The 112,892-nt window shown below is 63.3% G+C and carries 107 protein-coding genes and 2 pseudogenes; 39 read left to right on the forward strand and 70 right to left on the reverse strand.

Annotated features, from left to right (window positions below):
* A pseudogene (locus tag NCS02_RS17615) lies at positions 1 to 225 on the forward strand (ArgP/LysG family DNA-binding transcriptional regulator); the annotation flags it as partial.
* 3 nt (positions 226 to 228) lie between these two features.
* On the opposite strand, the gene NCS02_RS17620 reads toward NCS02_RS17615, so the two are convergent.
* From NCS02_RS17620 to NCS02_RS17630, 3 genes are all read right to left on the reverse strand, one after another.
* Entirely contained in the window at positions 229 to 606 is a 378-nt protein-coding gene (locus tag NCS02_RS17620; RefSeq protein WP_008353290.1) for a DUF427 domain-containing protein, read from the reverse strand.
* A 94-nt stretch (positions 607 to 700) separates the two neighbouring features.
* Complete coding sequence (locus NCS02_RS17625; protein ID WP_008353289.1) at positions 701 to 1,033, reverse strand: DUF4148 domain-containing protein; 333 nt, start codon at positions 1,031 to 1,033, stop codon at positions 701 to 703.
* A gap of 103 nt (positions 1,034 to 1,136) precedes the next feature.
* Positions 1,137 to 2,030 (reverse strand): ketopantoate reductase family protein, encoded by an 894-nt coding sequence (locus tag NCS02_RS17630; protein WP_250519907.1) that lies wholly within the window; start codon positions 2,028 to 2,030, stop codon positions 1,137 to 1,139.
* 458 nt (positions 2,031 to 2,488) lie between these two features.
* On the opposite strand from NCS02_RS17630, the gene NCS02_RS17635 reads away from it, so the two are divergent.
* Positions 2,489 to 3,199, forward strand: a complete 711-nt coding sequence (locus NCS02_RS17635) for a FadR/GntR family transcriptional regulator (protein ID WP_008353287.1) — start codon at positions 2,489 to 2,491, stop codon at positions 3,197 to 3,199.
* Positions 3,200 to 3,212: 13 nt separating this feature from the next.
* On the opposite strand, the gene NCS02_RS36315 is transcribed toward NCS02_RS17635, so the two are convergent.
* Positions 3,213 to 3,341, reverse strand: a complete 129-nt coding sequence (locus NCS02_RS36315; protein ID WP_268811586.1) for a hypothetical protein — start codon at positions 3,339 to 3,341, stop codon at positions 3,213 to 3,215.
* Between the two features lie 37 nt (positions 3,342 to 3,378).
* On the opposite strand from NCS02_RS36315, the gene NCS02_RS17640 reads away from it, so the two are divergent.
* Positions 3,379 to 3,852, forward strand: a complete 474-nt coding sequence (locus NCS02_RS17640; protein ID WP_175979372.1) for a ferritin-like domain-containing protein — start codon at positions 3,379 to 3,381, stop codon at positions 3,850 to 3,852.
* A gap of 66 nt (positions 3,853 to 3,918) precedes the next feature.
* Here NCS02_RS17640 and NCS02_RS17645 read toward each other — a convergent pair whose 3' ends face one another.
* On the reverse strand, positions 3,919 to 4,575 hold the full coding sequence (locus NCS02_RS17645) for a peroxiredoxin (RefSeq protein ID WP_008353285.1): 657 nt from the start codon (positions 4,573 to 4,575) through the stop codon (positions 3,919 to 3,921).
* A 432-nt stretch (positions 4,576 to 5,007) separates the two neighbouring features.
* On the opposite strand from NCS02_RS17645, the gene NCS02_RS17650 reads away from it, so the two are divergent.
* A complete protein-coding gene (locus NCS02_RS17650) occupies positions 5,008 to 6,516 on the forward strand; it encodes an amino acid permease (protein ID WP_175979570.1) in 1,509 nt (502 codons plus the stop codon).
* Between the two features lie 34 nt (positions 6,517 to 6,550).
* Here the strand turns inward: NCS02_RS17650 and NCS02_RS17655 are convergent, their stop codons facing one another.
* The 9 genes from NCS02_RS17655 to NCS02_RS17695 form a co-directional block, all read right to left on the reverse strand.
* Positions 6,551 to 8,551 (reverse strand): acyl CoA:acetate/3-ketoacid CoA transferase, encoded by a 2,001-nt coding sequence (locus NCS02_RS17655; RefSeq protein WP_250440628.1) that lies wholly within the window; start codon positions 8,549 to 8,551, stop codon positions 6,551 to 6,553.
* A gap of 96 nt (positions 8,552 to 8,647) precedes the next feature.
* Entirely contained in the window at positions 8,648 to 10,573 is a 1,926-nt protein-coding gene (locus tag NCS02_RS17660; RefSeq protein ID WP_008353280.1) for a potassium transporter Kup, read from the reverse strand.
* 122 nt (positions 10,574 to 10,695) lie between these two features.
* Positions 10,696 to 11,532 carry a shikimate dehydrogenase family protein gene (locus tag NCS02_RS17665; protein ID WP_008353278.1) on the reverse strand — a complete coding sequence of 279 codons (837 nt, stop codon included), beginning with the start codon at positions 11,530 to 11,532 and terminating at the stop codon, positions 10,696 to 10,698.
* An 82-nt stretch (positions 11,533 to 11,614) separates the two neighbouring features.
* On the reverse strand, positions 11,615 to 12,349 hold the full coding sequence (locus tag NCS02_RS17670; protein ID WP_008353276.1) for an ABC transporter ATP-binding protein: 735 nt from the start codon (positions 12,347 to 12,349) through the stop codon (positions 11,615 to 11,617).
* A 662-nt stretch (positions 12,350 to 13,011) separates the two neighbouring features.
* Positions 13,012 to 14,955, reverse strand: coding sequence for a branched-chain amino acid ABC transporter ATP-binding protein/permease (locus NCS02_RS17675; RefSeq protein WP_008353274.1), 1,944 nt, complete (start codon positions 14,953 to 14,955; stop codon positions 13,012 to 13,014).
* Between the two features lie 10 nt (positions 14,956 to 14,965).
* Positions 14,966 to 15,838 carry a branched-chain amino acid ABC transporter permease gene (locus tag NCS02_RS17680; RefSeq protein ID WP_008353273.1) on the reverse strand — a complete coding sequence of 291 codons (873 nt, stop codon included), beginning with the start codon at positions 15,836 to 15,838 and terminating at the stop codon, positions 14,966 to 14,968.
* 763 nt (positions 15,839 to 16,601) lie between these two features.
* Complete coding sequence (locus NCS02_RS17685; RefSeq protein ID WP_250503001.1) at positions 16,602 to 17,813, reverse strand: ABC transporter substrate-binding protein; 1,212 nt, start codon at positions 17,811 to 17,813, stop codon at positions 16,602 to 16,604.
* Between the two features lie 395 nt (positions 17,814 to 18,208).
* Positions 18,209 to 18,928, reverse strand: coding sequence for an anti-sigma factor family protein (locus NCS02_RS17690; protein WP_250435865.1), 720 nt, complete (start codon positions 18,926 to 18,928; stop codon positions 18,209 to 18,211).
* A complete protein-coding gene (locus NCS02_RS17695) occupies positions 18,918 to 19,589 on the reverse strand; it encodes an RNA polymerase sigma factor (protein WP_008353267.1) in 672 nt (223 codons plus the stop codon). The genes NCS02_RS17690 and NCS02_RS17695 overlap by 11 nt, the downstream gene beginning before the upstream one ends.
* 305 nt (positions 19,590 to 19,894) lie before the next feature.
* Between NCS02_RS17695 and NCS02_RS17700 the strand changes: the two genes are divergently transcribed.
* Both NCS02_RS17700 and NCS02_RS17705 read left to right on the forward strand, forming a co-directional pair.
* Entirely contained in the window at positions 19,895 to 20,884 is a 990-nt protein-coding gene (locus tag NCS02_RS17700) for a metallophosphoesterase family protein (RefSeq protein ID WP_250523250.1), read from the forward strand.
* Entirely contained in the window at positions 20,881 to 21,294 is a 414-nt protein-coding gene (locus NCS02_RS17705; RefSeq protein WP_008353264.1) for a cupredoxin domain-containing protein, read from the forward strand. The genes NCS02_RS17700 and NCS02_RS17705 overlap by 4 nt, the downstream gene beginning before the upstream one ends.
* Before the next feature lie 6 nt (positions 21,295 to 21,300).
* On the opposite strand, the gene NCS02_RS17710 is transcribed toward NCS02_RS17705, so the two are convergent.
* The 3 genes from NCS02_RS17710 to NCS02_RS17720 form a co-directional block, all read right to left on the reverse strand.
* On the reverse strand, positions 21,301 to 22,395 hold the full coding sequence (locus tag NCS02_RS17710; RefSeq protein WP_175979381.1) for a 4-hydroxyphenylpyruvate dioxygenase family protein: 1,095 nt from the start codon (positions 22,393 to 22,395) through the stop codon (positions 21,301 to 21,303).
* A gap of 180 nt (positions 22,396 to 22,575) precedes the next feature.
* A complete protein-coding gene (locus NCS02_RS17715) occupies positions 22,576 to 22,824 on the reverse strand; it encodes a hypothetical protein (RefSeq protein WP_033537064.1) in 249 nt (82 codons plus the stop codon).
* Positions 22,825 to 22,861: 37 nt separating this feature from the next.
* Entirely contained in the window at positions 22,862 to 23,365 is a 504-nt protein-coding gene (locus NCS02_RS17720; protein ID WP_008353261.1) for a lecithin retinol acyltransferase family protein, read from the reverse strand.
* 445 nt (positions 23,366 to 23,810) lie between these two features.
* Between NCS02_RS17720 and NCS02_RS17725 the strand changes: the two genes are divergently transcribed.
* Positions 23,811 to 24,149: a hypothetical protein gene (locus tag NCS02_RS17725; RefSeq protein ID WP_250440633.1), complete on the forward strand. Its 339-nt coding sequence runs from the start codon at positions 23,811 to 23,813 to the stop codon at positions 24,147 to 24,149.
* 106 nt (positions 24,150 to 24,255) lie between these two features.
* Entirely contained in the window at positions 24,256 to 25,026 is a 771-nt protein-coding gene (locus NCS02_RS17730) for a PP2C family protein-serine/threonine phosphatase (protein WP_250435870.1), read from the forward strand.
* Between the two features lie 7 nt (positions 25,027 to 25,033).
* On the opposite strand, the gene NCS02_RS17735 is transcribed toward NCS02_RS17730, so the two are convergent.
* The 9 genes from NCS02_RS17735 to NCS02_RS17775 form a co-directional block, all read right to left on the reverse strand.
* Entirely contained in the window at positions 25,034 to 26,347 is a 1,314-nt protein-coding gene (locus NCS02_RS17735; protein ID WP_175979384.1) for a sigma-54 interaction domain-containing protein, read from the reverse strand.
* Positions 26,344 to 29,403 carry a peptidase domain-containing ABC transporter gene (locus NCS02_RS17740; protein WP_008353255.1) on the reverse strand — a complete coding sequence of 1,020 codons (3,060 nt, stop codon included), beginning with the start codon at positions 29,401 to 29,403 and terminating at the stop codon, positions 26,344 to 26,346. The genes NCS02_RS17735 and NCS02_RS17740 overlap by 4 nt, the downstream gene beginning before the upstream one ends.
* A 21-nt stretch (positions 29,404 to 29,424) precedes the next feature.
* Complete coding sequence (locus NCS02_RS17745; RefSeq protein ID WP_008353254.1) at positions 29,425 to 30,177, reverse strand: peptidylprolyl isomerase; 753 nt, start codon at positions 30,175 to 30,177, stop codon at positions 29,425 to 29,427.
* 73 nt (positions 30,178 to 30,250) lie between these two features.
* Complete coding sequence (locus tag NCS02_RS17750; RefSeq protein ID WP_008353252.1) at positions 30,251 to 31,624, reverse strand: beta-barrel domain-containing protein; 1,374 nt, start codon at positions 31,622 to 31,624, stop codon at positions 30,251 to 30,253.
* Complete coding sequence (locus tag NCS02_RS17755) at positions 31,602 to 34,127, reverse strand: FHA domain-containing protein (protein ID WP_250523263.1); 2,526 nt, start codon at positions 34,125 to 34,127, stop codon at positions 31,602 to 31,604. The genes NCS02_RS17750 and NCS02_RS17755 overlap by 23 nt, the downstream gene beginning before the upstream one ends.
* A 251-nt stretch (positions 34,128 to 34,378) precedes the next feature.
* Positions 34,379 to 35,791: an efflux transporter outer membrane subunit gene (locus tag NCS02_RS17760; protein WP_239294402.1), complete on the reverse strand. Its 1,413-nt coding sequence runs from the start codon at positions 35,789 to 35,791 to the stop codon at positions 34,379 to 34,381.
* Positions 35,792 to 36,106: 315 nt separating this feature from the next.
* Positions 36,107 to 36,406, reverse strand: a complete 300-nt coding sequence (locus NCS02_RS17765) for a hypothetical protein (RefSeq protein ID WP_008353246.1) — start codon at positions 36,404 to 36,406, stop codon at positions 36,107 to 36,109.
* A 341-nt stretch (positions 36,407 to 36,747) separates the two neighbouring features.
* Positions 36,748 to 37,206: a DUF4399 domain-containing protein gene (locus tag NCS02_RS17770; protein ID WP_250519908.1), complete on the reverse strand. Its 459-nt coding sequence runs from the start codon at positions 37,204 to 37,206 to the stop codon at positions 36,748 to 36,750.
* A gap of 27 nt (positions 37,207 to 37,233) precedes the next feature.
* Positions 37,234 to 37,671, reverse strand: coding sequence for a DUF4399 domain-containing protein (locus NCS02_RS17775; protein ID WP_033537047.1), 438 nt, complete (start codon positions 37,669 to 37,671; stop codon positions 37,234 to 37,236).
* Between the two features lie 318 nt (positions 37,672 to 37,989).
* Here NCS02_RS17775 and NCS02_RS17780 point away from each other — a divergent pair, with 318 nt between their 5' ends.
* The gene (locus NCS02_RS17780; protein WP_250519909.1) at positions 37,990 to 39,927 is read left to right on the forward strand and encodes an SUMF1/EgtB/PvdO family nonheme iron enzyme; all 1,938 of its coding nucleotides are present in this window, start codon (positions 37,990 to 37,992) and stop codon (positions 39,925 to 39,927) included.
* A 3-nt stretch (positions 39,928 to 39,930) separates the two neighbouring features.
* On the opposite strand, the gene NCS02_RS17785 is transcribed toward NCS02_RS17780, so the two are convergent.
* Entirely contained in the window at positions 39,931 to 41,778 is a 1,848-nt protein-coding gene (locus tag NCS02_RS17785; protein WP_502800889.1) for a DUF3857 domain-containing transglutaminase family protein, read from the reverse strand.
* Between the two features lie 256 nt (positions 41,779 to 42,034).
* On the opposite strand from NCS02_RS17785, the gene NCS02_RS17790 reads away from it, so the two are divergent.
* Genes NCS02_RS17790 through NCS02_RS17800 form a run of 3 tightly spaced genes read left to right on the forward strand, consistent with a single transcriptional unit; the run spans position 42,035 to position 45,421 of the window.
* Positions 42,035 to 43,189, forward strand: a complete 1,155-nt coding sequence (locus tag NCS02_RS17790; protein WP_008353239.1) for an HPP family protein — start codon at positions 42,035 to 42,037, stop codon at positions 43,187 to 43,189.
* Between the two features lie 19 nt (positions 43,190 to 43,208).
* Positions 43,209 to 43,619 (forward strand): MarR family winged helix-turn-helix transcriptional regulator, encoded by a 411-nt coding sequence (locus tag NCS02_RS17795; RefSeq protein WP_008353238.1) that lies wholly within the window; start codon positions 43,209 to 43,211, stop codon positions 43,617 to 43,619.
* 17 nt (positions 43,620 to 43,636) lie between these two features.
* Positions 43,637 to 45,421 carry a chloride channel protein gene (locus NCS02_RS17800; protein ID WP_250503008.1) on the forward strand — a complete coding sequence of 595 codons (1,785 nt, stop codon included), beginning with the start codon at positions 43,637 to 43,639 and terminating at the stop codon, positions 45,419 to 45,421.
* On the opposite strand, the gene NCS02_RS17805 is transcribed toward NCS02_RS17800, so the two are convergent.
* Together NCS02_RS17805 and NCS02_RS17810 are read right to left on the reverse strand one after the other, a co-directional pair.
* Positions 45,378 to 45,956: a glycosyltransferase family 9 protein gene (locus NCS02_RS17805; protein ID WP_250523251.1), complete on the reverse strand. Its 579-nt coding sequence runs from the start codon at positions 45,954 to 45,956 to the stop codon at positions 45,378 to 45,380. The two genes, NCS02_RS17800 and NCS02_RS17805, sit on opposite strands and share 44 nt — an antisense overlap.
* The gene (locus tag NCS02_RS17810) at positions 45,901 to 46,644 is read right to left on the reverse strand and encodes a hypothetical protein (protein ID WP_250523252.1); all 744 of its coding nucleotides are present in this window, start codon (positions 46,642 to 46,644) and stop codon (positions 45,901 to 45,903) included. Before NCS02_RS17810 ends, NCS02_RS17805 begins: the two co-directional genes overlap by 56 nt.
* A 279-nt stretch (positions 46,645 to 46,923) precedes the next feature.
* Here NCS02_RS17810 and NCS02_RS17815 point away from each other — a divergent pair, with 279 nt between their 5' ends.
* The 5 genes from NCS02_RS17815 to acuI all read left to right on the forward strand — a co-directional run bounded on the left by NCS02_RS17815 (position 46,924) and on the right by acuI (position 50,188).
* Positions 46,924 to 47,826, forward strand: a complete 903-nt coding sequence (locus tag NCS02_RS17815; RefSeq protein WP_008353233.1) for an aldo/keto reductase — start codon at positions 46,924 to 46,926, stop codon at positions 47,824 to 47,826.
* 10 nt (positions 47,827 to 47,836) lie between these two features.
* Positions 47,837 to 48,259, forward strand: a complete 423-nt coding sequence (locus tag NCS02_RS17820) for a DUF1810 domain-containing protein (RefSeq protein WP_008353230.1) — start codon at positions 47,837 to 47,839, stop codon at positions 48,257 to 48,259.
* Between the two features lie 54 nt (positions 48,260 to 48,313).
* Entirely contained in the window at positions 48,314 to 48,529 is a 216-nt protein-coding gene (locus NCS02_RS17825; protein ID WP_034471954.1) for a hypervirulence associated TUDOR domain-containing protein, read from the forward strand.
* Between the two features lie 161 nt (positions 48,530 to 48,690).
* Entirely contained in the window at positions 48,691 to 49,128 is a 438-nt protein-coding gene (locus tag NCS02_RS17830; RefSeq protein ID WP_008353227.1) for a PRC-barrel domain containing protein, read from the forward strand.
* Between the two features lie 64 nt (positions 49,129 to 49,192).
* Complete coding sequence (gene acuI, locus NCS02_RS17835; RefSeq protein WP_008353225.1) at positions 49,193 to 50,188, forward strand: acrylyl-CoA reductase (NADPH); 996 nt, start codon at positions 49,193 to 49,195, stop codon at positions 50,186 to 50,188.
* 7 nt (positions 50,189 to 50,195) lie between these two features.
* Here acuI and NCS02_RS17840 read toward each other — a convergent pair whose 3' ends face one another.
* Complete coding sequence (locus NCS02_RS17840) at positions 50,196 to 51,890, reverse strand: methyl-accepting chemotaxis protein (protein WP_250456805.1); 1,695 nt, start codon at positions 51,888 to 51,890, stop codon at positions 50,196 to 50,198.
* A gap of 263 nt (positions 51,891 to 52,153) precedes the next feature.
* On the opposite strand from NCS02_RS17840, the gene NCS02_RS17845 reads away from it, so the two are divergent.
* Positions 52,154 to 53,410, forward strand: a complete 1,257-nt coding sequence (locus NCS02_RS17845; protein ID WP_250440643.1) for an aminotransferase class V-fold PLP-dependent enzyme — start codon at positions 52,154 to 52,156, stop codon at positions 53,408 to 53,410.
* Between the two features lie 3 nt (positions 53,411 to 53,413).
* Here the strand turns inward: NCS02_RS17845 and NCS02_RS17850 are convergent.
* Positions 53,414 to 54,250 (reverse strand): annotated as a pseudogene (locus NCS02_RS17850) (NAD-dependent protein deacetylase); the annotation flags it as partial.
* A gap of 179 nt (positions 54,251 to 54,429) precedes the next feature.
* Here NCS02_RS17850 and NCS02_RS17855 point away from each other — a divergent pair.
* Positions 54,430 to 55,440, forward strand: a complete 1,011-nt coding sequence (locus NCS02_RS17855; RefSeq protein ID WP_250503009.1) for a zinc-binding alcohol dehydrogenase family protein — start codon at positions 54,430 to 54,432, stop codon at positions 55,438 to 55,440.
* Between the two features lie 9 nt (positions 55,441 to 55,449).
* Here the strand turns inward: NCS02_RS17855 and NCS02_RS17860 are convergent, their stop codons facing one another.
* The 3 genes from NCS02_RS17860 to NCS02_RS17870 form a co-directional block, all read right to left on the reverse strand.
* Complete coding sequence (locus NCS02_RS17860) at positions 55,450 to 55,845, reverse strand: GFA family protein (protein ID WP_250503010.1); 396 nt, start codon at positions 55,843 to 55,845, stop codon at positions 55,450 to 55,452.
* Entirely contained in the window at positions 55,842 to 56,414 is a 573-nt protein-coding gene (locus NCS02_RS17865) for a hypothetical protein (RefSeq protein WP_250519913.1), read from the reverse strand. Before NCS02_RS17865 ends, NCS02_RS17860 begins: the two co-directional genes overlap by 4 nt.
* A 205-nt stretch (positions 56,415 to 56,619) precedes the next feature.
* Entirely contained in the window at positions 56,620 to 57,237 is a 618-nt protein-coding gene (locus NCS02_RS17870) for an OmpW/AlkL family protein (RefSeq protein ID WP_250435981.1), read from the reverse strand.
* 248 nt (positions 57,238 to 57,485) lie between these two features.
* Between NCS02_RS17870 and NCS02_RS17875 the strand changes: the two genes are divergently transcribed.
* Positions 57,486 to 57,779, forward strand: a complete 294-nt coding sequence (locus tag NCS02_RS17875) for a hypothetical protein (RefSeq protein WP_144403815.1) — start codon at positions 57,486 to 57,488, stop codon at positions 57,777 to 57,779.
* A gap of 1 nt (position 57,780) precedes the next feature.
* On the opposite strand, the gene NCS02_RS17880 is transcribed toward NCS02_RS17875, so the two are convergent.
* Both NCS02_RS17880 and NCS02_RS17885 read right to left on the reverse strand, forming a co-directional pair.
* Positions 57,781 to 58,278, reverse strand: coding sequence for a hypothetical protein (locus NCS02_RS17880; protein ID WP_008353214.1), 498 nt, complete (start codon positions 58,276 to 58,278; stop codon positions 57,781 to 57,783).
* A 115-nt stretch (positions 58,279 to 58,393) separates the two neighbouring features.
* Positions 58,394 to 59,362, reverse strand: coding sequence for a GlxA family transcriptional regulator (locus NCS02_RS17885; protein WP_250503011.1), 969 nt, complete (start codon positions 59,360 to 59,362; stop codon positions 58,394 to 58,396).
* A 186-nt stretch (positions 59,363 to 59,548) separates the two neighbouring features.
* Here NCS02_RS17885 and NCS02_RS17890 point away from each other — a divergent pair, with 186 nt between their 5' ends.
* Entirely contained in the window at positions 59,549 to 60,238 is a 690-nt protein-coding gene (locus NCS02_RS17890; RefSeq protein WP_175979397.1) for an HD domain-containing protein, read from the forward strand.
* Between the two features lies 1 nt (position 60,239).
* Here the strand turns inward: NCS02_RS17890 and NCS02_RS17895 are convergent, their stop codons facing one another.
* The 10 genes from NCS02_RS17895 to norR form a co-directional block, all read right to left on the reverse strand.
* Entirely contained in the window at positions 60,240 to 60,950 is a 711-nt protein-coding gene (locus tag NCS02_RS17895) for an extensin-like domain-containing protein (RefSeq protein ID WP_250503012.1), read from the reverse strand.
* A complete protein-coding gene (locus NCS02_RS17900; RefSeq protein WP_175979399.1) occupies positions 60,947 to 62,002 on the reverse strand; it encodes an NAD(P)/FAD-dependent oxidoreductase in 1,056 nt (351 codons plus the stop codon). The genes NCS02_RS17895 and NCS02_RS17900 overlap by 4 nt, the downstream gene beginning before the upstream one ends.
* A gap of 117 nt (positions 62,003 to 62,119) precedes the next feature.
* Complete coding sequence (locus NCS02_RS17905; RefSeq protein WP_250503014.1) at positions 62,120 to 62,632, reverse strand: GNAT family N-acetyltransferase; 513 nt, start codon at positions 62,630 to 62,632, stop codon at positions 62,120 to 62,122.
* Positions 62,633 to 63,173: 541 nt separating this feature from the next.
* The gene (locus NCS02_RS17910; RefSeq protein WP_250435891.1) at positions 63,174 to 63,989 is read right to left on the reverse strand and encodes a c-type cytochrome; all 816 of its coding nucleotides are present in this window, start codon (positions 63,987 to 63,989) and stop codon (positions 63,174 to 63,176) included.
* Positions 63,986 to 65,611 (reverse strand): b(o/a)3-type cytochrome-c oxidase subunit 1, encoded by a 1,626-nt coding sequence (locus NCS02_RS17915; RefSeq protein WP_250523253.1) that lies wholly within the window; start codon positions 65,609 to 65,611, stop codon positions 63,986 to 63,988. The genes NCS02_RS17910 and NCS02_RS17915 overlap by 4 nt, the downstream gene beginning before the upstream one ends.
* Entirely contained in the window at positions 65,601 to 66,167 is a 567-nt protein-coding gene (locus tag NCS02_RS17920; protein ID WP_175979402.1) for a cupredoxin domain-containing protein, read from the reverse strand. Before NCS02_RS17920 ends, NCS02_RS17915 begins: the two co-directional genes overlap by 11 nt.
* An 18-nt stretch (positions 66,168 to 66,185) precedes the next feature.
* Complete coding sequence (locus NCS02_RS17925) at positions 66,186 to 66,356, reverse strand: hypothetical protein (RefSeq protein WP_033537070.1); 171 nt, start codon at positions 66,354 to 66,356, stop codon at positions 66,186 to 66,188.
* A gap of 14 nt (positions 66,357 to 66,370) precedes the next feature.
* Complete coding sequence (locus NCS02_RS17930; RefSeq protein ID WP_250523264.1) at positions 66,371 to 67,588, reverse strand: c-type cytochrome; 1,218 nt, start codon at positions 67,586 to 67,588, stop codon at positions 66,371 to 66,373.
* A gap of 58 nt (positions 67,589 to 67,646) precedes the next feature.
* The gene (locus NCS02_RS17935; RefSeq protein ID WP_033537071.1) at positions 67,647 to 68,309 is read right to left on the reverse strand and encodes a c-type cytochrome; all 663 of its coding nucleotides are present in this window, start codon (positions 68,307 to 68,309) and stop codon (positions 67,647 to 67,649) included.
* A 387-nt stretch (positions 68,310 to 68,696) separates the two neighbouring features.
* On the reverse strand, positions 68,697 to 70,298 hold the full coding sequence (gene norR / locus NCS02_RS17940) for a nitric oxide reductase transcriptional regulator NorR (RefSeq protein ID WP_250503015.1): 1,602 nt from the start codon (positions 70,296 to 70,298) through the stop codon (positions 68,697 to 68,699).
* Between the two features lie 124 nt (positions 70,299 to 70,422).
* Here norR and hmpA point away from each other — a divergent pair, with 124 nt between their 5' ends.
* The 5 genes from hmpA to NCS02_RS17965 all read left to right on the forward strand — a co-directional run bounded on the left by hmpA (position 70,423) and on the right by NCS02_RS17965 (position 74,119).
* Positions 70,423 to 71,604, forward strand: coding sequence for an NO-inducible flavohemoprotein (gene hmpA / locus NCS02_RS17945; RefSeq protein WP_008353194.1), 1,182 nt, complete (start codon positions 70,423 to 70,425; stop codon positions 71,602 to 71,604).
* Between the two features lie 192 nt (positions 71,605 to 71,796).
* A complete protein-coding gene (locus tag NCS02_RS17950; protein WP_250503016.1) occupies positions 71,797 to 72,234 on the forward strand; it encodes a carboxymuconolactone decarboxylase family protein in 438 nt (145 codons plus the stop codon).
* A 10-nt stretch (positions 72,235 to 72,244) separates the two neighbouring features.
* Complete coding sequence (locus NCS02_RS17955; RefSeq protein ID WP_250519915.1) at positions 72,245 to 72,655, forward strand: cupin domain-containing protein; 411 nt, start codon at positions 72,245 to 72,247, stop codon at positions 72,653 to 72,655.
* 7 nt (positions 72,656 to 72,662) lie between these two features.
* On the forward strand, positions 72,663 to 73,892 hold the full coding sequence (locus NCS02_RS17960) for an NnrS family protein (RefSeq protein WP_008353189.1): 1,230 nt from the start codon (positions 72,663 to 72,665) through the stop codon (positions 73,890 to 73,892).
* Positions 73,893 to 73,975: 83 nt separating this feature from the next.
* Positions 73,976 to 74,119, forward strand: coding sequence for a hypothetical protein (locus NCS02_RS17965; protein ID WP_250435901.1), 144 nt, complete (start codon positions 73,976 to 73,978; stop codon positions 74,117 to 74,119).
* A 49-nt stretch (positions 74,120 to 74,168) separates the two neighbouring features.
* Here NCS02_RS17965 and NCS02_RS17970 read toward each other — a convergent pair whose 3' ends face one another.
* The 8 genes from NCS02_RS17970 to NCS02_RS18005 all read right to left on the reverse strand — a co-directional run bounded on the left by NCS02_RS17970 (position 74,169) and on the right by NCS02_RS18005 (position 84,173).
* Positions 74,169 to 75,251 carry an acyltransferase family protein gene (locus NCS02_RS17970; protein WP_250503018.1) on the reverse strand — a complete coding sequence of 361 codons (1,083 nt, stop codon included), beginning with the start codon at positions 75,249 to 75,251 and terminating at the stop codon, positions 74,169 to 74,171.
* Positions 75,252 to 75,452: 201 nt separating this feature from the next.
* Positions 75,453 to 76,769, reverse strand: a complete 1,317-nt coding sequence (gene oxlT, locus NCS02_RS17975) for an oxalate/formate MFS antiporter (protein WP_250503019.1) — start codon at positions 76,767 to 76,769, stop codon at positions 75,453 to 75,455.
* 347 nt (positions 76,770 to 77,116) lie between these two features.
* Entirely contained in the window at positions 77,117 to 78,559 is a 1,443-nt protein-coding gene (locus tag NCS02_RS17980; protein WP_175979409.1) for an OprD family outer membrane porin, read from the reverse strand.
* 171 nt (positions 78,560 to 78,730) lie between these two features.
* Positions 78,731 to 79,714, reverse strand: a complete 984-nt coding sequence (gene oppF / locus NCS02_RS17985; RefSeq protein ID WP_175979410.1) for a murein tripeptide/oligopeptide ABC transporter ATP binding protein OppF — start codon at positions 79,712 to 79,714, stop codon at positions 78,731 to 78,733.
* A complete protein-coding gene (locus NCS02_RS17990; RefSeq protein WP_250503020.1) occupies positions 79,707 to 80,693 on the reverse strand; it encodes an ABC transporter ATP-binding protein in 987 nt (328 codons plus the stop codon). The genes oppF and NCS02_RS17990 overlap by 8 nt, the downstream gene beginning before the upstream one ends.
* A 3-nt stretch (positions 80,694 to 80,696) precedes the next feature.
* Positions 80,697 to 81,587 (reverse strand): ABC transporter permease subunit, encoded by an 891-nt coding sequence (locus NCS02_RS17995; RefSeq protein WP_409014175.1) that lies wholly within the window; start codon positions 81,585 to 81,587, stop codon positions 80,697 to 80,699.
* A gap of 11 nt (positions 81,588 to 81,598) precedes the next feature.
* The gene (gene oppB / locus NCS02_RS18000) at positions 81,599 to 82,519 is read right to left on the reverse strand and encodes an oligopeptide ABC transporter permease OppB (protein ID WP_250523254.1); all 921 of its coding nucleotides are present in this window, start codon (positions 82,517 to 82,519) and stop codon (positions 81,599 to 81,601) included.
* Between the two features lie 16 nt (positions 82,520 to 82,535).
* Entirely contained in the window at positions 82,536 to 84,173 is a 1,638-nt protein-coding gene (locus NCS02_RS18005) for a peptide ABC transporter substrate-binding protein (RefSeq protein WP_250503021.1), read from the reverse strand.
* A gap of 439 nt (positions 84,174 to 84,612) precedes the next feature.
* Here NCS02_RS18005 and NCS02_RS18010 point away from each other — a divergent pair, with 439 nt between their 5' ends.
* The 4 genes from NCS02_RS18010 to NCS02_RS18025 all read left to right on the forward strand — a co-directional run bounded on the left by NCS02_RS18010 (position 84,613) and on the right by NCS02_RS18025 (position 89,941).
* Positions 84,613 to 85,542 carry a LysR substrate-binding domain-containing protein gene (locus NCS02_RS18010; protein ID WP_008353175.1) on the forward strand — a complete coding sequence of 310 codons (930 nt, stop codon included), beginning with the start codon at positions 84,613 to 84,615 and terminating at the stop codon, positions 85,540 to 85,542.
* A 92-nt stretch (positions 85,543 to 85,634) separates the two neighbouring features.
* Positions 85,635 to 86,396 carry an SDR family NAD(P)-dependent oxidoreductase gene (locus NCS02_RS18015; protein ID WP_008353174.1) on the forward strand — a complete coding sequence of 254 codons (762 nt, stop codon included), beginning with the start codon at positions 85,635 to 85,637 and terminating at the stop codon, positions 86,394 to 86,396.
* A 134-nt stretch (positions 86,397 to 86,530) separates the two neighbouring features.
* A complete protein-coding gene (ggt, locus tag NCS02_RS18020; protein ID WP_502800890.1) occupies positions 86,531 to 88,198 on the forward strand; it encodes a gamma-glutamyltransferase in 1,668 nt (555 codons plus the stop codon).
* Between the two features lie 336 nt (positions 88,199 to 88,534).
* Positions 88,535 to 89,941, forward strand: a complete 1,407-nt coding sequence (locus NCS02_RS18025; RefSeq protein WP_008353171.1) for an NCS2 family permease — start codon at positions 88,535 to 88,537, stop codon at positions 89,939 to 89,941.
* Between the two features lie 72 nt (positions 89,942 to 90,013).
* Here NCS02_RS18025 and NCS02_RS18030 read toward each other — a convergent pair whose 3' ends face one another.
* The 7 genes from NCS02_RS18030 to NCS02_RS18060 form a co-directional block, all read right to left on the reverse strand.
* Positions 90,014 to 90,451 carry an SRPBCC family protein gene (locus NCS02_RS18030; protein WP_008353168.1) on the reverse strand — a complete coding sequence of 146 codons (438 nt, stop codon included), beginning with the start codon at positions 90,449 to 90,451 and terminating at the stop codon, positions 90,014 to 90,016.
* Positions 90,444 to 90,767, reverse strand: a complete 324-nt coding sequence (locus tag NCS02_RS18035; RefSeq protein WP_008353166.1) for an ArsR/SmtB family transcription factor — start codon at positions 90,765 to 90,767, stop codon at positions 90,444 to 90,446. The genes NCS02_RS18030 and NCS02_RS18035 overlap by 8 nt, the downstream gene beginning before the upstream one ends.
* 119 nt (positions 90,768 to 90,886) lie before the next feature.
* Positions 90,887 to 91,036, reverse strand: a complete 150-nt coding sequence (locus tag NCS02_RS18040; RefSeq protein ID WP_157695790.1) for a hypothetical protein — start codon at positions 91,034 to 91,036, stop codon at positions 90,887 to 90,889.
* A gap of 109 nt (positions 91,037 to 91,145) precedes the next feature.
* Complete coding sequence (locus NCS02_RS18045) at positions 91,146 to 91,613, reverse strand: RbsD/FucU family protein (protein WP_008353164.1); 468 nt, start codon at positions 91,611 to 91,613, stop codon at positions 91,146 to 91,148.
* Positions 91,614 to 91,682: 69 nt separating this feature from the next.
* Positions 91,683 to 92,807 carry a succinylglutamate desuccinylase/aspartoacylase family protein gene (locus NCS02_RS18050; protein ID WP_008353162.1) on the reverse strand — a complete coding sequence of 375 codons (1,125 nt, stop codon included), beginning with the start codon at positions 92,805 to 92,807 and terminating at the stop codon, positions 91,683 to 91,685.
* Between the two features lie 86 nt (positions 92,808 to 92,893).
* Positions 92,894 to 93,682 (reverse strand): ABC transporter substrate-binding protein, encoded by a 789-nt coding sequence (locus NCS02_RS18055; protein ID WP_175979415.1) that lies wholly within the window; start codon positions 93,680 to 93,682, stop codon positions 92,894 to 92,896.
* Positions 93,683 to 93,787: 105 nt separating this feature from the next.
* A complete protein-coding gene (locus NCS02_RS18060) occupies positions 93,788 to 94,882 on the reverse strand; it encodes a calcium:cation antiporter (protein ID WP_175979416.1) in 1,095 nt (364 codons plus the stop codon).
* Positions 94,883 to 95,136: 254 nt separating this feature from the next.
* On the opposite strand from NCS02_RS18060, the gene NCS02_RS18065 reads away from it, so the two are divergent.
* The 3 genes from NCS02_RS18065 (at position 95,137) to NCS02_RS18075 (ending at position 97,795) form a co-directional block, all read left to right on the forward strand.
* Positions 95,137 to 96,111 carry a GGDEF domain-containing protein gene (locus NCS02_RS18065; protein ID WP_250503023.1) on the forward strand — a complete coding sequence of 325 codons (975 nt, stop codon included), beginning with the start codon at positions 95,137 to 95,139 and terminating at the stop codon, positions 96,109 to 96,111.
* Between the two features lie 349 nt (positions 96,112 to 96,460).
* A complete protein-coding gene (locus tag NCS02_RS18070; protein WP_250503024.1) occupies positions 96,461 to 97,243 on the forward strand; it encodes a DUF2092 domain-containing protein in 783 nt (260 codons plus the stop codon).
* 129 nt (positions 97,244 to 97,372) lie between these two features.
* A complete protein-coding gene (locus NCS02_RS18075; protein WP_309792415.1) occupies positions 97,373 to 97,795 on the forward strand; it encodes a DUF6515 family protein in 423 nt (140 codons plus the stop codon).
* 18 nt (positions 97,796 to 97,813) lie between these two features.
* Here NCS02_RS18075 and NCS02_RS18080 read toward each other — a convergent pair whose 3' ends face one another.
* From NCS02_RS18080 to NCS02_RS18090, 3 genes are read right to left on the reverse strand one after another with little or no spacing between them, the layout of a single operon-like run.
* Complete coding sequence (locus tag NCS02_RS18080) at positions 97,814 to 99,130, reverse strand: MFS transporter (protein WP_008353154.1); 1,317 nt, start codon at positions 99,128 to 99,130, stop codon at positions 97,814 to 97,816.
* A gap of 40 nt (positions 99,131 to 99,170) precedes the next feature.
* On the reverse strand, positions 99,171 to 99,914 hold the full coding sequence (locus NCS02_RS18085; protein WP_250503025.1) for an SDR family oxidoreductase: 744 nt from the start codon (positions 99,912 to 99,914) through the stop codon (positions 99,171 to 99,173).
* The gene (locus NCS02_RS18090; RefSeq protein WP_008353152.1) at positions 99,911 to 100,756 is read right to left on the reverse strand and encodes a fumarylacetoacetate hydrolase family protein; all 846 of its coding nucleotides are present in this window, start codon (positions 100,754 to 100,756) and stop codon (positions 99,911 to 99,913) included. The genes NCS02_RS18085 and NCS02_RS18090 overlap by 4 nt, the downstream gene beginning before the upstream one ends.
* A gap of 132 nt (positions 100,757 to 100,888) precedes the next feature.
* Between NCS02_RS18090 and NCS02_RS18095 the strand changes: the two genes are divergently transcribed.
* Complete coding sequence (locus NCS02_RS18095) at positions 100,889 to 101,827, forward strand: LysR family transcriptional regulator (RefSeq protein ID WP_008353151.1); 939 nt, start codon at positions 100,889 to 100,891, stop codon at positions 101,825 to 101,827.
* A gap of 39 nt (positions 101,828 to 101,866) precedes the next feature.
* Here NCS02_RS18095 and NCS02_RS18100 read toward each other — a convergent pair whose 3' ends face one another.
* On the reverse strand, positions 101,867 to 102,298 hold the full coding sequence (locus NCS02_RS18100) for an OsmC family protein (protein ID WP_008353150.1): 432 nt from the start codon (positions 102,296 to 102,298) through the stop codon (positions 101,867 to 101,869).
* A gap of 170 nt (positions 102,299 to 102,468) precedes the next feature.
* Here NCS02_RS18100 and NCS02_RS18105 point away from each other — a divergent pair, with 170 nt between their 5' ends.
* Positions 102,469 to 103,809, forward strand: a complete 1,341-nt coding sequence (locus NCS02_RS18105) for an NAD(P)/FAD-dependent oxidoreductase (protein WP_250503026.1) — start codon at positions 102,469 to 102,471, stop codon at positions 103,807 to 103,809.
* A gap of 131 nt (positions 103,810 to 103,940) precedes the next feature.
* Positions 103,941 to 104,594, forward strand: coding sequence for a DsbA family oxidoreductase (locus NCS02_RS18110; protein ID WP_033537055.1), 654 nt, complete (start codon positions 103,941 to 103,943; stop codon positions 104,592 to 104,594).
* A 16-nt stretch (positions 104,595 to 104,610) separates the two neighbouring features.
* Here the strand turns inward: NCS02_RS18110 and NCS02_RS18115 are convergent, their stop codons facing one another.
* The 3 genes from NCS02_RS18115 to ypfJ form a co-directional block, all read right to left on the reverse strand.
* Positions 104,611 to 105,513, reverse strand: coding sequence for a flagellar brake protein (locus NCS02_RS18115; RefSeq protein WP_250503027.1), 903 nt, complete (start codon positions 105,511 to 105,513; stop codon positions 104,611 to 104,613).
* A 176-nt stretch (positions 105,514 to 105,689) separates the two neighbouring features.
* A complete protein-coding gene (gene waaC, locus NCS02_RS18120; RefSeq protein ID WP_008353143.1) occupies positions 105,690 to 106,703 on the reverse strand; it encodes a lipopolysaccharide heptosyltransferase I in 1,014 nt (337 codons plus the stop codon).
* Between the two features lie 195 nt (positions 106,704 to 106,898).
* Positions 106,899 to 107,771, reverse strand: coding sequence for a KPN_02809 family neutral zinc metallopeptidase (gene ypfJ, locus NCS02_RS18125; RefSeq protein ID WP_175979423.1), 873 nt, complete (start codon positions 107,769 to 107,771; stop codon positions 106,899 to 106,901).
* A 403-nt stretch (positions 107,772 to 108,174) separates the two neighbouring features.
* Here ypfJ and NCS02_RS18130 point away from each other — a divergent pair, with 403 nt between their 5' ends.
* The 3 genes from NCS02_RS18130 to NCS02_RS18140 are packed head-to-tail and all read left to right on the forward strand — an operon-like array spanning position 108,175 to position 110,693.
* Positions 108,175 to 109,572 carry a cytochrome ubiquinol oxidase subunit I gene (locus NCS02_RS18130; protein WP_175979424.1) on the forward strand — a complete coding sequence of 466 codons (1,398 nt, stop codon included), beginning with the start codon at positions 108,175 to 108,177 and terminating at the stop codon, positions 109,570 to 109,572.
* A gap of 4 nt (positions 109,573 to 109,576) precedes the next feature.
* The gene (gene cydB, locus NCS02_RS18135; protein WP_250503028.1) at positions 109,577 to 110,578 is read left to right on the forward strand and encodes a cytochrome d ubiquinol oxidase subunit II; all 1,002 of its coding nucleotides are present in this window, start codon (positions 109,577 to 109,579) and stop codon (positions 110,576 to 110,578) included.
* The gene (locus tag NCS02_RS18140; RefSeq protein WP_167357759.1) at positions 110,556 to 110,693 is read left to right on the forward strand and encodes a hypothetical protein; all 138 of its coding nucleotides are present in this window, start codon (positions 110,556 to 110,558) and stop codon (positions 110,691 to 110,693) included. Before cydB ends, NCS02_RS18140 begins: the two co-directional genes overlap by 23 nt.
* A gap of 14 nt (positions 110,694 to 110,707) precedes the next feature.
* Here the strand turns inward: NCS02_RS18140 and NCS02_RS18145 are convergent, their stop codons facing one another.
* Positions 110,708 to 111,757, reverse strand: a complete 1,050-nt coding sequence (locus NCS02_RS18145; protein WP_008353139.1) for a permease — start codon at positions 111,755 to 111,757, stop codon at positions 110,708 to 110,710.
* A gap of 29 nt (positions 111,758 to 111,786) precedes the next feature.
* Entirely contained in the window at positions 111,787 to 112,851 is a 1,065-nt protein-coding gene (gene mnmH / locus NCS02_RS18150) for a tRNA 2-selenouridine(34) synthase MnmH (protein ID WP_008353138.1), read from the reverse strand.
* Between the last annotated feature and the right edge of the window lie 41 nt (positions 112,852 to 112,892).

Raw genomic sequence — 112,892 nt, forward strand, 5'->3', positions numbered from 1 at the left:
CCGCATGGCGAGGGCTTCGTGCGCGCGTGCACGTCGGGGCTGGCGTGGGGAATGTGTCCGCAACGGCTCGTCGCGCAACACGTCGAAAACGGCGACCTGGTGGAAGTGTCGCCGGGTGCGCGCTTCGACGTCGATCTCTACTGGCAGAGCTGGCGTCTTTCGATCGGCTGGCTGGACGACTTCAGCGCGATGCTCAAACATCGCGCCAGATCGTTTCTCGATTGAGCATTACGCTTCGCGGGTTTCGATCGAATCCACGCGATCTCGATAGAACGCGAGATGATCTTTTATCGACGCAACAGCCTCATAAGGAGACTCATACGACCACACGGCGTTGGCCGACTTTTGTCCACCTGAAGGGATACTGTAATAGCTGCACTCACCCTTGTAAGGGCAGTATGTCGAGTGCGACGTGCGTTCGAGTTGCGACATGTCCACGTCCTTGCGCGGCACATATAGCACCTCGGGATACGATGCCTCGCGCAATGAAAGCGCTTCGGTCGTATCGGCGATCACGCGTCCGCCCGCTTTGACCAGCACGCGCGACGGACTGCGCTCGATCGTGATCGGATGATCGGGACCGGGAATCTTGACGGCTTTATCCATGAGTGTCTTCCTGCGAACGAACGCACCATAGCGAACGGAAGAATCGATGGTAACGCCGTTGCGTCGAACACGCAGAACCCGGCCCCTCGCAGCATCAATGACCGAAATAAAGGGGCTTGGTGCCGTCGTTGTCCATCCGCGGCATCGCGCGCATGCCTGCAGCCGAGCGGCCGCTGGTCGCGCCGCCGTAGGAATTCATATCGGCGTTATAGGCATTGTTCTGCCCCGATGCGCGGCGCTCGGCGCGCTGGATATCCGACGGATACGAAGTCTGGTCCGAGCGCGACGGATCGTAGCCCGCTGCTTCGACCTGCCTCAGATCTTCCTTCACCTGACCCCGCGTAAGCGACGAATCGGTTTGCGCGAATGAAAGCGCCGGCGCCACCACTACAGCGGCGACGGCCACGGCTTTGACGAACGATTTCATGGTGAACCTCCGGTATGTTGGCCTGCGCACGGTGATTTCTGTGCGTGCTTCATACTCAGCATCGCCCGTGCCCGGCAACGACCGTCGTCCGTCTAAAACGCGCCTACGAACCCTTGCTCTCGATTGCCTTGACGAGCGCATGCAGCACGCGATTCGCCGGCGTCGGCACGCCGAGCGCTTCGCCACGCCGCACGATCAGCCCGTTCAGATGATCGATCTCGCTCTTCTTGCCGCGCGCGAGATCCTGCGCCGTCGACGAGAACTGATTCGGCATCGTCTCGGCGATACGGCGCACGGCGGCATCGACATCGCCGGGAATCGTCACGTTGTCCGCTTTCGCGACCGCAAGGCATTCGTCGACGACATCGCGCATCGTGCGTGTAATGCCCTCGCCCTGCACGAGCTTTCCATAAGGCAACTGCGTGATCGCGGACAGCGCGTTGTAGGCGCAATTCAGCACGAGCTTCGCCCATAGCGCGCCGCGCACGTTGTCGGAGATTTCGGTCGGCACGCCCGCCGCCACGAGCGCACGCGCAACGCCTTCGCTCTTCGTCGATGGCTCGATCACGAGTTCACCGCGTCCGTTGTGCTTCACGTGCCCCGGCCCCGCCATTTCCGTCGCGACGTACACGACAGCGGCCGCCGCCTCTTGCGGCAACAGTTCGCGCAGGCGCTCCGCATTCTCGACGCCGTTTTGCAGCGACAGCAGCAGCGCATCGTGTTCGAGATAAGGCGCGAGTGCCTTCGCGGCGCTTTCGGTGTCCGTGGACTTCACGCAGAAGAGCACGAGTTGCGCGCCCTTCACGGCGCTCGCATCGGTGCTCGCGGCGACGTGTACCCGTTCGTCGAAATGCTGCGTGTCGAGCCGCAAGCCGTCGCGTTCGATCGCCTCGACATGCGTCGGCCGCGCGATCAGCACGACCTCGTGACTCGCGCGCGCGAGCATGCCGCCGTAATAACAACCGACCGCGCCCGCACCCATGACGGCGACTTTCATGTTTCGCTTCTCCCGTTGCGATGTTGAACTGTGGCTCGAAAAGGTAACACATGGCTGCGGACGGTTCGTTACGTCACGGATGTTGCGCAAACGCTTGCGGACTTCGCATGGATTCGCGCATCTGCCCGTGTCCACGCGATTTTGTGGTCGGACGCACCATAGTCAGTCGAATTCGCGGCTCACCATATTGTTAAAACGGGCCACGCACAATACGCTTCTTTCAGCGGATCGACGATGCTGTCCAAACAATGCCGACCGCTGCGGGGTGTGCGGCCAAGGCCGCATCGAGTAGTCAAATCCGGGGGACCAAATACACGGCGTGCCGGGCAAGCGCATCGCGCGAGCGGTCGACCGTGCGGCGCACCGAGGCGCCGTGAACTTAGACAAGCGCTGGCCTTGCCGCTCGGCGACGAGCAGCTCGAAGCCGCAGGCGCGGGCGTTATCACGAGAACAAAAACATGAATCATGGATATGAAGCATCGCTCGTCAAGCGCGTGGTGAATCAACTCGTCGCGGGCATCGTGAGCGGCGAATACCAGGACAACGTGCTTCCGCCACAAGTCATTCTTTCGAAGAAGCACGGTGTGAGCCGGACCATCATGCGAGAGGCGTTGAGCATTCTCATCTCGCGCCGCATGCTCGACGTGCGGCCCAAGACGGGGACGCGCATCAAGCCTGCACGCGAATGGCTCATCATGGACCCGGAAGTCGCCGAGTGGCGCATGCGTGCGCTGCACGATCCCGACTGCATCCGCAGGCTGATGGAATTTCGTGCGCTCGTCGATCCGCCTGCCGCCGCGCTCGCCGCGACGCGTGCGAACCGGCATCAGCGCATCGCCATCAACGCGGCCTATCAGCGGCTCCTGCATGCGAGCCCGTCCGAACCCTTGCAGTCCGCCGCCGAAGAGGCGCTGCAGGCCGCCATCGTCGATGCAAGCGGCGATGAAGTGCTACGGCAGATGGGCAGCGTCGTGCGCGTCGGCATCCGCACCATGAAGGCGGCGCTGCGCAATCAGCCTCATGCGCTGCCGCGCGTGCCCGATTCGCAGCTCGGCGATTACGGCAGGCTCGTGCGCGCGATCGAAACCGCCGACGGCGACGGCGCGCGAGCGGCCATGTCGCAAGTGCTGTCGCGCACTGCCTCGCTCTGGATCGAAGAAATCGCCTGAAGCCGGTTCTGAATCACCATTCGGATGCAGCGGCGGGCAGGCCGCCCGCATCGCCTTCATGGCCCGCCGGGAGCGCATCTTGCGCGCCCGGACGCCGCACTTTCGCCTCGCATGCGCCGCGCGCGTGACTACAATGAGTCATGCCTGTGCATGCGCGGCGTTGAAAAACGGAGGCAAGAATGGCAGAGCTCGAAAAGGAAAGGGTCGTCGGCGTCCTGAACAAGATTCTCGAATCCGAACTGGCGGGTGTCGTGCGTTACACGCACTATTCGTTTCTCGTCTTCGGCTTCGGACGCATTCCCATCGTCTCGTGGCTGCGCGCACAGGCCGATGAATCCCTGCTGCACGCGCATCAGGCCGGCGAATGGATCACGACCCTCGGCGCGTATCCGTCGCTTGAAATAGGCCCGCTGCTCGACAATCACACGTTCGACATCGCGACGATCCTGCGCGAATCGCTGCAATCGGAAAACGTCGCGCTCGGTCATTATCGCGAGTTGCTCTCGCTCGTCGAAGACCGTTCCGTCGCGCTGGAGGAATACGCGCGGCAGATGATCCAGGTCGAGGAACTGCACGCGGGCGAAGTGGACAAGATGCTGCGCAGGCCCGGCGAAGTCGAAACGTCGCCCGAGCGACGCACGGGGCATAACTGAGCGAAATGAAAAGCGCCGGTCCGCATTTCGCGGACCGGCGCCTGAGACGCCCGGAAGCGCCGTGTCTTACTTCGGCTGCGCGACCGTGCGCAGATAGGGCTTCAGCGTCTTGAAGCCTTCGGGATACTTCTTCTTCGCGTCTTCATCCGAGACGGACGTCGGAATGATGACGTCATCGCCCGGCTTCCAGTTCACCGGCGTCGCGACCGTGTGCTTCGCGTTCAGTTGCAGCGCGTCGAGCAGGCGCAGCACTTCGTCGAAGTTGCGGCCCGCGCTCATCGGATACGTGAACGTGGCCTTCACCTTCTTGTCCGGACCGACGATGAACACCGCGCGGATCGTCGCGTTGTCGTTCGCCGTGCGCGGATTCGCGCCGCTCGCGTTCGGATGGATCATGTCGTAGAGCTTCGCGACGTTGAGATCCGCGTCGCCGATCATCGGATAGTTGACCGCCGTGCCCTGCGTTTCCTCGATGTCCTTCGCCCACTGCGAGTGATTCGTCACCGGGTCGATCGAGAGGCCGATCACCTTCGTATTGCGCTTGTCGAACTCGGGCTTGAGCTTGGCCATATAACCGAGCTCGGTCGTGCAAACCGGCGTGAAGTCCTTCGGATGCGAGAACAGGATTGCCCATTTGTCGCCGATCCACTCGTGAAAGCGAATCGTGCCTTCGGTCGTCTCTGCCGTGAAATCGGGGGCTTCATCACCAATGCGTATAGCCATATCAAATCTCCACGTGAGGAAAAGGCCGGTGAACGTTCCATATGCATAAGAACGGTTTCCGGGTTAAGGATTGCAATCGTGAATCTGATTATAGTGCGCGATGCATCGGCAATTGATGACCGCTGGCGTCGTGTGGTCATGCGTCGCGCCGCACGAGCCACGGCGGATATAGCCAGCGGCACGTTTCCTGCTCCGTACCCGCGACGCCGTGAATAAGCATATTTCGTAAATGTCCGTTGCTCGCGTTTCGGACGGCGCCGCGCTCGAATTCGCCGGCGAAATCTGCTATCACGAGACACATACGTCAGACCGAACGTGCAAGTGCAAGGCCGCAGGCACCTGGATCATCGCGCAGTCGAACAGGCGACAGAATTCGCCGCGCCACCCGGCGTGGCCACGCTGCCGCCGCATAAGGAGGCGATCGTGACCGTCATGCAAAGAAAGTCCGTTGCTGCGTTGCAAAGCGAAGCGGCCGAAAGCGAGGAAGTGCTTCAGGAACACGGCGGCCACGCGCTGAAGCGTTCGCTCACCGCGCTCGATGTCGTGTTGCTCGGCATCGGCTGCATCATCGGCGCGGGGATTTTCGTGCTGACGGGCCACGCGGCCGCCACCAACGCCGGCCCCGCGATCATCATCTCTTTCGTGCTCGGCGCAATCGTTTGTGCGCTCGCTGGCCTGTGTTATGCAGAGATGGCTTCCACCGTGCCCGTATCGGGGAGCGCGTACACCTACGCTTATGCGACGATGGGCGAACTGATTGCGTGGCTCATCGGCTGGGATCTGATACTCGAATACGCGGTCGGCGCAACGACCGTCGCGATCGGATGGTCGGGTTATGTCGTGAGCTTTCTGCATTCGATCGGCATCGACATACCCGAACAGCTTGCGAAAGCGCCTTTCGCTTACGATCCCGGTCACGGCTGGAGTCATGTCGGCGCGATCCTCAACGTGCCCGCGATGGTGATCGTCGGGCTCATCACGATTCTTCTGGTTATCGGCATACGCGAGTCGGCGCGTGTGAACAGCTTCATCGTCGTCATCAAGGTGCTGATCGTGCTCGCGTTCATCGCGGCGGGCATCGCCTATGTCGATACGAACCACTGGGTCACTCCGCAAAATCCGACCGGCGCGTTCATACCGCCGAATACCGGCGAGTCGGGCGTGTTCGGCATGAGCGGCGTGTTGCGTGGCGCGGCCGTCGTGTTCTTTGCCTATATCGGTTTCGATTCGGTATCGTGCGTCGCGCAGGAGACGCGCAATCCGCGACGCGACATGCCGATCGGCCTTCTCGGTTCGCTCACGATCTGCACCATTCTCTACGTGCTCGTTTCGTACGTACTCACCGGCATCGTGTCTTACGACAAGCTGAACGTGTCGGACCCGATCGCAGTCGGCGTCGATGCGATCGGCATGCGCTGGCTTTCGCCCATCGTGAAACTGGGCGCGATTTTCGGTCTGACGTCGGTGATTCTCGTGCTGTTGCTGTCGCAGCCGCGCATCTTCTATTCGATGGCGAAGGACGGACTCTTGCCACCGTTCGCATCGAAGATTCACCCGCGCTTTCACACGCCCTATATCACGACCATCATCACCGGCATCATCGTGATGATTCTTGCGGGACTGTTGCCCATCGGTCTCGTCGGGGAACTCGTGAGCATCGGCACGCTGTTCGCGTTCATGGTGGTGTGCATCGGCGTGCTCGTGTTGCGCATCACGCAGCCGAATCTCGAACGCGCATTCAAGACGCCCGCGGTGTATGTGGTCGCGCCGCTCGGCGCGTTGTCATCGCTCTTTCTGATGTCCGGCCTGCCCGCCGATACGTGGATACGGCTCATCGTCTGGATGGCGATCGGCGTCGTCATTTACTTCGGCTACGGCATACGTCATAGCAGGCTGCGCAATCAGCGAGAAGCCGCGCCGCGTCGCCCCGCTCGCGGATGACATTCGAAGGGCCGCTCGAATCGCGGCCCTTGCTTCATTCCGACGCGCGTTTCGATTCGTGTTCGCGCGCTTCTTCAGGGCTTTCGTAGATATACGGCGCGACGCCGCGACGTTTCAGTGCGTCGCCGAGTTTCAGCCTTAGAAAGCTGCTCGTCGTATAGCGCGTCACGCGGTCATAGTGTCCATCGACGAGCTTCGTGACCATTTCCGAATACGCGTCGAGCATGTCGGGGCGAATCGAAAAGTTATCGTAGTTCACGATCGCGTGCGGCTTCGTCGTCACGCCCGCTAACTGCTTTTCGACTTCGCGGCGAATCGCTTCGACATCGCTCAGGCTCTTCACTTCATGGCCTTCGAAGTTGATGAAGAAGAGATTCTTCTCCGCGTCGTAGCTGAAGCGTTCGGAGAGATCGAGCCTCAGCAGGATATTGCGCAAGCCCATTGGCGCATCGCGGAAGATGCGTTCGTCCATCAGACGCGGCGGCGTGTCCATGATCGGCGCGAAACCCATTTGCGCGACGATGTCTCGCTCGATATCGACGCCCGGTGCGACCTCGGTCAGCGCAAGTCCCTTGTCCGTGAGTTCGAACACGCAGCGCTCGGTGATATAGATCACGGTCTGCCCGCGCTCCGCCGCATAACGCCCGCTGAACGTGCGATGCTCGACGGCATCGACGAACTTGCGGCATTCGCCTTCGCGGCGAACCTCGAGCTTGCCTTCGTTGATCGCGACATCGAGCTTGCCCGCATTGAAAGTGCCGACGAACACGACCTTCTTGGCCGCCTGGCTGATATTGATGAAGCCGCCCGCGCCCGCGAGCTTCGGCCCGAACTTGCTCACGTTGAGATTGCCTTCGCCGTCCGCTTGCGCAAGGCCTAGGAACGCGATGTCGAGGCCGCCGCCATCGTAGAAGTCGAACTGATACGGCTGATCGATGATCGCCTGCGTATTCGTCGCCGCGCCGAAATTGAGGCCGCCCGCGGGAATGCCGCCGATCACGCCCGGCTCCGTCGTCATCGTGAAGAGATCGATCACCTGCTCTTCGTTCGCGACGCTCGCGATGCCCTCCGGCATGCCGATGCCGAGATTCACGACGCTATTGGCCATCAATTCGAACGCCGCTCGCCGCGCGATGATCTTGCGTTCCGTAAGCGACATCGGCGGCACCGAACTCGCGGCCACGCGCAATTCGCTCGAAAACGCCGCGCTGTATTGCTCGCCGAAGGTCTGCCAGTGATTGTCGGGCTTTGCCAGTACGACGCAGTCGACCATCACGCCGGGTATCTTCACTTGGCGCGAGTTGAGCGTGTTCGATTCCGCAAGCCGCTCGACTTGCGCGATCACGATGCCGCCCGAATTGCGCGCGGCCATCGCGATGGACAACGCTTCGAGCGTCAGCGCTTCCTTTTCCATCGTGACGTTGCCGTTGAGATCGGCGGTCGTGCCGCGCACGATGGCGACGTCGATCGGAAAGGTCTTGTAGTAGAGATAGTCCGTGCCGTCGATCTCCATGAGCCGCACGAGATCTTCCGTCGTGCGCGCATTGAGCTTGCCGCCGCCGTTGCGCGGATCGACGAAGGTGCCGAGCCCGACCGTCGAAAGTTGCCCTGGCCGATGCGCGGCGATATCGCGAAAGAGCTGCGAGATCACGCCTTGCGGCAGGTTATACGCTTCGATGCGATTCTCTATCGCCATCTTCTGAAGGCCCGGCACGAGTCCCCAGTGCCCGCCGATCACGCGCTTGACGAGCCCTTCGCGCGCCAGATGATTGAGGCCTTTGCTGCGGCCATCGCCCTGGCCCGCCGCATACACGAGCGTGAGGTCCGCGATGGGATCGTCGCCTTCGACGAAGCGTTCTTCGAGCGCGATCGCCACTTCTTCCGCGAAGCCGATGCCGACGAAACCGCTCGTCGCGATCGTGTCGCCCGAGCGGATCAGACGCACGGCCTCGCGCGCGGACGAGATCTTGCCGCGTTCGACGAGGCGCGCTGTCGATGGAAACGGATGGCGGGTCGGCGTGTTGCTGGCGGTCATGGCGTCTCCTGTCTGCCGCATTTCTTATCGTGAGTTTCGCTTGAATACGCGCCGCCTGCTTGCGTCGAACGCACGCAAATCAGCTGATTTGCGCCGTCATATCTCGACGCGCGCGCCGAGTTCGATCACGCGATCGGCCGGTAATCGCAAATAGGCCGCGACGTTGCCGACATTGTGCAACATGATCGCGAACAGCCGTTCGCGCCATAAGGCCATGCCGGCGCCGGGCGTCGGCACGACGGTCGCGCGCGACATGAAGTACGAGATCGTCGCGCGATCGAATTTCAGCCCGGCCCCGCGGCACTTTTCCAGCGCGGCGGGAAGATCGACTTCGTCCTTGAAACCGTAGTTCACCGTCACCTGGAAGCAGCCGTTGCCGAGCGTTTCGATCGACACGCGGCGCGCTTCGTCGACCCATGGCACAGGCTCGGTCGCGACCGTCAAAAAGACCGTGTGTTCGTGCAGCACGCGGTTATGCATGAGGTTGTTCAGCAGCGAATGCGGCACGCCGCTCGGATCGTTCGACATGAAGATCGCCGTGCCTTCCACGCGCGCCGGCGAACGTTCGAGCAGGTTGGCGAGAAACGGCTTGAGCGGCATCGTGCCCGCACGCGCGCGCGCTTCCTGGATCATCATCTGCGCACCGCGTCCCCACGTCGCCATGATCGTGAACATCACGAGACCGATCGCCACCGGGAACCAGCCGCCGTCCGCAATCTTCAGGCAATTCGCCGAAAAGAACATCGCGTCGATCACGAAGAAGAATGCGGTGGCGAAGATACATAGTGCCCAGTTGTATCGCCACGCATAGCGGATCACGAAGAACGTCAGCAACGTGGTGATGAGCATCGTGCCCGTGACCGCGATGCCGTATGCGGAGCCGAGCGCCGTCGACGAGCCGAAGCCGAGCACGGCCGCGACCACTGCGAGCAGGAGCGTCCAGTTGATGCCCGGCACATAGATCTGCCCGATCTCCCGCGCCGATGTGTACACGACGCTCATGCGCGGCAGAAAGCCGAGCTGCATCGCCTGCTTGGTCATCGAATAGGTGCCCGAGATCACGGCCTGCGATGCGATGACGGTCGCGATGGTGGAGAGCACGACCATCGGATAGAGCATCCACGATGGAAAGAGCCGGTAGAACGGATTCTGCAACGCGGCGGGATCGGCGATAAGAAGCGCGCCCTGACCGAGATAGTTGAGCGCGAGCGCGGGGAAGACGATCGCGAACCATGTCAGGCGGATCGGCCGCGAACCGAAGTGGCCCATGTCGGCATAGAGCGCTTCGGCGCCCGTGAGCGAAAGCACGACCGCGCCCAGCGCAACGAACGCGAGCCACCGATGCCGCATGCAGAACTCGAGTCCTTCGAGCGGATTGAGCGCCGCGAGGATATGCGGCGAATCCTTGATGTTCATGAGCCCCGACACGGCCAGCACGATGAACCACAGCACCATCACCGGCCCGAAGACGGCGCCGATGCCCGACGTACCGTGCTTTTGCATCACGAACAGCGCGACCAGCGCGACGAGCGTGAGGGGCACGACATAAGGCTGAAGGCCGGGCGCCGCCACTTCGAGGCCTTCCACTGCGCTCAGCACGGAAATGGCGGGCGTGATGACGCCATCGCCGTAAAAGAGCGCCGCGCCCATCACGCCGACGAGCAGCAGCACATGCTTCAGCCGCTTCTTCGATTCCACCGACGATGCCGCGAGCGCGAGCAGCGCCATGATGCCGCCTTCGCCGTGATTGTTGGCGCGCAGGATCAGCGTCACGTACTTGAGCGACACGATGATGGTGAGCGACCAGAAGATCAGCGACACGATGCCGATCACGTTCGCCGGCTGCAAAGGCAGGCCGCCCGCGGGATCGAACACGGTCTTGAGCGTATAGAGCGGACTCGTGCCGATATCACCGTAGACTACGCCGAGCGCCGCGAGCGAGAGCCCCATCAATGCCGGATGGCCGTGCGGCTTCGGCGCGTGATTGTCATCGGCCGGCAAGCCGGGTGCAGTCGATCCCATGATTCCTCCCTGCTTTTCCGAGCCGCGCATGCGGGCGGCCTATTTGTCAGAGGATGAGCGTCTGCCTTGCTGTGTCGATAAAAGTATAGGAACGAAGCGCGGTTATGTCCGCGCAGGCTTCGTTACGCGTATTTGATCTGAGCGACCGCGCGCAGCTCGTCGGCAGTGGCGGTGCCGTAGCCGAAGAACTCCAGATACGCCGGAATCATCTCGAACAGCATGTCCGTGCCGACCTGCACGGCGCAGCCCTTGTCTTTCGCGGCGCGCAGGAGCGGCGTGTATTCCGACTTCATCACCACTTCGCCGACGAACGTGCCTGGCGCGATGCGGTCGATATCGAACGGCAGCGGGTCCGTGTCCTTCATGCCGAGCGGTGTCGCGTTGACGATGACGTCGAAGCCGTCGGGATCTTTCGTATCGGTTCTGACGATCAGGTTCGGATAGTGCTCGCGCAAGCGCGAGGCGAGCCCTTCGACGGACGCCGTGTTGGTGTCGAAGATAGCGAGTTCCGCGACGCCCGCCGCCGCGAGCGATGCCGCGATCGGCGAGCCGACGCCGCCGCTGCCGAGCACGAGCACGCGTGTGCCCGCGAGTTTGCGGCCCTTGCGCTCGACGCCGCGCACGAAGCCCGCGCCGTCGAACTGATCGCCGACGAGCCTGCCGTCTTCGCGCTTCAGGATTGCGTTGCAGGCTCCGGCGATGCGCGCGGTGGGACTCACTTCATCCATCAGGCCGACGGTCGTGATCTTGTGCGGCATGGTGACGAGCGCGCCGCGGATGTTCGTCAGCTTGAACAGATGCGGCAGGAACGCGACGTAATCGTCGGGTTTGACGCCCATCGGCACGACGACCGCATCGATGCCCTGTTTGTCGAACCAGGGGTTGTAGATCATCGGCGCCTTGAACGCTTCGGTCGGGTAGCCGAGGTGAGCAATCAGAGTGGTCTTGCCGCTGATCATGGCAGCTCCTTTCACGATGTCGGACGCGCGCGGTCGCGCTCCGATCATGATAGAGCGGATTGCGTCTGCCGCAGTGCGGCAATCAGTGACTCGCGCCGAGGTAGGCCGCCTTCACCGACGGATCGTTGCGCAACTGCTCTGCGGGGCCGTGTGTCGCGACGCGTCCGTTTTCGAGCACGTAGCCGTAATCCGCGACATTGAGCGCTGCGGCTGCGAACTGTTCGACTAGCAGCATCGTGACGCCGTCCGCTTTGAGGCGCTCGATGATGCGAAAGACTTCGTCGACGAGAATGGGCGCGAGACCCATCGACGGTTCGTCGAGCAGGACGAGGTCCGGATTGAGCATGATGGCGCGCGCCATGGCGAGCATCTGCTGTTCGCCGCCCGATAGCGTGCCGGCGAGTTGATTGCGGCGTTCTTTCAGACGCGGAAAGAGTTCGATCGCGCGTTCGAGATCGGCGCTGACATCGCCCTTCGGGCGCGACCATGTGAGACGCGGGAAAGCGCCGAGCAGCAGGTTATCGGTGACGGACATGGTCGCGAATACGCGGCGTCCTTCCGGTGAATGCGCGAGTCCGAGGCGCGCGATCTTGTGCGAATCGAGCGAATCGATGCGCTTGGAGTTGCTGCCGACGCCCATTGTGATTTCGCCTTCGGTCGGCTTGATCATGCCGGAGATGGCGCGCATCGTCGTGGTCTTGCCGGCGCCGTTCGAGCCGATCAGCGTGACGACTTTTGCCTTCGGCACGTTCAGTGAGATGCCGTGGAGGACTTTGACTTTGCCGTAACCGGCGTGGAGGTTTGTTATCGTCAGCATTTTTCTTTTTCGGCTTTTGGGGAAATCCTGTGATCGTGTCGGTCTATTAGCACTGCCCCTGTGCGGGGCGGCACTCACTTTCTTTGCTGCTGCAAAGAAAGTAAGCAAAGAAAGCAGCCTCTGATACGCCCGCGGTCACACGCAATTTGGGTAGTCCTCTCGTCGTTCGTGGGCTGCCTAAAGAGTGCCCTCATAGGCCCAACCGGGCTTGGCTCGCGCACGGTCCGCCTCGTCGCACCACACAACAAACTGGTTCAGCACCAAACAGCTCCAGCCCGCTTCGCGGCCGACCGGTCAATCGGGTCCGCGCGTGCTTCTCTACTAACGTCTCCATCTCACTGCAATCGCCGCCCTTTGGTTTCCCTTGCGGACCCGGCGGCAGCGCGTAGCGCTGTGCCGAAGCTCTTTCGTGCTGAACCAGTGTCCTCAGCGTTTTCGGGCGGCGGACCGTGCGCGAGCCAAGCCCGATTGGTCCTTCGAGGGCACTCTTTAGGCGAGTGCCACCGAGGACGAGAGAACTACCCAAATTGCGTGTGACCGCGGGCCTGAAAAGCTGCTTTCTTTGCCTACTTTCTTTGCAGCAGCAAAGAAAGTAGGTGCCGCCCCGCACAGGGGCAACGCTAATAGACCACTAATAAAACGGGATCCGGCGAAAACAAAACCTAAGCCACCTGCGCCGCCTGCCCCCCCAAATAAGCCTCGATAACCTTCTCATTAGCCTGAATCTCGGAAGGCTTCCCTTCGGCGATTTTCTGCCCGAAGTCCAGCACGGAAACCGTATCGCAAACGCTCATCACCACATCCATATGATGCTCGATCAACACAAGCGTGATGCCATGATTGCGCACCTTGCGAATGATCGCGACGAGTTCGCGAATATCCGGCGCGGTCAATCCGGCCGCGGGTTCATCGAGCAGAAGCAATTGCGGATCGAGCGCCAACGCACGCGCGATTTCAAGCAGACGCTGCTTGCCGTAGGGCAGATTGCGCGCTTCCTCTCCGGCGACATGCTCCAGGCCCACAAAACGAAGCATGTTGAACGCACGCTCGCGCGCCGCGCGCTCTTCGCGCCGATATCGCGGACTCATCACGCCGACATCCGCGATGTTCGATCTGAACGTGTGATGCAAGCCGACGAGCACATTCTCCAAAGCCGTCATCTCGCCGAAGAGCTGCACGTTCTGAAACGTCCGAGCGATGCCCGACAGCGCAATCTTCGACGACGTACGCCCCGCGAGCGATTGCCCCTCGTATTCGATCGCGCCAGCAGTCGGGACATAGATGCCCGTCAGCACGTTCATCATCGTGCTCTTGCCGGAACCGTTGGGACCGATGAGGCCGTGGATCGTGCCGCGCTTCACAGTGAGATTCACATCGTTCAACGCCTTCAGGCCGCTGAACTGCATCAGCACGCCGCGCACGTCGAGGATCGTATCCGCGCCTTCCGTATCGACCGCCGCGACGGCATCGTCCTGGCGCGTATGGCTCGCGAGCTCATCGGTATCGACCTTCGTCACGCGCACGCGGCCAAGGTTCAGCGTCTTGCGCACGAAGCCGACGATGCCATCCTGCAGGTAATAAACGACGAGCAGGATCATCAGACCGAAGATGGTCAGACGCCAGTCGGTGAGCGCCTCGATCCAGAACGAAAACACCGCGAGTCCCGCCGTGCCGACGATCGGCACCGCAACGCGCTGCGGCGTCGTGGTCTTCTTCGCGAGCGCAAGCGCGGCGCCCGCGACGACGACGACCGCCAGCGCCGTCGCGACGACGCGGAAGTTGGAGATATCGTCGAGCAGCTTGGGTAACATGACGATCACCGTCGAACCGATGATCGCGCCCGTGCGCGTCTTGCGTCCGCCCATGATGATGGCGAGCAGGAAGAGGATGGTCAGTTCGAAGTTATAGGTGTTAGGCGAAATGTATTGCTCGGAATACGAGTACAGGCAGCCCGCGAGGCCCGCGAATCCCGCACTGATTACGAATGCAATTACCTTGTAGCGATACACCGACACGCCCATGCAGTCCGATGCGATGGGGCTGTCGCGCAGCGCTTCGAATGCGCGCCCGAGATGCGACTTCAGCACGCGATGCACGACGATCAGCGACACGACGAGCAGCGCCGCGACGAGCCAGTAGTACTGCACCTCGTCGAGCCTGTGTCCCGCGAACATCGGCTTCGGGATCTTGAGACCCATCGGTCCGTTGGTGAGGAAATCCATCTCGTTGATGAGAATCTGGATGATCGTGCCGAACGCGAGCGTCACCATCGCGAGATACGGACCGGACACGCGCAGCGCGGGCAATGCAAGGATCGCGCCGAAGCCGGCTGTGATCAGAATCGAAAGCGGCGCGGTCAGATAGAACGGCATGCCGAGCTTGATGAACAGCACGCCCGCCGTGTATGCGCCCACGCCGAACAATCCCGCGTGACCGAGCGACACTTGCCCCGTGTAACCCACGACGATATCGAGCCCGAACAGCAGGATCGCGTAGATCATGATGGTTTCGACGAGGTGGATGTAGTACGGATTGCCCGACGCCACCGGGAAAATTGCGAGTGCGGCGAGTCCGACGAGCGCCGCGATCCAGTTCTTTGCTTTCATCGTCGCCGCCTCAGACTTTCTTGATCGCCGTCTTGCCGAAGAGACCTGCGGGCTTGACCGCGAGCACGATCAAGAGCAGCACGAGCCCCGGCACGTCCTTGTAGCCGGTGGAGATATAGAAGCCGGTCGTCGTCTCCGCGATGCCCAGGATCATCCCGCCGACGATGATGCCCATGCCGCTCGACAAGCCACCGATGATCGCCACGGCAAACGCCTTGAGGCCGAGCACCGCGCCCATCGTCGCGCCGGTCAATGTCAGCGGCGCGATCAAAACCCCTGCAAATGCAGCGGTCAACGACGAAAGCGCATATGAAAACGTGATGACGAGGCCGGTGTTGATGCCCATGAGCGACGCTGCATCGCGATCGTTCGCGGTCGCGACCACGGCCTTGCCGAAGATCGTCTTGCGGTTGAAGAACTCGACCGCGAGCATCATCACGAGCGCGCCGCCGACGACGAGCAGTTCCATCGGCAGCACGTTTGCGCCGAAGACCTTCAGTGGCGCTTCGGGCAGGGGCGAAGGAAAGCGCAGATCGTCGCGGCCCCAGACGTTTTCCGCGACGTTCTTGAAGATGATGCCGAGCGCGATCGTCGACATGATCCAGCCGAACTCGGACTTGATCTTGATGGCGGGCCGCACGCCGATGCGTTCGACGAACGCGCCCTGCGTGAGGCCGAAGAGACACACGAGCGGAATCATCAGCCAGTAGTTGACGCCAGCGGATACGAGCGTGAGGCCGACGAGCGCGCCGAGCATCAGGGCATCGCCCTGGCCGAAGTTCAGCGTGCCGGATGTGGCGAAGGTGAGTTGATAGCCGAACGCGATCACGGCGTAGATCATGCCGAGTGCTATGCCGCTATAGACGAGTTGAAGGAGGATCATGGTCGGGGTTTTTCTTGTGCAGGTCTGCGCTTCTTGAGATTCCTGATTTCGCTTCGGTCTATAGCTTTTGCGTGATGCTGTTTTGCTGGATCGCGTTTTCGTGTCGGCTCGGTGTCGTCGCCGGATCCCGCTCTCGCGTCGGTCTATTAGCACTGCCCCTGTGCGGGGCGGCACTCACTTTCTTTGCAGCGGCAAAGAAAGTAAGCAAAGAAAGCAGCTACTGATACGCCCGCGGTCACACGCAATTTGGGTAGTCCTCTCGTCCATCGTGGGCTGCCTAAAGAGTGCCCTCAAACACCTAATCGGGCTCGGCTCGCGCACGGTCTGTGTCATCGCACCACACAACAAACGGGTTCAGCACCAAATAGCTCCGGCCCGCTTCGCGGCCGACCGGTCAATCGGGTCCGCGCGTGCTTCTCTACTAACGTCTCCATCTCACTGCAATCGCCGCCCTTTGGTTTCCCTTGCATACCCAACGGCAGCGCGTAGCGCTGTGCCGAAGCTCTTTCGTGCTGAACCAGCGGCCATCTGAAACTAGCTCGTCAGACCGTGCGCGATCCAAGCCCGATTGGTCCTTTGAGGGCGACACTTAGGCGAGTGCCATCGAGGACGAGAGAACTACCCAAATTGCGTGTGACCGCGGGCTTGAAAAGCTGCTTTCTTTGCCTACTTTCTTTGCAGCAGCAAAGAAAGTAGGTGCCGCCCCGCACAGGGGCAACGCTAATAGACCGACACGACTACGGGATCCGGCGATATAAAAAAATCAATTCGAAGCAGTAGTGGTCTGCTTGGACCGCAGAGTCCCGCCGCCTTTCTTATCGGCGTCATACGCATAGATCACCCGCCCGCCCTTCACCTCCCCGATAACCGGCACATTCGGCGTAATAGCCTCGTGATCGCCCTTCGTAAAGGGCTTGTCGTACACCATCACGACACCTTCCACCTTAGTGTTCAAATTCTCGAGCGCTTCCTTGACCTTCGGCCCATCCGTCGTCCCCGCCTGCTTGATCGCCGCAGCAAGCAAATACACCGAGTCATAACCTTGCGCAGCAGAAACCGGCGAATCGATCCGCTCGTTCTTCGGCTTGAATTCCTTCAGATAAGCCTCGATGAAGGCCTTGCGCTTCGGCGTGTTCGCTTCCTGAATGAAAGTCTGCGGCATGCGCGCACCTTCGCCGTTAGTGCCGGCATTGTCGATGTAATTGGCCATCGAAAGCGTCCAGCTACCGATCAAAGGCACCTTCCATCCAAGCTTGGCCATGCCGTTCGCGATCTGCGCAAGCTCGGGCCCGATGCCGTAAGTCAGCACCGCTTCCGCACCGGCCTCCTTCGCCTTCAGCAACTGGGCCGTCATGTCGACGTCCTTGATGTTGAACTTCTCCACGGCGACGGGCTTCACGCCTTTCGCGGCAAGCGCCTTTTCCAGATCCTCGCGGCCGAGCTGGCCGTAGTTGGTCGAATCGGCGAGAATCGCGACCTTCTTGAAGCCACGCTTCGTCACCGCTTCCTCGACGATCATCGGTGCCTGAATGCGATCGGCGGCAGCGTTGCGGAACACGTAGTTATCGGGCTGATCGTCGAATTGCTTCGTCACCACCGTGCCGGTCGCGACATTGTTGAACACCGGAATCTTCGCTTCCTGAAAGAAGCGCTGCGATGCGAGCGCTACGCCCGTGTTGATATAGCCGACAACCGCGACAACCTTCTCCTTGTTGATGAGCTCCTGCGCGATCTGCACGCCGCGCTCGTTCTTCGCTTCGTCATCGCGCTCGACCAGCACGATCTGACGCCCAAGCACGCCGCCAGTTTTGTTGATCTCGGCGGTGGCAAGACGCACGCCATCGCGCATGCTGACACCCATGGAAGACGAACCGCCCGTGAACGGACCATCGACGCCGATCTTGATCGGGTCGGCCGCGTGCGCCAACGAGAAAACGCCGAACGCGAGCGTGCTCGCAATGAGCTTCATCTTCATGTGTGTCTCCGTCGCCTGATTCGTTATTTGAAAGTCCCATGCAACGCGGCGAACTTCGCAATGCGTTTTAAACGCATTCCGCGTTATCGATTACATAGACTGTGAGCGAGTTTAGAAAAATGTAAGGATATGACCATATTCGGACATACCCGAAGAGCACGAGCGTTAGGCCACACCCAATGCATCGCAACTGTGCAAAGCCCTGCATAACCCGGAAAAGATGCGAATTTACACAGCATCCCAAAGCGTTTTCATGGCTTTCGAAACGGAGAAAACAGCGGGTATACGCGTAACGCCAAAGAAAAAAACGCGCGGCATCCCGGAGGATGACCGCGCGTAACCTTGCGCACTCTTCAGGCTATCGCAGCGATGACAGCGTTTGCGCGATGCACTTGTTATCGCGGCGCACCGGTTTCGATCGCGTGCGCGAACTGACGCAGCACCGCGCCCGATGCATCGGTGACGGCCCAGAACGTCATGCCATCGTGATTCCAGCGCGCGAGCGCGTAACCATCGTCGGATTGCGTGACGACCGGCTCCGTCTTCGCTTCGCCCTTGCGCTCGGGAAATACGTACACGTCGATCGGATGCTTCAGGTAGCGATACACGACGACCGCCACCGGCCGATGATCGATGTAATCCAGCCGTCCGCCGACGAGCGCGAAGCCCGGACCCGCCGGATCGATCACCGGCGGCGCATAGTCGATCCGGCCGTTGAACCACGGCTTAACCGTGTGCTTGTCGCTGGACAACACGTCGATCGGACGATCCGACATCAGCGCGCGCACATGGCTCGACACGATCTCCTGCGCGATGGGCGAGCCCGTCGATACGGACGAGACGAGCGGCAGCGCCTGGAACCACAGCATCGTGCCGAGCACGAGCGCCGAGAGCGTCGCGCCCGCGAATGCGCCGCCGAAGAACGGCCACGGCGCGGCAAACGGATTGCGCGAGCCGCGTTTCGCCGGACGCGCCGGCTCGCGCCTGCGCGCCTCTTCCTCGGCCTGAGCCCGCACGCGCGCCAGCACTTGCGTGCGCAGATGCACCGGCGCGCGCTGATACAGCGAACCATCGGTAAGCCTCGCATCGAGCGAGGCAATGTCGTTATTTTCCATTTCCCGACTCCTCTGCGTGACCCGGTCCCGCGCGGCGCACGAGGCGCACGCTCGGCTTGTCCTGCCCGCCCTGGGCCGCGCGCACCGCCCCCGCCAGCATCTTGCGGCCGCGCGCGAGCCGTGACATCACCGTGCCGATCGGCACGCCGGTCACGGATGCAACTTCCTTGTAGCTCATGTCTTCGAGTTCGCGTAACACCAGCACCTCGCGAAAGGCGATCGGCAGCGCCTCCAGCGCGCGATGCACCAGATGAATTTCGTCGCGGCGCACGGCGAGCGTTTCGGGATCGGCCGCGCCTTCCTCCGACCATCCCGGCAAGGCTTCGTCGCCGCCCAGTTCCTCGTCGTAGGGCGTCGCGTCGGCGAGTTGCACGCGCCGCCGCCACTCCGTGAACCACGTATTGCGCACGATCGCGAGCAGCCACGCACGCGCGTTCGCCTCCTCGCCGCCTTCGAATCCGCCGAAGAAACGGAACGCGCGCAGATAGGCTTCCTGCACGACATCGTCGGCATCGTTCGCGCTTCCCGACAGCCAGCGCGCGAGGTTGTACGCGGCGTCCAGATGCGGCATCACCGTCGCTTCGAAGCGCGCGTGGACCGCCTCGGCGTCCGCCTGGCCGCGGCGCCCGGACCTGTCTTCTTTCGACCTGCCTGGCCACATCGCGCGGGTCTCCTTTCCACAATCACGTTCGGAAAACTTCGTTCGGGCGCGGCGGCATCGCTTTTCCGCGCCTTCCCATCCGATACTCCTCACGCGGGCGCTTTATTCCCGTTTGCAACGGCGACTCAAAAAAATATAGCGGGAATATCCCGCCGCATTCGCTGGTTCGATGGACGGATGCCAACGCGATCCTGCCCGCCGCAACGGGCATCGCCGGCTTCGCGCCCATGCACCGAGCCGCCGTGGGCCCGACTTCACCGATTCGAACGACAAGAACCGCGGCCGTCATCATCAAAGGAACCATCATGAAACCCGACCCGAACGCACTGCCGCCCGCGCAGCAACGCGACGAACTCGACGAGCACGGCAAGCGCCGCCGCACCGCACTTTCGTGCATGGCCTGGGCGGGCGCCGGCGTCATCTGGACGGTGAGCGGCGGCGTGCCCGTTTCGCGCCTGATCTCGTCGGCGGAAGCGGCCGAGCAGACCGGCTCGTTTAGCTTCGTGCAGATCAGCGACAGTCACATCGGCTTCAACAAGGATCCGAACACGGAGCCGACGAGCACGCTCGAAGAAGCCATCAACCGCGTGAGCGCGATGGAAAAACGCCCCGCGTTCATGATCCACACGGGCGACATCACGCATCTGTCGAAGCCCGCGCAATTCGACACGGCGACGCAGATCATCGGCAAGTCGGGCATGGACGTGCATTACGTTCCCGGCGAGCACGACGTGCTGGTCGAAGAAGCCAACGCGTTTTTCGACCGCTTTTCCGGGCAATACGGCAAAGGCAGCACGCGTCACTGGTACAGCTTCGATCAGGGCGGCGTGCATTTCATCGGCCTGACCAACGTGATCGACCTGAAGGGCGGCGGCCTCGGCTTTCTCGGCGATGCGCAGCTCGCGTGGCTCAAGGCGGATCTGCAGGGCAAATCGAGCAGCACGCCGATCGTCGTGTTCGCGCACATTCCGCTGTGGGCGTTGTATCCGCAATGGGGATGGGGCACCGACGACAGCGCGCAGGCGCTCGCGCTCTTGAAACGCTTCGGCTCGGTAACGGTGCTGAACGGCCACGTCCATCAGGTGGCGCAGAAAGTGGAGGGAGAGATGCGCTTTTATTCGGCGATGTCGACGGCGTTTCCGCAGCCCGCGCCGGGCGCACCGTCCGGTCCGGGGCCGATGAAAGTGCCATCCGAACAATTGCGCACGATGCTCGGCCTGCGCGAAGTCACGCATATCGCGGGACGCGGGCAACTTGCCGTCACCGATACGTCGCTCGCGGGGGTGCAGTCATGATCGCGTCGACGATTGCGCACTACGTTTCGCCCGACAATCTCCGCCCGCTCGCCGGCAAGCTGCTGCGCCAGGCCGCGCTTGCGCTGGTCGTGAAAGGCGTCATCGGCGTGGCGATTCCGTCGGCGTGCGCGGCAGAACCCGCGCAACAGGTCGCGCTGGCGAACGCGCCGACCGTTTCCATCGACAACTTCGCGTTCAATCAGGCGACGATTACCGTGCCCGTCGGTACGAAGGTGACGTGGGTGAATCACGACGACATGCTGCATACCGTCGCCGACGAGGGAAAGAGCTTCAAGTCCGATCCGCTCGACAGCGGCGACAGCTTCTCGCATGTGTTCGACAAACCGGGCACGTACAAGTACTTCTGTTCGCTGCATCCGCACATGACGGGGACGGTCGTCGTGCAATGAGTCGCGTCAGCCGCGCGCCTTCGCGATCGCGGCGAGATTGCCCTCGCCGAATCCGTGATGCCCGCGCCGCTCGACGATCTCGAAGAACATGTCGCCGGGCTTGCGCTCGACGAACGTCTGCAGAAAAAGCTGCGGCGTGCCGTCTCCGAGAATCTCGCCGTCGACGAGAATGCCGCGCGTGCGCAGCTTTCCGATGTCGAGACCGTGGCCCGGCAGACGCTCGTCGATCTCGTCGTAATAGCGCGGAGGCGGCTGCAGGAAGCGCACGCCGCGCGCCATCAATGCATCGACGGAAGCAAAAATATCCGCCGATGCCAGCGCGATATGCTGCACGCCCTCGCCTTCGTGATCGGGCAGATATTGCTGCATCAGATCCGTGCGATAGGTGCCTTCCTCGTACACCGGAATGCGGATCGAGCCGCACGGCGAAAGCGTGACGGCGGAATCCTGCGAGACGTGCCAGTCCGGATGCACCTGATGAATCTCCGAGAAGTGCAGCACTTCCCGATAGAAATCGAGCCATTCCTGAATGCGGCCTGCGCCGACCGTCTGCGTGAAGTGGTCGACTTCGAGCAGGCCGGTGCCGTTGAGATCCGCGCGTGCTCCGGGAATCGGACGAAAGTCGATGTCGTAGATCGACGTCTCGCCGCTGTTCTTGCCCGGCCAGTGATCGACGAAATAGATATGGGAATCGCCGATGCCTTGAATCGCCGGAATCGCAAGCTCGTTCGGGCCGATTTTTTCGCCCTCGAAATCCCACGCGCCGTATTCGAGCGCGCGCTCGTGGGCGACCTGCGCATCGAGCACGCGAATGCCGATCGCCGCGATGCCGACGCCATGCGACTCGGCAAAGCGCGACGCGAACGAATCCGGCTCCGCGTTCAACAGAAAATTCATGCTGCGCTGGCGAAAGAGCGTCACCGCCTTGCTGATGTGCTGCGCGACGGGCACGAAGCCGAGCGTCTCGAACAGTCGGGCGAGCCCTGCAGGATCGGGGCTGGAAAACTCGACGAACTCCAGCCCCGCGATGCCGAGCGGATTGTCGCCGAGGTTCGAATCGGGCGTCGCGCGGGCGGAGGAAGAGGAGTCGGGCTGGGTCATCGGCAATACCTCGAAAATGTACGATCTGGTTCACGGACGCAAAACTACCACGACCTGCTGCTTCCGTGCGACCGGCGGCTTCATCCAAATGGCCGCGACGATGCGCCTAGAGTAGCGGCAGCGGGATTGCCGTGTCAAAGCCGGGGCCGCCCGACGCGTCCCGGCCGATCGTACGCGCCTTCAGGCGGCGAGGCGCGCCGCGCTCATCGACGGACGCTTCGCTTGCGGCGGAAACACGTTCCAGGTGCCGTCGTCATGGCGGAAGAAGATGATCGCGAGCGGGCCGCCCGGATGCTGCGCCTCGATGCAGACGTAGCGCGCGCCGGTGACATGCGAACGGCACAGACGCACGACGCGTGCCGGATGCGCGGCAGTCGGGGCGAGCCATTTGTCGACGGCCCAGTGCAGCGAGTTTTCGGTGGTTTGCATGATGGTCTCCTCGGAATCGATCGGCAAAACGTGAGGTTCAGGCTGCGAGCGCCACATTCATGCGGCGGCGGCGTTCGGCGGCGACATAGGCGCGGAAGAGTCCCGCCACGGCTCTGACGGCCGCGTGGGGATCGATGAAGCACGCTTGCACCTGACGGCTGCGGGCGCGGCCGTCGAGGCACCACGTAACGAAGTGCTCGCAGTTGTTGGTGAGCAGGTGATAGTTGTCTTCGCCGAGGCGGCTGCGGGCGCGGCGCACCGCTTCCATGCCGACGAACTTCGCGGCCGGGTTCTGGCGGATCGTGACTTCATGACCGGCGGCGAACTGCTCGACCGGGACTTCCTCGACCGGGCCGCGATGCAGCGACTTCGCGAAACCGGCATAGTGGATGACCATGCCGTTGCCGGCGTAGATGCCGTGATGTTCATAGCCGGAACGGCGCGTGACGAGTTCGGTGCCGAGCGCGGGTTCGTCGTCGAGCGAGAAGCCGTTCGCGGCGGCTTGCTGTTCGATCAGTCCGATTTGCTGGTTGGTTGACATGGCTGGCTCCGATTTTTCTTTGCCTGGCGCCAGGTGTTTGTTCGGCGCCGGGTTGCCTAGCCTTTTGCATCTTCCTTGCCAGTTCTGATAAGCCATTGATTACGCGTGGTTATTGCGGAATCGGGAGCGTGTTTCGACGGCGTTGTGTTTTTCATGGGCCAACAGTTTTCTTGCGCGTTTGTTGGACCTGCTGCACCAGAATTCGCGTCGTGCGGGCCGATCGGACGCGCGCCGCGTGTGTTGGTTATGCGGCGCGACGCCAACATCGCTTGTTGGCGACGATCCAACGGATGCGATTCGGCACCCTGCCATTTCGTTTGCGCCGATGCCGCCAGAACGCCGTCCCATCGGCGATTCGGACGCAATCTCCGCCATTTGGCGTGCGTCGGCATGGGCCTTGCATTGATCCGTTCGTCCTGCTCACAGGCCATCCCGGAGAAACGACATGTGCGCCTTGACCGTCAGCGATCTCGAATACGACCGCGTGCTGGATCACGCGGCGATGTCGGCCATCAGCGGCGGAGGCGGTGCGCCGTGGGTGTTCGGCTGGATCACGCCTTTCGTGGAGCGTTCATCGGGCGGCGGGGCCGCAGCCGGCGCGATTACGCTGGTCGATGTGACCAACAACATCTACGCGGTCACGAACAACATCACCAATAACGTGACGAACATCACGGTCGGCCAGATGGTCAATCAGTTTCAGAACGTCGCGGTCAGCAATACGGGCAACGGCGCGAGCCTTACCGTCAGCCCGAATTCGGTCGCGGGGAATCGCGCGGGCTAAAGCGGTGCAGATCAAGATTCGCTTCGGACGCGCGTTGGTACACAATGAGCGGGATCGTCCGCAAGGCCCGCCCGACGCCGCGTCACCCAGCATTCCGGAGGTTGCCGTGACCTTCACCACCGAGTTTCGATGGACATCCGCCGCCCGCACCGACACCGGCTGCGTCCGGCAGATCAACGAAGACGCGCTGCTCGATGCGCCCGAGCGCGGACTGTGGGCCGTCGCCGATGGCATGGGCGGCCACGCGGTCGGCGATCTGGCGAGCCGGATGGTGATCGAGAGCCTCGCGAAGGTATCGCCGGCGAACGATCTTGCGGGCACCATCGCCGATGCCCGCGCGCGTCTTCTCGACGTGAACGACAAGCTGCGTGCGGAAGCGGCGCGGCGCCAGGTGTCGCGCATCGGCAGCACGGTCGTCGTGCTCGCTGCGCGCGATGGCGCGTGCGGTTATGTATGGGCCGGCGACAGCCGCATCTATCTGCTGCGCCAGGGACGGCTCGTGCAGCTCACGCGCGATCACAGCCACGTCGAGGAACTGAAGGCGCGCGGGCAACTCACGGCGGAAGAAGCGCTGCATCATCCGGCGCAGCATCTGATCACGCGCGCGGTCGGCGCGCTCGATGTGCTCGAACTCGACGAGAACACGCTCGCCCTGAACGACGGCGATACGTTCCTGCTATGCAGCGACGGTTTATCGAACGAAGTCAGCGAAGCCGAAATGATGAGCGAGCTCGCGCCGGGCAATTGCGATGTCGCCGCGCAAAGGCTGCTGGAAATCGCGCTCGCGCGGGGCGGGCGCGACAATATTTCAGTGGTCGTCGCGCATGCGGTCGATTTGATGGCGACGGATAAGACGCAGGTGAATCCGTCGATATAAAGGCGGCTCAACCGCCCGCCTCCTTGTTCTTCTGCGCCGCGGCTCGAAACTCCTTCGAATGCAGCCCGTGCTTTTTCAAAAGCATCTGCAGATGCGAGCGGTTCATCTCGTACCGTCTCGCAAGCTCGGCCACCGTTCCGCCGGTTTCCTGCAAGCCTCGTTCGAGAAACGCGCGCTCCGCTTCGTCGCTGGCGACGCGCTTCGCTTCCGCGAGCGAGCTCGCCGTCGCGATGCCGTTTCCGCTCGCCGCCGGCCCGCCCATTGCGAGCGAGAGCGATGACTTCGGCCGTATGTCGACCGGCAGATGATCGATGTCGGCCATATCGCCCGCAAGACACGCGAGGCGGTACACCACGTTCCGCAACTCGCGGATGTTCCCCGGATAGTCATAGTTGCGCAGAAAATCCCGTAGCCGCGGCGACAACTTCACCGGCCGGCGCTTCAATGTCGCGGCCGCTTCGTCGCCGAAATACGCGAGCAGCAGCGGAATTTCATCGCGCCGTTCACGCAAAGCAGGCAGCGTCAGATGAATGACGCTCAGCCGATAAAACAGATCCTCGCGAAAACGCCCCTCGTCGCAGAACTTGCGCAAGTTGCGATTGGTTGCCGCGACGATGCGCGTATCCACCGCAATGGGCTCGTCCGAACCCACGCGCTGAATTTCATGCGCTTCCAGCACGCGCAACAGCTTCACCTGCCCCTGCAAAGGCAGTTCGCCGATCTCATCGAGAAAGATCGTGCCCGTGTGCGCGCTTTCGAATTTTCCCTTGCGATCATTGCTCGCTCCGGTGAACGCGCCCTTGCGATGCCCGAATAGTTCGGACTCCAGTAGATTGTCCGGAATCGCGCCGCAGTTCACCGAGATATAAGGCTTGTCGGCACGCGATCCGTTCGCGTGAATGACCTTCGCCATCAATTCCTTGCCGGTGCCGCTTTCGCCATCGATCAATACCGGCAAGTCCGTCGGCGCGGCTTTTTCCGCGATTTCCAGCGCTTCCAGCAACTTCGGGTTATCGCCGAACGTGCCTTCGAATACGAAGCTGCGTTCGATCAGCGCCTGCCGCCGCGCGCCTGGCGGAAGATCGCGCTTCGGTTCGGCGGCCGCCGCCTGCACGAAGCGCTCCTTGTGCGACAGTTGCATGACTTCGTCGCGCAGGGTGCTCGCCTGCCGCAACAGCTTTTCGATCTCGGGACGCTCGAGCCGCGAGGTCCATCGAAGCGTCGAGCGCAAGATCTCGATCTTCTCGATGAGCCCCGCATACGAAATCGCCGATGACGCGGGCGCGCTGCTATCGCTTTCCGGTTGGTCGAGTATTTTCATGCTGCGCTCAGTTGCTTTTGCACGAGTTGGTAGTACATGCCCTTTCTCGCGACGAGTTCGTCATGCTTGCCCTGTTCGACGATGCCGCCTTCGTACAGCACGAGAATCTTGTCGGCGCGCATGATCGTCGAAAGGCGGTGCGCGATGATGACCGCCGTGCGCCCTTTCAAAATCTCCTGCATGTTGCCGAGAATATTGCTTTCCGATTGCGTATCGAGCGCGGACGTCGCTTCGTCGAATACGAGCAGACGCGGATCGTGATACAGCGCCCGCGCGATGCATAAGCGCTGAATCTGTCCGCCCGACAATCCTACGCCGCGCTCGCCGACCACCTGCTCATAACCGAGCGGCATCTTCGCGATGAACGCGTGCGCGTCGGCCATCTTCGCGACTTCTTCGATACGCCTTCTGTCCGGCGCTTCATCGCCGCTCGCGATGTTCTCCGCGATCGTCCCCGAAAACAGCAGGTTGCTCTGCATCACATAGCCGATCTGCGCGCGAAAGAACCCTTTATCGACGACGTTGATATCGTAGCCATCGACGGTCATCTTGCCTTCGCTCGGCGCATAGAAGCCGACGAGCAGTTTCGCGAGCGTCGTTTTACCGGAGCCGCTGCGCCCGACGATCGCAATCAGCTCGCCCGGCTTGATATCGAAGCTGATGTTCTCCAGCACGTAAGGCGCATCGCCTTCGCCATAACGGAAGTACACGCCGTTGAAACTGATATCGCCCTGCAGGTCGGGCAGCATGACGCGCTGCTGCATGTCTTCGGGCTTCTGCTCCGGCTCGATATCGAGCACGTCGCCGAGCCGCTCCATCGCGACGCCCGCATCGTTCAGCAGGCTCCACAAGTTGATGAGACCCATCAGCGGCGCGAGCACGCTGCCCATGTAGGCATTGAACGCGATCAGTTGCCCGATGGTCAGTTCGCGCGCAAGGACGAGATTCGCGCCGACCCATAACACGCCGATGGTCGTCGCCGCATTGAGCAACTGGCTGCACAAGCCCACCACGATATTGAAGCGCTGCGACTTGTATTGCACTTCGAGCGACTTCGCATACTTCTTTTCCCACTTGAGACGCACCGCGCGCTCGATACCCATGCCCTTCACCGTCTCGACGCCGCCGAGTGCTTCCATCAGATACGAACGCGCATCCGTTCCCGCTGAGAACGTTTCGCGCGCGTTCTGCTTGATGCGCGGCGTCGCGACGACCGTGAGCACCATCATCGGGATGACGAACGCGATCAGCAGCAACGTGAGCTTCACGTTGTAGAGGAACATGATCGTGAAGTAGATGAAGATCATCAGCAGGTTCAGCACGGTCGATACCGTCGATTCGGTGAGAAACGCGCGAATCGTGTGATTCTCCTGAAAGCGCGCGAACACATCGCCGGTCTTGCGCTTCGCGAAGAAGCCGAACGGCAGCGAGAACGTGTGCCTGAAGAACTGCGACATCATCGCGAAGTCCATGTTGCGGACCATGAAGTTCGCGAGATACGCACGTATCGTCGTCATGAGCTGCGTGAACAGGCTCGCGATGATGAGCCCTGCGATCAGCACATGAAGCAGGTTCACGTTCTGATGCACGATCACGCCATCGAGAATGTTCTGGATGATGAGCGGCGGTATCACGCCCAGCACTTGAATGACGAAGGTCGCGAGAAAGAGATGCAGCAGGATCTTCTTGTACGGCTTCAGATAGCCGACGAAACGCAGCCACGGCGAACGCGACACGGCCTTTTGCGTGAGATCCTGCCCCGGCGTGAAAAGCAGACACGTGCCGCTCCAGCCGCGCTCGAACTCGCCGACGGTCATCTTCCTGAAGCCGATCGCCGGGTCCGCGACCCATACGTTCTCGCTCGACACGCCATAGACGATGATGTAGTGGTATCCCTCCCAATGCGCGATGAACGGCATCTCGAAGCCGCGCAACGATTCGAACGTGCACTGCACGCCGCGCGTCGTGAAGCCGAGCGATTCGCCGGCGCGTGCGAGTGAATCCAGCGTCGCGCCGGATGTCGTGACGTTGGCCAGTTCGCGCAGCTTGCCCAGCGTCATGTTGATGCCGTAGTGACGGCAGATCATCGCGAGACAGGCCGCGCCGCAATCCATCTCCTCCGCCTGCTCGATCCACGCGAAGCGCTTGATGACGCGCTCGCCCAGTTCGGGCTTCGTGTGCAGATCGAGCATTGCGGGCAGCTTGCGGCGCTCGGTGATCTTCTTCTGCCGCTGCAATTCGCGCTCGGTGAAGCGGATGCGCTCTTCGAGCACTTCGCGCAGCTTCACGTTTCGCTCGATGATGAAGTGCACGGTCTTCTCGGGAATCACGAGCAGGCGCGTATCGGTGCTCGCGATGGCGGAGGCCATCTGCTCCTGGCGCATCACGCAGGCCTTCTCGCCGAAGATCTCGCCGGGACCGAGCGTCGCGAGCACATGCCGCTCGCCGCCCTCTTCGCGCACGATCCGCACTTCGCCTTGCCGCACGACATAGAGACGCCGGTCGTCGCGCGACTCCTGCTTGAGAATCTCCTTGCCTTCCGCGACACGCTTCACGCCGACGCTGCGCACGCATTCTTCGAGTTCGGCCTTGTCGAGCTTGCCGCGCAGATCGAAGAGCTTTGCGACGAAACCGCCCGCCGAGTTAATGGCGACATAGCTCGTGACGAAGGCGAGCGCGGCGGGATTCTTCGCGATGACGGGGTCGATCGCCGTGCGCGGGATGAACAGCAGCTCGGTCTTGCCGGAGGAGCGCACCGACGACTCATGGCGATAGTCGCGCAGCATCGCGATATCCGCGAAGGTCTCGCGCTCCTTCTTCACCCCCATGCTGATTTCCTTGCCGTGCTCTTCGGTGAAGATACGCACGGACCCCGCTTTCACGATATAGAGTCCATCGGCCGCATCGCCCGCGTTGCACACGGTCTCGCCGAAACCGAAGCGCCGCGACTCCGCTTGCGCCGCGAATTGCTCGATTTCCTCGCGCGTGAAGGGCGAAAGAATCTCCACCGACGAAAGAAAGTCAGCGGGCGAATCAAGGCTGGATGGAGCGTCCATGTCGTGTCGCGTTCCGGTCGATCAGCGTGCTTCGATGACGTGTTCCTGCGCACGCGCCATCATCCAGTCTTCGCGCAGCAGGCGGCGAATTTCCGCGGACACGTCCTCGTCGAGCTTCGCCGGATACTTCGCCGTCACCGCGAAAATCTCATACGATGCGCCGTCCGCCGATACGAACGGCCCGAGCAGATCGCCGACCTCCGCGTTGAAGACTTTCGCTTCGACGTCCGGTTTCATCTGTCCGCGCATCACGCGGCCGATCACGCCGCCCGCGTCGCGCGTGTCGGCGAGCGAGTGCTCGCGCGCCATGTCGGCGAAGCTGTCGGGATCGTCGTTGAGATACGAGATCATTTCCTTCGCGCTGCCTTCGGTGTCGAGCAGGATATGACTGACTTCGATGCTGTCGAACTTCGGCGAGTTGAGCTGGAAGTACTCTTCGATCTCGCGCGCCGTGCCTACCTTGTCGAGCATCTTTTCCTGATACAGCGTGTCGGTGATGAAGACCTCGAACTCGTCGAGGCTCACATGCAGCGCATCGAGATAATTGTTCATGTCCGCCGCGCGATGCAGACCGCGAATGCGCCGGAACTGATCGGCGCGATTCTGGATTTCATCGTCGCTCACGGCGATACCCGACTTCTTCGCCGCGCGCACCGTGAGCTTGTCGCGCACGAGCTGCTCGATGAGACTGTCGAACTGACCATTCAACTTCAATAACCTGATGAATTCGCCGACGTCGACCACTTCGTCGTCGATACGCACAATCGCCGTCATATCGTTCTCCGTTCGGTTCCATGTTGAATTGCGCATCATGTTCGCGTTGCGGCGCCCGTGTAACCCCCCATATTTATCCCGCTACATTGCGGAACGGATCCAGCCCGAGATCGATGAGGCGCCGCTCGCGCACGACGATCTCAGCGGTCGCGGTCATGCCGTAACGCAGCGGATACTTCGTGTCCGCGATCTGATAGGAATCGCGATCGAGCGTCACGCGTCCTTCGTAGACGGGTTGCTTGCTCGTCGGGCTCGGCTTGGTCGCGGGCGAAATGAACGCGAGCGTGCCCTCGATCACGCCATAGCGCTGATAAGGAAACGCATTGAACTTGAGCTTCACGCGCTGCCCTTCGCGCAGAAACGCGCGGTCGTGCTCGGCGATCTCGATCTTGAGCACCGGCTTCGCATTGGCCGGCGCGATGCCGCCGAGCGGCGTGTTCGCCTGTATCTTGTCGCCGGGCTGCGTCGATGTCACGTCCGTCACCACGCCGGACACCGGCGCGAGAATCAACAGGAAATTGTCCTTGTCGATGTTCTCGAACTTGATGCGCGCGGCCGCATCCGCGACGAGGCGCGCGGTCTGTAGTTGCAAACGCAACTTGTCTTCGGTGCTCGCGACTTCGCGCATCGCGGCTTCGTATTGCAGACGCAGGCTCGTCGCTTCCTGACCGCTCGTTTCCAGTTGACGCTTGGCCTGCGTGAAATCGTGACTCAGACGGAAGTCGAGTTCCGCGAGCCGCGATTGCTCGACGCGATACGCGCCGTCCGCTTCGAGATAGGCATTGCGTTTCTGATCGACCTGCGCTTCCGCAATGCCGCCGCCGCCCGGCAACGCGAGCAGACGCTGAAAGCGGTCGAGTTCGACCTTCGCGGCATCGCGGGCGCGGCGCGCGTTTTCGAGCGTGCTGCGCGCTTCCTGCAACTGCGCCTTCTGACCTTCCGCGAGCTTGCTCGTGCCTTCGGCCACGCGCTGCTGATGTTGATGCTCTTCCACATCCATCTGATCCTTGAGCGCGGCGATCTTGCGCTCCATCAGCAGCTTCTTTTCGGGGAACTGCTTCCATTCGCGCTCGGCATCGTCGAGCTTGAGCTGCGCTTCGAGCGCATTGGTCGCCGCTTCGATCGCACCGCGCGCATTCAGGCGCGCGACGACATCGTCCTTGCGCACGGGCTGCCCTTCGGCGATATAGAGATCGGCGAGCTCGCCGTCGATCGGCGCATAGAAACGCCGCACTTCCGATTCCGGCGCGAGCGTGCCTTGCGCCGTCACCATCACGTCCGCATGGCCGACGAACGACCACACGAGCGCCGACGCGACGAGCGCCACCATCGCGAAGACAAGGCCCTGCGTGAGCCGCGCGGGCTCCGCCGTGAGAATCGCGATGCCTTCGGCGCCGTGTTCGCCTAGCGCCTCCGACAGCGGCTTAAGGTGTGCGTCTCTCTTCACTGCTCGTGCCTCCGCCGATCAGACTCAGCTTGGTATTGAGAAGCCCCGGTTCGAGCACCATCCGCAGATCCTGCAGCGAACGCCGTTGCAGATCCGCTTCGGTGTCGATCTCATTGGCGAGCGCGGTCCACTTCGCCGTCGCGCTGTCCGCCTTCACCTGCCGGAAAATACGCATGCCGCGCGTGGCCGCGTCTTCCGCGTCGGACAGCAGCCGTGCCTGCGTCCGGAACACATCCGACACGCCCGATTCGAGCCGCTGCGATCCGCCGATGCCGCCGTTCGTCCGATACTGCTGCCACGACGTTTGCGCCTGCGTCATCAACGCTTGCGCGCGGGCCGTCGCCCTGTCCTTCAACGCGGTGAATTCGGGCGCGACGGCTTTCGCGTAGAACGCGTCGCTCTCGAGATCGAGCGTCTCGTAGAACGACAGCAGCGCGTCTTCGTAGCCCTTCGAGCCGCGCGCCTTTTGCAGCTCGGCGAACTGCGCGGCCACGGCTTTCTTGTGCGCGAGTTCCTTCTGCACGGTCTGCGTCCACGAGCCTTGAGGCAGCTTTTGCAGCGCGTCGATCGCCTGCGCGCTCTGTCCGCGATTCCATGCATCCGCGACGCTCGTGTATTGCGCGAGCACGTCGGGCGGCGGCAACTGGCTCGCGGTCATCTGCCGAAATTTTTCCTGGAACGGCGGCGTCGAGAAATGGGCCTCGCTGACCGAACCCGCGAGCGGCGCGAGGCTCGCACCGTTGATGCTGCGTCGCAAGCCCGCGTAGGCATCGAGATCGGCGCGCACGCGATCGAGACCCGCGAGCCGCGGATACTTGTCCGCATATTCCTTCAACGCCGCGCCGATCGCATCGGGATCGTCCTGGCCGAGATTCTTCGCGATGCTCGCATCGAGCCTCTCGATGGCCGCGAGATACACCGAATCGTCGCTTTGCAGCTTGCGCAGATGACTCAGCGCGAGCGCATACGGATCGCAGAACTCGGGCACATAGCCCGCGATGCGGTCCAGATCGCGCTGATGTCCCGCCGCGTCCGCTTCCCAATGCTTCAGGATTGCGCCGATGCGCGGCTCGTCGCCGTACATGCGGATCGGCGCTTCGGCGCCGCCACGGCTCATCACAAAACTTTCCAGCTTGCCGATCCATTCGAGTTCGTCGATAAGCGAATGCACGTCTGCGTTGTGCTCGCTGAGCGAACGCATCTGCGCGATGATCGCGTCCGCGTTCGCGAAATCGCCCTTTTTCAGTGCAGCAAGCCAGCGCGGCACGTTGGACTTGAGCACGGCCTCGGTGTTCATCGACGTGAACGGCGCGTCCTTCGGATGCGTCTTCAGATATTCGTTCGTGACGGCCGCGGCCTCGGCGTACTCGCCGTGCTCCATCAGCGATTTGGCCTCACGCTCGTTCGAACCGCTATAGAAAAGCGCGGCGCCGACTGCAACGAGCGCCGTCAGCACGCACGCCACGATGATGCGCGTGCGGCGCGCGGCGCGCGCATCGTCGTTCGCGAGCACACGGCGCAACTCCGACACGAAGAGCCCGAACTTGCTGCGCTTCGCGGCGCGCGCGTCCGGGCGCTTTTCCTCGGCGGGTGTCGGCTGCGCCTCTTCGTTGACTTCATCCTCGCGCGCCGCGGCCTGATCGACGCAGAAGATGTCGAGAAACGAATGCGCCGAGCCGACGAAGGTCGTCTTGTCGCTGTCGGATTCGTCGTCGTGCGATGGCGCGGCGACCTGCGCGACGATTTCCGTGAGCGTCGATTCGCTTTCGTCGCCGTGCAGATGCACCACGTACGCGAAGTGCGTTCCGCCGAACGCGACGCTATCGCCGTTCTTCAGTTCGACCGCCGACGCGCCGAGCCGCTCGCCGTTCACGAACGTGCCATTGGTGCTGCCGAGGTCTTCGACGAACGGCGCGCCGCTCTTGATGAACACATGCGCGTGGCGCCGTGACACGTAATTGACCTGATGCGGATACTCATCGCGATAACGCGAAAACGTGTCGTCGCTCTTGCTAACGAGAAACGGAAACTGCGCGAGTTCGATCGGCTGAAGACCGAGATCGTCGCGCTGCGGCGTAAGCGTGAGGCCGATTGGTTTCGGCACACTCAGACGCCGCGCGCGCGGCGCGAACTGCACGCGATACGACAGCTTGCTGCCGAACGAAATGACATCGCCGCTTCGCACGCGCGCGGGCGTCTCGCGCACGGGCGTGCCATTTACGGCCGTGCCGTTCTTGCTGGCGAGATCGGCGATATAGACGAACCCGTGCTCGATGAAGATGCGCGCATGACGGCGCGAGAGCTGCGCCACGGCTTCGGGCGGACTCGTATCGAACGGCGCTTCGGCGCGGCCGATAGCGAAGAGATTTTCGTCGATACGGATCTCCGTGAGTCTCTCCGCCAGCTCGCGCGCAAGCTCGCCATGCGGCGCGGGCTTCAGGACGACGTCGAACGCCTCGCCCACGCTCGGCTGCGGATCCGCCACGGAAAAGCCTTGAGCCATGTCCATGTCACGAGGAACGTCCAGCCGCTGCCGCCGACGCGCCAGAGGATTGCCCGGCAACGTCGGGCGCATGGACAAGTTGGACCGCGCCGTAATCGAAGTCATTTGCAGCCGGCGGCTGTTGAGAGTTTAAGTCACGCATCGTCGTAGTCAATCGTGCTGCACCGCTGCATCACGCCATCCATGAGCGATTCGGCACGATCGTTAGCAATTCATATTATTAATTTGGTGCACATTATTCATGGAGTGCTTCACTTCAATCCGTCCTTGCTTGCGCTTTGCACATCGACGGTCGGCCAGCCGCCGCCGAGCGCCTTATAAAGCGTCACCGTGTCCGACAGAATTTGCTGATGGTTCGCGAGCAGCGCGAGTTGCGCCGCGAGCAGCGTGCGCTCCGTCTCGAACACCTGAAGCTGCGAGATCACGCCCTCTTTCAGTTGCGCGTCGATCTGCGCGGCGACGATCGTCAACTGATCCACTTCCTGTTGCAGCTCGACGCGCTGCTTCGTATGCGAATCGAGATTGACCAGCGCGTTCTCCACTTCTTCGAACGCGTTCATCACCGTGCTGCGATATTGCTGTTCGGCCACCGTCGTCTGCGCCTCGGTCGTCTTGACGTGAGCGCGCACGGACGGATCGAGAATCGGGATATTGATGCTCGGCACGAAACTCAGCGTGAAGATCTTCAGGAGATCGGTCAGTTGAAAGCTTGCAGTGCCCGCGCGTCCGGTCAGGTTGATGGTCGGCAGTTGCGCGAGCTTTGCCTGGCCGACGAGGTCATACGCTTCGAGCACGCGATATTCGGCCGCGATCAGATCGGGGCGGCGCGCGAGCAACTGCGATGGCAATCCCTCCGGCACCGGCGGAATCTGCACGCGCTTTTGCAGCTTGCCGTCGGGCATCCGGAACTCGCCTGCCGGCACGCCCATCAGCGTCGAGAGCGCGTTGTTCGCGAGATCGCGCGAGCGGCGCAACTCCAGCAACTCGCGCGTCAGCCGGTTGAGTTCGGCGCGCTGCGTGAGCACCTGCGTCTTCGGCACGAGGCCGTTCTTCTGCATGCCTTCGAAGATCGTCAGGATCTGCTGGTTGGTCGCGATGGTCTGCTTCTGCTGATCGATCTGATCGTCGAACTGGAGAATCTGGAAGTACGTCGTCGAGACGAGTGCGACGAGTTCGAGATAACCGGCGCGCCAGTCGGCCTCGGTCGCGCGGAATTCGGCTTTCTGCGCCTGCACGCCCTTCTCCACCGAGCCCCAGATATCGATGTCCCAGCTCACCTGCGTCGCCAGGTTGTACTGCTTCGAGAACTGCTGGCCGGTCGTCTTCTCGAAGCTCGCGCCCGCGCCGAGATCCATCGACGGCAACGCGCCCGCGCGCGCCTCGCCGATCTGCGCGCCCGCCACCTGGATGCGCGCGGCCAGCACCTTGATGTCGAAGTTGCCGCTGATGGCCTTTTCAACCAGCGAGTCGAGATACGGGTCGTTGAACTGCTTCCACCAGTCGGGCCGGATCGTGTCGGATGCGGCGACTTTCGCTGCGTCGGTCTTCGTGAAGGCGGTTTTCTCGGGCGTGTCGGGCCGCTGATACGTCGGCGGCGTCACGTCGATGCAGCCCGAAAGCAGCGCGGCTGCAACCAGCCCTAACGATGGCAACAAGGCTCGCACGATCTCGCTCCCGGTGAACGCGCACCGACGGTCAGTTTCATGGGTGAGAAGCACGGCGCCGGCCGTCCGGTCATTCAAGTAAATCACACGGCGCGCCGCGACTCCATACGGGTTAAGTCACGTTGCGCGCGCGTGCTCTTGAGGCACGTCGCGCGTCGTCGTGACGCGGTCCGGCGACGGATGCGACCCGCGCGCGAACCACTACGCCCGATGCTGAGGGCGGTGTTACGGCGAAGCTCCCCGCGCCCCGCCTTTGCTGCGACTACCTCGATGCTTACCGCACCGATATGCGGTTCATTCCTCGCGACGTTTCGCTTATGCGAGATCGCCCGCGATGCCGAAGTTCACGTTGGCGATGTTCTTCGCGCTCTGCGTCGGCGTGACCGTCGACTGCGACTTCAGCGCTTCGGCGAAGGCGATGTTGCTGCCGTTCTGATTGAACGTCGTCTGCGTCTGATTGATGATCTGCTGCGGATTGAACGGCATCGAGAGCGTCGTGCCGTTCATCGAGATGAAGCCGGGAAACAGGACCGCGGAGCCGCCGCGCACCGCCGACATCGCACGCGTGTCGAGATCTTCGGTGACGGGAAGGTCCTTGATGGTCAGCGTCTTCATTTCCGCTCTCCTTGGGTGCGCATCGCGCATTCGGTGGTGGCTCGGAGCAACTTGTCTGCTCGCCGCCATTCAATGCACAGGCTGTGCCAATCGCGTCATGCGTCATGCGTTTTTCTCTGCGCGCCGCGCTGCATATGGGCTGCGCCGATTTACGCTGCATCTGTCCTTCTAAGCCGATGATGCTGCCCGCCCGACACTTCTGATCTTCACTGTCTGTTACCCGGCGACACCCGTGCGATTTGCAGCGGACGAACGATCCCCTCCGCGATACGCACGCGGATACGAGTTGGATGAAAGCAATCGGGAAAGGCGCCGCTCGATGCATCACGCGGCGCCCGGACTTACTTGACGTAGATCGTGATCTTTCGGGAATAGACGGGCGGGTTATGCGGTATGTGCTTGTCATCGCCCATCAAAAGCTGAAGCGTGTGCTTGCCCGGCGGCAGTTCGATCATCGTTTCGGTTTCGCCGGCGCCGTAGTGCAGATGATTGCGATCCGATGGAATCTCCTGATCCATCGGCGGCAGGTCCACATCGATCAGCAAATGATGATGCCCCGTGTTCGGAAACTTCACGCCGCGCGGCGCGACGCCCATGAAACGCAGCCCGAACCAGACGCGGAACGGCTTGCCCGCGGGCACGGTCTGGCCATCGTTCGGAAAGCCGATGTACGCATACGCGTTGGCCGGCGCGGGCGTCGTCCCGGCGAGCGCATGAGACGCGGCGAACGCCGTCGCGAGCGTGGCGGCGACGAGGAGCGAACGCGGCAGCGCGAGCGCATCAGCGGATCGTTTGTTCATGTCATGTGCCCTCGGCAAGTGCACAGCTCATTTCACGATGATCGTGATCTTCTTCGAATACACCGGCGGGTCGTGCGGAACGTGGTTGTAGTCGCCCATCAGCAACTGCAAGGTGTGCTTGCCCGGCGGCAATTCGAGGCGAGCATCGGTTTCGCCCGCGCCGTAATGCAGGTGATTGCGATCGGACGGGATCTCCTGATCGAGCGGCGGCAGATCGGTATCGACGAGCAGATGGTGATGCCCCACGTTCGGCAGATCGACGCCCTTCGGACATACGCCCATGTTGCGCAAGCCCATGCGCACCCATAGCTTGCCGCCCGTGATCACGGCCCCGTCCGGCGGCCAGATGATGTACGCCTCGGCGTTCGGCGGCGCGGGCGTGCGGGCACGCGCGGCGGAAAACGACGAATCGGCGGCCAATGCGGCCAGGGAAGCCAGCGCGCCAAGCACGGTTCTTCTCAGCATGTTTTGCACGCCTCTCTCGTTGAAAGGCCTCGCGGATGGGCCAGGGAAATCGCTCCGGGCACGGACGAACGCTCGTGCTCGAGCGCGATGCGGATTACCTGATGCTGCGTCGCTGGTTTTTAGATTAGGACGTAACGTTTAAAAAAGATACGGTCACGCGGGGGGCCTGATTAACCTCATGACGGATACCTCCTTTCAGGGGATTAAGCGGCGTCTGAGCGCGTGCTATCGTTGTTGATGCCGTACCCGAAGCGTTGGCATCGCACGCGAATGCAGTGCGATGCCCTCAACTCAAAGCCGGACGGACAGGGTGTGAACATGTGGCGAACTCTTCTTATCGCGAGCGTTGTCCTGACGATCGGCCAGACGCTCGTATCAGCGAACGCGGCATCGGTCACAGCGCCGCCCTCTTCCCCGATCTCGACGATCGCACACGCGCCCCGTCATCTCGCGCTCGTGATCGGCAATGCCGACTATCTCGATCAGCCGCTCGCGAGCGCATCGCGCGATGCCGACGACATGAGCATCGCCCTGAACGCGCTCGGTTTCGACGTCACGCGCCGCACGAATCTCGACGAAGCCGCGATGCGCCAGGCACTCGATGCGTTCGCCGCGCGCCTCGGCCCCGACGATACGGCGCTCGTCTATTTCGCCGGCCACGGATTGCAGGCGGGCGGCGATGCGTTGCTCGTGCCGCTCGACGCGCGCGAGCAACGCCCCGCGACGCTCGTGCGCGATGCGATTTCCGCGCGGGACATCGTCGAGCGCATTACGCGGGCGCGGCCGGACGCGGCGAACATCGTCGTGCTCGACATGTGTCTCACCGATCCCTTCGAGACAACGCGCGCGCGGGCGTGGACGCTGCCGCCGCGCACGCTCGTCGCGTATGCGGCTGCGCCGGGCGATGCCGCATCCGAAGACGCGCGCAACGGTCGCTATACCGCGGCGTTGCTGCACGCGTTGGGCGCGCGGTCATCGGTGACGCCGGCGGCGTTCGCTGCGGCGGCATCGGATGTCGCGCGGGCATCGCATGGCGCGCAGCGGCCGTGGATCGCGTCCACGCTCGATGACGGCTTCGCCATCGCCGATACGACGTCGAACATGCGTATAGCGGACGCGACCGCCATCGTGCCTGCCGAATCCGCCAGCATCGTCCGCACGCGCGGCATTCTGCCGAAAGACAGCAACGAGCAGTACGAACTGACGTTCTGGGATTCGATCAAGGACAGCACCTATCCGAGCGATTACGAAGCCTATTTGAAGGCTTATCCGAACGGCCGATTCGCGGCGCTCGCGAAGGCGCGCATCGAGCGTTTGCGCGCAGCCGGAAATGCAAAGCCCGCCGCTTCCGCGCCACCTGCCGCGACCGCCGCACCGGCCGCACCCGCACCCGCACCCGCGCCGAAGCCGACGCCCGCGCCGTCCGCGCCGGCTACCGCTGCCGCGCCTGAAAAACCGCGCCCGAGCACGACGGCAGCGCCTGCCGCGCCGCCCGCCGCCGTGACCACGAAACCGGCCGCCAAGACGGCGAGCGGCGGCGAGATCAAGGATTGCCCGGCGTGCCCTGCGCTGATCCCGATCGCCGCGGGCAGCTTCACGATGGGCAGCAACAACGACGATCCCGCCGAGAAGCCGCCGCATCGCGTGTCGGTCGGGCGTGCGTTCGCCATCGGCAAATACGAAGTCACCGTCGAGCAATGGAACGCCTGCGCCGATGCGGGCGCGTGCACGCGCGTCGCGCCCGAAGGCGAATCGACGCCGCCCGGCAACGCGCCGATGCGCAACGTGAGCTGGGACGACGCGCAGGTCTACGTCAAATGGCTGAGCAAGGTGGGCGGCAAGCCGTATCGCTTGCCGACGGAAGCGGAATGGGAATACGCCGCGCGCGGCGGCACGCAATCGACGTACTGGTGGGGCGATCAGATGAAAAAAGGCACCGCCGACTGCAAGGATTGCGGCGATCCGTACAAGCCCGAAGCGCCGACGCCGGTCGGATCGTTCGCCGCGAACCCGTACGGCCTCTACGACATGAACGGCAGCGTCTGGGAATGGGTCGCCGACTGCTGGCACAGTTCCTACAAGAACGCGCCCGCCGATGGCCGCGCCTGGGACGATCCGTCGTGCAGCGTGCGCGTGATTCGCGGCGGCTCGTGGCGCGAAGGCGCGGCCTACATGCAGTCGGCGACGCGCTTCAAGTACAGCTCGAGCGTGCGGCAATCGCAGAACGGCTTTCGCGTCGCGCGGGACATGGAGTGAGGTTCATCCGCCCAGCGCTTTCAGGATGATCTGCGCCTGCGTGTCCCGCTCGATTTTCTTGAGCAGCGGCAGCGCCGCCCGAAAATCGTCGGGCGTGCAGACTTGCCTGCCGAAGCGGGCGTCGAGCGTGCGCGATATCTGGATCACGTTGGTCGACGGATCGAACACATAGCGCGCGCGATAACGAAAAACATCGCTTGTCAGATCGAGATCGTCGGGCACTTCGGCGACGTGCGTCGTCTTCGGCAGCGTGATCTGCGCGGTTTCGTCGAACGTGCCGCCGATGCACAGATACGGCTGCGTGCGCGCGCGCTCGGCGAGCCAGTTGCGCACCGCCGTCGCGATGCCGCCCGACAGGCTCGACAGCGCGGGCAATGCCGTCGTGCCCGTCGGCCAGACGATGTCGTCGAGCGTGCCGCGCAGCGTCGTCGCGAACGGGCCGCCGGTTGCATCGACGTCGCTCGTCGTCAACGCCCCCGCGCCGCGCAGATTCGTGTAACGGAGCCGGTCCGCCGCGATCTGGTCGCGCCGTTGCGCATTCGCGAGACGCAGGTTGATCCGCTCGATTTCCGCGCTCCATCCCGCGTCCTCGACCCAGTAGGCGAAGTTCGCCTCGCCCTTGTCCGCGACCTCGATCTGCAGGCGTGCCGTGCGCGCGAGCGGCTGCGTCGCGGGCGTGCGGGCCAGCGCGCCGGTATTCACGAGCAGCGCGGGCCGGTCCATGTCGGCGAGCGGCAGAAAGCCGAATTCGACGCTCGCCGCCGTGCTGTCGGCGAACACGTTCAGATCCGGCAGCCAGGTGACGATGTGGTTGATCGCGCCCGATCCGTAACTCGGCACCGACGGCAGCGTATAGACCGAACCGAGCCCGATGAGCGCGGGCTCGTTGCGAATGCCGACGGCATCGAGCAGCGCGCCGTAGAGCGCGACGTGATCCTTGCAATCGCCGTAGCGATTCGCGAGCACGTCCGTCACGCGATGCGGCACGGCCGGACTCTGCCCGATGAACATCGCGACGTAGCGGATATGGTGACGCACCCAGTCGTAGAGCGTTTTGGCTTTGGCGCGGTCGTCGGCGGCGTTTTGCGTGAGCGATTGCGCGAGCGCGCGGATTGCGGGATCGGTCGCGCCCGGATCGGCGGCGGCGTCGCGGTAGGCCTTCGCGAAGCTCGCGTAATCGGGAAAGGTCGTGACCATCAGCCGATCGCCGTATTGCGCATAGCCCACGGAGCCGCTTTCGATGCGCGCGAAACGATCGTGCCGGTACGTGAACGCGTAACGCGTGCGCCCGTTCGCCGTGACGGGCGGCTCGGCGACATAGCCGCGCGCATCGGCATAAAGCGGCTTGTCGGCGGGCAGATCGAAGACGAGCGTCTGCTGCACGACGGGCCGCTGCCCCGGATCGACGTAATAGTTGAATTGCCCGGGAATGACCGCCGCCGCCTGGCTCTTGCGAAAACGCAGATGCACGGTCGAGCCGATGCCCATCGCCGGAAAGATCACCGCGCGCAGTTTCGCGTCCTGAAACGTCGGCGCGCCCGCCGAGCGCGGCTCCTGAACGTCGCGGATCTGATCCGGCGAGACGTCGTGGCGCGCGCCGCTCGCATCGATCGAATAGGCCTCGACGATCTCCACCTTCGACACGCTCTTGTCATACCAGACGTAGCGCTGCGCGATTTCGTCGACGCCCGCCGACGTGTTCGCGCGCAGCACGGTGATGTCGTCTTCGGTGAGCGAGCCGTCGCTCGCGACGACGAACTCATGAGCGTCGCTGACGATCGTCGACGGGTCTTCGTCCGCCGCGACCGCCGCGCACGGCCACGCGCACGCGAACGCGATGTAGCACGCCATCCGGGAAATGTTGCGACGTGCCATGTCGAAGTGTCCGCGCCGCGCAAGGGAAAACTCATCGTACAGGAGGACATGGCGGCCGCGCACGCCCGTTCAACCGGATCAAAAGTGCGACGAATCCTGGGACGAATCGAAGCGCGCGACAATTTGTATCATATTGCGATACAATTTCACGATTGTCGCACGCTTGCTTTTCGCGCCCTCGATCCGGCCAGCCAGTGTGACCTTCCACTGACTCTTCCCGGAACGCTGAAAAGTGACGCGTATCGCATTGCTTCGCTGGCTCCAAGGCTTTCTTCCCGCTCCGGTCACGCTGCGCTGGACCGAGCGATTGCGCGCGGGGCTCGGCGCGCTGATCGGCATTGCGCTGACGGGCGGGCTGGCGCATCTGCTGATCGGCGATGCATCCGCGATTCCGTATCTCATCGCGCCGATGGGCGCGTCCGCCGTGCTGCTCTTCGCCGTGCCCGCGAGTCCGCTCGCGCAGCCGTGGTCGATCATCGGCGGGAACATCGTGTCGGCGACGGTCGGCGTCAGCTGCGCGATGTTCGTTCACGATCCCGTCGACGCTGCCGCGCTCGCCATCTGTCTCGCGATCTGCGCGATGTTCGCGCTGCGCTGCGTGCATCCGCCTTCGGGCGCGGTCGCGCTGACCGCCGTGCTCGGCGGGCCGTCGATTCACGCGCTCGGCTATGGCTTCGTGTTCGCGCCGGTGGCGATCCAGTCGGCGGCGCTGCTCGTGTCGGCGATCGCATTTCACGCGCTCACCGGGCATCGCTATCCGCACGGCCACGCCGCGCCGAAACCCGCGGTCGCGCCGCCCGGCGCCGACTCGTTCACGCGCGCCGACCTGCAGGCCGTGCTGTCGCGCCGCAGCGAATTGCTCGACGTCGATCCGGACGATCTCGAAGCGCTGCTTCGCGAAGCGCAGTTGCAGGCCTACGCGCGCCGGTTCACGGAGTTCACGTGCGCCGACATCATGTCGCGCGCGATCGTCTCCGTCACGCCCGAGACGAGCGCGCAGGCGGCGCTCGCGCTCATCGACAGGCATCAGGTGAAGGCGCTGCCGGTAATCGACGCGACGCGCCGCGTGTGCGGCATCGTCACGCGCGCGGACCTGGCGCCGGTGCGCCGCGACGGCATCGGGCAACGCGCGCAGCAGGCGATCGAGCGGCTGATGCGCGGCCCGTCGACGACGCCGCCGCTCGTCGCCTCGCTGATGACAACCGACGTCTGCACCGTGAAGACGAGCACCGCCATCGCCGATCTGGTGCCGATGTTCGCGCACTTGGGGCATCACCACATTCCGGTGGTCGGCGCACACGATCAGCTCGCGGGCATGATCACCGAAGCCGATCTGATCTCCGGCCTCTATCGACAATCGTTCGCGGGCGAGCGCAAGACCGCCTGAGCGCGTCCACTGAAATCCGATGAACACTCCGCGCAAACTCGACAAGCCGGACTTCGAGCAACTGTCCGAATTCCGCTATCAGATGCGGCGCTTCGAGCGCTTCTCCGAGCAGGCCGCGCAGAACGAAGGCATCACGCCGCTGCAATATCTGCTGCTCCTGCACATCAAGGGCTATCCGGGCCGCGAATGGGCAACGGTCGGCGAACTCGCGGAGCGGCTGCAATCGCATCATCACGGCGTGGTGGCGCTGGTCACGCGCTGCGAGGCGGCCGGGCTCGTGCGACGCGCGCAGAGCGAAGAGGATCGCCGTCAGGTGCGAGTGCATCTCGAAGCGCGCGGCGAAGAAGTGCTCACGCGCCTCGCCGCGCTGCATCGCGCGGAAATCAAGTCTCTCGATGGCGCGTTCCGCGTGCCGCAGATCGATTTCTGAATTCCTGGAGCGCCTTCATGGACCATCACAAACGTGACTTTTCGGTCAACGACCGGCTGCTGAAAATATGCGGACTCGCCGCCGTCATCGGCGGCATCGCCACGCTCGCGGCCGTCGTGCTCCTTGCGCTCATCCATCTGTTCACGAACCTGTTTTTCTTCGGCGCGCTTTCGCTCGAGGACAACTCGCCCGCGCTCAATACGCTCGGGCCGTGGGTGATCGGCATTCCGGTGATCGGCGGACTGATCGTCGGCATGATGGCGCGCTTCGGCTCGGACAAGATTCGCGGACACGGCATTCCGGAGGCGATCGAGGCGATCCTGTTCGGCAAGAGCCGCATGTCGCCGAAGGTGGCGATCCTGAAGCCGCTGTCGTCGGGGATCGTGATCGGCAGCGGCGGGCCGTTCGGCGCGGAAGGCCCGATCATCATGACGGGCGGCGCGCTCGGCTCGCTGATCGCGCAATGCATCGACGTGACCGCCGCGGAGCGCAAGACGCTCCTGGTCGCGGGCGCGGCGGCGGGCATGACGGCCGTGTTCGGCACGCCGGTCGCGGCGGTGCTGCTCGCGGTCGAACTGCTGCTATTCGAATGGCGGCCGCGCAGCTTTCTGCCGGTCGCGCTCGCTTGCGCGGTCGCGGGCTTCGCGCGCGCGGCGGTATTCGGTACGGGCGCGCTCTTTCCGCTCGAAACGCCGCCGCCGCACATGATTTCGCTGCTTTCGTGCCTCGTGGCCGGGCTGTTGTCGGGCGCGCTGGCGTCGGGGCTGTCGGCTGCGCTCTACAAGCTCGAAGACCTGTTCCACAAGCTGCCGATTCACTGGATGTGGTGGCCGGCGCTCGGCGCGGTGATCGTCGGTATCGGCGGATATCTCGAGCCGCGCGCGCTCGGCGTGGGCTACGACGTGATCGGCGATCTGCTGCATCAGCACATCGCGATTCAGGTGGCGCTGTCGATTCTCGCCGTGAAGGCGATCATCTGGGTCGTCGCGCTGGCTTCGGGCACCTCGGGCGGCGTGCTCGCGCCGCTATTGATGCTCGGCGCGGGCCTCGGCACCGCGCTCGGCGCGATCCTGCCCGGCCACGACACCGCGCTCTGGCCGCTCGTGTGCATGGCCGCGACGCTCGGCGCGACGCTGGGCGCGCCGCTCACCGCGATCGTCTTCGCCTTCGGCCTCACGCACGATGCGAACGCGCTCCTGCCGCTGCTCGCCGCGACGCTCGTCGCGCACGGCTTCGCGACCGTCGTCATGAAGCGCTCGATCATGACCGAGAAGATCGCGCGGCGCGGTTATCACATCTATCGCGAATACGGCGTGGATCCGCTGGAGCGCCATCACGTCGATGAAGTCATGACGCGCGACGTGCTGACGATCGACGCCGCCACGCCGCTTTCCGACGTGCTCGCGAAGCATTTCGGGCCGCAACAGGTGCATCGGGCGTATCCGGTGGTGCGCGAAGGCGTGCTCGTCGGCATGCTGGACCGGGCGTCGCTCGGGACGTTGATCGGGGCGTCGCCGCTGGCGCAGTCGGGCGTCAGCATCGGCGATGCCTTGCAGCGCATGGAGCACGGCGCGCCGGCGTTCGCGCTGCCGGGCGAGCCGTGCCGCCTTGCCGCGACGCGTCTCGCCGTGCATGAACTGGAGCGCCTGCCGGTGGTCGCGGACGAGGCGTCGCGGCGGCTCGTCGGCATCGTGTCGCGCAGCGATCTCGTGAAGCCCGCGCGCGCGCACTTCGACGAGGAACATCGGCGCGAGCGCTTCAGGGGCTTTCGGCGGACGGCGCCGGCGCTGAAGAAGCACTGAAGGATGCGAGGTCGGCGCAGAGATCGGCGAGCGGCTGCGTCCAGTCGCCCAGTTCGGTCTGACGATAGAGCCGCATCGACGGATACCACGGCGTGAAGCGCTGACAGTCGAGCCAGCGGCTGTCGCAGGCCCGCGACAGCAACACCCGCACCGGCCGATTCAGCGCGCCGGCGAGATGCCCCGTGCCCGTATCGATGGTGACGAGCAGATCGAGCTTCTCCAGCACGCGGGCCGTGTCGCCGAAGGTCGAGAGATGCGGCGCGATATCGGTCACGCCGTGGCGGTTCATGATCGCGCGTTCGTCGTCGCCGAGTTCGCCGACTTGCAGCGAATAGAACTGACAAGCCTGATTCGTCAGCAAGGATTCGAGCCGCTGAAGCGGCATCGAACGATACGGTTCGTGCCGCACGCCGCTCGCGCTTCTCCAGATCAGGCCGATTTTCGGGCGCGTCGTTTCGACGTTCAGCAGCGCATTGGCGTCATCGGACAAACGCTTGGCCGGATCGATGGCGATGCGCGCGGCGGGATTTTCCATCGGAAAGTATGGCGAGCGTTGATAGCGCGCGTAGAGACTGAAAACCGAAGGTCACGCGATCGCAGCAAGCGAGTTCGGCCGCGCGCTGCTCTTGCGTCGCCATCGACAGCTTGACCTGCTCGCTCTGTCGGAAGACTTCCTCCCAACCCGAAAATTGCTCGGAGACGATCATGCTCGCCCCTTCGCGCAGCAGCGCGTCGATGTAGCGCGAGAACTGCACGAAATCGCCGAAGCCGCCCTCCGCGGAAATGAAAATTCGCTTGCCCGCGACGGACTCGTCCATGCCGAGCAGCTTGTCCGGGAGCGCGCCGGCCCAATCGGGATCGGATTCGAGAACGAGTTGATGAAAGACTTCGGCATACGATCTGCCGCGGATCGTGCGATAGCGTTCGTTCGCCTCGTGAAACTTGCCGAGGGCGAACTGCACCATGCATAGCTCTTCGGTCAGCGCGTATCGATTGGCCTGCGAAAGCGGCTCTTCGAGTCCGAGCTTCAGGAATTTCTCGGCTTGCGCGTGCATCCCGAGAAAGCTCAGGTCGACGCCGAGTTGGGCAAGCCAGCAATCCGGGTTCGCCGACGCGGCGAGTTGCGCGGCGAGCGCACAGGCTTCGGCGGCGCGTCCTGCTGCTCGCAAAGTGCGGATGAGGTCGAGCGGCGCCATGTCTCGTATGTTGTCGATATCGGCCATGCTGATTTTTTGTAGGAAGGCTGCGGGCGGGAGGCGGTATGTTAGTTCCCCGATGCATCGCGAGCGCAAAAAAGCGTCAATCCAAGGTAGATGTATCGGCCCAATGCGGGAAGGCACTTTGCGTCAAAAGGCGTTTCGGGGAGAGAAAGAATCGTGGGTGGCACTGGGCTGTGCCGATGAAAGCATCGGCGTCGGATTGCGCGTTCGCTGACGAACGTTCGAAACGGATCGCCCGATGTTCTCTACTATGCAAACTCCCCCGCTGACATCGCCCCGCCCATGCCCAACCGCCGCGCTTTCCTCCGCCTGACCGCCGCCGCGCTCGCCACGCAGGCATTCGACACGGCACAGGCAGCCCAACCCATGCACACCCGCCCGATCCCGTCGACGAAAGAGCCTTTGCCCGTCATCGGCTGCGGCACCTGGCGCACCTTCGACGCCGGCGACGACCCCGCCCGCCGCCGCGAGCTCGCCGAGGTCCTGCGCGCGCTTTTCGCCGCGGGCGGCTCGGTAATCGATTCATCGCCGATGTACGGCTCCTCCGAAGCCGTCGCGGGCGCGCTGCTCGCGCAATCGCATACGCGCGACAAAGCGTTCATCGCGACGAAAGTCTGGACCGACGGACGCGAGGCCGGCATCGCGCAGATGGAGCAATCGCTGCGCTTGTGGCAGACCGATCGCGTCGATCTCATGCAGATTCACAATCTGCTCGACTGGCGCACGCATCTCGCCACGCTGCGCGACTGGAAAGCCGCCGGCAAGGTCCGCTACATCGGCGTCACGCATTACACGTCGAGCGCGTTTGCGCAGGTCGAGGCGGTGCTGCGCTCGGAGCGCATCGATTTCGTGCAGATCAACTACGCCGCCAACGACCGCGATGCCGAAGCGCGCCTTCTGCCGCTCGCCGCCGAGCGCGGCGTCGCGGTCATCGTGAATCAGCCGTTCGGCGGCGGATCGCTGCTCGCGGGCCTGCGCAACCGGCCGCTGCCGGATTTCGCGCAGGAAATCGGCTGCACGTCGTGGGCACAGCTCCTGCTGAAGTTCGTGCTGGGCAACCCGGCCGTGACCTGCGTGATCCCCGGCACCGGACGCCGCGAATACATGATCGATAACGCGCGCGCGGGCATCGGCAACTATCCCGATGAAGCGATGCGAAAGCGCATCGCCGATGCGGTCGCGTAAGGAGATGAGCATGAGCGATCCGTACGACCTGCAGCGTTTCGTCGACGCACAGGAAAGCGTCATCGACGACGTGCGCGCCGAGCTTTCCGCCGGCCACAAGCGCACGCACTGGATGTGGTTCGTGTTCCCGCAGATCGTCGGCCTCGGGCACAGCGCAATGGCGCAGCACTACGCGATTTCGTCGCGCGACGAAGCCCGCGCCTATCTCGCGCATCCCGTGCTGGGCGCGCGGCTCGTCGAGCTGACGCGTATCGTCAACGGGCTGCAGGGACGCACTGCCGGGCAGATTTTCGGCTATCCGGACGACATGAAATTCCATTCGTCGATGACCCTTTTCGCGCACACCGCCGACGATCCCGCCGTCTTCGAAGAAGCGCTGCGCCGATATTTCGACGGCCAGTCCGACGAGGCGACGCTTTCCCGCCTGACATGACGGGCATGGCCGTTGCGCTTCGGCAAACGTCCACTTTTTCCGGGAGCGCAAGCCATGGGCCAATCCTTCAAGCTGCACGATCACGTCCGCTGGAATACGCCGCAAGGCGAAACGACGGGCCGCATCGTGCGCATCGTCACCGAGCGCACGACGCTCGACGGCCACACGGTCAACGCATCGCACGACGATCCGCATTTCGAAGTCGAAAGCGACAAGAGCGGCAAGCGCGCCGTTCACAAAGGCGACGCGCTCAAGCGGATCTCGCATTGACCGCGCGCACCGCACGTTCGCACTATTGCAGTGCGCGCGACGCCACCTGACACCGTTCCTGCAGAAACCACGATAAACGTTCAAACTTCTACCGCGCTGGAAGCTTGAATCGCGCATTTCAATTGAACCGGATTGCCCCAATCCTTTGAGGAATCGAACCAATGAAATCGAAACTCGTGGCACTGCTCGTTGCATCGTCGGCACTTGGCCTGACTTCCACGGCATCGTTCGCCCAAGTCGCAGGCACGCAGCCGCTCGGCGTATCCGTCGAAGTATCGACCGCCATCATCGATGGCTGGAGCATCAAGAAATCCGTGTTGAACAAGCCGGTCGTCAACGAACAGGGACAACGCGTCGGCGTCATCAACGACATCATCGTCGCGCCCGACAAGTCCGTTTCGTTCGCGATCATCGCCGCTAACAAGTTCCTCGGCGTGGCGCGTCACGACGTCGCGATTCCGATCGAGCAACTGGACGTGAAAAACGGCCAGTTCGTGCTCGCGGGCGCGACCAAGGAGGCGATCAAGGCGCTGCCCGAGTTCCAGTACAACAAGGTGAAGGCGACGCCGATCCCGCGCGCGCAATTCGAGCATCATTGATTCGCCGTAGTGCCTGACGGGGCGGCCGCGCGCCGCCTCGCCCGAATTCAACCGGAGCCAGCCGATGTTCAAAGCCCTCATCCTCGACAAACAGGACGACCGCACGGTCGCGTCCATTCAGTCGATCGACGAAGCCCGACTCGCTTCATCCGGCGATGGCGGCGACGTGCTCGTGCGCGTCGACTTCTCCACGCTCAACTACAAGGACGGACTCGCGATCACCGGCAAGGCGCCCGTCGTACGCACCTGGCCGATGGTGCCGGGCATCGACTTCGCGGGTGTCGTCGAGACGAGTTCGCATCCGGATTACAAGCCCGGCGACAAAGTCGTGATGAACGGCTGGGGCGCCGGCGAAACGCATTGGGGCGGGCTCGCGCAGAAGGCGCGCGTGAGCGCCGCTCATCTGATCGCGCTGCCCGCGAACATCACGACGCGCCAGGCGATGGCCGTCGGCACCGCGGGCTATACCGCGATGCTTTGCGTGCAGGCGCTGGAAAAGCACGGCATCGGCGCACAGGACGGCGACGTGCTCGTGACGGGCGCGAACGGCGGCGTCGGCAGCTTCGCGGTCGCGATTCTGGCAAAGCGCGGCTATCGCGTGATCGCGTCGACGGGCCGTCCCGAGGAAGCCGCGCGGCTGCGCGAACTGGGCGCGGCGGATATCGTCGAGCGCGCGACGCTTTCCGAGCCGGGCAAGCCGCTGCAGAAAGAGCGCTGGGCGGCGGCCGTCGATTGCGTCGGCAGTCACACGCTCGCGAACATCTGCGCGAGCCTGCGCTATGGCGGCGCGGTCGCCGCGTGCGGCCTCGCGCAAGGCATGGATCTGCCGGCGTCGGTCGCGCCGTTCATCCTGCGCGGCGTCGCGCTGCTCGGCGTGGACAGCGTCTACGTGCCGCGCGAGCGGCGCATCGCGGCGTGGCGGGCAATCGCCGATGAAGTGCCGGTCGCGACCATCGAAAGCGTCGCGACGACGATCCCGCTCGCCGATGCGCCCGACGTCGCCGCGCGTCTGCTGCGCGGCGAGGTGAAGGGGCGCGTGATCGTCGACGTGAACGCCTGAAGCGGCGTCAGAACGTGCTCCAGCCGTCGGCGGTGGCGGGCTGCGCCACGGCCGCTTGAGCGACGCGCGGCGCGGCTTTCGCAACCGGCGTGCGCGGCGCGTGCGCCACGCGCGGCGCGGCCTGCGTGATCGCAGCCGCCGCGCCTTCCACCGTGAAGAACGCGACCGCCTCGTTGAGCCTGCGCCCCTGCTCTTCGAGCGACGTCGCGGCGGCGGCGGCTTCTTCGACGAGCGCGGCGTTCTGCTGCGTGACCTCGTCCATCTGCGTGATCGCGAGATTCACCTGCTCGATGCCGCGCCCCTGCTCCGCGGACGCCGCCGCGATCTCCTGCATGATGTCCGTCACGCGCGCGACGGCCTGCGTCACTTCGGCCATCGTCGTGCCCGCTTCGCTTGCCAGCAGCGAGCCGTCGCGCACCTTGCCCACCGAATCGGCGATCAGTTCCTTGATTTCCTTCGCCGCCGTCGACGAACGCTGCGCGAGGCTGCGCACTTCGCTCGCGACGACCGCGAAACCGCGGCCCTGCTCGCCCGCGCGCGCCGCTTCCACGGCCGCGTTGAGCGCGAGAATGTTGGTCTGGAACGCGATGCCCTCGATGATGCCCGTGATATCCGCGATCCTGTCCGAGCTGTCGCTGATGCCGTTCATCGTGTTCACGACTCGGCCGACGACATCGCTGCCCTTCTTCGCGATATCCGACGCGTTCGATGCAAGCGAACTCGCCTGCTGCGCGTTCTCGGCGTTCTGACGCACCGTCGACGTGAGCTCTTCCATGCTCGCCGCCGTCTCCTGCAGGGAAGCGGCCTGTTCTTCGGTGCGCTGGCTCAGATCGGTATTGCCGGTCGCGAGCTCCTTTGCCGCGCCGCCGACCGCGCCGCTGCTTTCGCGCACGCGGCTCACGATGTCGGTGAGGCGCGCGTTCATCGTGGCGAGCGCGCGCAGCAAATCGCCCGTTTCGTCCTTCGTATTCGCGACGATGCGGCTCGTCAGATCGCCGCGCGCCACCGTCTGCGCGATGCCGACCGCCTCGCCGATCGGCGCCGTGATCGAGCGCGTGACCAGCACGCCGCCGATCACCGCGAAGAGCGCCGCCACCACGCATAGCGCGATCAGCACGTTGCGCTGCGTCCGATAGCTCGCCTGATCCGCGCGCACGATTTCCTCGCGGCGCGTCGCGGTGTAGGCCGCGTAGTCGTCGGTGGCCTTGACGAGTTGCGCGAGCAGCGGACGGCACTCGTCGTCGAGCGCCGTCACCGCTTCCTCGTGCTTGCCCGCGAGCGCCAGCCCGGCGATCTTCGTCGCGACGGGACCGTACAGCGCCTCCACGCGCATCATTTCGGCGGCGAGACTCTTCGCCTTGTCGCTCGTATCGCTCGCGCTGGCGAGCATGTCGTTGAGTTGCTTCAGGCGCGCCTGCACGTCCTCGTGGGCGCGCGTGGCTTCGGCTTGCTCGAGTTCGATATCGGACGGTTTCGTGACGAGCACGAGATTGCGCGCGGCGATCGCGCGGCGGTCGACGGCCGTGCGAATCTGACCGGCGACATCGGCGCGCGCGTTGATGCCGTTGACATAGTGCGCGAAGCCGTCCGTCGCGACGGACAGCGCGCGCAGCGACATGCCTGCCACCAGCACGACCAGCACCGCCAGAATGCCGAAGCCAGCGATCAGCCTGTTCTTGATCGTGATGTTCTTGAGGTTCATTTTCAGGGTTCTCTCAGGGTCCGTTCGGGGGACATACGGCGTCCGTGTGATCGCTTCGCGCGGCATACTGCTACGCGAGCGAACGATCGAGCGCAAAAGATGCGCGACGCTCTAAAGCTGATTACGGCTCACGATTTTTGGACTGAAGGGAAAAGATGCAATTAGTCTGCACTTTGTCCACGACGTTCGGTAATACCGTTACCATACAGATGCGCGAAGTTAGGTAAGCATTTCATTTTCTTTCCACGAACTTCTACATTCCGATGCCCGAGATCCTCGATCACCGCACGCCCGGATTCGCCGATGCGCTCGCGACGCTTCCGCCGACGCCAACCGCCGGTCTCGCCACGAACGAACGCTACTGGGATGCGGTGCGCGCGCTGTGGCGTCACTCCGACGAGCTCATCAACCTTGAGAACGGCTTCTGGGGTGCGATGACCGAGCCGGTCAAGGCGATGTTCCATTACTGGACCGAGCGCGTGAACCGCGAGACGACGCTTCTGATCCGCCCGCATCTGATGTCGCTGTATCAGGGTTTGCGGGAGCGCGTCGCGATCGAAATGGGCTGCGCGGTCGAGGAGATCGAGCTGACGCGCAACGCGACCGAAGCGCTGCTCGCGCTCATCAGCGGCTACAACCGCCTCGCGCCGGGCGAGACGGTGCTCTACAGCGATCTCGATTACCCGTGCGGCAAGGACGCGATGGAATGGCTGCGCGAGCGGCGCGGCGTCACGCCCGTGCGTATTACGATGCCGGAGCCCGCGACGCGCGAAGCGGTGCTCGACACCTACGCGAAGGCGCTGCGCGCGCATCCGCGCACGCGGCTCGTGCTGTTGTCGCACGTCTGCTTCGCGACGGGCCTCGTGATCCCGGTCGCGGAGATTTCGGCGATGGCGAAGGAAGCCGGCGCGGAAGTGATCGTCGATGCCGCGCATTCTTGGGGGCAACTCGCTTTCGACGTGCCCGACTTGAACGCGCCGTTCGCCGCGCTGAACCTGCACAAGTGGATCGGCGCGCCGCTCGGCTGCGGCGCGATCTACATCCGGAAGGGACACGTCGCGTCGATCGATCCGTATCTCGGCGACCGCTCCTGGCCCGCCGACGATATCCGCGCGCGCGTGCACACCGGCTCGCCGAACTTCGCCGCGTGGTTCACGCTGCCGTCGGCGCTGGACGTGCATCGGCGCATCGGTGCGAAGGCGAAGGAAGCGCGTCTGCGTGCGTTGCGCGATGCCTGGGCGAAGCCCGCGAGCGAGCTTCCCGGCGTGCAGATTCTGACGCCGCACGATCCGTCGATGACCGCCGGCATCACTGCGTTCCGCCTGAACGGGCGCGCGACGAAAGCAGGTTGCGATGCGATCGTCGCCGCGCTGCGCGATCGCTTCGGCGTCTTCACGGTGACGCGGCCCGGCCCCGACGCGGGCGAAGTCGTCCGCGTGACGCCCGCGCTCTTCTCGCGCATGTCGGATGCCGAGCGTCTCGTCGAAGGCATCGCGGCGCTTGCGCGCGAAGCGAAGTAAGCGTCAGCGCGTCACCGGCCGTGCGTCGAGATGCTCGATCAGGCGTTCGAGCGCGTCCGAGCACGGCGCTTCGACTTTCAGCGCGAGGAGCGCGTCGGCGCGTGTCTTGCCGATGTTGATGGCCGCGATCGGCTTGCCGCTTTTCGCGGCCCACTCGCAAAAGCGATAGCCCGAATACACCATCAGCGATGAGCCGACGACGAGCATCGCATCGGCGGCTTCGAGCGAGCGTGCCGCGTCGTCGACGAGCGCGCGCGGCACGCTCTCGCCGAAGAACACGACGTCGGGCTTGAGCACGCCGCCGCAGCGCGTGCAGCCGGGCACGTCGAAGGCGGCGAAATCGAGATCTTCGATATGCGCGTCGCCGTCGGGCACCGCGGGCGCCGTATAGCCGACGAAATCCGGATTCGCCGCTTCCAGCATCCGCTGCACGGCCGCGCGCGTATGCCGCTCGCCGCATTCGATGCAGCGCACTCGCCCGATATTGCCGTGCAGCTCGATCACATCGGGATTGCCGGCGCGCGTGTGCAATCCGTCGACATTCTGCGTGACGAGCCGATGTACCCGGGAACGCGCGGCGAGCGCGCGCAGCGCGTGATGCGCGGCGTTCGGCTGCGCGTTCTGCACGACCGGCCAGCCGATGAGGCTGCGCGCCCAATAACGCCGGCGCGCGTAGTCCGAACCGAGAAAGTCCTTCAGCAGAATGGGCGCGCGGCCCGTGCGCTGGCCTTCGCGATCGCGATAACAGGGAATGCCCGATTCCGTGCTGATGCCCGCGCCCGACAGCACGAAAAGCCGCGGATGCCGCTCGACGAATTCATGAAGCTGCTGCACTTGCCGTCCTTTTTTCGCTTGTCCGAGCGATTTGCTCTGGTGGAAATATAAGGCGAAACCGCCCGCGCCGCTGGCTGCGCATCCGGCCTTACCACTTTTTCGATATTGAAATTGGCTTGACCAAATCGGCGCGCATCGTTAGATTGACGGACGCCCCACTCCAACGACATATCGAGACATCCAGCATGCTGACCGTCATCTGCGAAACGCCCGGAACCCTGAAAGCCGAACAGCGCGAGAAACCGCAGCGCGCCGACAACGAAGTGCTGCTGCGCGTGAAGCGCGTCGGCGTGTGCGGCACGGACCTGCACATCTTCACCGGCAATCAGCCTTATCTGTCGTATCCGCGCGTGATGGGCCACGAGTTGTCGGGCGTCATCGAGGAAGCGGACGCATCGAGCGGGCTGAAGGCGGGCGACACCGTCTACGTGATGCCGTATCTGTCGTGCGGCAAGTGCATCGCGTGCCGTCAGGGCAAGACGAATTGCTGCGTGAACATTCAGGTGCTCGGCGTGCATCGCGATGGCGCGTTCACCGAATATCTGAATCTGCCCGCGCAATTCGTCCATAAGGCCGAGGGCGTCACGCTCGATCAGGCCGCGATGGTCGAATTCCTCGCGATCGGCGCGCACGCCGTGCGTCGCGCGGACGTGCAGCCGGGGCAGCGCGTGCTGGTTGTCGGCACGGGTCCGATCGGCATGGCGGCCATCACCTTCTCGCGGCTGCGCGGCGCGAACGTCACCGCGCTCGATACGCGCGAAGACCGGCTCGCGTTCTGCAAGCGCGAACTGAAAGTGGACGCGACCGTGCAGATCGGCGAGCAGGACAAGGAACAACTGTCGACGCTCACGAATGGCGAATTCTTCGATGTGGTGTTCGACGCGACCGGCAATTCGCGCGCGATGGAACGCGGCTTCGAATTCATCGCGCACGGCGGGAAGTACGTGCTGGTGTCGATCGTGCCGGATCGCATCTCCTTCGCCGATCCGGAGTTCCACAAGCGCGAAGCGACGCTGCTCGCGAGCCGCAACGCGACGCCCGAGGACTTCGAGACCGTGCTCGCCGCGATGCGCAAGGGCGAAGTGCCGACGGATGCGCTCAACACGCATCGTCTGAGGCTGAGCGATGTGCCGACGCAGTTCTCGTCGCTGCTCGATCCGAAAGCGGGCGTCGTGAAAGCGATCGTCGAATGCTGACGGGTTGAATCAGGGCGCGCCGCGTACAAAGCGCGGCCGTCCTTGCGCGTCGTGCCACGGCTCGGCGCTTTTGCACCAGATTTCGTACTGCGGCGGATAAAGGCCGGTTTCATCGAAGATGCCGGTCGGCACCTCGATTTCGTCGACGCCGTCGAACGCCAGATAGACCGGCGATCCGCACAGCGGGCAATGATGCCGCCTGCCCGTCGCGGAGCTCGCCCACGCGACCGTGTCGCCGCTCACGGCAAACGCATCGCGCGGAAAGATCGCGTAAACGCCGAACGGCGCACCGTGGATGCGCCGGCACGTCATGCAGTGACACAGATTCACTTCCTTCGGCGCGCCCGCGACGCGCACCCGCACCGCGCCGCACGCACATCCGCCTTCGTGAAGCGGCTGATTCATCGGGTGAAGTAGCCGCGGTTCTGCATGCATTCGCTGTAGGCGCGCCAGTAGCGCGTCATCGGCGGCTCGGGCGGCGGCAGCGGCGGCATCTTCATGTCGCCGCCGTAGATCGCGTCGGATGCGCCGGATGCGCCCGCCGCCATCGATGGGGGCATCGCCGGCATGCCGGGCATCGCGCCGGATGCGGGATGCGGCAAGGCGGTCACGCCCGTCGCGCCGGACGCACCCGACGCGGCGATCGCCGCCGATGCGCCCGATGCAGGCGCCGCCGCAGACGCCGCGAGCGCACCCGATGCGCCCGCCGCACTCGCCGGCAACGGCGGCTCGACCGGACGCGGCGGCGTGAGCGTGCGCGTGTCGCGCTGCGCCTGAGCGTCGCGCGATGGCGCTTGCGACTCGCGCGCCATGTTCACTTTGGTCGTCTGATTGGCGTAGCCGTAGCAGGCGGCGTTATCGATCGACTGCTGCCACGCGCTCTGGCTGCGGCCTGGCACGGTGAGCGGCTGTTGCGCGAAGGCGGCGCCACACGCCGCGAGCAAAACGAATCCCGCGTAAGTGGAAGGTCTCATTGGCTTGCAGTTCCCCGATGCGGTTTTATTAGTCGTTGCAGTTTCTTGCGCCGCTCGGACACACTTCGAGCGACGCGAGTCTGCGCCGGGCCTGCTGTCAAGGATACCGCGCCCGCCGAACCGTCCACGCCAGAAGCACTGGCATCTTCCGCCAACTTTCAGACGATGCGCGGCGCGGCGCACATTTGCCGCGATGAACCGCGCATCAGAACTTCATGCCGACGCCAAGGCCGATCACCCACGGATCGATCTTGAGCGAGCCGAGATCGGCGCCGCCCGCCGATGCGCTCGTTCGCATCCAGATCTTCTTCACGTCGGCGTTGACGAACAAATTCTTCGCCACCTGTACGTCGACGCCCGCCTGCAACGCCGGGCCGAAGCTGCTGTGCTTGATCGACACCGGCGTGTCGCCCGCCTTGAGCTTGTCGTTGTAGAAGTACGTATAGTTCACGCCCGCGCCGACATACGGACGCACGCGCCCCGCGTGATTGAAGTGATATTGCAGGAGCAGCGTCGGCGGCAGCACGCCCACGCCGCCAAGCCCGCCGATGTTCGACGTCACCTGATGCCGCGACGTGCCGAGAATCAATTCCACACCGATGTCATCGCGGATCATGTACGTGAAATCGAGCTCCGGCACGATCGCGTTGTTGACGTTGACACCGAGCGTGCCGAGCGTGCCCCCCGCTGTCACATCGGGCTGAATGCTGATCGCGCGCAGGCGAACCAGCACATCGCCGGCGTGGATGCCGCCCATGGCATCGCTCGACGATGCATCGCCTGCCGCCTGCGCCGCGCCCGCGAACAACGCCGCGCATGCCATGACGATTGCCCCGAGACCCTTTCTCATTTTTAGCTCACTCACGTTAAAAGTGAGAATTGTCCGAGCGAGGGTCGGTCGCGCCTTTGACCACAATCAACGCGCGCCAGACGCGCGCCGCCTATCGCGGCAAGCCTTGCGCGCGGACAAGCATGCTTTACGCATCGGCGGGTCTGCGACCGCGCGCCACTTGCGGGCGGGTCCGCGCCTTGCTGAACGAAGAGGACGTGCAGAACAAAGGGAGGAAGCAGATGAGACCCACAATCGGCACACTCGGGCGCATGACGGGGATTCTGCTCGGCGGCACATTGGCCGTCGTGGCGAGCGCGCAGCAGGCGCCGCAAAAACCGAACAAGCTCGATTACGACAGTACGCCCGCGTATCAGGAGAAAAACGTGACGCCGCCCGCTGCGGCCGCCGCGAATGCCAGCGATGCGCTGAAGACGCGGCCGGGCAAGACGTCATCGGGCAAGGGCGCAGCGCCCGACCGGCCGAACGGACTCGGCTTCGACTCGGGCGCGAGCGGCATGAGCAAGAAGCAGTAGATCACGCGTCGGCCGGCTTGTCCGGCCACGGCCACGTCGAATAGCGCGACGGCTTTTCCGCTTCCGCTGCCGGCGTGGCTTCGTGCGCAGGCGCCGCGCTCGTTGCGACTTCGGGGAGATCCTCGCCGAACCACGGCACTTCCTTGCGCCGCTCTTCCATGTAGGCGTTCCAGCCCTTCGCGTTGTCCGCGAAAAGATCGTGCTTCACGGTGTTCGCCAGCATCGGGCGATTCAGCGTTTCATCGAGCAGCGCTTTCGGCCAAACGAAAAACGCACCCGATGCACGGCGGATGAAATCGCGCGGCGGCATGGTCGCGTCGACGAAGCCGAGCAGCGTGAAGCCCGCGAGCGCGTCGTTGCCCTTCACCGCTTCGCCGATGCTCGCGTATTCGTCGGCGCATTGGCTCAGGCAAAACACGGACTCCAGCACGTCGCCGAGATGCAGCAGCAGTGCGCGTCGTTCGTAGGGATCTTGCGTGGCGGTCTCTTGTTTCGTCATTCGCTGTTCCGATATGTCGAGGGTGGATTCTGCGGCGCGCGCACTGTCGCACGGGCCGCGTTCATCTCGAATTTTAGCGAACCCGGCGTCACGCGTCGGCGCGCCAGCGCCCCGATCACTTCACAAAGCGCGTGCGAAAGCTCAGTCGATAATCATTCGGCGATACACCGAGCCTCCGCGTGAACACGAGCCGCATGCGGTCCGCCGTGCCGAAGCCGCAGTCGTAGGCGACGGTTTTCAGCGGCGTGTCGCTGCTTTCGAGCATATTGCGCGCCGCGTCGACGCGCGCCCGTTCGACGAACTCGTGCGGCGTCAACTGCGCGAGTTGCACGAAGGCGCGCGCGAAGTTGCGCTCGCTCATGCCCGCGACGCTCGCCATGCGCGCGACGGACAGCCGCTCGCCGATGTGCTCCATGACGTACGCCTGCACTTTCGCGACCGGCGACGTGTCGTCGGCGGGGGCGCTCAGATAAGGGCTGAACTGCGATTGTCCGCCGCGCCGCTGCGCGAATACGACGAGCCGTTTCGCGACCGCGAGCGCGACTTGCGCGCCGTGATCTTCGGCGACGAGCGCGAGCGCGACATCGATGCCCGCCGTCACGCCCGCCGACGTGACGAGATTGCCGTCGCGCATATAAATGCGATCGAGTTCGACGCGTGCGCGCGGAAAACGCTCCGCGAGCCGCGGCGCATTCTGCCAGTGCGTGGTGACATTGCGGCCGTCGAGCAGGCCCGCGTGACCGAGCGCGAATGCGCCGGTGCAGATCGAGCCGTAACGCTCGCAGCGCGACGCCGTATCGACGAGCCAGGCGTCAAGGCGCGGATCGGGTTCATCGACGGGAAGGCTCGGACCGCCCGCGACGAGCGCCGTGCCGTAATGGCGATCGGCTTTGTCGAACGGCAGATCCGCGACGAGCCGCGTGCCGTTCGACGCGCGCACGATGCGCTCCTCCGGTCCGACAAGCGTGATCTCATACGCGTCCGAGGCAGCGATGAAGCCGTTCGCTTCCGCGAAGACATCGACGGGACCGGCCACATCGAGCGCCTGCACGCCCTGAAAGATTGCGATTGCAACTGTCGGCATCGGAGAGAAAGTCGGTGATGAGCGCGCGTGGCGGAAGACGGCGTGCGCCTGGCAGAGTTCGACGCGTCGTTTCGATTGAGACGCGAGCGCCTTTTGAAGAGACTGAAGGCATCGGACGCGCTGCGCGATTTTAGCAACGCACGACGCTTCGCGTCTTTCATCGACTCACATTCCGGAGCTTCAAACATGAGCGAAATCATCGCAGGCATCAGCATTCCCGACAGCCAGATGGCGCGCGAAGCCACGCAACTCGTACGCGATACGGAACCCGACCTGCTCTATCATCACTCGCGCCGCGTGTTCCTGTTCGGCGCGCTCGCGGGCGAACGCAAGCGGCTGAAATACGATCCCGAACTGCTTTATATCGGCGCGATGTTCCACGACATGGGCCTCACCGATGCATACAGCAGCCCGCACGACCGCTTCGAAGTCGATGGCGCGAACGCGGCGCGCGATTTCCTGCGCGGGCATGGCATCGGCGAAAGCGAGATCGAGCAGGTGTGGGATGCGATCGCGCTGCACACGACGCCCGGCATTCCGCAGCACAAGAAACCGGTGGTCGCGCTCGTCACGGCGGGCGTCGAGATGGATGTGCTCGGTCTCGCCTACGACGAGTTCAGCGCCGATCAACGCCGGCTCGTCGTCGCGGCGCATCCGCGCGAGGCGAACTTCAAGGAAGGCATCATCGACGCCTTCGCCAAAGGGACGATCGCCAAGCCGGAATCCACTTTCGGCAACGTCAAGGCCGATGTCCTCGCGCTGAAAGACCCGAACTACAGGCGCCTGAACTTCTGCAGCATCATCCTCGGATCGGCGTGGAACGATCAGCCGCACGATCATGCGACGTGCCGCAATCCTTCGCATCGACACGCGTAGTTCAGCGACAAACGCGATACGGACCCATGTCGACGTGAAAGTGCGTCTTGTGCAAGGCGTTGTAGTCGGGGCCTAATGTGGTATCGAAGGCATGACACGCGCCTTCGTGAACGCGGCGCAGGAACTGGCCGTCGGGCGACGCGGCATCGTCCCAACGAGCGAGCGTGATGCGGCGTCCGTCATCGAGCACGAAGCCGGTCAGATCGATGGCGTTCGCGCTCGCGTGCTGGCTCAGCGCCGCGTCCTGCTGATGATTCACATTGCGGCAAGCATAACTGCCGACATGCTCGATGCGCGCGATGCGCTCGCCATACGTATCGAGCGCGGCCGCCTGAAGATATTGATGCTCGAAGTAGGCGATGCCGAGCGCGAGCGGACACGTCGCGAGAAACGGCGCGCTGAAGCGCACGTCTTGCGATTGCGTGACGCGTACGACGCTTTGGAGCGCGCATCCGCCCGGTCCGGTCGCATCGGCCATCTCGCGATAGACGAGACCCGAGCGCGCGAGCGCGGCATCGCAGCGTTGCGCGTCGTGCATCGTGCGCCATAGTTTGAAGCGCGTGAGCGGACCCTGCGGCGCGCGCACGTCGAGCGGTGCGAAAGGATCGTAACGCTCGGGCAGCACGATGCGTTTCGAATAGACCGCGTAGCCGAACATCGCCGCGCCGGCGAGCAACGCGAGCAACAGCCATCCGACGATGCGTGCGATCACGCGTGATCGGCCGTGTGGGCCGCGCTCACGCGCTCGGCGAGCTTGGCGTCGTAGCTCGAATGTACATGCACGCGCTTTTTCTCGGGATACGCGTACGAATACGCCTTGCGCAACGCGAGCGACGCTTCGTGAAAACCCGACAGAATGAGCTTCTGCTTGTTCGGATAGTTGGCGATATCGCCGACTGCGAAAATGCCCGGCCGCGACGATTCATAGTTGGACGTATCCACTTCGATGCGGCCGCCGCGCACGTCGAGATTCCATGTCGCGATCGGCCCGAGCTCCGACACGAGACCGTAGAGCGCGACGATCTTGTCGACGGCCAGATCGGTCGAGCCTTCCACCTGCTTGATGCGTGCGCCGCGCAGCACGCCATCGGGCGCATCGAGCGATTCGATCATGCCGACGACGAACGACATCTCACCGGCTTCGACCGCGCGCTTCATCGTCGCGACGGAATTCGCGGCTGCTGAAAACCCGTTGCGCCGATGCACGAGCGTGAGCTTCCTGGCGATGTCCTTCAATGCGAGCGCCCAGTCGAGCGCCGAGTCGCCGCCGCCCGCGACGATGATCTCCTTGTCCGCGAAATCGGCCGCGCGCGAGACGCTGTAATGCACGTCGCGGCCTTCGAGCGCGGCGGCTTCGGGCAACTGCAGACGCTGCGGAACGAACGCGCCGTTGCCCGCGGCAATGAGGATCGCGGCGCAATCGAAAGTCATGCCGTTTTCGGTAGTCACGGTCCAGCGATGATCGTCATCGCGCTGCGTGACGGATTGCACGCGTTGATCGAGGTGGATCGGCACGTCGAAGGGACGAATCTGTTCCAGCAGGCGATCGACGAGCTCGCGCGCGGTGCATGAGGGAATCGCGGGAATATCGTAGATCGGCTTGTCGGGGTAGAGCTCGATGCACTGTCCGCCGATGCGGCCGAGCGTATCGACGATCTGGCACGAGAGGCCGATGACGCCCGCCTCGAAGGCCGCGAATAGCCCGACCGGGCCCGCGCCTATGATCAACACGTCGGTTTTTATCGCTTCGCTTTGAGGTTCCATTTCGGGGTTCTTTCCTTGGCCTGCTGACTTTTTCAGCATTCTTCGGGCCACGATACAGAAAGCGTTCTCTCGCGGCAACGAAACCCCTTGCGGCTTAGCGGCGATTGCTTTCAGGCGTCAGGCGCGGGCATCGAAGGCTTCGTCGAAAGAAACGGTTCCGGCGGGGACTTTTTCGCTGAAAGCTAACGCCTGGAAGTATTCGGCGGGCACGCCGGGGAGCGTGAGCGCGGATTCGGGTCGGAAGCCGAAGCGTCCGTAATAACCTGGATCGCCGAGCACGACGCAGCCCGCGGCGCCATCGCGCTTCAGGTGCGCGAGCGCTTCCTTCACGAGTTCGCGGCCGATGCCTTCGCGTTGACGCGCGGGCGTCACGGAAAGCGGACCGAGGCCGAACCAGCCGCTCGCGGTTGCGCTGATGCTGATGGGCGAGATCGCGATATGCCCAATGATGTCGCCGTTTTCCACCGCAACGAGGGATAGCGTGAGGCGGCCCGTTTTTCGCAATGCGTTGACGATGAACTGCTCGGTGTGGCTCGAATAGGGCATATCGAGAAATGCGGCAGTGGTCAGTATTTCGATCGCGTCGATGTCGCTGAGTTGCTCGTGGCGGATTGATGTGGATGCCTTCATAGGGTGCTCTGTCTTGCGGTGGTGAGGCGTGCATTCTAGCTCTGGGCTATGTCGCCGGATCCCGTTTTCGTGTCGGTCTGTTGGCGTTGCCCCTGTGCGGGGCGGCACTCACTTTCTTTGCCGCTGCAAAGAAAGTAAGCAAAGAAAGCAGCTTTTCAGGCCCCCGGTCACACGCAATTTGGGTAGTTCTCTCATCGCAGATGGCACTCGCCTAAAGAGTGCCCTCATAGGCCTAACCCAGCTTGGATCGCGCACGGTCTGCCGCCCGAATGCGTTGAGCGCGCCGGTTCAGCACGAAAAAGCATCGGCACAGCGCTACGCGCTGCCGCCGGGCATTCAAGGGAAACCATCGGTTTGCGCACGCAGTGCGATAGCGATGTCACTAGCGAAGCACACGCATCCCCGATTGCCAAATCGCGCATGACCGCGGGCCTATCAGTAGCTGCTTTCTTTAGTTTTAGTTACTGCAGCCCCGCACAGGGGAAGTGCCAATAGACCGACGCGTAATCGGATTTGATAGAAGCCGAAGGCAAACCAAACATCACTTCGCATTCGCCCCCGAATTCAACTCCCGCGCGTAATACATGGCAGCAGCATCGATCTCCTCGGGCGTCATATTGCGCGCGACATTGCGCATGACCCCATCGATATCGTTGGTCCGCGTCCCATTGGCAAACGCCAGCAACTGCGATTTGGTGTAAGCCGCCGGCAGGCCATCGAGCCACGGACTCCCCGCCTTCGTATCGATGCCCCCATGACACACCGCGCAAGGAGCGATATTTCTCATCGGCGCACCGTGCGCGACGATCGGCGGCGCAAGCGCACTGCTCACCTTGCGCTGCGCCGGCGGCCGCGGCAAGTTCGCGTAATACGCAGCGAGATCGCGCATGTCCTGATCCGAAAGATTCATCGCCATCGGCGACATCACCGCGTTGTTCCGCGCGCCCTTCTGAAAATCGATCAACTGCTTGTAAATCACCGACGCATATTGCCCCGCCAGATTCGGCGAGTTGGCCTCGCTCATGCCACGCTCGCCGTGACACATCGTGCAGCGTAGAGCCAGCGTCGCGCCACGTCCGATCGAATTCGCGCTCACCTTGTCGAGCAGCTGAGGCGTCATCTCGACGCTCGTCAGCTTCTCTTTCGGCTCGACCGCCGCGCCGCCCGCATACCACTCGCGCGGCACGCCCGCCGCGCTGCAGATCGCATTCCAGATGCCGGCGAACTGCGCATCGCGCTGCACCGAAGGCAGCCACACGAACCCTATCAGCGCCGATACCACCGCGACCGCGATCGTCCCCAATACGCTGACCGTGAACCAGCGATTGCGAAATGTGAAGAGGCGTTCGTCGCTCATCGCTGCGCTCCGATCGGCACCGCAGGCACCGCCGTGTCCGAACGCGCCAGCAACTGCGCAATCGGATAGCCGTAGTTGACGAGCGTAAGCCCGATCATCAGCACGAGCCACAGCGCAAAGCTGTTCAACGCCACCGGAAGCGTGCGCGGCTCATGCACCGCGCGGCTGAAGCGGAACGCCTCGGGCTGCACCAGCGGCGCGCGATGTCCCCTTATGAGCACGATGAAAAACAGCACCGCCGACACAACCAGAATCAGCCCGCCGACAACCGATATCACGACGGACAGCGCCTGCGCCGCAAGCGCCGGATCGTTGTAGTCGTAGAACGCCATGCGTCGCGGCATGCCAAGAATGCCGACGAAATGCCACGGAAAAGTCAGCACGATCATGCCGATGAACCACAGCCACAATTGCCAGCGCATCAGCTTCACGCTCTGCAATGCGCGGCCCGTCAGATGCGGCCACAGATCGTAGGCGACCACGAAGTACATGATGACGATCGCGCCGCCGAAGATCAGATGGAAATGCCCCGTCACCCATTGCGTGTTGTGCACGGTCGAATCGAGCTGATAGCTCATGTTGATGAGCCCGCCCGCGCCGCCGAAACCGAGCATCACGAACGAGAACGCGAGCGCAAGCATCATCGGGTTGTCCCACGGCAACGCCTTGATCCATCCGAGCGGACCGCGTCCGCCGCGCAGCCGCGCCGCAATCTCCACCGACGCGCAGATCGTGAACACGGTCAGCAACGTCGGCACGGCGACGAGCGTCGTAAAGACCGAATGCATGAACTTGAAGCCCGAGCCGACTTGCGGATCGGCGAACAAGTGATGAATGCCGATGGGCATCGACACGACGAGGAACAGGATGAACGAGATGCGTGCCATCGCATCGCTGTAGAGACGGCCGCCGATCGCGCGCGGAATGATCGTGTAATACGCGATATACGCCGGCATCAGCCAGAAGTAGACGATCGCGTGCAGCGTCCACGAGAAGAACACGCGCGCGAGTCCCGCGTCGATGGTCGTCTTCCAGCCGATCGCGACAGGCAGAATCATGAACAGCACTTCGATGGCCGCGCCCACCGCCGTCCAACCCCACAGATACGCGCCCGCGACGGTCGCGAACATCGCGAGCGGGATCGGCTTGCCGCGATTCTCGCGCTTCCACGACGCGAGATTCACCGACATCAGCGCCACCCAGACCCACGATCCGACCACGACGAACACGACGCCGACGTAATAGAACACGTTGCCGATCATCGGCGGATAAAAGGTATAGAGCACGGATGCGAGACCCATCGCGACGGGCACAGTAGCCGTCACCGCGCCGATCGCGACGAGCCAGAAGCCGAGCCACGCGAAGCGCAAACCCACGAGCGGGCGCTTCAACGCAAGCTCGCTGACCGCATAGCCGAAGCCCATCGCGATGAGCGTCGGGAACGCGTAGCCCATCACCGTGCCGTGCTCCGTCACCGAGCGATAGTAAAGCTCCGGATTCTGCAGCCACGGATGCAGCGGACTGCGCACGAGCATCTGCCATGCGCCGAGCAGCAGCGCGACACCGAAGGCGATGAACGCCAGCCAGAAATGCGCGAGGACGAGGCGCTTGCTATTGAACACAGGACACTCTCCGCGAATTGGCCGGCATCTTGTCGGCCATCTGCATGAATTCGGCGCGATCCACCACCTTCACATGCGCCCACATGTTCTGATGCCCGGTGCCGCAATACTCGTGACAAGGCATCAGATGGTCGCCCGGCTTGTCGAAGGTCGTCTTGAAGGTCGAGACATAGCCCGGCTCCAGCATCGAATTGATGTTCGTGTCGGTGATCAGAAAGCCGTGCACGACATCCGAACTCGTCGCGCGGAACGTGACCGGCACGCCCGCCGGCACGACAAGACATTGCGGCGTGAACGAATACTGCTGCGCGACGATACGCACCGTCACGGAGCCGTCCGCCTCGGGCGCGCTGCCGAGATTGCTTTCGATGAATTCGCCCGATACGTGCAGCGTTTCCGGGCGGACCGTCTCGACGCGCGAGGGCGGCATCATCGCCCAGTGCACGCCGGTGTAGACGACCATGCCGACCAGCACGACGACGATCGCGAGCACGAGAATCGCCCAGCGCCGTTCGACCCGTTCGGCGACATCGTGCGAGCTTGGATGGATGGCCATATGCGACGCCTTAATGAATCACTGGATCACGCCGCGCGGCAGGAACACGGCGAAGTAAAAGATGAACCAGATGCCGATCACGATCGCGGTCGAGATGCCCGCGAGCGCGATCGCGCCCGACGGGCCGCGCTTCACGATCTCGTCGAGTTGCGCGTCTTCCTTCGCGAGTTCATTCGGGTCTTCGGTCATGGTGTCGTCGATGCTCAATAAAGTGGCGCCGAACGCAGCTCGTTCACTTCCTTCACGGAAACCGGCGTGCCGTGGTTGCCCCACGCGGTGCGGATATACGTGACGACCGCCGCGACCTCGACATCCGAGAGCGACTGCGCGAACGGCGGCATGCCGTAAGGCTTCGGGTTCTTGAACGTGCCCGGCGGATAGCCGCCGTTCAGCACCATGCGGATCGGATTCACCGACGAGTTCATCACGATCGATTGATTGTTCGCGAGCGGCGGGAAATCGGGCGGCTTGCCCTGGCCTTGCGTCGCGTGACATTCGGCGCAGTGCTGGTCGTAGACCTTCTTGCCGAGCGGCGCGAGATCCGAGCGCGCCTCGACGGCCGCCTGGCTCGGCGGCGCGGGCTTGTCGCCGGAACGCGCGGGCAGCGCCTTCAGATAGACGGCCATCGCGCGCACGTCTTCCTCGCTCAGATATTGCAGACTGTCGTAGACAACTTCGGCCATCGGTCCATACACCGCGCCGCGATACGACACGCCCGCATGCAGCAGGCCGACGATGTCCTCCATGCTCCAGTCGCCGAGACCCGCTTCCTTGTTCGACGTGAGCGACGGCGCGTACCAGTTCTGGATCGGGATCAGCCCGCCTTCGAACGCCTTCGACTTCACATTGCCGCCGAGCGCGTTGATCGCGGTGTGGCACATCGAGCAATGACCGAGCCCTTCGACGAGATACGCGCCGCGGTTCCATTCCGCGGATTGCGTCGCGTCCGGCTGATACTCGCCCTCGCGAAAGAAGAGCGAACGCCAGCCGTACAGCAGCTCGCGTCGGTTGAACGGAAAACGCAATTCGTGCGGCCGGTTGGGCTGATGCACCGGCGGCGTGGACATCAGGAATGCGTAGATTGCGTCGGAGTCGGCGCGCGTGACTTTTGTATAGGACGTATAGGGCATCGCGGGATAAAGCAGCGAGCCGTCGCGTGACTTGCCCGAGTGCATCATCGTGTAGAACTCGCCGGCGCTCCAGCTGCCGATGCCCGTCTCCTTGTCCGACGAGATGTTGGGCGTGAAGAGCGTGCCGAAGGGCGTGTCCATCGGACGGCCGCCGCCGAACGTCTTGCCCGCCGGCAGCGTATGGCACGCGATGCAATCGCCCGCGCGCGCGAGATATTCGCCGCGCTTGACGGTCGCGGCGTCGGCGCTCTGCGCGATGGCATGTTCGATCGGCGCGGCGCACGCCGCCATGAAGACCGCGACGGTCAGCGCTCGGAATGGGCGAAAACGGAGCACGTCGGGTCCTCGCTTAGTTGTGGACGCTGCCGCACGCGAGCGGCATCTTGAGCGAACCGGCGGCGACCGGCACCGGATCGGCCGGCGCGGGCAGCGTCGCGAGGTAGGCCGCGATCGCGGTGATGTCGCGGTCAGAGAGCAGTTTCGCGACCTGCCCCATGCAATCCGGCGCGACCGTCGAGCGCGTGCCGTATCGCCATGCGCCGAGTTGCGCGCTGATGTAGTCGGCATGCAGGCCGAGCAGACCGGGAATCGCCGGCTCCATGCCGGTCATCGACGCGCCGTGGCAGCTCACGCAGGCGGGCACGTTGCGCGTAGCGTTGCCCTTCGTGACGAGCGTCTTGCCGAGCTCGAGCGTCTTCGAATCGACGGTGACGGGCGACGGCGGCGGAAACGGCGGATGTTCGCTCGCGAAGTATTCGGCGATCTGCTTCAAATACGCGTCGGGAAGATACGCGAGCAGGTAATTCATCGGCGGATACTTGCGCCGGCCGTCGCGAAAAGCGAGCAGTTGGTTGTACAGATAGCCGGCGGGCTTGCCGGACAGACGCGGGAAGTAGTCGTTGTCGGTGCCCTGGCCCTGCGAGCCGTGGCATGTGGCGCATCCCATCACGCGGGCCTGCATCGTGTCGGGCGCGCGCTCCAGCGGCGCGTTGTCGGCCGCGAACGCTCCGATGCTGAAAAACGCGAAGAGCGCGGACCAAAAGAATGTGCCGAGCTTTGCCACGTTTCGCACGTAACCCCCGTTGTCGATTTGCCGTGTTCGATGTGCCGGGCGCGTGCTGCTCGTCCGGCTCGGTTCTTCAAGGCGCTGCAATGTTCTTGCTGCAGATGGGTTGCGCTAGGCTTTTCTGATCTTAGAAGAGATCGCCCGTTTTTCCCAACTCAGAGATTGTCTCAATCTGTCACATCGATGCGCGTGACAAATCCGAGTGTTTTTTGCGTTCGAACAATGAACCGCATCTTTTTGAGACGAGCAACGACGTCGACCCGATCTGCTAAGGACTGTAGATAGTCGCTTTGCGCGGCCATGTCCATCATTTCGAGATGAACGAGGTGTTGCTCATTTGAGCCCGAGGCGCTTGGCGAGGCGATTGAGATTCGCGCGATCCAGACCGAGCTCGCGCGCCGCCGACGCCCAGTTCTGGTTGTGACGCTTCAACGCGTCGAGGATGAGCGTGCGTTCGTAGGCCGTCACGGCGTCGCGGAAGTCGGCGCCCGGCGCGGGCAGCGGCGCGGCTTCGACGCGCGTCGCGGCATCGGCGGCCAGTGCGGTGTCGCCGGCGAGCGTGAGGTCGGCGGCGGTGAGCGTGAGGATGCGCGGACGTTCGCGATGCGCCGCGAGCGCCTTCAATGCGCTGCGTCCGATCAGATGCTCCAGTTCGCGCACGTTGCCGGGCCAGCGATACGCGAGCAGCGCGGCTTGCGCATCGGCGGAAAGACGCAGGCTCAGGAGGCCGAGGCGCGAGCGGTTCTCTTCGAGAAAGTAGCCGGCGAGCAGCAAGACGTCGCGTCCGCGTTCGCGCAACGGCGGCACGACGAGCGGATACACCGACAGCCGATGATAGAAGTCCGCGCGAAAGCGCCCTTCACGCACTTCCTCGGCGAGATCGCGATTGGTGGCGGCAATGAGCCGCACGTCGACCTTGTGCTCGCTGTCCGAGCCGATCCGCTGCAACTGGCCGTTCTGAAGCACGCGCAGCAGCTTGGCCTGCACGGGCAGCGGCAGCTCGCCGACTTCATCGAGAAAGAGCGTGCCGCCATCGGCGAGTTCGAACTTCCCGCGCCGGTCCGACGACGCGCCCGAAAACGCACCGCGCACATGCCCGAAGAGCTCGCTTTCGACGAGCGTATCGGGCAGCGCCGCGCAATTCAGGCTGACGAGCGGTTTGTCGGCGCGCGGCGAAAGCGCGTGAATCTCGCTCGCGACGAGCTCCTTGCCGACGCCCGTCTCGCCGGTGATGAGCACGGTCAGATCGCTCGACGCGACGATCGCAATCTCTTCCTGCAAGCGGTTATGCGGCTCGCTGCTGCCGATCATTTCGCGCCTTCGCGGCCCGCTCGCCTGCCGATACACCTCCGCACGCTGACGCTCGGCCTCGCTCGATTTCGCGAGCGCATCGATGCGCTCGGCGACGCTCACGGTCGCCGCCGCGAGACTCAAGAACGCCTGCAGCGAAGCCATGTCGATGCCGTCGAAGCGCGCGGGATCGAGCGCGTCGAGCGTCAGCAAACCCCACGCGCGCCCGTTGATGACGAGCGGGCAGCCGAGACAATCGTGCACCTCCAGATCGCCGCTCACGCCCTTGACCAGTCCGTCGTAGGGATCGGGCAAGTCCGAGCCGGCGGCGAAGCGCGTCGGTTCAGCGCGCGCGAGAATGCGTGCGAACCGCGGGTGGTCGCTCACGCGAAAGCGCCGGCCGAGCGTATCGCCCGAAAGACCGTCGATGGCGAGCGGCACGAGCGTGTCGCCGTCGAGCCGCAAGAGCGCGGACGCATCGCTCGGAAACAGCGCGCGCGATGTGTGCAGCAAACGGCGGTAGCGCTCGGTGTCGGGCATCTCGCTCGACAGGTCCTCGATAAGCGGAACGAGCGCATCGAGCAGCACGCGTGAAGTCATTGCGACTACGTCAGCAGTCCTTTTGACTAGAGTCGAATCGACCATGTTTGATAATAAACGATTGATTTATCGACGATTCTACTCTGGCACGGATCGTGTATAGATTCTGCCGAAGAATTCAGACGCGAAAGCGCCCTGCTTTCGCCTTTATCACACGAGGAAACGAACAATGCTGTCAGCAGAACACCGTGCCATCGTCAAAGCGACCGTTCCCCTTCTGGAAAGCGGCGGCGAAGCCCTCACCACGCACTTCTATAACAAGATGCTCAGCGAGTATCCCGAGGTCCGCCCGATGTTCAACCAGGCGCACCAGGCAAGCGGCGCGCAACCACGCGCGCTCGCCAACGGCGTGCTGATGTACGCACGGCACATCGACGAACTGGAGAAGCTCGGAGGGCTCGTCGGCCAGATCATCAACAAGCACGTCGCGCTGGACATCCAGCCGGAACATTATCCGATCGTCGGACGCTGCCTGCTCGCGTCGATCCGTGAGGTGCTCGGCGCGGAAATCGCCACCGACGCCGTCATCGAGGCGTGGGCCGCGGCCTATGGGCAACTTGCGGATCTGCTGATCGGACTCGAGGAAGGCATCTACAGCGAGCGCGAAAACGCGCCGGGCGGCTGGCGCGGCACGCGGCGTTTCGTCGTCGCGCGCAAGGAGAAGGAAAGCGACGAGATCACGTCCTTCTATCTCGTGCCGGAAGACGGCGGCGCGCTGCTCGACTTCCATCCGGGTCAGTACATCGGCTTGCGCCTGTTCATCGACGGCGAGGAACTGCGCCGCAACTACTCGCTCTCGGCCGCACCGAACGGCCGCGAATATCGCATCAGCGTGAAGCGTGAGGCGAATGGCAAGGTGTCGAATTTCCTGCATGAACACGTCGGCGAAAACAGCGTGCTCGATCTCTATCCGCCCGCAGGCGACTTCAAGCTCGAACACAACGACAAGCCGCTCGTGCTCATCAGCGGCGGGGTCGGCATCACGCCGACGCTCGCCATGCTGCAAGCCGCGCTCAAAACGCAACGCCCGGTGCACTTCATCCACTCGGCGCGGCACGGCGGCGTGCACGCGTTCCGTGCGGCGATCGAGGAACTGGCGGCGCGCCATCCGCAACTGAAGCGCTTCTACTGCTACGAGCACAAGCGCGATGGCGATCTCGAAGCGCACGGCATCGGCTTTGTCGACGAAACGCTGCTCGATACGTGGCTGCCGAAGAACCGCGATGTCGATGCCTACTTCCTCGGGCCGAAGGCGTTCATGAAGGCGGTGAAGAAGCATCTGAAGGCGCTCGGCGTGCCCGAAGCGCAGAGCCGCTACGAGTTCTTCGGCCCGGCCGCCGCGCTCGACTGATTCCGTGCGTGGTGCGGCCCTCTCGACCCGCGGCGCATTTGGCCGCGGTTTTTTTTGCGCGTTCCAGCCTTTGCAAGTGGTTACCTCGATTTTGTATAAACCGGCCATTTCAAAAGGCCAGCCAGACGCCTAATCTGCTCTTGCCGCGCCGATCTGGCGCACTTTCAGAACCCAGGCAAAGAGGATACGCAAATGGAACCCCGTCTCGACTTCTACAAAGCCAATCCCGCAGCAATCAAGGCGCTGGTCGGCGTCGAGGAGCGCATCGCGAAGTCCGCGCTCGAGAAATCGCTGACCGAACTGGTACGGCTGCGCGCATCGCAGATCAACGGCTGCGCGTTTTGCGTCGACATGCATACGACCGATGCGCGCAAGGGCGGCGAGACTGATCGGCGGCTGGCGACGGTCGTTGTCTGGCGCGAGACGCCGTTCTTCACCGATCGCGAACGCGCCGCGCTCCAATGGACCGAGGCGTTGACGCTGGTGTCGCAAGACCACGTACCCGATGCCGTGTGGGAAGCCGTGAAGCCCCATTTCAGCGACGATGAAATTGTCGACCTGACGCTGCTCGTTTCCGCGATCAATAGCTGGAACCGTTTCGCGATCGCTTTCCGCAAGCTGCCGGCGTGAGGGCATCGACATGAGAAAGCGCGAAATTCTCGTGCTGGCGGCCGCGCTGATGATCGGTGCAGCGAGCGCCGGCGCGCACGACGCGGCGGGCGCGGAACTCGTCACGCCGATGATCAAGCAGCCCGTGCCGGAAGTGGCCGGCAAGAACGTGCTGATGGCGACCGTCTCGTACAAGCCGGGACAGTCGTCGGAAGCGCACAGGCATCCGGGGTCGATCTTCGCTTACGTGCTGGAGGGCCGCGTGACTTCGCAGCTCGAAGGCGGAAGCGCGAAGACGTATGGCCCCGGCGAATCGTGGTACGAACCGCCGGGCGCGCATCACATCGTGTCGAAGAATGCGAGCGCGACGAAGCCGGCAAAGCTGCTCGTGTTCGCGATCGTCGGCGATGGCGATCCGGTCAAGCAGCCGATCCCGCATTGAGGACAACATGAAGATCGCAGAACCCGACACCGTTTTCATCGCGACGCCGCAGAAGCGTTCGCCGGAGCATCGGCCGCGTTTCGCGCTGTTCGATCTCGGCTTCCGGCCGTTCTACCTGTGCGGCGCGGCGTTCGGCGCGCTCTCGGTGACGGTGTGGCTACTGGTGCTGTCGGGCGTGCCGCTCTTCGGCGGCTATCTGCTGCGCGCGGATCCGGTCGCTTGGCACGCGCACGAGATGGTGTTCGGGTTCGCGGCGGCGATCGTCGCCGGCTTTCTGCTGACGGCCGTGCGCGCGTGGACCGGACGCGACACGGCCAAGGGCGCGACACTCGCATCGCTCGTGCTGCTGTGGCTCGCCGGGCGCGTGCTCGTGTGGAGCGGCCCGGCGCTGCCGGCGGCGATCGTCGATAGCGCGTTCCTGCCGGTCGCCGCGATTCTGCTGCTGCGGGTGCTCGTCGAGGCGGGCAACCGGCGCAACTACTTCATCGCGGTCGTTGTGTTCGCGTTCGGCGCGCTGAACGCCGCGTTCCACGCGTTCGCGATCGACGCGCGCCCCGATCTCGCGATGCGCGCGGTGTGTGCGTCGGCGGGCATCGTCGTGTTGCTCGTCGGCGTGATCGGCGGACGCGTGATCCCGATGTTCACCGCCAATGCAATGCCCGGTTTCATCGCACGGCGCTGGCGCTTCGTCGAGTTGATGGCCGCGCCGCTCACGATCGCGGCGTTTGTCGCGGACGCCTTCGCGCTCGATGGCGCGATCGTCGCGCCGATCGCCTTGCTGGCCTGCGGCGTGCATCTCGCGCGGATGATCGGCTGGCGCTCGTACGCGGTGCGCGGCCGGCCGATTCTCGCGATCCTGCATCTCGCTTATGCGTGGCTGCCGCTCGGCTTCGCACTGCTCGCGCTGTCGGCGCTCGGATGGACACGCGTGCCGCACAGTCTCGCGATGCATGCGTTCGCGGCTGGCGCGATCGGCGGCGCGATCATCGCGATGATCACGCGCACCGCGCGCGGGCATACCGGACGGCCGCTCGTCGCGGACACGCGCGATGTCGCGTGCTACGCGCTCGTGATGTCAGCGGGCGCACTGCGCGTGCTCGGGCCGCTCGTCGCGCCTTCGTGGCATTCGACGTGGGTCTTTGCGGCTGGGTCGTGCTGGGTTCTTGCGTTCGGGCTCTACGTCGCCGCTTATGCCGCGCCGCTCTTCAAGCCGCGCGCGGATGGCAAGCCAGGTTGAGACGGCGACGGATTTTGACATCGGGAAGCGAGGGTTCCGCGAGAATCGCGTCCGGCTTTCCCGATTCCGATTCCGATCCCGCCATGAAGCACCTTCGTTCTCTTTGCGCCGCGGCGATGCTCATCGCCGCTTTGCTCGCCCTTTCCGGCTGCGGCCTCTTCGGATGCAGCGGCTTTGCCACCAACGGCGGCGGCTTCGGCGGCTGCAGCGTCGGCACGCGGTTCTGATTCGATGGCGCGAGGCGGGCGACAAGCCGGGTCGCAAGGATCATCGTCATCACAGCGCAACGCCGCCCGCGGCCTTCGCCTTTTTGGCGCCCGAATACCTCGCCTTCAATGCGAGCGCCTGCTTCTCGATCAAATACCAAGAGAGCGCGCCCGCGAGCCAGGAACCGGGCAGCGCGATCAGCATCATTTGTAGCGCGGAGCCGTCCGGATGGAAGTGATTCACGACCTGCTGAATCGGCCAGCCATAGAGATAGATCCCGTACGAATAGTCTTCGATGGGTCCGAGATTGAGCTTTGGCGCGAAGGCGATCATGAACACGCCATAGGCAATCACCGCGCCGCAGGCAATCTCGAACGCCGGCTGACGGTAGGAAAGCACCGCCGCAAGCAGCAGCGCGAAGAGACCCTGGCGGTTCAGCGGGATGAAATCCCGGTTGACGTAGAGAAAGACACCAGCGGCGAAAAACACGGCAACGCGAAGGTTGGACGGATCGCCCGTGATGAACGGCATGTAGGTCGGCGCGAAGAGTCCGATCGCGACCAACGCGGCAATGCAGACGTTCGCGACCCATCGACTGCGAAGCGCGCCGAGCGCGCCGAACACCAGTACCAGGACGTAAAGCCGGACCTCGACCCAGATGCTCCACAGCGTTCCGTTCACGGCGTTCCGCGCGTGATTGTCCGCGAAGACGCCGGGCAAGCGCTCGGCATACTCATACAGAGAGGCGTTGCGCCAGACAAAGCCGTACGTCTCGGGTGACTCGAAGTAGATTCCGCGCGAAAGCGTCGTCAACGACGGTCCGAGCACGAAGGCGAGCAGCGCCATGCAAACGACCAGCGCCGGGAACAGACGCAGGGCGCGCGAGATGACGAAGTCTTTCACGCTGTGCCGACGATCGAAGCTGAACGTGATGAGAAATCCGCTGATGAGGAAAAAGATATGCAGACCGAGATCGCCCGAATATCGGTAATGCAGGATCGACGTCGTGAAATCTCTGAGACCGTTGGTCGTGGCGGCAAGCGCGAACGAATGCCCATAGACAACGAGCGAAGCGGCGATAAGACGCAACAGCAGGAAATTATTACTGTCCTCTCGGCCGTTCTTATTAAAAGCTTGTCCCAGCGTTCTCATGAATGCCGCCTATTTGGAAGGCGGAATTGTAACGCGGTGTGACACAAATTAATAAGTTGCCGAAGCGGCGGCCCGTTTGACCCGCTCCCTTCTCCGCGCGGCTTCAGCCGAAGACGCGCGGAGAGGACCTTCACACGAGCACTGCTCGGCCACGAACCGGCACAAGGACGTTCGCGGACGACAGTGAAAACCAGGCTAATTTCAGGAAGATATCTGGTTCGTTTTGGTTAGCCCTTGTTGCATGAGACTTTGCTGGTTCTGCGAATGCGCATTGCGCATTGGCTTCAGCACGAAAAGCGCGAGCAGCGCCGATATCGCCGCCATCCCCGCCGCAAGCATGAACACGGCGTGCCAGCTGCCGGTCATCGTCGTGATGACGCTCGAGAACGGCACCAGCAACGCCGCCGTGCCCTTCGCCGTGTACAGCAGGCCCGCGTTCGTCGCCGCGAACTTCGGACCGAAGGTATCGCCGCACGTCGCCGGGAAGAGACTGTAGATTTCGCCCCACGCGAAGAACACGATGCCCGTCAGCACGACAAACGCGATCGGGCTATGCCCGTACTTCGACAACGCGACGATGCCCACCGCCTCGATCGCGAACGCGACGAACATCGTGTTTTCACGTCCGATGCGATCCGAGACCCAACCGAAGAACGGCCGCGTCAGACCGTTGAGCACGCGGTCGATCGTGAGCGCGAAGGTCAGCGCGGGCAAGGTCAAGCCGAGTATCGACACGGGCGAATCGTGCAAGCCGAAGTCCTTCGCGATCGGACCGAGCTGCGCGGTCGCCATCAGGCCGCCGGCGGCCATCATCACGAACATCAGATACATGACCCAGAAGATCGGCGACTGCAGCACCTGCTTCGGACTCGCGTTGTAGACCGCGGCCTTGACCGTGCTCTTCACCGTCGCGAGCAACTGCGCGGGCGGCGCATAGAGCGCCATGCCGAGCAGGAAGACCACGAGGCCCTGGCCGAGACCGAACCACAGGAACGTCGCTTCATAGCCGCTCGATTTGATCATGTGCGCGATCGGCACGACGGTCGCGGCGGAACCCATCCCGAAGCCTGCCGCCGTGATGCCCGCAGCAAGTCCGCGCCGCGTCGGGAACCACTTGAGCGCGTTGCCGACGCACGTGCCGTACACCGCGCCCGCACCCACGCCACCGACCGCCGCGGCGAAGTACAGAAGCGGCAGCGACGACGCCACCGAGTTGATCGCCCACGCGATCGCGCATAGCAGCCCGCCACCGACCACCACCGGCCTTGGACCGTACTTGTCGACGAGATAACCCTCGATAGGCACGAGCCATGTCTCCGTCACGACGAAGATCGTAAACGCCACCTGAATGGCCGCGCGGCCCCAGTGGTACTTCTCGTCGATCGGATTGACGAAGAGCGTCCAGCCGTACTGCATGTTCGCGATCATCGCCATGCAAATCACGCCGAAAACCAACTGCACCCACGGCGACGCGAGGCGCGACGCCTTGTCATCGCGGCCCATCTGGTTCATTCCCATGCCTGTCTCCTTGGCAAATATGCCTTGTGTATGCGGACGTCGAACGACGCCTCCCGCGACGCCCATTCATGCTGCGCGCATATACACAGTATGTGATATATCAAGTAAGTCAAGCGAAAGAAATGGCGGGGTTTTCACTTAGAGGATGAAACGGTGTAAGCGCATGAAAGCTGCAGTGAGCGCGGATCGTACAGACGAAAAAAAGCCCGGCAGAGGGAGACCTGCCGGGCGATGAGCGTGGGCGAGACATGGCAATCCGCAGCACGCCCTCTCTTTATAAATGAAAGTTAAACGTAATGTAAACGGGTATTTTTGTAGGGTTTACGCTGCGGTGTTTTTAGGCGTTTTCAGAACACGTTCACAGGGACATTGACCATCAGCCGGTAGACGTCGCTCGTGCCGTCCGGATAGTACGCGCTATTGCTGTGATGATGCATGTAGTAGAACTTGATCGACGTGTTCTTGAACTTGCCGTCGGGAATCGTGTAGCTCGGGATCACGCCGATTTCGTAGTGCGTACCGCTGATCGGCTTGCCGTTCACCAGATAGTTAGCCGCCTGAGCGCTGTCGCCGTTAGCCATCGCGCTGCCATCCGCGCCCCAGCCGTAAGCACCCCACAACGCGAACTTCGCGCCGGGCAGGCCGTATTCCTTGAGGTTGAGCGAATAGGACAGGCTCACCGATTTTTCATGCGGCTGGTTGTAGTCGACATCGAGCGAATTCGACAGATAATCGCCCGCAGATTGCCCCATGTAGTCGAACGTCTGATCGCTCACGATCTGCTGGAACGCGAACTGCACCGTATGCGCGCCGTGCGTGCCGGCGAGCGCGAGCGAATACGCGTTATTGTTGATCGACCCTTGACGCTTGTCGCCGATCGCGCCGGTGTAGTAGTAGTTCAATGAACCCGTCCAGCGGATGCTCTTCGGATCGCCGATGCTCTGCGTCGCCGTCAGGTAGTACTGCTGCCATACGTTGTTCGCGACGCTGCCGTAGAGCGAGACGGCCGTATCGTCACCGTGTGTCCAGTCGCCGCCGAAGTACGTGAACTGCGAGACGTGCGTGCCGCCGTATTCCGTCGTGAGGCCGGTGACGGTCGTCATGCCGCGCGCGATCACGCCATCGACCGTGCCGGCCTTGAGCGTCAGGTTCTTGATCTCGTCGCTGGCAAGCGAGAAGCCGCGATACGTCGGCGGCAACGCGCGGTTGTCGTGCGGCACGAGGAACGGGTTATCGAAGAGTTGCTGACCGTATTTAAGCACCGTGTTCGACACGCGCGCCTTCACGTCCCACACGCCCGGATACGCCCACGCGAGCTGGTTCGCGCCGCTCGGGTCGCCGCTCGAGGAAACGTGCACGCGATTGCCCGCGCCCTGCCCGCCGTTCAGCTTGAACGCACCGAAGAGCGACACGTCCGCACCCACGCCGATCAGCCCTTTCGTATAGCCCGACTCGAACACGGCCTGCGCACCGAGGACCCACGCGTCCTTCTTGCCTGCGCCCTTGAATTCGTCATGCTCTGTGAAGGACCGCATCAACAGATTCAAGTGCGAATCCTCGATGAATCCCTTCGATTTCGCCTGATTGCTGACGGGCGCATCGGCTTCCGTGTTGGGCGGCGAATCCGGTGCCAGCGCCTTTTGACGCGTGAGCAGATCATCGTCGGCGGATGGCTGCTGCGCCTGCGCGGTCTGCGTCGGCGCCTGTTGCGCATGTGCCGGAACGGCTGCGGCGATATAAGCGCCGAAAAGCAAAATGGACAATGCCGCTGACGTTTTTTGTTTTTTCATGAAAAGTATCTCCACTGACTCGACCCGCAAACAACATGAAATGAACAACTAGAAAGGATTCCGAATTACTCGACAAAGTGAACCGTACCCGTCGATCGCGAAGGATCGGCACGAACGGTCCGTTCAGGGACGCGCTAGTAAAAGAGAAAGTGTCCCTTTACGCCGGGGCCATCACGCATACAGACAGGCGGCCGACGAACTCTCACCAAGCGCGCGCAACACCGGTACTTCGCGTGCGCAACGCGCGTCGGCCATCGGACAGCGCGTATGAAACACGCAGCCCGAAGGCGGATCGATCGGGCTCGGAATGTCGCCCGACAGAATCTGCACGGTCTTTGCGCGCTCGACGGCCGGATCGGGTACCGGTACCGCCGACAGCAACGCCCGCGTATACGGATGACGCGGCGTGTCATAGAGCGCGTGCTTCTCCGCGAGCTCCATCACGCGGCCGAGATACATCACCATCACGCGATCGGAGATGTGCCGCACCACGGCCAGATCGTGCGCGATGAAGATGAGCGCGAGCTTCATCTCTTTTTGCAGCGACTTCAGCAGATTGACGATCTGCGCCTGAATCGACACATCGAGCGCGGACACCGGTTCATCGCAGATGACGAGCTTCGGCTCGACGATCAGCGCCCGCGCAATGCCAATGCGCTGACACTGCCCGCCCGAAAACTCGTGCGGATAGCGGTTGATCATCTGCTCGCGCAGACCGACCTTGGCCATCATCGCGCGCACGCGTTCTTCGACTTCACGCGTGTTCATGCCCGGCCGATGCTCGACGAGCGGCTCCGCGATGATCTGCCCGATCGTCATGCGCGGATCGAGCGATGCGAGCGGGTCCTGAAAGATCATCTGCACGTCGCCGCGCACGCGATGCCATTCACGCGTCGAAGCGCCCGACAAGCGCGCGCCCATCCACACGATGTCGCCGCTCGTCGCGGGAATGAGATTGAGGATCGCGCGCGACAACGTGGACTTGCCGCAACCCGATTCGCCGACGACGCCGAGCGTCTCACCCGCCTTGAGATCGAAGCTCACGCCGTCGACGGCCTTTAGCGTGCGGCGCGCCGCCCACGGCAGACGGTTCTTCGGCTTCACCTGAAAATGCACGCGCATGTCGCGCACGGAGAGAATCGTCGCGTCAGACATGGCTCGCTTCCTTCTTGATCAGATGAACCGGACGATGACAGGCCCGCAGCCAGCCCGGTCCGATCGCCTTCAGCGCGGGCGCATCGACGGCGCATTCATCGCTTGCATCGGCGCATCGTTCGTGGAACGGACAGCCCGCCGGCGGATGGGCCATGTTCGGCGGATTGCCGGGGATGCCGGTCAGCTCGCCGCCGTCGTGATCGAGACGCGGCAACGCGCGCAACAGGCCGACCGTGTACGGATGCGAAGGCTGCGCGAACAACGTGTTCGCATCGCACTGTTCCATCACACGCCCGCCGTACATCACCATGACTTTTTCGCACAAGCCGGCGACGACGCCGAGATCGTGCGTGATCAATACGATCGACGTGCCGAAGTCATGCTGGAGATTGCGCAACAATTGCAGAATCTGCGCTTGCACGGTGACGTCGAGCGCGGTGGTCGGCTCGTCGGCGAACAGCACTTCGGGCTCGCACAGCAACGCCATTGCGATCATCACCCGCTGACGCATGCCGCCCGACAACTCGTGCGGATACTGCCCGATGCGATGTGCGGCCTCGGGAATGCGCACGGCTTCGAGCATCGAGATTGCGCGCTTCTTCGCTTCGCGGCGCGTGACGTTCTTGTGCAGTTCGAGCACTTCGGTCATCTGCCGCTCGATCGTGAGATACGGATTGAGCGAGCTCATCGGATCCTGGAAGATCATCGACAGGCGATTGCCGCGGATGCGGTTCATCGCGCGATTCGTCATGCCGATGAGATTCTCGCCGCGATACATCGCGCGTCCGCTCGCGCGCCCATTCGATGCGAGCAGGCCGAGCATCGCGAGCACGCTCTGGCTCTTGCCCGAGCCCGACTCGCCGACAATGCCGAGCGTCTCGCCCTCTTCCAGCGTGAAATTCACGCCGTTGACGGCGCACACGGCGGCGTCGTGCGTCCTGAATTCGACTTGCAGATCGTTGACTTCGAGTAGCGGCATGGCTCACCTGTCCTTCGGATCGAGCGCGTCGCGCAGCCCGTCGCCGACAAAGTTGATGCAGTAAAGCGTGATCGAGAGCAGCGCCGCCGGAAACAGCAGAATCCACGGCGACGACTCCATCACGCCGACGCCGTCTTGAATCAGCACGCCCCAGCTCGTCATCGGTTCCTGCACGCCGAGGCCGAGGAACGACAGCACGGATTCCGTGAGGATGACGGCAGGCACGGTGACAGTCGTATAGATCGCGACGATGCCGAGCAGATTCGGCACCACATGCCGCGCGATGATGCGCCGCGTCGGCACGCCGATCGCGCGCGCCGCTTCGACATATTCCTTGGAGCGGATCGACAGCGTCTGGCCGCGCACGACGCGCGCCATGTCCATCCACGAAAAGATCGTGATGGTGATGACGACGAGATAGAACTCGCGGCCGAGCAGCGTCACCATCAGAATCGCGATGAGCAGATACGGAATCGCGTACATCATGTCGACGATACGCATCATCGCGTTATCGACGCGTCCGCCGACGAAGCCCGCGACCGCGCCCCACAGGATGCCGAGCGTCACCGACGTGAGCGTGGCGAGCGCGCCGATCATCAGGGACACGCGCCCGCCGATCAGGCAGCGCACGAGCAGATCGCGGCCAGTGTCGTCGGTGCCGAACAGATGCCAGTTGGCGAGCGTCGGCGCGACGCTCGTCGCGTTCCAGTCGGTCGAGTCGAATTCGTTCGGCAACAACCACGGTCCGACGATGCACGCGAGCGTGATCAGCACGAGCAGCGCGAGACTCACGACCGCCGCCTTGTTGCGCAGGAAACGCGCGCGCGCGTCCTGCCACGGGCTGCGGCCGGCGACCGCCTTTTCGAGCATCGGTGCAAGAGAAGCAGATTTCATCGCGCGCCCTTTCAGTAACGAATCTTCGGATCGAGCCACGCATACGCGAGATCGACCAGCAGGTTGAGCAGCACGGCCACCACCGTGACGAGCACGACGAGTCCGAGCACGAGCGTGTAATCGCGATTGGCCGCGCCGTTCACGATCAGCTTGCCGATGCCCGGCAGCGAGAACACCGATTCCGTGACGACCGCCGCCGTGATCGACGAGATCGCGAGCGGGCCGATCACCGAGACGACAGGAATGAGCGTCGGCTTCAGCGCATGGCGCAGCACGATGGTGCGCATCGGCAAGCCTTTCGCGCGCGCGGTGCGGATGTAGTTCGTGTTCAGCACTTCGATCAGACTCGCGCGCGTCACGCGGCCGACCGTGGCGACGTTGATCATCACGAGCAGCGCGACGGGCAGCGCCATATAGCGCAACTGGAAGTCGTTCCAGCCGCCCGCGGGCAGCCACTTGAGCAGGATCGCGAAGACGAGGATCAACACCGGCCCGAGCACGGACGACGGGAACGCATTGCCCGCGTTGCTGGCGAGCATCAGCACATAGTCCGCGATGCTATTGCGGCGCAGTGCCGCGGCGATGCCGAGCGCGACGCCGATCACGATGGCAAGCAGCATCGACACGCCGCCGATCGTCAGCGATACCGGCAGCGCACGAAGCACGAGATCGTTCACGCTCCAGTCGGCATAACGGAACGACGCACCGAGATCGCCGTGCAGAAGGTCTCGAAGATAGAACACATACTGCTTCCACAGCGGCTCGTCGAGGTGATACTTCGCCTGCAGATTCGCGAGCACTTCCGCCGGAATCTTGCGCTCGCCATCGAACGGACCGCCCGGCGTTGCGTGCAGGAGCAGATAGCAGATCGTCACGACGATCAGCAGCGTCGGCAGCGTGAGCAACACGCGCCGCAAGGTATAGGACCACATGAAAGGCTCCTTGCCGTCAGTGCTTGACGATGTAGAGATCCTTGCTGCCGTAATGATCCATCGGATTCTTCAGCGAGTATCCGCCGACGTAGCTCTTCACGAGGCGCGGCAGGCCGTATTGCAGGAGCGGCAGCATCGGATAGTCGTCCATTACGATCTTCGCGGCCTGCGTCTGCAACTGCGTGCGCTTGGCTTGATCCGTGGTTTCGCCGGCTTCCTTGATGAGCGCGTCGGCCTTCGGGTTGCAGCTGAAATTGTCGTTCTGCTCCGACTTGCATTGCACGAGCGTAAGGAAGGTCGTCGCGTCGTTGTAATCGGCGACCCAGCCGTTGCGTGCGATCTGATAGTCGCCTTCATGGCGCTTCTTCAACAGCACCTTGAACTCCATCGATTCGATGTCCATCGCGAGGCCGAGCTTCGACTTCCATTCCGATGCGACGAAGATCGCCATCTTCTTGTTGTAATCGCTCGTGTTCATCGCGAATCGCAGCTTCGTTCCGGGCTTCACGCCCGCCTGTTCGAGCAGCTTCTTGGCTTCCTCGACCCGCTTGGCCATCGGCCACGTCGCCCATTCGTAGTTCGACACGTCGGCGCCGCTCACGCCCTTCGGCAGCAGGCCGTAAAGCGGCGTCTGACCATCGGCGGTCACGCGTTGCGCGAGCAGGTCGCGGTCGATGACCATCGAGAGCGCCTTGCGCACGCGCACGTCCTTCAGCAGCGGATCGCGATTGTTGAAGCTGTAGTAGCGCGTACCGAGAATCAGCGAGTTGCGGATGTCCTTCGGGAACTGCTGGCTGTACTTCGCGTAGGTGCCGGTCGGAAGCTGATACGTCATGTCGTTCTCGCCGGACTGGAACAGCTTGACGTCGGTGTTCTCGTCTTCGACCGGCAGATACGTGACTTGCGTCAGTTGAACGTTCGCCTTGTCCCAGTAGTTCGCGTTCTTCGTCAGCACGAGCTTGCTGTTGACCTGCCAGTCCTTCAACTGGAACGCGCCGTTGCTGACGATGTTGCCCGGCTTCGTCCATTCCTTGCCGAATTTCTCGATCGTCGCGCGATGCACCGGCCCGAGGTTCGGATTCGACATCAGTTCCGGCAGGAACGGCACGGGTCCGGCGGTCTTGATTTCGACGGTGCTCGCGTCGATGGCGCGCACCCCGAGCGCGCTCGCCGGCTTCTTGCCCGCGGCGATATCCGCGCCGTTCAGCAGGAACGGGCCGTACACGCTCGCATACGACGACGCCGTTTTCGGGTCGAGGAAGCGCTGGCAGCCGTACACGAAATCGTTTGCGGTGACGGCGTCGCCATTGGACCAGCGGGCGTTCTTGCGCAGATGGAAAATCCAGGTCGTCGCGTCCTTCTGTTCCCATTTTTCCGCGACACCGGGCACGACCGTGCCGTCCGAATTCGTCGCGGTCAGGCTCTCGAACAGGTCGCGCGAGACGTTGGCCGCCACCACGGTTTCGACCAGCGCCGGATCGAGCGTCTCGACCTCCGAGCCGTTGTTGCGCACGAGTTCCTGCTTCGCGGCGAGCGCAACACCCGGCGGCACGATGGCGGCCGACGCGTTCAGCGCGGAGAACGCGAGCAGCGCCGCGGCGGCGGCGAGTTTCGTGCGTTGGATCGATGCGTGGGGAACGGCAAAAAACGTCATGGGGAATCCTCTTTCCTGTCTCGTTTATCGATTGTTGCCTTTCGCCGGGCTTTCGAAATTTGGCAGTCCTTCGTGTAGCGGATCGTTTATCGCCGTTGGGCTAAACAAAGCAGCTTCAAGCCCGGAGAATCTAACGTATTGCTTTCTATCATCTGTCGGCGCGCCAATGCCGATAACTCGTTGAAAACCGCGCGTCTGGCGGATATTTCTTACGTAGACGCTTTCATTCGTGCTTCAGGCTGGCGGCGAGTATTTCGTATCAATAAGACGGATGCCACTCACATGTGCTTATAGTCACTAAATTTTTCGAATAGTCGTTTAATTTGTTGGTTTAACGCACTTTCGGGCTTTTGTTAGCTGAACAGGGTTAAGGCAGCAAGTGTTTGTTTCCTATAAGATTGCGTCGCCGTATAACCGCCGCTTCAGAGCCGTCCGAAAGATGATCCGTTTCCGCCAGATCGAGGCATTTCGCAGCCTCATCATGACCGGCACCAGTGTCGGCGCAGCAAAAAAACTCCATGTGACGCAGCCCGCAATCAGCCGCCTGATCGCCGATCTCGAAGCCGATCTCGGCTTCAGCCTGTTCTCGCGCATCGGCGGCCGTCTCAATCCGACGACCGCCGGCCTGCGCTTCTACAAGTCCGTCGAGGAGAACTTCCTCGGCCTGGAGCGCTTGAAGCAGGTCGCCGCAATGATTCGCGAGGAAGCTTCAGACAGCCTCACGGTCGCATGCATGCCCGTGCTCGCGACCACGCTTTTGCCGCCCGTACTCGCCGATTTCACCGAACGTCATCCCGGCGTGCCGATCAAGGTCGATTCGGTGAAAGTGCCGGAAGTGCTGGTGAACCTGCAGAACCACAAGGCCGATGTCGCGTTGAGCCTGGCGTTTCCGGCGGTCGCGGGCATCGAGGTGGAGACGCTGCTCAAGGCGCGCGCGTCGTGCGCGATGCCCACGACGCACAAGCTCGCGAAGAAGAAGATCGTGCGCCCTTCCGACTTGCGCGGCGAAAAGCTCATCGGCTGGCTGCCGAACGCGCGCCAGCCGTACGAGGCGGAGCAATCGCTGATTTCATCGACGGAAGACCGGCCGCGTTACACCGTTTTCACCGACACGGCGCACACGCGTTACGCGATGGTGGCGGGCGGGCTCGGCATTTCGATCGTCGAGCCGTTCGCGGCCAAGGTCTGGCGCGCGCACGGCGTGGTCGTGCGGCCGTTCGAGACCGACATCGAATATGAATACGTGCTGTCGTATCCGAGCAGCGGCATCCGCTCCGATCTCGTCGCATCGTTCCGAAGTTCGGTGAAGCGCGTGGTCGAGCACTATTCGTTCGAGGCCGCCGAAGAAGCGCCTCTCGCGGAGGACTGACGCACCGCGCGCCACTCGGCCGCCGATCGGTTTTCCGTTTCATACTCTCGTCTGTTGCGCCCGCTTCAAACCCTCATCCATACGGAGCACACATGCACGATCTGAAAGGCAAGTCGATTCTCATCACCGGCGCGAGCACCGGCATAGGCGCGGCGGCGGCGCGAGCGTTCGCGCAATACGGCGCGAATGTCGCGGTGCACTACAACAGCTCGAAAGACAAGGCCGAGGAAGTCGCGAAGGACGTGCGCGCGCTCGGCGTCACGGCGATCACCGTCGGCGCGGATGTGCGCGATTCAAAAGCCATCGATGCCGCCGTCGCGCAAGTCGCCGATACGTTCGGCAAGATCGACGTGCTCATCAATAACGCGGGCAGTCTCGTGAAACGCGAGCCGATCGCGTCCGCGAGCGACGAGCTCTTCGACGAGATCATGCACATCAACGCGCGCTCGGTCGTCGCGTTCACGCGCGCGGCGCTGCCGTCGCTGCGCTCGGGCGGCGGCGGCTCGATCATCAACGTGACATCGGTGGCGGCGCGCAACGGCGGCGGGCCGGGCGCGCTCCTCTACGCGGCGTCGAAGGGCTTCGTCAGCACCATCACCAAGGGCATGGCGAAGGAACTGATGCCGGATCGCATCCGCGTGAATGCGGTCGCGCCCGGCGTGATCCAGACGCCGTTTCAGGAGCGCTTCACATCGCCGGAACAACTTGAATCCTTCCGCAAGGCAATTCCGATGGGCTTCATCGGCGAGCCGGACGATTGCAGCGGCGCGTTCCTCTATCTTGCGTCGGAAGCGATGTCGCGCTATGTGACGGGCCAGATCATCGACGTGAACGGCGGCCAGTTGATGCCCTGAGCGTCGGGCGGCTCGTGGTATATAAAGCGCTGGTCTTTCGTCGCATGCAATAAAGGAGAACGCAGGAGATGCTTTTGAAAAAGGAACTTCGCATCCGCTCGGTCGCACTCGGCGCCATCGTCGCGTCGGCGCTCATGATGGCGGGATTCGTCGAGACGGCGCCGGCTTACGCAAAAACCACCGACAATCAGCCGGCGGTGCTGACCGCGTCGGCTGTCGCGGTCGCCGACAAATACGCCGCCGACACCGCGGAACAAATCTTCAAGCTCGGCGGCAATGCGGTCGATGCGGCCGTCGCGATCGCCTTCACGCTCGCCGTGACGTATCCGGAAGCGGGCAATATCGGCGGCGGTGGCTTCATGACGCTCTACGTCGATCATCGTCCGTACTTCCTCGACTATCGCGAGCGCGCGCCGCTTTCGGCCACGCGCAACATGTATCTCGACGACAAGGGCGAGGTCATCAAGGGCATGAGCCTCATCGGGCATCGCGCGGTGGGCGTGCCGGGCACGGTCCAGGGCATGTGGGAAGCGCAGAAGCGCTTCGGCAAGTTGAAGTGGAAACAGGTGCTCGCGCCGGCCATCAAGTACGCGCAGGACGGCTTCGAAGTCGACGATCAGCTCGTCTCGCGACGCGACAACGCATCGAAGGAGTTCGCCGGCAAGACCAACTTCGATCTGTACTTCGGCGGCATGAAGGCCGGTCAGGTGTTCAAGCAGCCGGATCTCGCCAAGACCTTGCAGCGCATCTCCGATAAAGGCGCGAAAGGCTTCTACGAAGGCGAAACCGCCGAGCTGATCGCCAAGTCGATGGAAGGCCACGGCCTCATCACGACGCGCGACCTGAAGGACTACAAGGCGGTGTGGCGTCAGCCGATCACGGCGAGCTGGAACGGCTATCGCGTGATCACCGCGCCGCCGCCGAGCTCCGGCGGCGTCGGCCTCGTGCAGTTGCTCAAGATGAAGGCCGACCTCAAGGACAAGTTCCAGGACGTGCCGCTCGATTCCGCGCAGTACATCCATCTCGTGGCCGAAATCGAGAAGCGCGTGTTCGCGGACCGCGCGCAATATCTCGGCGATCCGGACTTCTACAAGGTGCCGGTCGCGCAGCTCACCAACGACGACTACATCCTGAAGCGTGCGCAGGAAGTCAATCCCGACAAGCCTTCGGACACGAAGAGCGTGCAGCCGGGACTCGGCACGTCGATGCCCGAGAAGGCGGAAACGACGCACTTTTCGGTCGTCGACAAATGGGGCAACGCGGTGTCGAACACGTACACGATCAACGGCTATTTCGGCGCGGGCGTGATCGCGGAAGGCACGGGCGTCGTGCTCAACGACGAAATGGACGACTTCGCGTCGAAGCCGGGCGTGCCGAACATGTTCGGCGTCGTCGGCAGCGATGCGAACGCCATCGCGCCGAAAAAGCGTCCGCTTTCGTCGATGACGCCGACCATCCTCACGAAGGACGACAAGGTCGCGATGGTGATCGGCACGCCGGGCGGCTCGCGCATTTTCACGTCGATTTTCCAGGTCATCACGAACGTGTACGACTTCGACATGCCGCTGGCGGAAGCCGTCGGCGCGACGCGATTCCATCATCAGTTGCTGCCGCCGGACACGATCTATCAGGAGCCGTTCCATCAGCTCGACGCGAGCGTCGTCAAGCAGCTCGAAGACAAGGGCTACAAGTTCACGATGCAGAACTTCAATGGCGACATTCAGGCGATCCGCATCGACGGCGACAAGCCCGAACCGATGTCCGATCCGCGCGGACGCGGCGTGTCGCGCGTCATCCAGTAACGCGCCTTACAACGTCGAACGAGTAAAATAGCGTCCCGGTCCGGACTAGGCGTTTCCCCTAGTCCGGCCTTTTTTCGCTCATGCGAGAGCCCCGCCCCGCGCGGGATTCGCGGCATATAAGCCGCTCGGCATGAGCGGCATGTTTTTCATGGGATTGGACCCCGCGTTCTGTTCCCCTAGTCTCTGTCCTGACCGAGTGCAGCCATCAGAGCGCGTCACCCGGCATTCATCCAGAACTACATACGAGACGACCCTGACGATGGACCCGCGGTGCCGGCGAGCTGACAAGCGCGGCGCACGGCGTTCCGTTTCAGCGTGCTGATAAAGGAGCAGCTCATGTTGGAATCCTCCGCCCAGCAGCTTGGCGACATCGACATCACCCCCACAGAACGAGAGGAAAGCGTTCAGACCGCCAGCGGCGGATTTCTCGATCGCTATTTCGGCATTTCCAAAACCGGCAGCACGGAAAAACGCGAGATCGTCGCGGGCGTTACGACGTTCCTCGCGATGGTCTACTCCGTGTTCGTCGTGCCGGGCATGCTCGGCAAGGCCGGCTTCGACACGAGCGCGGTGTTCGTCGCGGTGTGCCTCACGACCGCGTTCGGCTCGCTGCTGATGGGCGTGTGGGCGCGTCTGCCGATCGCGATCGGCTGCGCAATCTCGCTGACTGCGTTCACGGCCTTCGGTCTCGTGCTCGGCAAGGGATTGACGCCGAACATCGCGCTCGGCGCCGTGTTCCTGATGGGCGTCGTGTTCACCGCGATCTCCGTCACCGGCGTGCGTTCGTGGATCCTGCGCAATCTGCCGACGGGCGTCGCGCACGGCACGGGCATCGGCATCGGCTTGTTCCTGCTGCTGATCGCATCGAACGATGTCGGGCTCATCATCAAGAATCCCGCGCCCGGCATGCCGGTGTCGCTCGGGCATATCACGGCGTTTCCGGTGCTGATGTCGGTGGCGGGCCTCGCCGCGATCTTCGGTCTGGAGCGCCGGCGCGTGCCGGGCGGCATCCTGCTGGTGGTGATCGGCCTGTCGGCGATCGGCCTGATCTTCGATCCGTCCGTGCGCTTTCATGGCGTGTTCGCGCTGCCGGCGTTGTCGGCGCCGGGCCATGCATCGCTGATCGGTGCGATGGACATCAAGGGAGCACTCTCGATGGCCGTACTGCCGAGCGTGCTCGCGCTCGTGATGACCGCCGTGTTCGACGCGACCGGCACGATCCGCGCGGTCGCGGGCCAAGCGGGCCAGATCGACAAGAACGGACGCATCGTCAACGGCGGCCGCGCGCTGACCGCCGATTCGCTCAGCTCGATCTTCTCCGCCTGCTTCGGCGGCGCGCCGGCTGCGGCGTATATCGAATCGTCGGTGGGCGTGGCGGCGGGCGCGAAGACGGGTCTCGCGGCAAGCGTCGTCGGCGTGCTGTTCCTGGTGGTGATGTTCCTGTCGCCGCTCGCCGCGCTCGTGCCTTCCTACGCGACGGCGCCTGCGCTGATGTACGTCGGCCTGCTGATGCTCGGCAACGTGAGCAAGCTGCATTTCGAGGACACGGTCGACACGATGTCGGGCCTCGTTTGCGCGGTGTATATCGTGCTGTCGGCGAATATCGTGACGGGCATCATGCTCGGCTTTTGCACGCTCGTGATCGGCCGCATCGTCGCGGGCGAATGGCGCAAGCTGAATGTCGGCACGGTGGCGATCGCGGTCGTGCTCGCGGTTTTCTATCTCGGCGGCTGGGCGATCTGATCGACGGCTCGATCGCGTGAAGCGAAACGGCGCGCTGCCCGAGAGGACAGCGCGCCGTTTTTCATGGCCGTGTTACTTCGTGACGAGCGCGACGGAACCCGTCTCCAACAACGACTTCAAATTCGACAGAATCTTCGGCCATCCGCCCGACACGGCCTCGATGAACGGTTTGCTCTCGCTGACGTGCGTGACCGTGAGCTTGACCGCATCGCCGAGCGCCTCGATGTCGTAGGTGCAGCGCGACCAGCCCGCGTCCTTCAGATCGTCGCGAAATTCGTTGCGCCATTTCAGCACGAGGCGCTTGCCCGGCTCGGCTTCGAGCACTTCTCCGGCATCCGCGACGCGTCCATCGGAAAACAGCATCTTCCACGCGGAGCCTGCTGACCAGTCGGATTCCTGATGCATCCCGAACCAGTACTGCCGAACGAACTCAGGCGTCGTCAGCGCTTCCCACAGCTTTCCCGGCGTCGTGCGGATGTAGGTCACATACACAAACGTGTCGCTACTCATGATCGTCTCCTTCAAGCGTGCGTTTCAGGTCGGACAAAGCGTCCAGCCGCGGACGCTCGAACTTGCTGATCCAGCGTTGCGCGATCTCGTGGATCGGCACCGGATTAAGGAAATGACGCTTCTCGCGGCCATGACGCTGCGTCGACACGAGATTCGCGTCTTCGAGTATCGCGAGATGCTTCGACACGGCCTGCCGCGTCATGCCGAGGCCGTCGCATAAATCGCCGAGCGTCTGGCCATTCGCCTCGCGAAGCCGGTCGAGCAGTTGCCTGCGGCTCGCGTCGGCGAGCGCGCGAAAAACCGAATCGTCATCCATGAACGGATTATGCAACCATTTGGTTGCATGTCAAGCGCGAAAACGACAACGCCCCGGAAGCTCTTCACTTCCGGGGCGTTGCGGATGATGCTCTTGACCGGGATGCTGTCGCGCGCGGCTTACTTGCGGCGATACGATTCGACGAGAATCTCGCAGTTCTGGAGATGCAGTTGCAGCGCACGGTTCCACTCACGACGCACCGCAGCCTTTGCCGCGCGCAGCCAGGAACCGAACGAAACGACCAGGGATTGTTGTGCGGTGGTTTTCATGTGGGTCTCTCAGGGTAAGTAGCTAGGGAATAACCCTAACTATACGCCTTTCTCGCTGCACCGCAACACGTTTTCAAAAAAGCAACAGGGTATTCCCTAGGTCGATCGGTCAATTTTTCTCCGGCGCGTCGGGCGCCAACTGCACGCCCTTTTTGAAAATGAAGCAGCCGTAACCCCGAGATTCGCCGGTGGCGATCACGCAATACGCGTTCTTCGCGCGCTCGTAGAAGGCAAAACGCTCGATCGACGCCAGCGGCACGGCGCGCCCCTCGGCGTCATCGACTTCACGCTGCGCTTCGCGTTGCACGGCGGGCAGCGCGGCCGCGTCGCCGACGACCTCCATGCGCTGAGCAGGATGATCGACGAACGTATCGAGCGGCAGCACCGACAGCACCGCCCGCACCGCGCGCGGCGAACTCACGCCGTCGAGCCGCAGCACGCGCCCGAGCACCGTCTGTCGTGCGACGGAATCGGCGGGAAAGTTGGCGTCGCAGATCACGACTTCGTCGCCGTGACCCATCGCGCAGAGCGCGTGCAGGATGTCCGCGTTGAGCAGCGGATCGATGTTCTTGAGCATGTTTCTTGTTCTCCATGACGTAAGGCCAGCCGAATATATGGTACCCGCCGCCGCGCAACCGAGGCGCAGCTAAGGCACGAGCAGGTCGCCCTGCCGCGCCGCGTCCGCGCCCGCGATGCGCGCGACCAGCATTCCCGCCGTCGCGAAGCGCGTCCAGTGCCGCGCGTAGAGCAGCCCTTCCGTCTGCGCCACGAGCGGCACGAGGCGATCGTCGAGCGGATCGAGCACGTCGGCGATGACGTCGCCCGCGCGAATCCGCTCGCCGATTTCCCGCCGATGCAGAATCACGCCCGACATCGGCGCGTGGATGTACTCGCATCCCGCAAGCGGCGTCGCGGGATTGCGCAGCGGCGGCGGCTTCGGCGCATCGCCTGCGATCATGCCGATGTGCGTCAGATAATCGACGATCGCCTGTGCATCGCGCGCCGCCATCTCGTGCGACACGTCCCGCACGCCGCGCAGTTCGAGCGTGACGGATTGCGCGCCCATCGGAATCGGAAAGCGCTCGCCGAGCGCACCGCGCAGATAGCGCCACGCCGCCGTGCACGCCTCGTCGAACGGCTCGCCGCCCGACACGTCCGCAAGCAATTGCGCCTCGCTGCCGAGATAGCGCGCGAGCGGTTCGATCGCGGGCCACGCGCCGGGCGTCGTGTAGAGATGCGCGACGGCTTCCCAGTCGCAATGCAGGTCGATGACGAGATCCGCGTCGCACGCGAGTTTCATCAGCTCGATGCGTTGCGATTCGAGCTCGGTCGCCGCTTCGAGCGCCGCCAGATGCTCGCGCAGCGCCGCGCGGATGAGCCGAGCGTTCCGCGTCGCGTCGCCCGTCAGACGGTTCTTGAGTTCGAGCGCCAATTCCGCGCCGAACTCGGGAAAGCGCCGGTTGAAGTCCTGCCCCGAGCGCATCTCGAAGCGGCCCATTTGCGTGCCGAACCAATGCTGGTTCAATCCCGCCGGATTCGCGACCGGCACGACTACGACACGCGCGTTCAGCTTCCCCGCTGCTTCCAGTTCGGCGAAGCGCCGCTTCAGATACCACGCGACGACCATGCCCGGCAATTCGTCGGCATGCAGCGAAGCCTGGATATAGACCTTCGGCGCCGCGTCGCCGTCTTGCGGACCGAATCGATAGCTCGTGATCGCGCGCCCTGTGCCGAGCGACGCGCCGACGAGCGGATGATGATGAACCTGCATCTTCGATGTATCTCTCGTCGAAAGCGAAAAGAAAAGGCATCGCGAACGATGCCTTTCCGGTCGAAAACGAATGCGGCGGACGGCGCTTACCGGATCGAGATATCCGTCTCGAAATACTTCGCCATGATGCGCTTGAACGTGCCGTTCTTCTTGATCTCGGCGAACGCGTTGTTCAGGCCGTTCTTCAGATCGGCGTCGCCCTTGCGCAGACCGATGGCCGTGCCCGGACCGATGATCGCCTTGTCCTCGACGATCGGGCCGACGAGCGCGAACGGCTTGCCCTGCGGCTTCTTCAGAAAGCCGATGGCGGCTTGCGCGGCGTCGGTGAAGATCGCGTCGATGCGGCCCGCGACGAGATCGGCCTCGACCTGTTCCTGATCGCCGTAAGCCACGACGGTCACGCCTTGCGGCTCCCATTTCACTTTCGCGTAACGCTCCTGCACCGTGCCTTGCTCGACGCCGACGCGCTTGCCCTTCAATGCCTGCGGCGTCGGCAGGATGCCCGAGCCGGCGCGCGCGACGAGTTGCGCGTGCGTGTCATAGAGCGGATCGGTGAAATCGATCTGCTTCAGGCGCTCTTCGGTGATGCCCATGTCGGACAACACGGCGTCGAATTTGCGGGCCTTGAGGCCGGGAATCATGCCGTCGAAATTGTTTTCGACCCACACGCACTTGACCTTCATCTGCGCGCAGAGCGCATTGCCGAGATCGATATCGAAGCCGGCGAGCTTGCCGTCGGCCTGCTTGGATTCGAACGGCGGATAGGACGGATCGACGGCGAAACGGATTTGCGTGATTTCCTTCGCTTGCGCCGAGAACGACACGGCGGCGAGTGCTGCAAGCATCGCGAACGATGCGGACTTCTTCAATGACATGCTTTTCCTTCAGGACTTTCGATGAGACCGCGAAACGTCGCGCGCGGACGCGCGCGAAAAACCGTGAATGGTAACAAAATCGCACGATTGATCGGACGACGCGCGTCAAGGCACGACCGAAAGAAACAGGAAAGCCGCAAAGATCACGAGATGCACGACGCCTTGGAGCACGGTCGAGCGGCCCGTGCCGAGCGTAATGACGGACACGAGCAGCGTGAGCGCGAGCATGACGATTTCCTTGGGCGCGAGCCCGAGCGAAATCGGCTGGCCCATGAAGATCGAGACGACGGCCACTGTGGGAATAGTCAATCCGATGCTCGCGAGCGCCGAACCGAGCGCGAGATTCAAGCTCGTCTGGAGGCGGTTCAGGCGCGCCGCGCGCAAGGCGGCGAGTCCTTCCGGCAGCAGCACGAGCGCGGCGATCACCACGCCGACCACAGCCTCGGGCGCGCCCGCCGCCGCGACGCCCGCTTCCACCGCCGGCGACAGCAGCTTCGCCAGCCCGACCACCGAAACCAGCGAAAGCATCAGAAAGATGAGCGCGACCCACGCCTCCCGGTTGCTCGGCGGCGGCGCGTGCGGCGCCTCGTCCTCGTCCTGCACGCCCGCGGCGGCCGGCGGCGTGAACGGCAGGAAATAATCGCGATGGCGGATCGTCTGCACGAACACGAACGTCACGTACAGCACGAGCGAAATCACGCCGACGAAGATCAGTTGCGACGTCGAAAGCGCGGGACCGGCGACCGTGCTCGTGAAATTCGGCAAGACCAGTGTAAGCACGGAAAGCGCGCACAGGATCGCGAGCGCGGCGCTCGCGCCTTGCAGCTGAAAATCCTGCACGTGATGCCGCAAGCCGCCGATCAGCAGACACAGCCCGACGATCCCGCAACTGCAGATCATGATCGCGGCGAACACCGTGTCGCGCGGCAGACCGGCTTTTTCCGGACCCCCGGAAAGCATCACGGAGACGATCAGCGCGACTTCGATCACCGTGACGGCGACCGCGAGCACCAGCGTGCCGAACGGCTCGCCGACGCGATGCGCGACCACTTCCGCGTGATGCACCGCCGCGAACACGGCGAACGCCAGCGCGATGGCCGCGAGCACGATCAGCGCGCCGCTGTGTATGAAAGCGGCCGCGGCCAGCACGACGAGCGCGAGAATCGGGGAAACGAGGGTCCAGTCCAGCTTGAATTTCATCGGCGCTCCGGGCGGATCGGTTGAATGGGATCGTCGGCTCTTGCGATGTAGCCACGAGGTTGCAGCAAAAACGCGCCGAATGCATCGGACCTGCGCGAGCGCCGCGCGTGCGAAGGGATTGCCGTGACAAAGGGCCGCAGACCATCGGCATCATAGCGAAAACGCAACCGCGCGCCTTCGGCACGAACGGATGTATTTATTGCGCAATTGTCAGAGAATAACGGCTCCAGTGGTTACGTTAAGCACGGAGACACATGCTCGTCGCACCGATACCCGAGAACGAATCCGCCCGCCTTGCCACCCTGCGCACGCTCGGCATCCTCGATACGCCCGCCGAAGAACGCTTCGACCGGTTGACGCGTCTCGCGCGCCGCGTCTTCGACGTACCCATCGCGCTCGTCTCGCTCATCGACGAAAACCGTCAGTGGTTCAAGTCGTGCGCGGGTCTCGGCGTGCAGGAAACCTCGCGCGACATTTCTTTCTGCGGACACGCGATCCTGCAAGACGACGTCTTCATGATTCCCGACGCCCGCGCAGACGTCCGCTTTCACGACAACCCGCTCGTCTCGGGCCATCCGGGCATCCGTTTCTACGCCGGTCAGCCGCTCATGGTGCCCAACGGCAGCAAGCTCGGCACGCTCTGTCTCATCGACACGCGCCCGCGCGAGCTGGACGGCGACGAACGCGGCCTGTTGCGCGATCTCGCGCATATCGCGGAACAGGAGATCGCGGCGATCGAGCTCGCGACCGTCGACGAGCTGACGCTCATCGCGAACCGGCGCGGCTTCGAAGCGCTCGCGCAGCATGCGCTGAACGTCTGCAAGCGCCTTGAGCGCGACGCGTCGCTGCTCTTCTTCGATCTCGACGATTTCAAGCAGATCAACGACACCTTCGGTCATGCGGAAGGGGATCGCGCGCTCGTGACCTTCGCCGCCGCGCTGCGCGAATCGCTGCGGGAGAGCGATGTCATCGGCCGTCTGGGCGGCGACGAATTCGTCGCCCTTCTGACCGACGCCCGCGAAAACGAAACGCGCCGCGCGCTCGATCGCCTGCGCGAATTGCTCGCGGCGAGCAATGCGGCATCGGCGCCGGGTTATCGGATTCGCTTCAGCGTCGGGCAGACACAGTTCGACGCCGCTCGGCATTCGTCGGTGATCGATCTGCTCGCGGCAAGCGACAGCAAGATGTACGCGCAGAAAGCCGCCCGCAAAAGCGCTCCGGCGCGCTAGCGCCAACGAGCGTTGCGATCTGTGCTTTGATCCGAAACAGATTGCGTTTATTCAAATAAACGGCGTCGCAGGCAGCGATTGTCCAGCGCGCCGCCAAACGAAATACTCATTCAACGCGCCGAAAATACGGCGGGAATAAGTTCGACGTCAAAAAACGTAATAATCGCGTCAGCCGGGCACGAAGCAAAAACCGAAAATAAGTGTTTCAGTTGAACTGACGCACTTCCATCATATAATTTATTTCAATCGGCAAAGAAAATTTACGCGGACTAAATCATGTTCCTATAACAAAAAGGTATTCTCTGATGATTATCTCGTCGAATTTCAATCATCAATTCAGGAGAAGACAATGACGACTATCTTCGCGAAACTCGCGCTGTGCGCCGCGGTTGCAGGCGCGTTATGCAGCATGGTAAGCGCATCGGCGAACGAAACGGCGACCGCGCATAAACCAGATCCCGCCGCAATGGAAGCGCTGGCCAAAATGAGCGCTTATATGCAAACCGTGAAGCAGTTCGTTCTGGATGTCGATTCGACGACAGATCAAATCATGGTGGACGGTAAAACGGCACAATTGGTCCAGTTGTCGCACACGACGAAGCTGACCGTAAATCGCCCCGATCATCTCAAGGCGGATATTTCCGGCGGTGCGCCTGGCAGCAGTCGTCACGCCTATTTCGACGGAAAGCACTTCACGCTTTACACTGAGCCGGGCAAATACTATGCGACGGTGCCGGCGCCGGCCACCATCAAGGAACTGATCAGCGATCTCGGCGACAAGTACGAAATCGAATTGCCGTTAAGCGATATTTTCACGCTGGGAGCGAATCCGGACGACATGAAAAGAGTGCTTTCCGCCGCCTATCTCGGTGACGAGACAATAAACGGCGCGACGTGCTCACATTATGCATACCACGAAAAATCGGTCGATTGGCAGCTCTGGGTTCAGAAAGGCGATAAACCGCTGCCGTGCAAGTTGAATATCGTGACATTGTCGGACAAGGAGCGGCCGCAATACACGGCAATTTATCGCTGGAACCTCAATCCTGAAATCGGAAATGGCGCATTCGCATTCTCGGCCCCTGAGAACGCGCGCGAAATCAAAATCGTGCAGGTCAAAGACAAGCAATAATCGATTAATGTAGAGATCATCATCATGAATTTGAAGAACTTCTCAAGCACGGCATGCGCGGCGCTCTTACTGGCAACAATCGCGTCGACGGCAAGCGCCTTTCAAGTCCGCGGCGGCGCTCAAACGTCCGTGAATAGCGGCGCCTGGCAGAGCGCGCATGAAACCAATGTCGCGACACGGCAAGCCAACCGCACGACGCGTGAGGGCAACCGGCAGGACACCGTTCAGCAGGTCAGTTCGAACCGAACGAACGCGGCGACAAACATCAGCAATAACCGGATGAATGCGGCGCAGAACATCAGTGACAACCACGGCTGCTGCTACAACAACGGCGGCTGGTACAACGACCATCCGGTGGCAACCGCTGCCGCCGTCACGACAACCGTGGTCGCGACGGCAGCCATAGTCGGCTCCATCGTTCATACACTGCCGCCCAGTTGCTCCGCGATCAGCGTCAACGGCGTGACGTATCAGCAATGCGGCTCGACGTGGTATCAGCCGCAATACTCGGGCACGTCCGTTCAGTACGTGGTGGTCAACGCGCCTCACTGACCGGCGGTCGAGTTCGCTTCACTCGCTGCCGCTCTCGCGGAAATACAGGCGGCGCGGCAGGCCCCACACGATCAGCATCGCGCCCAGCAGGCACGCGCATGCGATCGCATAGAGGCCGGGCGTCGCGCTGCCGGTCATCGTCTTCACTTTGCCGACCATGTACGGACTGATGATCCCGCCGAACTGCCCGACCGAATTGATGAGCGCGATGCCGCTCGCCGCTGCGATACCGGTGAGAAAGCGCGTCGGCAGAATCCAGAACAGCCCGAGCGACGTAATGATGCCCGTCGCGGCGATCGTGAGGCCGATCACGAGCATCACCGTGTTCGTCGGGAAGAAGCCGCACAGCACGTAACCGATCGTGCCCGCGAGCGCGCATGCGCCGAGGTGCCAGCGCCGTTCGCCGGTCCGGTCCGAATGCTTGCCGATCAGGATCATGCCGATGCCCGCGACCGCGTAAGGCAGCATCGAGATCAGGCCGATCATGAACGGATCGCTCGTGCCCGCGGTTTTCACGAGCTGCGGCATCCAAAAGACGAGCCCGTAGATGCCCATCGCGAGGAACAGATAGATGAGCGCCATCACGAGCGTGACGGGCTGGCTGAACGCGGCCTTCAGCGAATGCACTTCGCCGACTTTCGGATCGCGCGCGAGTTGCGCTTTCAGCGCGCGCTTTTCGCCGGCGTCGAGCCACTTTGCGTGATCGACGTCGTCATCGACGAACGCGAGCACGACAAAGCCGAGCAGCACCGACGGAATGCCTTCGAGCAGAAAGAGCCATTGCCATCCGGGCATGCCGTTCAGGCCATCGCAGAACTTCATGATCGCGCCCGACAGCGGGCTGCCGATGATCCCGCACAGCGCGATCGACGCCATGAAAAACGAGTTGATGCGCCCGCGCCGCGACGACGGAAACCACTTCGTGAAGAAGTACAGCGCGCCCGGCACGAAGCCCGCTTCGAGCGCGCCGATCAGAAAGCGCAGCACGTAGAACCACGTTTCGCTGCGCACGAACATCATGCACGCCGACGCGATGCCCCACGTAATCATGATGCGCGCGATCCAGCGCTTCGCCCCGACGCGATGCAAAACGATATTGCTTGGCACTTCGAATAAAAAGTATCCGACGAAGAATACGCTCGCCCCGAAGCCGTACATGGCGTCGGAGAAGCCGAGCTCGCTTTGCATCTGCAGCTTCGCAAAGCTGATGTTGATGCGATCGAGATACGAAAACACGAAGCACGCGACGAACAGCGGCACGAAGCGCCAGAACACTTTCTTGTAGATGCGGCTGTCGTCGAGCGTCGCCTCGCGCGGGGCGGCGAAGGTATTCATGTGGCTTGTCTCCTTGATTTTCTTGTCTTGACGCGTGTGTTCAGTAAGTCGCGCGTCCTCCGGAGAGATCGAAGACCGCGCCCGTCGTGAACGAGTTCTCCGACGAAGCGAGGAACGCGACCATCGATGCGATCTCGTTCACTTCGACGAAGCGTCCGCGCGGAATCTTCGACAGCATGTAGTCGATGTGCTCCTGCTTCATCTGCTCGAAGATTTTCGTGCGCGCGGCGGCGGGCGTCACGGCGTTCACCGCGATATCGAGGCCGGCCGTTTCCTTGCCGAGACTCTTCGTCAGCGCGATCACGCCCGCCTTCGCCGCACTGTACGCCGACGCGTTCGGATTGCCTTCCTTGCCCGCGATCGACGCGATGTTGACGATGCGTCCATAGCCGCGCGCGATCATCGCCCTGACGATCGCCTGATTCACATGGAACGCCGCGTTGAGGTCGACGTCGATCACGCGGGACCATTCTTCCGGCGCGTAATCGGCGACCGTCGCGTTCGCGCCCGCGATGCCCGCGCTGTGCACGAGCACGTCGATTTGCCCGAAGCGCTCCAGCGTGCGCGACGTCGCGTTGGCAACTGCATCGCGATCCGTCAGATCGACGAGCACGGTCTGAACGTCGCTCAGACGCGCGCGGGCATTGGCCAGCGCGGCTTCATCGCGATCCCACAACGAGACGCGCGCGCCGCCTTCGAATAGACGCTGCGCCACCGCGTAGCCGATGCCCTGCGCGCCGCCCGTCACGACAGCCGCGCGATTCGTGAAGTCGTATCGGTTCATGCGTCCACCGTGCGTTGTTGCTGAACGCCCAGACCTTCGATGCCGAGGCGCATCGTCTGTCCCGCGCGCAAATAGATGGCGTCCGGCTTCTGCCCCATGCCGACGCCCGGCGGCGTGCCCGTCGAAATGACATCGCCCGGTTGCAGGCTCATGAAGCGCGAGAGATACGCGACGATCTCGCCGACCTTGAAGATCATCGTGCTCGTGTTGCCGTTCTGATAACGCTTGCCGTCGACTTCGAGCCAGAGCGGGAGCTTGTGCGGATCGGGCACTTCGTCGGCGGTGACGAGCCACGGACCGATCGGGCCGAACGTATCGCAGCCCTTGCCCTTGTCCCAGGTGCCGCCGCGCTCGATCTGATATTCGCGCTCGGAGACATCGTTGATGACGCAGTAACCGGCGACGTGACTCATCGCATCGGCTTCGTCGATATACGCGCCGCCCTTGCCGATCACGACGCCCAGTTCCACTTCCCAATCGGTCTTCTTCGAGCCGCGTGGAATGCGCACATCGTCGTTCGGGCCGACGACCGCCGAGAGCCACTTGTTGAACACGACCGGCTCCGACGGCACCGGCAGATTCGATTCCGCCGCGTGATCGGCGTAATTGAGCCCGATGCAGATGAACTTGCCGATGCGTCCGACACACGGCCCGATGCGTTCGTTCGAAGGCACGACGGGCAGCGTCGATGGATCGAGCTTCGCGAGACGTGCGAGCGATTCGGGCAGGAGCGCATCGCCCGCGATATCGCCGACGACGCCGGACAAGTCGCGGATCGCGCCGCTGGAATCGAGAAGGCCGGGTTTTTCGCGGCCGGGAGCGCCGTATCGCAGCAGCTTCATGAGTCGGTATTTCCTTGACGAGGTGAACGGAACCCACAATGTAGAGAACGCTGCATCGCTTGAATAATGAAAGCTGCTGCCGGGGCAATAACTTTCCGTTATCTTCTCGTTGTCCCTATGCCTGCCGAAACCATGCTGCCGAATGCCGATTCCATCGCCGCGCGCTTGCGGCTCAAGCAACTGCGCCTGCTGATCGCGCTCGACGATCATGGCTCGCTGCATCGCGCCGCCGACGAAATGGCGCTTACGCAGCCCGGCGCGACCAAGGCGCTGCGCGAGATCGAAGCGACGCTCGGCGCCACGCTCTTCACGCGTTCGGCGCAAGGCATTCAGCCGAACGAACTCGGGCGCTGCGTGATCCGCTATGCGCGGCTGATTCACATGGACGTCGCGCATTTACGCGAGGAAATGGCGGGCATTCTGCAAGGCACGGGCGGACGGCTCGCCATCGGCGCGATCACCGGCGCGGTGTCGGGCGTGCTCGTCGATGCACTCGCCCGACTGCGCGAGCGGCAGCCGGCGCTGACCATCGAAGTCGTCGAAGACACGAGCGCGCGCCTGCTCGCGCTGCTGGATCAAGGCAGGCTCGACGTCGCGATCTGCCGTGCGAGCGTCGCGCGTCAGCCGGATCATTACCACTACGTCGAGTTGCGCGACGAACCGCTCGCGATCGTCGCGGGCGTCTCCCATGCGCTCGTCGATGCACCGCGCGTCGAGTTGAGCGAACTCGCTTCGAGCCGATGGATCGTCTATCCGGCCATCATGCCGATCCGCAGCCTCTACGAGCGCGAGTTCAAGGAAGCGGGGCTGCCGCTGCCCTTGCATCCGATCGAAACGGCATCGACCATCACGACCGTCCTGCTGCTGCAGCGCGATCCGACGCTCGTCGCGATGATGCCGCTCGACATGGCGACGTTTCTCGCCGGACACGGACTCGCGAAGCGGCTTGCCATCGCGGTGCGTTCGCGCACGGAGCCGTATGGCGTCGTGACCAGAAAAGGCGCGGCATTGCCGGCGCCCGCGCGGCTCATCATCGAGGAACTGACGCGCGAAAAAAACGCGGACGGGTGATGTGCCCGTCCGCGTTTTCGGCTTCGACTGCCACGCCGCTTACGACACCAGCTCGGCGTTCAACGTGATCTTCGCGTTGCCCGCAAACAGCTTCGACACCGGACAGCCCTCTTTCGCGGCCTGCGCAGCCTTGTCGAAAGCGGCTTTGTCGGCGCCGGGAATCTTCGCCTTGAGATCGAGCTGGCAGGCGGTGATCGTGAAGCCGTCGCCGTCTTTATCGAGCGTCACGGTCGACTTGGTTTCGAGGCTCTCGGCCTTCATGCCGGCCAGCTCGAGTTGCAGCGAGAGCGCCATCGTGAAGCAGCCCGCGTGCGCCGCGCCGATCAGCTCTTCCGGATTGGTGCCCGGACCTTCCTCGAAGCGCGACTTGAAGCCGTACGGCGCCTCGTTGAGCACGCCGGTCTGCGTCGAGATGAAACCCTTGCCGTCCTTGATGCCGCCGCTCCATTTTGCCGATGCTGTCTTTTGCACGAGAGTTCTCCAGAAGATGAATTGGAACCGACGATTCGCACGCGCCGTGCCCGAACGGCGCCCTTCGATAGCCCGAGCGCTTGCATCGTAGCCGATCGCTCGAGCGGGTGCAGGGAGCCTGCGCATTGGACTATCATCGCCCGTTCGCGTTTAACACAACACCACATCACATGGGTCCACCTACCGAACGCATCACCGAAGACCGCACGCCGCCCGATCACGTCGATGTCGTCGTCGTGGGCGGCGGCGTCATCGGCATCAGCACGGCGCGCGCGCTCGCCGAAAAAGGCTTGTCGGTCGCCGTGTGCGAAAAGGGCTATATCGCCGGCGAGCAATCGAGCCGCAACTGGGGATGGTGCCGCGCGACGCATCGCGACCTGCGCGAACTCGAACTGAGCCTCGAAAGCCTCAAGCTCTGGCGGCGCATCGATGCGGAACTGGGCATCGACACCGGCTTTCGCGAATGCGGCATTCTCTACGCCGCCGACGATGCCAAAGCCCTCGCCGATCACGAAGCATGGCTCGCGCGCGCCGTCGCGCTCGTCGGCCGCGACGCGCTCGATTCGCGTATCACGTCGCCCGACGAAACCGGCGCGTTGATGTCCGGCACGTCGCGACGCTTCGCGGGCGGCATCTACACACCGAGCGATGGCCGCGCGGAACCGCAACGCGCCGTGCCCGCCATGGCCGCAGCGCTGCGCGAACGCGGCGTGAAAGTGCTCACGCCCTGTGCGGTGCGCGGCATCGAAACGAGCGGCGGCGCGATACACGGCGTGGTCACGGAACACGGACGCATCCGCTGTTCGAGCGTGGTCATCGCGGGCGGCGCGTGGACGCGCTATTTCGCGGGCAGTCTCGGCGTAGATGTGCCGCAACTCATGGTGCGTTCGTCGGTCATGCGCACCGCGCCGCTCGACGGCGGACCCGACGTCAGCGCGTGCAATCAGGAAATGGGCTATCGCAAGCGTCTGGACGGCGGCTACACCATCGCGAATGCGTTTCACAGCTATCACGACATCACGCCCGACAGCTTTCGGCTCCTCGTCAAATTCCTGCCCGCGCTCAGGAGCCAGATCGGTTCGATCAAGCTCGGACTCAACGCGCGCTTCTTCGAGGAACTTCGACGCCCGCGCCGCTGGCCGCTCGACCGGCCGACCGTCTTCGAAACCGCGCGCACGCTCGATCCGGTGCCGGTCGAATCGTTCAACGAAGCGGCGGTCACGGAGTTCCGCAAGCTCTTTCCGGCGCTGAATCGATTGCGCATCCAACAAGCGTGGGCGGGCTATATCGACGTGACGCCAGATGCCGTGCCGGTCATCTCCCGCGTGGATGGCAAACCGGGGCTTTTCATCGCGACGGGTTTCTCGGGGCACGGTTTCGGCATCGGTCCGGGCGCGGGCCGACTGATGGCGGATATCGTCGCGAACGACGCACCGATCGTCGATCCCCGCGCGTTTCGCCTGTCGCGCTTCTTCGACGGCAGCAAGATCGAGCTCGACGGCGGATTCTGATGCGTCGCGCGACCGCGCGTCGGCGGCGCGCACGCGCTAACATACCGGTTTTGCGGACGTCGCCGGAAACGCGGCGTTCGCCCGGTTCAGTCAAACGGCGCAAACACGCGCCGTTCGTTTTTGAGGCTCACATGGCATCCACGTCAGTTCTTTATATCGACGTCTGGTCGGACTTCGTGTGTCCGTTCTGCTATCTCGAGACGCCCGTGCTCGACCAGTTCCGCAACGCATACGGCGATGCGGTCGAGATTCGCTGGCACGCGTTCGAATTGCGTCCGGAGCCGACGCCGCTCGTCGATCCGAACAGCGAGCAGATCGTCGAATCGTGGGAGAAATCGGTGCGTCCGCTCGCGGAAGAACGCGGCGTGACGATGCGTATGCCGCCGGTCGCGCCGCGCAGCCGCAAGGCATTCGAGACGGCGATGTTCGCGCGCGAATCCGGCCGTTACGATCTCGTGCATCGGGCGATTTTCAAGGCGTATTTCGAGGAAGGCATCGATATCGGCGATACCGACGCGCTGCTCGACATCGCGGCGACCTGCGGCGTCGATCCCGAACTGCTCGAGGAAGCGCTCGATGACGGCACCTACACCGATCTCGTGATCGAAGACGAAGAGTTCGCGAAGAAGCTCGGCGTGACGGGCGTGCCGTTCGCTGTGCTGTCGCGCGAGCCCGCGCCCGGCCAGGAACCGCCGCCGCCGATCGCGCTGCGCGGCGCCGCGCCGATTCAGCATTTCGAGGCTGCGGTCGAGCGGCTCTTTCCCGACGGCTTTCCGGGCGCCTGAAGCGCGTCGAGGCCGCTTAGCTGTGCTCGGCCATGAACGATTTCAGCGCGATCCGCTGCGACGGTTCGAGCGTTTCGAACTCGAGCCCGTACGCCGCGCTGCCATCGGCAGGTTCGGTCGCGCCGACATGGCGCACGATCGCGATGGTCTCGATCTTCACCTCGACGCCATCGGTCCTGAACTGAAATGAAAGTTGCAGACGCTCGCCCATGTGCGCGACCGGATTCGCGACGGTCAGCGACATGCCGTACGGACTGATGTCGCTCACGCGGCCCAGTTGCAGGGCGCTCTGCGGCGCCCCGACGGCCGCGAAATGCGCCGCGAGACGAGTCGGCATCCGCGCGAACTTGCGCGTGCGCAATCGGCGGATCGCGCCCGGCGCCGATAGCACCGCGTAATTGAACGGCTCGCGGCAGGTGGCATCGACGGTGCAGGCGAAGCGGAACACGCCCCGCCCCGTCAGCGCGACCAGATCGACCTGCTCGCCCAGCGTCAGAACGAGCGGATCGAATCCCGCCATCAAAGGCTGCGTCACGAAGAGCGAACGCTCGCCATTGCGGCGCGGCGTCGAAAAGCCGATCACGCGGCTCGCGTACATGGCAGAACCCGTGCCGCCCGTGCCGCGCAAGCCGACCCGCGCGCCGATCGTGAGACCGATGTCCTCCAGCGTCAGCGGCCCGTCCTTCGCGAACTCTTCCTCGGGCGCGCTCGGCGCTGCCGCCTGAATCGCACGATTCGGCTCGAAGTGCCGGAACATGAATTCGAGCGCCGCGCCGTCCGGCACGACGGCGCCGGCGTCGAACAACATCGCGCCATCTGCGGCGACGATCGGCCATTCGAGCGGCGTGCCAAGCGGAATCTCGGACGGTTCGAGACGCGCCAGCGACTGGCGCGCATCTGCGACGGTTTCTTCGGTCATCTTATCGGACGATTCTTAGGTGTTTTCCGCAATCGTCGTGCTTGCCGGGGTTGCCGTCAAGTGCTGTATGGCAAGTTTTACGTTAGCGTACTGATATTTTTACCGCGCGATGGATTTTCTACCGGGCCAGGCGTCGGCATGAGTTTATGCGCACAAAGTTTCGCTCCGACTCATGTTCAGCGAACCGTAGCGCCCGATTCGGCCGAATGAGGAACGGGTTTTTGCGGCGAATTCGTCACGCTTTCGATGGCAGCCAGCACTTGCGGCACGTCGGGAGGTGCGCCCTCTTCGCCGATCGACACCGACCGTCCGGGATCATTCACGCCGAAATGCTCTCGCGAGGTCGCGGCAAACAACATCACGGTGCGGCGCTGCAAGGCGTGCGCGAGATGCACGAGCCCGGTATCCGCGCCGACAACGAGTTCAGACGCCTGAATCCAGTGCGCGCATTCCACGACCGACAGCTTCGGCAGCACGGTCGCACCCGGCACGAGCGCGGCGATGGCTCGCGCCTCGTCCTGCTCGCGCTCCGTTCCCCACGGCAGCGCGATCGAATAACCGCGCGCGGTCAGCCAGCGGCCGACTTCGCCCCAATGCGACTGCGGCCACTTCTTCACGTCCGCCGACGTCGCATGAAACAGCATCGCGATGCGCGCGTCGCGCGGAATGTTCAGCTCGCGGGTGGGCGCGGGCAGGCGGATGTTGAAGTCGGGCGGGTCTTCCAGACGATAGCCGAGCGCATCCGCGACGCTCACGCGCATGCCGCGCCAGGCATCGGTGAGCGGACGCGGACCGAAGCGCGCGTTGTACGCGAAAGCCGCGCCGCGCTCGCCGAGATCCTGATTCAGATACCCGTAACGCCGCCGTCCGCGCGCGATGAACGCGATGATCGCGCTCTTGTAGACACCGTGAATATCGACGATCACGTCGTATTTTTCGGCGCGCAACTCACCGATCGACGCGCCGATCTCCTTCAGATCGTTCCAGCTGCGCGCCTTCTTGAACTTGCGCAAGGGCGCGCTCAGCACGCGATCGACGCCGGGATTCCAGCGGATGATATCGGCGAAGGCGGCGTCCGCGGCCCAGTCGATTTTGGCGGAAGGAAACGCGCGCCGCAGATCGGCAACGACGGGTAGCGTCTCGACGATATCGCCGAGAGACGTGACTTTGACGATCAGAATTCGCTTCATGAACGGGACGAGAATGTTCCGGTGCGAGTCGCGGCCAGCGGCAATGCTGGGCCGAACCCGGAAAACCAGCGATTCTAATGAATTTGAGACGAACGCGATGTCAGCGTTTGTAAGGACTATCCGGAAACGGACGCTGCGACGGCTTCAGAATAGACCAATTCACAGCGTCCGGTTGCCGCGACGCGCGCCCGTCGATCAGAGCGAACGCGTCGAGAACGTGTCGCACTGGGCGACATCGCCCGATGACATGCCGCGCCGCAGCCAACGCTGGCGTTGCGCGCTCGTCCCGTGCGTGAACGCCTCGGGCACGACGCGACCTTGCGATTGCTGTTGCAGACGGTCATCGCCGATCGCGGCCGCCGCGTTCAAGCCTTGCTCGAAATCGCCCGGCTCGATCAGCTTCGCGTTCTCGCGCTGCGCGACCGCGGCCCAGACGCCCGCGAAGCAATCCGCCTGCAACTCGACGCGCACCGACAGCGCGTTCGCCTGCTCGCGCGACATTTGCGAGCGCGCCTGATCGACCTTGTTCATGATGCCGAGCACGTTCTGAACGTGATGCCCGACTTCATGCGCGATCACATACGCCTGCGCGAAATCGCCACTCGCGCCGAAGCGGTCGCGCAACTCGCGATAGAACGAAAGATCGATGTACACCTTGCGGTCGTTCGGGCAATAGAACGGGCCCATGGCTGCCTGCCCGGTGCCGCACGCGGTTTGCGTGGCGCCGGAAAACATCACGAGCCGCGGCGCCGGATAGTCCTGATTGAACTGCGCGCGAAAGATGTGCTGCCACGTCTGTTCCGTGTTGCCGAGCACGCGGCGCACGAACACGGCGCCGGGATCGTTGGCCGGTTGCGCATTGGACGGTGCGGCCTGCTGTTGCGGCGCGTTGCCATGCAGAACTTGCGCGCCGTTGATGATCGTCATCGGATTGATGCCGAAGAAATACGACGCCGCGAGCGCCACGACGATCGTCCCGATGCCGATCGATCCGCCGCCCATTCGAAAACCGCCCCCGCCGCGCCGGTCCTCTACATTCTGACTTTCCTGCTGGTCATCGAGGCGCATGATGCTTCTCCTTCCTACGCGCACGTCGCGCGTGTCAAAAGCGATTATGGTAACCGCGCCTGTCGCACGTCCCGTGCCGCGACAACGTAAAAGTTCTTTCTGAACCGATCAAAACCGGCGCCTCTTGCGCGCGGCGATTCCAGTGCGGTCGATTGTCGCGAAAACGCGTGCGCGATCTTGCCGCGGTGCACTATATCTCCATCTCGAAATCATCGAGAAATCAATCCGATAGCGGTGCTAAACCCTTGAAACTGCGGCATTTGCGCGCAATGACAATTCACTGACGCAGCGCAACACCCGTCTCGAAACAGAGCTAAGCTCCGGCCCGTCGCACGTCTCGATCAGCACAGGACACAACCGCTCCCGACTGCGGGCGCGCGTGAATTTCAAGGCACAAGTCATCATGCATTCGACTCCCGAAGCACTCGATCTGGCCCGAATCCAGTTCGCGTTCACCGTCTCGTTCCACATCATCTTTCCGGCGCTTTCCATCGGGCTCGCGAGTTTCATCGCCGTGCTCGAAGGCGCGTGGCTCAAAACCGGCAAGCCGGTCTACAAGGAGCTGTGTCTCTTCTGGTCGAAAGTCTTTGCCGTCGCGTTCGGCATGGGCGTCGTGTCGGGCGTCGTCATGGCGTACGAATTCGGCACCAACTGGGGCGGCTTTTCGAGCTTCGCCGGTCCGATCACCGGGCCGCTGCTCACCTATGAAGTGATGACCGCGTTCTTCCTCGAAGCGGGCTTCCTCGGCATCATGCTGTTCGGCTGGAACAAGGTCGGCCCGAAGGCGCACTTCGGCGCAACGCTGATGGTCGCCATCGGCACGCTCATCTCCACCTTCTGGATTCTCGCCTCGAATAGCTGGATGCAGACGCCGCAGGGCTTTCGCATCGAAGGCGATCATGTCGTGCCGGTCGACTGGTGGGCGATCATCTTCAATCCGTCGTTTCCGTACCGGCTCGCGCATATGGCGATTGCGGCGTTCATCGTGGCGGCGCTCGTCGTGGCCGCGACCGGCGCGTGGCATCTGCTGAAAGGCCGGCGCGATCCGGCCATCAAGAAGATGTTTTCGATGTCGCTCTGGCTGCTGCTCGCCCTGACGCCGATTCAGGCGCTCGTCGGCGACGCGCACGGCCTCAACACGCGCGAACATCAGCCGGCGAAGATCGCGGCGATCGAAGGCATCTGGGAAACGGAGAAAGGCGGCACCGCGCTCAATCTCTTCGGCATTCCCGACATGGAAGCCGAAACGACGAAATACGCCGTGCAGATTCCGCATCTCGGCAGCCTGATCCTCACGCATAGCTGGGACGGCGAGATTCGCGGCCTGAAGGAATTCCCGAAGGAAGATCGTCCGAACTCGACGCTCGTGTTCTGGAGCTTCCGCGTGATGGCCGGACTCGGCGTGCTGATGATCGTGATGTCGTTCGCGGCGTGGTGGCTGCATCGCAGGCGCAAGCTGTTCGAGGCGCGCTGGTTCCATCGCTTTGCACTTGCGATGGGTCCAAGCGGATTCATCACGCTGCTCGCGGGCTGGGTCACGACCGAAGCCGGACGCCAGCCTTGGGTCGTGTACGGCGTGATGCGTACTGCCGATGCCGTCTCGCCGGTCACGGCGCAGCAAGTCGGCGTGTCGCTGCTCGCGTTCGTGATCGTCTACACGATCGTCTTCGGCACGGGCATCTACTACTTGCTGAAGCTGCTGCGTCACGGCCCCGCGTTGCCGGGCGCGTCGACGCAGCCGTCGGACGGCAGCGCGCGGCGTCCGCTCAGCCTTCCGAATCAGTCCATCGAAGGAGCTTAAGAACATGGACCTCACACTCGCCTGGGCCGCGATCATCGCGTTCGGCCTGTTCCTTTACGTCGTGCTCGACGGCTTCGACCTCGGCATCGGCATTCTCTTCCCGTTCTTTCCGGATCAGCACGATCGCGACGTGATGATGAACACCGTCGCGCCCGTCTGGGACGGCAACGAAACGTGGCTCGTGCTCGGCGGCGCGGGATTGTTCGCCGCGTTCCCGATGGTTTATTCGACCGTGCTGTCCGCGCTGTATCTGCCGCTCGTGCTGATGCTCGTGTGCCTGATTTTCCGCGGCGTGTCGTTCGAAATCCGCGCGAAGGCGCAGCGCACGAAGCATATGTGGGATCTGGCGTTCATCGGTGGATCGGCGGGCGCGACGTTCTTTCAGGGCGTGGCGCTCGGCGCGTTTCTCGACGGCATTCCGGTCGCCGACGGCCGTTTTTCCGGCGATGCCTTCGGCTGGTTCACGCCCTTCTCGATCTTCACGGGCGGCGCGCTGGTCGTCACTTATGCGCTGCTCGGCGCGTGCTGGCTGATCGCGAAAACGGAAGGCGATCTGCAGCGGCGGATGTATCGCGTCGTGTGGCCGCTGACCGTTCTGCAACTCGCGACGATCGCGGTCGTCAGCATCTGGACGCCGTTGCAAGACGCGGGCATCGCGTCGCGCTGGTTCGATTCGCCGTGGTTCTATCGCATGTTGCCGGTGCCCGTGCTGGTCGCGGTTTGCGCGTGGGCGATGCGCCGCTCGATCGCATCGCGTCACGAGAAGCGGCCGTTTGCCGTCGCGCTCGGCTTCGTGTTTCTCGGCTACTCGGGTCTGGTGCTGAGCGTGTCGCCGCACGAGATTTTCCCCGGCGTTTCGATCTGGGATGCGGCCGCGCCCCGTTCGAGCCAGCTCTTCACGATCGTCGGCGCGGCGGTGATTCTGCCTGTGATCGTCGCTTACACGACGCTAGGCTATTGGATCTTCAGAGGAAAGGTGCGTCATGGCGAACATCACTACCATTGAGCGCGCGCGCAAGGTGTTCTGGTTCGTCGCGTTGTGGATGGCGGGCGTCGGCGGCGCGATGCTGCTCGCGCTGCCGTTCAAGTTGCTGATCAAGGCGGGCGCGGCGATTCATTGAGGCGCCGCGCGCGTTCAGAACACCGCCGCCGCAATCACCCCGCCAACGATCCCGAACACCACGACCGACGCGGCCACGAACGCGAGCACGCGCGGCGGAAACGACCGCGCGAGCATCGCGAGCGACGGCACGCTGACGGGCGGCAAGGTCATCAAGAGCGCGCCGGCCGGTCCCGTCGCCATGCCGAGCGAAAGCATCGCCTGAATGATGGGCACTTCGCCGGCGGTCGGAATCACGAAGAGCGTGCCCGCGACGGCAAACGCCGCGATCCACCACATGCCGTTGCCGATATCCGGACCGATGTGCGGAAAGAGCCAGGCGCGCGCCGCGCCAAGCAGCAGCACGAGCACGATGTATTCGGGCACGAGCCGCAACGTCATGCGTCCGAGAATTTTGATCCAGCGCGAAAACGCCGTGCCCGGCTCGTCCTCTTCGATCAGCTTGGCAAGCGCCTGACGCGACGACGCCGCCTGCGCCGGCGTCACCATCCGGTTGATCGCGTAGCCGAGGCCGAACACCATCAATACGCCGAGCACGAGCCGCAAACCGGTCCACTGCCAGCCGAGCACGAAGCCCATGAAAACCAGCGCCGCCGGATTGAGCACGGTATTGCCGAGCCAGAACGCGACGGCCGCGCCCGGCGCCGCTTCGCGCGCACGCAGCCCCGCGACGACGGGCGCGGCGCAACACGTGCACATCATGCCGGGCAAGGACATCAACCCGCCGTTCACGACGCTGCCGAAGTTGTGCTCGCCCAGCGCCCGCGCGACCCAGCGCGGCGGAATCAGCGCCTGCACCGCGGAGCCGAGCAGAAGGCCGAGCACCATCGCCTGCCAGATGGCTTTGCCGTAGGCGATCGCGTAGTCGAGCGCGGCTTGCCACGACGGCTCCGGCGCGCTCGCCGACGTGCCCATCAGAATGGATTTGCCGATCGAATGCTGGCTCGCCGCGACGAACGCGCGGTTGTAGTACGGAAACCATTTCACGTAGAACAGGCCCACGACGGCGATCAGCAGGAATACCAGCCAGCCGCGTGCGACGCGAGGTTGTGAAAACGTGGTCATATCTTTTTCTTTCGAGTGATGAGGTTGAATCAGAGCGCGGGCGTCGTCTCGGCGAGCCGGGCGAGCAAGGCTTTCGCCTGATCGACGCTGTCCGCGTCGTTCGGACGGAACAGCACGTGCGCCGCATGCGGCAGCTTCGTATAGAGCGCCTGGCTGCTGCGTCCATACGCCGGATCGTAATGACGGTCGATCAGTTCGGCGAAAAGCTCCGCGCGTGCGTTGTCATCGATCAGCCGATGCCAGTGCGCGACGCGCTCCCGGCTATGCAGCGCGACGAGCTTCGACAATTGCGCCTTGAAAAACGCGGGATCGTCGAAAAGATGCGCGTAATCCTGCAGCAAGAACGCGATGCGGTCCTCGCGCCGCGCCTCGACTTCCACGCACGATGCCGCGTGCAGATTGTCGAGGATGGCGTCGGGCATCGTGATCGATCCGATGCGCCGCCCTTCCGCTTCGACAAAAACCGGTTTCGCCGGATCGAAGCCCGAAAGCGTCTTCAGGAGCGCCGAATCGAACGCTTTTTGCGTCGGCTGCGGGCGTCCCGGCAGCGCGCCGAGCAAGGAACCGCGATGCGCGGCGAGTCCTTCGAGATCGAGCGTCTGCGCGCCCGCCGCGTCGAGCGCCTTCAGCAGCCGCGTCTTGCCGCTGCCCGTATGGCCGATCAGCGCGACATAGCGAAAACGTCCGGGCAGCGTGCCGAGCCGCTCGATCACGTCGCGCCGATAGCTCTTGTAGCCGCCGTCGAGTTGCCGGGCCTGCCAGCCGATCATGTTGAGCCACGTCGTCATCGAGCCGGAGCGCTTGCCGCCGCGCCAGCAATAGACGAGCGGACGCCAGTTGCGCGGCTTGTCGGCGAAGATCGTGTCGAGATGCATCGCGATATTGCGCGCGACCATCGCCGCGCCGACGCGCGTCGCCTCGAACGGCGAGACCTGCTTGTACATCGTCCCGACGATCACGCGCTCTTCGTTGCTGAGCACGGGCGCGTTGATCGCGCCGGGAATGTGATCCTCGGCGAATTCGAGCGGTGTGCGGACGTCGACGATTTCATCGAACTCGCTCAGGCGATCGATGGGAACGAGCAGGTTTTTCACGGGCTTGCGGGCGGGTTTTGGCTGAATCGAGCGAAAAATTA

Source organism: Caballeronia sp. NCF2 (assembly GCF_023631205.1).
Classification (GTDB): domain Bacteria; phylum Pseudomonadota; class Gammaproteobacteria; order Burkholderiales; family Burkholderiaceae; genus Caballeronia; species Caballeronia zhejiangensis.

What these genes read in the sequence shown, in the direction of transcription:
- NCS02_RS17620 (WP_008353290.1), bottom strand. Translation starts at nt 606, where the DNA reads ATGGATAAAGCCGTCAAGATTCCCGGTCCCGATCATCCGATCACGATC.
- NCS02_RS17625 (WP_008353289.1), bottom strand. Translation starts at nt 1,033, where the DNA reads ATGAAATCGTTCGTCAAAGCCGTGGCCGTCGCCGCTGTAGTGGTGGCG.
- NCS02_RS17630 (WP_250519907.1), bottom strand. Translation starts at nt 2,030, where the DNA reads ATGAAAGTCGCCGTCATGGGTGCGGGCGCGGTCGGTTGTTATTACGGC.
- NCS02_RS17635 (WP_008353287.1), top strand. Translation starts at nt 2,489, where the DNA reads ATGAATCATGGATATGAAGCATCGCTCGTCAAGCGCGTGGTGAATCAA.
- NCS02_RS36315 (WP_268811586.1), bottom strand. Translation starts at nt 3,341, where the DNA reads ATGACTCATTGTAGTCACGCGCGCGGCGCATGCGAGGCGAAAGTGCGG.
- NCS02_RS17640 (WP_175979372.1), top strand. Translation starts at nt 3,379, where the DNA reads ATGGCAGAGCTCGAAAAGGAAAGGGTCGTCGGCGTCCTGAACAAGATT.
- NCS02_RS17645 (WP_008353285.1), bottom strand. Translation starts at nt 4,575, where the DNA reads ATGGCTATACGCATTGGTGATGAAGCCCCCGATTTCACGGCAGAGACG.
- NCS02_RS17650 (WP_175979570.1), top strand. Translation starts at nt 5,008, where the DNA reads ATGCAAAGAAAGTCCGTTGCTGCGTTGCAAAGCGAAGCGGCCGAAAGC.
- NCS02_RS17655 (WP_250440628.1), bottom strand. Translation starts at nt 8,551, where the DNA reads ATGACCGCCAGCAACACGCCGACCCGCCATCCGTTTCCATCGACAGCG.
- NCS02_RS17660 (WP_008353280.1), bottom strand. Translation starts at nt 10,573, where the DNA reads ATGGGATCGACTGCACCCGGCTTGCCGGCCGATGACAATCACGCGCCG.
- NCS02_RS17665 (WP_008353278.1), bottom strand. Translation starts at nt 11,532, where the DNA reads ATGATCAGCGGCAAGACCACTCTGATTGCTCACCTCGGCTACCCGACC.
- NCS02_RS17670 (WP_008353276.1), bottom strand. Translation starts at nt 12,349, where the DNA reads ATGCTGACGATAACAAACCTCCACGCCGGTTACGGCAAAGTCAAAGTC.
- NCS02_RS17675 (WP_008353274.1), bottom strand. Translation starts at nt 14,955, where the DNA reads ATGAAAGCAAAGAACTGGATCGCGGCGCTCGTCGGACTCGCCGCACTC.
- NCS02_RS17680 (WP_008353273.1), bottom strand. Translation starts at nt 15,838, where the DNA reads ATGATCCTCCTTCAACTCGTCTATAGCGGCATAGCACTCGGCATGATC.
- NCS02_RS17685 (WP_250503001.1), bottom strand. Translation starts at nt 17,813, where the DNA reads ATGAAGATGAAGCTCATTGCGAGCACGCTCGCGTTCGGCGTTTTCTCG.
- NCS02_RS17690 (WP_250435865.1), bottom strand. Translation starts at nt 18,928, where the DNA reads ATGGAAAATAACGACATTGCCTCGCTCGATGCGAGGCTTACCGATGGT.
- NCS02_RS17695 (WP_008353267.1), bottom strand. Translation starts at nt 19,589, where the DNA reads ATGTGGCCAGGCAGGTCGAAAGAAGACAGGTCCGGGCGCCGCGGCCAG.
- NCS02_RS17700 (WP_250523250.1), top strand. Translation starts at nt 19,895, where the DNA reads ATGAAACCCGACCCGAACGCACTGCCGCCCGCGCAGCAACGCGACGAA.
- NCS02_RS17705 (WP_008353264.1), top strand. Translation starts at nt 20,881, where the DNA reads ATGATCGCGTCGACGATTGCGCACTACGTTTCGCCCGACAATCTCCGC.
- NCS02_RS17710 (WP_175979381.1), bottom strand. Translation starts at nt 22,395, where the DNA reads ATGACCCAGCCCGACTCCTCTTCCTCCGCCCGCGCGACGCCCGATTCG.
- NCS02_RS17715 (WP_033537064.1), bottom strand. Translation starts at nt 22,824, where the DNA reads ATGCAAACCACCGAAAACTCGCTGCACTGGGCCGTCGACAAATGGCTC.
- NCS02_RS17720 (WP_008353261.1), bottom strand. Translation starts at nt 23,365, where the DNA reads ATGTCAACCAACCAGCAAATCGGACTGATCGAACAGCAAGCCGCCGCG.
- NCS02_RS17725 (WP_250440633.1), top strand. Translation starts at nt 23,811, where the DNA reads ATGTGCGCCTTGACCGTCAGCGATCTCGAATACGACCGCGTGCTGGAT.
- NCS02_RS17735 (WP_175979384.1), bottom strand. Translation starts at nt 26,347, where the DNA reads ATGAAAATACTCGACCAACCGGAAAGCGATAGCAGCGCGCCCGCGTCA.
- NCS02_RS17740 (WP_008353255.1), bottom strand. Translation starts at nt 29,403, where the DNA reads ATGGACGCTCCATCCAGCCTTGATTCGCCCGCTGACTTTCTTTCGTCG.
- NCS02_RS17745 (WP_008353254.1), bottom strand. Translation starts at nt 30,177, where the DNA reads ATGACGGCGATTGTGCGTATCGACGACGAAGTGGTCGACGTCGGCGAA.
- NCS02_RS17755 (WP_250523263.1), bottom strand. Translation starts at nt 34,127, where the DNA reads ATGGCTCAAGGCTTTTCCGTGGCGGATCCGCAGCCGAGCGTGGGCGAG.
- NCS02_RS17765 (WP_008353246.1), bottom strand. Translation starts at nt 36,406, where the DNA reads ATGAAGACGCTGACCATCAAGGACCTTCCCGTCACCGAAGATCTCGAC.
- NCS02_RS17770 (WP_250519908.1), bottom strand. Translation starts at nt 37,206, where the DNA reads ATGAACAAACGATCCGCTGATGCGCTCGCGCTGCCGCGTTCGCTCCTC.
- NCS02_RS17775 (WP_033537047.1), bottom strand. Translation starts at nt 37,671, where the DNA reads ATGCTGAGAAGAACCGTGCTTGGCGCGCTGGCTTCCCTGGCCGCATTG.
- NCS02_RS17780 (WP_250519909.1), top strand. Translation starts at nt 37,990, where the DNA reads ATGTGGCGAACTCTTCTTATCGCGAGCGTTGTCCTGACGATCGGCCAG.
- NCS02_RS17785 (WP_502800889.1), bottom strand. Translation starts at nt 41,778, where the DNA reads ATGGCGTGCTACATCGCGTTCGCGTGCGCGTGGCCGTGCGCGGCGGTC.
- NCS02_RS17795 (WP_008353238.1), top strand. Translation starts at nt 43,209, where the DNA reads ATGAACACTCCGCGCAAACTCGACAAGCCGGACTTCGAGCAACTGTCC.
- NCS02_RS17800 (WP_250503008.1), top strand. Translation starts at nt 43,637, where the DNA reads ATGGACCATCACAAACGTGACTTTTCGGTCAACGACCGGCTGCTGAAA.
- NCS02_RS17805 (WP_250523251.1), bottom strand. Translation starts at nt 45,956, where the DNA reads ATGGAAAATCCCGCCGCGCGCATCGCCATCGATCCGGCCAAGCGTTTG.
- NCS02_RS17810 (WP_250523252.1), bottom strand. Translation starts at nt 46,644, where the DNA reads ATGGCCGATATCGACAACATACGAGACATGGCGCCGCTCGACCTCATC.
- NCS02_RS17815 (WP_008353233.1), top strand. Translation starts at nt 46,924, where the DNA reads ATGCCCAACCGCCGCGCTTTCCTCCGCCTGACCGCCGCCGCGCTCGCC.
- NCS02_RS17820 (WP_008353230.1), top strand. Translation starts at nt 47,837, where the DNA reads ATGAGCGATCCGTACGACCTGCAGCGTTTCGTCGACGCACAGGAAAGC.
- NCS02_RS17825 (WP_034471954.1), top strand. Translation starts at nt 48,314, where the DNA reads ATGGGCCAATCCTTCAAGCTGCACGATCACGTCCGCTGGAATACGCCG.
- NCS02_RS17830 (WP_008353227.1), top strand. Translation starts at nt 48,691, where the DNA reads ATGAAATCGAAACTCGTGGCACTGCTCGTTGCATCGTCGGCACTTGGC.
- acuI (WP_008353225.1), top strand. Translation starts at nt 49,193, where the DNA reads ATGTTCAAAGCCCTCATCCTCGACAAACAGGACGACCGCACGGTCGCG.
- NCS02_RS17840 (WP_250456805.1), bottom strand. Translation starts at nt 51,890, where the DNA reads ATGAACCTCAAGAACATCACGATCAAGAACAGGCTGATCGCTGGCTTC.
- NCS02_RS17845 (WP_250440643.1), top strand. Translation starts at nt 52,154, where the DNA reads ATGCCCGAGATCCTCGATCACCGCACGCCCGGATTCGCCGATGCGCTC.
- NCS02_RS17855 (WP_250503009.1), top strand. Translation starts at nt 54,430, where the DNA reads ATGCTGACCGTCATCTGCGAAACGCCCGGAACCCTGAAAGCCGAACAG.
- NCS02_RS17860 (WP_250503010.1), bottom strand. Translation starts at nt 55,845, where the DNA reads ATGAATCAGCCGCTTCACGAAGGCGGATGTGCGTGCGGCGCGGTGCGG.
- NCS02_RS17865 (WP_250519913.1), bottom strand. Translation starts at nt 56,414, where the DNA reads ATGAGACCTTCCACTTACGCGGGATTCGTTTTGCTCGCGGCGTGTGGC.
- NCS02_RS17870 (WP_250435981.1), bottom strand. Translation starts at nt 57,237, where the DNA reads ATGGCATGCGCGGCGTTGTTCGCGGGCGCGGCGCAGGCGGCAGGCGAT.
- NCS02_RS17875 (WP_144403815.1), top strand. Translation starts at nt 57,486, where the DNA reads ATGAGACCCACAATCGGCACACTCGGGCGCATGACGGGGATTCTGCTC.
- NCS02_RS17880 (WP_008353214.1), bottom strand. Translation starts at nt 58,278, where the DNA reads ATGACGAAACAAGAGACCGCCACGCAAGATCCCTACGAACGACGCGCA.
- NCS02_RS17885 (WP_250503011.1), bottom strand. Translation starts at nt 59,362, where the DNA reads ATGCCGACAGTTGCAATCGCAATCTTTCAGGGCGTGCAGGCGCTCGAT.
- NCS02_RS17890 (WP_175979397.1), top strand. Translation starts at nt 59,549, where the DNA reads ATGAGCGAAATCATCGCAGGCATCAGCATTCCCGACAGCCAGATGGCG.
- NCS02_RS17900 (WP_175979399.1), bottom strand. Translation starts at nt 62,002, where the DNA reads ATGGAACCTCAAAGCGAAGCGATAAAAACCGACGTGTTGATCATAGGC.
- NCS02_RS17905 (WP_250503014.1), bottom strand. Translation starts at nt 62,632, where the DNA reads ATGAAGGCATCCACATCAATCCGCCACGAGCAACTCAGCGACATCGAC.
- NCS02_RS17910 (WP_250435891.1), bottom strand. Translation starts at nt 63,989, where the DNA reads ATGAGCGACGAACGCCTCTTCACATTTCGCAATCGCTGGTTCACGGTC.
- NCS02_RS17920 (WP_175979402.1), bottom strand. Translation starts at nt 66,167, where the DNA reads ATGGCCATCCATCCAAGCTCGCACGATGTCGCCGAACGGGTCGAACGG.
- NCS02_RS17925 (WP_033537070.1), bottom strand. Translation starts at nt 66,356, where the DNA reads ATGACCGAAGACCCGAATGAACTCGCGAAGGAAGACGCGCAACTCGAC.
- NCS02_RS17930 (WP_250523264.1), bottom strand. Translation starts at nt 67,588, where the DNA reads ATGGCGGCGTGCGCCGCGCCGATCGAACATGCCATCGCGCAGAGCGCC.
- norR (WP_250503015.1), bottom strand. Translation starts at nt 70,298, where the DNA reads ATGGTCGATTCGACTCTAGTCAAAAGGACTGCTGACGTAGTCGCAATG.
- hmpA (WP_008353194.1), top strand. Translation starts at nt 70,423, where the DNA reads ATGCTGTCAGCAGAACACCGTGCCATCGTCAAAGCGACCGTTCCCCTT.
- NCS02_RS17950 (WP_250503016.1), top strand. Translation starts at nt 71,797, where the DNA reads ATGGAACCCCGTCTCGACTTCTACAAAGCCAATCCCGCAGCAATCAAG.
- NCS02_RS17955 (WP_250519915.1), top strand. Translation starts at nt 72,245, where the DNA reads ATGAGAAAGCGCGAAATTCTCGTGCTGGCGGCCGCGCTGATGATCGGT.
- NCS02_RS17960 (WP_008353189.1), top strand. Translation starts at nt 72,663, where the DNA reads ATGAAGATCGCAGAACCCGACACCGTTTTCATCGCGACGCCGCAGAAG.
- NCS02_RS17965 (WP_250435901.1), top strand. Translation starts at nt 73,976, where the DNA reads ATGAAGCACCTTCGTTCTCTTTGCGCCGCGGCGATGCTCATCGCCGCT.
- NCS02_RS17970 (WP_250503018.1), bottom strand. Translation starts at nt 75,251, where the DNA reads ATGAGAACGCTGGGACAAGCTTTTAATAAGAACGGCCGAGAGGACAGT.
- oxlT (WP_250503019.1), bottom strand. Translation starts at nt 76,769, where the DNA reads ATGGGAATGAACCAGATGGGCCGCGATGACAAGGCGTCGCGCCTCGCG.
- NCS02_RS17980 (WP_175979409.1), bottom strand. Translation starts at nt 78,559, where the DNA reads ATGAAAAAACAAAAAACGTCAGCGGCATTGTCCATTTTGCTTTTCGGC.
- oppF (WP_175979410.1), bottom strand. Translation starts at nt 79,714, where the DNA reads ATGTCTGACGCGACGATTCTCTCCGTGCGCGACATGCGCGTGCATTTT.
- NCS02_RS17990 (WP_250503020.1), bottom strand. Translation starts at nt 80,693, where the DNA reads ATGCCGCTACTCGAAGTCAACGATCTGCAAGTCGAATTCAGGACGCAC.
- NCS02_RS17995 (WP_409014175.1), bottom strand. Translation starts at nt 81,587, where the DNA reads ATGAAATCTGCTTCTCTTGCACCGATGCTCGAAAAGGCGGTCGCCGGC.
- oppB (WP_250523254.1), bottom strand. Translation starts at nt 82,519, where the DNA reads ATGTGGTCCTATACCTTGCGGCGCGTGTTGCTCACGCTGCCGACGCTG.
- NCS02_RS18005 (WP_250503021.1), bottom strand. Translation starts at nt 84,173, where the DNA reads ATGACGTTTTTTGCCGTTCCCCACGCATCGATCCAACGCACGAAACTC.
- NCS02_RS18010 (WP_008353175.1), top strand. Translation starts at nt 84,613, where the DNA reads ATGATCCGTTTCCGCCAGATCGAGGCATTTCGCAGCCTCATCATGACC.
- NCS02_RS18015 (WP_008353174.1), top strand. Translation starts at nt 85,635, where the DNA reads ATGCACGATCTGAAAGGCAAGTCGATTCTCATCACCGGCGCGAGCACC.
- ggt (WP_502800890.1), top strand. Translation starts at nt 86,531, where the DNA reads ATGATGGCGGGATTCGTCGAGACGGCGCCGGCTTACGCAAAAACCACC.
- NCS02_RS18025 (WP_008353171.1), top strand. Translation starts at nt 88,535, where the DNA reads ATGTTGGAATCCTCCGCCCAGCAGCTTGGCGACATCGACATCACCCCC.
- NCS02_RS18030 (WP_008353168.1), bottom strand. Translation starts at nt 90,451, where the DNA reads ATGAGTAGCGACACGTTTGTGTATGTGACCTACATCCGCACGACGCCG.
- NCS02_RS18035 (WP_008353166.1), bottom strand. Translation starts at nt 90,767, where the DNA reads ATGGATGACGATTCGGTTTTTCGCGCGCTCGCCGACGCGAGCCGCAGG.
- NCS02_RS18040 (WP_157695790.1), bottom strand. Translation starts at nt 91,036, where the DNA reads ATGAAAACCACCGCACAACAATCCCTGGTCGTTTCGTTCGGTTCCTGG.
- NCS02_RS18045 (WP_008353164.1), bottom strand. Translation starts at nt 91,613, where the DNA reads ATGCTCAAGAACATCGATCCGCTGCTCAACGCGGACATCCTGCACGCG.
- NCS02_RS18050 (WP_008353162.1), bottom strand. Translation starts at nt 92,807, where the DNA reads ATGCAGGTTCATCATCATCCGCTCGTCGGCGCGTCGCTCGGCACAGGG.
- NCS02_RS18055 (WP_175979415.1), bottom strand. Translation starts at nt 93,682, where the DNA reads ATGTCATTGAAGAAGTCCGCATCGTTCGCGATGCTTGCAGCACTCGCC.
- NCS02_RS18060 (WP_175979416.1), bottom strand. Translation starts at nt 94,882, where the DNA reads ATGAAATTCAAGCTGGACTGGACCCTCGTTTCCCCGATTCTCGCGCTC.
- NCS02_RS18065 (WP_250503023.1), top strand. Translation starts at nt 95,137, where the DNA reads ATGCTCGTCGCACCGATACCCGAGAACGAATCCGCCCGCCTTGCCACC.
- NCS02_RS18070 (WP_250503024.1), top strand. Translation starts at nt 96,461, where the DNA reads ATGACGACTATCTTCGCGAAACTCGCGCTGTGCGCCGCGGTTGCAGGC.
- NCS02_RS18080 (WP_008353154.1), bottom strand. Translation starts at nt 99,130, where the DNA reads ATGAATACCTTCGCCGCCCCGCGCGAGGCGACGCTCGACGACAGCCGC.
- NCS02_RS18085 (WP_250503025.1), bottom strand. Translation starts at nt 99,914, where the DNA reads ATGAACCGATACGACTTCACGAATCGCGCGGCTGTCGTGACGGGCGGC.
- NCS02_RS18090 (WP_008353152.1), bottom strand. Translation starts at nt 100,756, where the DNA reads ATGAAGCTGCTGCGATACGGCGCTCCCGGCCGCGAAAAACCCGGCCTT.
- NCS02_RS18095 (WP_008353151.1), top strand. Translation starts at nt 100,889, where the DNA reads ATGCTGCCGAATGCCGATTCCATCGCCGCGCGCTTGCGGCTCAAGCAA.
- NCS02_RS18105 (WP_250503026.1), top strand. Translation starts at nt 102,469, where the DNA reads ATGGGTCCACCTACCGAACGCATCACCGAAGACCGCACGCCGCCCGAT.
- NCS02_RS18110 (WP_033537055.1), top strand. Translation starts at nt 103,941, where the DNA reads ATGGCATCCACGTCAGTTCTTTATATCGACGTCTGGTCGGACTTCGTG.
- NCS02_RS18115 (WP_250503027.1), bottom strand. Translation starts at nt 105,513, where the DNA reads ATGACCGAAGAAACCGTCGCAGATGCGCGCCAGTCGCTGGCGCGTCTC.
- waaC (WP_008353143.1), bottom strand. Translation starts at nt 106,703, where the DNA reads ATGAAGCGAATTCTGATCGTCAAAGTCACGTCTCTCGGCGATATCGTC.
- ypfJ (WP_175979423.1), bottom strand. Translation starts at nt 107,771, where the DNA reads ATGCGCCTCGATGACCAGCAGGAAAGTCAGAATGTAGAGGACCGGCGC.
- NCS02_RS18130 (WP_175979424.1), top strand. Translation starts at nt 108,175, where the DNA reads ATGCATTCGACTCCCGAAGCACTCGATCTGGCCCGAATCCAGTTCGCG.
- cydB (WP_250503028.1), top strand. Translation starts at nt 109,577, where the DNA reads ATGGACCTCACACTCGCCTGGGCCGCGATCATCGCGTTCGGCCTGTTC.
- NCS02_RS18140 (WP_167357759.1), top strand. Translation starts at nt 110,556, where the DNA reads ATGGCGAACATCACTACCATTGAGCGCGCGCGCAAGGTGTTCTGGTTC.
- NCS02_RS18145 (WP_008353139.1), bottom strand. Translation starts at nt 111,757, where the DNA reads ATGACCACGTTTTCACAACCTCGCGTCGCACGCGGCTGGCTGGTATTC.